General features: G+C 72.6%; 64 protein-coding genes, 4 tRNA genes and 1 pseudogene. 31 read left to right on the top strand and 38 right to left on the bottom strand.

Going from position 1 to position 85,310, the window contains the following annotated elements; all coding sequences use genetic code 11:
- The 3 genes and pseudogenes from ACFYWM_RS39025 to ACFYWM_RS39015 all read right to left on the bottom strand — a co-directional run.
- Positions 1 to 340, bottom strand: a pseudogene (locus ACFYWM_RS39025) (ABC transporter permease); the annotation flags it as partial.
- The gene (locus ACFYWM_RS39020; protein WP_389925058.1) at positions 337 to 1,866 is read right to left on the bottom strand and encodes a sugar ABC transporter ATP-binding protein; all 1,530 of its coding nucleotides are present in this window, start codon (positions 1,864 to 1,866) and stop codon (positions 337 to 339) included. The gene ACFYWM_RS39020 and the pseudogene ACFYWM_RS39025, both read right to left, overlap by 4 nt.
- A 283-nt stretch (positions 1,867 to 2,149) precedes the next feature.
- Complete coding sequence (locus ACFYWM_RS39015; protein WP_389925055.1) at positions 2,150 to 3,463, bottom strand: ROK family protein; 1,314 nt, start codon at positions 3,461 to 3,463, stop codon at positions 2,150 to 2,152.
- Between the two features lie 243 nt (positions 3,464 to 3,706).
- Here ACFYWM_RS39015 and ACFYWM_RS39010 point away from each other — a divergent pair, with 243 nt between their 5' ends.
- Positions 3,707 to 4,990: an ROK family protein gene (locus tag ACFYWM_RS39010; RefSeq protein ID WP_389925052.1), complete on the top strand. Its 1,284-nt coding sequence runs from the start codon at positions 3,707 to 3,709 to the stop codon at positions 4,988 to 4,990.
- 25 nt (positions 4,991 to 5,015) lie between these two features.
- On the opposite strand, the gene ACFYWM_RS39005 is transcribed toward ACFYWM_RS39010, so the two are convergent.
- Positions 5,016 to 6,095, bottom strand: coding sequence for an isopenicillin N synthase family dioxygenase (locus tag ACFYWM_RS39005; RefSeq protein WP_389925049.1), 1,080 nt, complete (start codon positions 6,093 to 6,095; stop codon positions 5,016 to 5,018).
- 127 nt (positions 6,096 to 6,222) lie between these two features.
- Here ACFYWM_RS39005 and ACFYWM_RS39000 point away from each other — a divergent pair, with 127 nt between their 5' ends.
- Both ACFYWM_RS39000 and ACFYWM_RS38995 read left to right on the top strand, forming a co-directional pair.
- Entirely contained in the window at positions 6,223 to 6,513 is a 291-nt protein-coding gene (locus ACFYWM_RS39000) for a hypothetical protein (protein ID WP_389925046.1), read from the top strand.
- A gap of 235 nt (positions 6,514 to 6,748) precedes the next feature.
- Positions 6,749 to 7,252 carry an NUDIX hydrolase gene (locus tag ACFYWM_RS38995; protein ID WP_389925043.1) on the top strand — a complete coding sequence of 168 codons (504 nt, stop codon included), beginning with the start codon at positions 6,749 to 6,751 and terminating at the stop codon, positions 7,250 to 7,252.
- 49 nt (positions 7,253 to 7,301) lie between these two features.
- Here ACFYWM_RS38995 and ACFYWM_RS38990 read toward each other — a convergent pair.
- From ACFYWM_RS38990 to ACFYWM_RS38980, 3 genes are all read right to left on the bottom strand, one after another.
- Positions 7,302 to 7,374 (bottom strand) — tRNA-Leu (locus ACFYWM_RS38990).
- A gap of 74 nt (positions 7,375 to 7,448) precedes the next feature.
- A tRNA-Pro gene (locus ACFYWM_RS38985) sits at positions 7,449 to 7,521 on the bottom strand.
- Positions 7,522 to 7,642: 121 nt separating this feature from the next.
- Positions 7,643 to 7,714, bottom strand: a tRNA-Gly gene (locus ACFYWM_RS38980).
- A gap of 617 nt (positions 7,715 to 8,331) precedes the next feature.
- Between ACFYWM_RS38980 and ACFYWM_RS38975 the strand changes: the two genes are divergently transcribed.
- On the top strand, positions 8,332 to 9,303 hold the full coding sequence (locus ACFYWM_RS38975) for an alpha/beta hydrolase (RefSeq protein ID WP_389925040.1): 972 nt from the start codon (positions 8,332 to 8,334) through the stop codon (positions 9,301 to 9,303).
- 89 nt (positions 9,304 to 9,392) lie between these two features.
- On the opposite strand, the gene ACFYWM_RS38970 is transcribed toward ACFYWM_RS38975, so the two are convergent.
- Complete coding sequence (locus tag ACFYWM_RS38970; RefSeq protein ID WP_389925038.1) at positions 9,393 to 10,463, bottom strand: radical SAM protein; 1,071 nt, start codon at positions 10,461 to 10,463, stop codon at positions 9,393 to 9,395.
- A gap of 469 nt (positions 10,464 to 10,932) precedes the next feature.
- On the opposite strand from ACFYWM_RS38970, the gene ACFYWM_RS38965 reads away from it, so the two are divergent.
- Genes ACFYWM_RS38965 through ACFYWM_RS38935 form a run of 7 tightly spaced genes read left to right on the top strand, consistent with a single transcriptional unit; the run spans position 10,933 to position 18,464 of the window.
- Positions 10,933 to 11,157 (top strand): hypothetical protein, encoded by a 225-nt coding sequence (locus tag ACFYWM_RS38965; protein WP_389925035.1) that lies wholly within the window; start codon positions 10,933 to 10,935, stop codon positions 11,155 to 11,157.
- A gap of 35 nt (positions 11,158 to 11,192) precedes the next feature.
- Complete coding sequence (locus tag ACFYWM_RS38960; RefSeq protein WP_389925032.1) at positions 11,193 to 12,329, top strand: radical SAM protein; 1,137 nt, start codon at positions 11,193 to 11,195, stop codon at positions 12,327 to 12,329.
- On the top strand, positions 12,326 to 13,117 hold the full coding sequence (locus ACFYWM_RS38955) for a sugar phosphate nucleotidyltransferase (protein WP_389925029.1): 792 nt from the start codon (positions 12,326 to 12,328) through the stop codon (positions 13,115 to 13,117). The genes ACFYWM_RS38960 and ACFYWM_RS38955 overlap by 4 nt, the downstream gene beginning before the upstream one ends.
- Complete coding sequence (locus ACFYWM_RS38950) at positions 13,114 to 14,364, top strand: DUF6365 family protein (protein ID WP_389925026.1); 1,251 nt, start codon at positions 13,114 to 13,116, stop codon at positions 14,362 to 14,364. The genes ACFYWM_RS38955 and ACFYWM_RS38950 overlap by 4 nt, the downstream gene beginning before the upstream one ends.
- Before the next feature lie 7 nt (positions 14,365 to 14,371).
- A complete protein-coding gene (locus tag ACFYWM_RS38945) occupies positions 14,372 to 15,283 on the top strand; it encodes a radical SAM protein (RefSeq protein ID WP_389925019.1) in 912 nt (303 codons plus the stop codon).
- 5 nt (positions 15,284 to 15,288) lie between these two features.
- Positions 15,289 to 16,638, top strand: coding sequence for a polysaccharide pyruvyl transferase family protein (locus ACFYWM_RS38940; RefSeq protein WP_389925016.1), 1,350 nt, complete (start codon positions 15,289 to 15,291; stop codon positions 16,636 to 16,638).
- A complete protein-coding gene (locus tag ACFYWM_RS38935; protein ID WP_389925013.1) occupies positions 16,635 to 18,464 on the top strand; it encodes a B12-binding domain-containing radical SAM protein in 1,830 nt (609 codons plus the stop codon). The genes ACFYWM_RS38940 and ACFYWM_RS38935 overlap by 4 nt, the downstream gene beginning before the upstream one ends.
- On the opposite strand, the gene ACFYWM_RS38930 is transcribed toward ACFYWM_RS38935, so the two are convergent.
- The 3 genes from ACFYWM_RS38930 to ACFYWM_RS38920 form a co-directional block, all read right to left on the bottom strand.
- On the bottom strand, positions 18,375 to 21,428 hold the full coding sequence (locus ACFYWM_RS38930; RefSeq protein WP_389925010.1) for a tetratricopeptide repeat protein: 3,054 nt from the start codon (positions 21,426 to 21,428) through the stop codon (positions 18,375 to 18,377). The two genes, ACFYWM_RS38935 and ACFYWM_RS38930, sit on opposite strands and share 90 nt — an antisense overlap.
- Before the next feature lie 2 nt (positions 21,429 to 21,430).
- Positions 21,431 to 22,288 carry an ABC transporter permease gene (locus tag ACFYWM_RS38925; protein ID WP_389925008.1) on the bottom strand — a complete coding sequence of 286 codons (858 nt, stop codon included), beginning with the start codon at positions 22,286 to 22,288 and terminating at the stop codon, positions 21,431 to 21,433.
- 124 nt (positions 22,289 to 22,412) lie between these two features.
- Complete coding sequence (locus ACFYWM_RS38920; protein ID WP_389925005.1) at positions 22,413 to 23,366, bottom strand: ABC transporter ATP-binding protein; 954 nt, start codon at positions 23,364 to 23,366, stop codon at positions 22,413 to 22,415.
- Between the two features lie 191 nt (positions 23,367 to 23,557).
- Between ACFYWM_RS38920 and ACFYWM_RS38915 the strand changes: the two genes are divergently transcribed.
- From ACFYWM_RS38915 to ACFYWM_RS38885, 7 genes are all read left to right on the top strand, one after another.
- Entirely contained in the window at positions 23,558 to 24,229 is a 672-nt protein-coding gene (locus ACFYWM_RS38915) for an iron-containing redox enzyme family protein (protein ID WP_389925002.1), read from the top strand.
- Complete coding sequence (locus ACFYWM_RS38910; RefSeq protein ID WP_389925060.1) at positions 24,229 to 25,494, top strand: radical SAM protein; 1,266 nt, start codon at positions 24,229 to 24,231, stop codon at positions 25,492 to 25,494. Before ACFYWM_RS38915 ends, ACFYWM_RS38910 begins: the two co-directional genes overlap by 1 nt.
- A complete protein-coding gene (locus ACFYWM_RS38905; RefSeq protein ID WP_389924999.1) occupies positions 25,484 to 25,672 on the top strand; it encodes an aroma-sacti cluster domain-containing protein in 189 nt (62 codons plus the stop codon). The genes ACFYWM_RS38910 and ACFYWM_RS38905 overlap by 11 nt, the downstream gene beginning before the upstream one ends.
- A gap of 13 nt (positions 25,673 to 25,685) precedes the next feature.
- Positions 25,686 to 28,694 (top strand): adenylate/guanylate cyclase domain-containing protein, encoded by a 3,009-nt coding sequence (locus ACFYWM_RS38900; protein ID WP_389924996.1) that lies wholly within the window; start codon positions 25,686 to 25,688, stop codon positions 28,692 to 28,694.
- Positions 28,691 to 29,527, top strand: coding sequence for a S8 family serine peptidase (locus tag ACFYWM_RS38895; protein WP_389924994.1), 837 nt, complete (start codon positions 28,691 to 28,693; stop codon positions 29,525 to 29,527). The genes ACFYWM_RS38900 and ACFYWM_RS38895 overlap by 4 nt, the downstream gene beginning before the upstream one ends.
- Positions 29,511 to 30,164: a GAF domain-containing protein gene (locus tag ACFYWM_RS38890; RefSeq protein WP_389924991.1), complete on the top strand. Its 654-nt coding sequence runs from the start codon at positions 29,511 to 29,513 to the stop codon at positions 30,162 to 30,164. The genes ACFYWM_RS38895 and ACFYWM_RS38890 overlap by 17 nt, the downstream gene beginning before the upstream one ends.
- Before the next feature lie 129 nt (positions 30,165 to 30,293).
- Positions 30,294 to 32,279, top strand: coding sequence for a BTAD domain-containing putative transcriptional regulator (locus ACFYWM_RS38885; RefSeq protein ID WP_389924989.1), 1,986 nt, complete (start codon positions 30,294 to 30,296; stop codon positions 32,277 to 32,279).
- Between the two features lie 281 nt (positions 32,280 to 32,560).
- Here the strand turns inward: ACFYWM_RS38885 and ACFYWM_RS38880 are convergent, their stop codons facing one another.
- The 6 genes from ACFYWM_RS38880 to ACFYWM_RS38855 all read right to left on the bottom strand — a co-directional run bounded on the left by ACFYWM_RS38880 (position 32,561) and on the right by ACFYWM_RS38855 (position 40,200).
- A complete protein-coding gene (locus ACFYWM_RS38880; RefSeq protein WP_389924986.1) occupies positions 32,561 to 33,709 on the bottom strand; it encodes a helix-turn-helix domain-containing protein in 1,149 nt (382 codons plus the stop codon).
- Between the two features lie 84 nt (positions 33,710 to 33,793).
- Positions 33,794 to 34,711 (bottom strand): class I SAM-dependent methyltransferase, encoded by a 918-nt coding sequence (locus ACFYWM_RS38875; RefSeq protein ID WP_389924983.1) that lies wholly within the window; start codon positions 34,709 to 34,711, stop codon positions 33,794 to 33,796.
- A 326-nt stretch (positions 34,712 to 35,037) separates the two neighbouring features.
- On the bottom strand, positions 35,038 to 36,516 hold the full coding sequence (locus ACFYWM_RS38870) for a pectinesterase family protein (RefSeq protein ID WP_389924980.1): 1,479 nt from the start codon (positions 36,514 to 36,516) through the stop codon (positions 35,038 to 35,040).
- Between the two features lie 126 nt (positions 36,517 to 36,642).
- A complete protein-coding gene (locus ACFYWM_RS38865) occupies positions 36,643 to 38,166 on the bottom strand; it encodes an RICIN domain-containing protein (protein WP_389924978.1) in 1,524 nt (507 codons plus the stop codon).
- Between the two features lie 777 nt (positions 38,167 to 38,943).
- Entirely contained in the window at positions 38,944 to 39,921 is a 978-nt protein-coding gene (locus ACFYWM_RS38860; RefSeq protein ID WP_389924975.1) for an aldo/keto reductase, read from the bottom strand.
- 84 nt (positions 39,922 to 40,005) lie between these two features.
- A complete protein-coding gene (locus ACFYWM_RS38855) occupies positions 40,006 to 40,200 on the bottom strand; it encodes a DUF1918 domain-containing protein (RefSeq protein ID WP_389924972.1) in 195 nt (64 codons plus the stop codon).
- Positions 40,201 to 40,403: 203 nt separating this feature from the next.
- Here ACFYWM_RS38855 and ACFYWM_RS38850 point away from each other — a divergent pair, with 203 nt between their 5' ends.
- Positions 40,404 to 40,781 (top strand): ArsR/SmtB family transcription factor, encoded by a 378-nt coding sequence (locus tag ACFYWM_RS38850; RefSeq protein ID WP_389924969.1) that lies wholly within the window; start codon positions 40,404 to 40,406, stop codon positions 40,779 to 40,781.
- 50 nt (positions 40,782 to 40,831) lie between these two features.
- Here the strand turns inward: ACFYWM_RS38850 and ACFYWM_RS38845 are convergent, their stop codons facing one another.
- The 4 genes from ACFYWM_RS38845 to ACFYWM_RS38830 are packed head-to-tail and all read right to left on the bottom strand — an operon-like array spanning position 40,832 to position 45,915.
- Entirely contained in the window at positions 40,832 to 41,746 is a 915-nt protein-coding gene (locus tag ACFYWM_RS38845; protein WP_389924966.1) for an ABC transporter permease, read from the bottom strand.
- The gene (locus ACFYWM_RS38840; RefSeq protein ID WP_389924963.1) at positions 41,743 to 43,092 is read right to left on the bottom strand and encodes an ABC transporter permease; all 1,350 of its coding nucleotides are present in this window, start codon (positions 43,090 to 43,092) and stop codon (positions 41,743 to 41,745) included. Before ACFYWM_RS38840 ends, ACFYWM_RS38845 begins: the two co-directional genes overlap by 4 nt.
- Positions 43,089 to 44,804: an ABC transporter ATP-binding protein gene (locus tag ACFYWM_RS38835; RefSeq protein WP_389924961.1), complete on the bottom strand. Its 1,716-nt coding sequence runs from the start codon at positions 44,802 to 44,804 to the stop codon at positions 43,089 to 43,091. The genes ACFYWM_RS38840 and ACFYWM_RS38835 overlap by 4 nt, the downstream gene beginning before the upstream one ends.
- 1 nt (position 44,805) lies before the next feature.
- A complete protein-coding gene (locus tag ACFYWM_RS38830) occupies positions 44,806 to 45,915 on the bottom strand; it encodes a BMP family ABC transporter substrate-binding protein (protein WP_389924958.1) in 1,110 nt (369 codons plus the stop codon).
- A 344-nt stretch (positions 45,916 to 46,259) separates the two neighbouring features.
- Here ACFYWM_RS38830 and ACFYWM_RS38825 point away from each other — a divergent pair, with 344 nt between their 5' ends.
- Positions 46,260 to 46,754, top strand: a complete 495-nt coding sequence (locus tag ACFYWM_RS38825) for a ribosomal protein L7/L12 (protein WP_389924955.1) — start codon at positions 46,260 to 46,262, stop codon at positions 46,752 to 46,754.
- Positions 46,755 to 46,799: 45 nt separating this feature from the next.
- On the opposite strand, the gene ACFYWM_RS38820 is transcribed toward ACFYWM_RS38825, so the two are convergent.
- Positions 46,800 to 47,579, bottom strand: a complete 780-nt coding sequence (locus ACFYWM_RS38820) for a FadR/GntR family transcriptional regulator (RefSeq protein WP_389924952.1) — start codon at positions 47,577 to 47,579, stop codon at positions 46,800 to 46,802.
- A 266-nt stretch (positions 47,580 to 47,845) separates the two neighbouring features.
- Between ACFYWM_RS38820 and ACFYWM_RS38815 the strand changes: the two genes are divergently transcribed.
- On the top strand, positions 47,846 to 49,228 hold the full coding sequence (locus ACFYWM_RS38815) for an APC family permease (RefSeq protein ID WP_389924950.1): 1,383 nt from the start codon (positions 47,846 to 47,848) through the stop codon (positions 49,226 to 49,228).
- Positions 49,229 to 49,373: 145 nt separating this feature from the next.
- On the opposite strand, the gene fdhA is transcribed toward ACFYWM_RS38815, so the two are convergent.
- The 4 genes from fdhA to ACFYWM_RS38795 form a co-directional block, all read right to left on the bottom strand.
- Positions 49,374 to 50,597 carry a formaldehyde dehydrogenase, glutathione-independent gene (gene fdhA, locus ACFYWM_RS38810; RefSeq protein ID WP_389924947.1) on the bottom strand — a complete coding sequence of 408 codons (1,224 nt, stop codon included), beginning with the start codon at positions 50,595 to 50,597 and terminating at the stop codon, positions 49,374 to 49,376.
- Between the two features lie 186 nt (positions 50,598 to 50,783).
- Entirely contained in the window at positions 50,784 to 52,823 is a 2,040-nt protein-coding gene (locus tag ACFYWM_RS38805) for a SelB C-terminal domain-containing protein (protein ID WP_389924944.1), read from the bottom strand.
- A gap of 36 nt (positions 52,824 to 52,859) precedes the next feature.
- Complete coding sequence (gene selA, locus ACFYWM_RS38800) at positions 52,860 to 54,158, bottom strand: L-seryl-tRNA(Sec) selenium transferase (RefSeq protein WP_389924941.1); 1,299 nt, start codon at positions 54,156 to 54,158, stop codon at positions 52,860 to 52,862.
- Positions 54,159 to 54,171: 13 nt separating this feature from the next.
- Positions 54,172 to 54,265 (bottom strand) — tRNA-Sec (locus tag ACFYWM_RS38795).
- A 119-nt stretch (positions 54,266 to 54,384) separates the two neighbouring features.
- Here ACFYWM_RS38795 and selD point away from each other — a divergent pair.
- The 3 genes from selD to ACFYWM_RS38780 all read left to right on the top strand — a co-directional run bounded on the left by selD (position 54,385) and on the right by ACFYWM_RS38780 (position 59,647).
- Positions 54,385 to 55,629, top strand: a complete 1,245-nt coding sequence (gene selD, locus ACFYWM_RS38790) for a selenide, water dikinase SelD (RefSeq protein WP_389924938.1) — start codon at positions 54,385 to 54,387, stop codon at positions 55,627 to 55,629.
- A 218-nt stretch (positions 55,630 to 55,847) separates the two neighbouring features.
- Positions 55,848 to 58,013, top strand: coding sequence for a hypothetical protein (locus ACFYWM_RS38785; RefSeq protein ID WP_389924935.1), 2,166 nt, complete (start codon positions 55,848 to 55,850; stop codon positions 58,011 to 58,013).
- Complete coding sequence (locus tag ACFYWM_RS38780; RefSeq protein WP_389924932.1) at positions 58,010 to 59,647, top strand: hypothetical protein; 1,638 nt, start codon at positions 58,010 to 58,012, stop codon at positions 59,645 to 59,647. Before ACFYWM_RS38785 ends, ACFYWM_RS38780 begins: the two co-directional genes overlap by 4 nt.
- Positions 59,648 to 59,857: 210 nt before the next feature.
- Here the strand turns inward: ACFYWM_RS38780 and nrfD are convergent, their stop codons facing one another.
- The 6 genes from nrfD to ACFYWM_RS38750 all read right to left on the bottom strand — a co-directional run bounded on the left by nrfD (position 59,858) and on the right by ACFYWM_RS38750 (position 68,009).
- Positions 59,858 to 60,919 (bottom strand): NrfD/PsrC family molybdoenzyme membrane anchor subunit, encoded by a 1,062-nt coding sequence (gene nrfD / locus ACFYWM_RS38775; RefSeq protein WP_389924928.1) that lies wholly within the window; start codon positions 60,917 to 60,919, stop codon positions 59,858 to 59,860.
- Complete coding sequence (locus ACFYWM_RS38770) at positions 60,916 to 61,758, bottom strand: 4Fe-4S dicluster domain-containing protein (protein ID WP_389924925.1); 843 nt, start codon at positions 61,756 to 61,758, stop codon at positions 60,916 to 60,918. Before ACFYWM_RS38770 ends, nrfD begins: the two co-directional genes overlap by 4 nt.
- Complete coding sequence (fdh, locus tag ACFYWM_RS38765; protein ID WP_389924922.1) at positions 61,751 to 64,948, bottom strand: formate dehydrogenase; 3,198 nt, start codon at positions 64,946 to 64,948, stop codon at positions 61,751 to 61,753. The genes ACFYWM_RS38770 and fdh overlap by 8 nt, the downstream gene beginning before the upstream one ends.
- A gap of 33 nt (positions 64,949 to 64,981) precedes the next feature.
- Positions 64,982 to 65,482, bottom strand: a complete 501-nt coding sequence (locus tag ACFYWM_RS38760; RefSeq protein ID WP_389924919.1) for a flavin reductase family protein — start codon at positions 65,480 to 65,482, stop codon at positions 64,982 to 64,984.
- 9 nt (positions 65,483 to 65,491) lie between these two features.
- On the bottom strand, positions 65,492 to 66,715 hold the full coding sequence (locus ACFYWM_RS38755; RefSeq protein ID WP_389924916.1) for a styrene monooxygenase/indole monooxygenase family protein: 1,224 nt from the start codon (positions 66,713 to 66,715) through the stop codon (positions 65,492 to 65,494).
- A gap of 304 nt (positions 66,716 to 67,019) precedes the next feature.
- Positions 67,020 to 68,009 (bottom strand): AraC family transcriptional regulator, encoded by a 990-nt coding sequence (locus ACFYWM_RS38750; protein ID WP_389924913.1) that lies wholly within the window; start codon positions 68,007 to 68,009, stop codon positions 67,020 to 67,022.
- Positions 68,010 to 68,422: 413 nt separating this feature from the next.
- Between ACFYWM_RS38750 and ACFYWM_RS38745 the strand changes: the two genes are divergently transcribed.
- Entirely contained in the window at positions 68,423 to 69,379 is a 957-nt protein-coding gene (locus tag ACFYWM_RS38745) for a dienelactone hydrolase family protein (protein ID WP_389924911.1), read from the top strand.
- 14 nt (positions 69,380 to 69,393) lie between these two features.
- On the opposite strand, the gene ACFYWM_RS38740 is transcribed toward ACFYWM_RS38745, so the two are convergent.
- Complete coding sequence (locus tag ACFYWM_RS38740) at positions 69,394 to 71,136, bottom strand: hypothetical protein (protein WP_389924908.1); 1,743 nt, start codon at positions 71,134 to 71,136, stop codon at positions 69,394 to 69,396.
- 787 nt (positions 71,137 to 71,923) lie between these two features.
- Here ACFYWM_RS38740 and ACFYWM_RS38735 point away from each other — a divergent pair.
- Both ACFYWM_RS38735 and ACFYWM_RS38730 read left to right on the top strand, forming a co-directional pair.
- The gene (locus ACFYWM_RS38735; protein ID WP_389924905.1) at positions 71,924 to 72,172 is read left to right on the top strand and encodes a hypothetical protein; all 249 of its coding nucleotides are present in this window, start codon (positions 71,924 to 71,926) and stop codon (positions 72,170 to 72,172) included.
- Between the two features lie 30 nt (positions 72,173 to 72,202).
- Positions 72,203 to 73,351: an oxalate decarboxylase family bicupin gene (locus ACFYWM_RS38730; protein WP_389924902.1), complete on the top strand. Its 1,149-nt coding sequence runs from the start codon at positions 72,203 to 72,205 to the stop codon at positions 73,349 to 73,351.
- A 284-nt stretch (positions 73,352 to 73,635) separates the two neighbouring features.
- On the opposite strand, the gene ACFYWM_RS38725 is transcribed toward ACFYWM_RS38730, so the two are convergent.
- Positions 73,636 to 74,226 (bottom strand): hypothetical protein, encoded by a 591-nt coding sequence (locus ACFYWM_RS38725; RefSeq protein WP_389924899.1) that lies wholly within the window; start codon positions 74,224 to 74,226, stop codon positions 73,636 to 73,638.
- Positions 74,227 to 74,893: 667 nt separating this feature from the next.
- On the opposite strand from ACFYWM_RS38725, the gene ACFYWM_RS38720 reads away from it, so the two are divergent.
- Positions 74,894 to 75,157 (top strand): DUF6355 family natural product biosynthesis protein, encoded by a 264-nt coding sequence (locus ACFYWM_RS38720; RefSeq protein ID WP_389924896.1) that lies wholly within the window; start codon positions 74,894 to 74,896, stop codon positions 75,155 to 75,157.
- A 415-nt stretch (positions 75,158 to 75,572) separates the two neighbouring features.
- Here ACFYWM_RS38720 and ACFYWM_RS38715 read toward each other — a convergent pair whose 3' ends face one another.
- Positions 75,573 to 76,115: a DUF302 domain-containing protein gene (locus tag ACFYWM_RS38715; RefSeq protein WP_389924894.1), complete on the bottom strand. Its 543-nt coding sequence runs from the start codon at positions 76,113 to 76,115 to the stop codon at positions 75,573 to 75,575.
- A gap of 241 nt (positions 76,116 to 76,356) precedes the next feature.
- On the opposite strand from ACFYWM_RS38715, the gene ACFYWM_RS38710 reads away from it, so the two are divergent.
- Positions 76,357 to 76,851: a winged helix-turn-helix transcriptional regulator gene (locus tag ACFYWM_RS38710; protein WP_389924891.1), complete on the top strand. Its 495-nt coding sequence runs from the start codon at positions 76,357 to 76,359 to the stop codon at positions 76,849 to 76,851.
- On the opposite strand, the gene ACFYWM_RS38705 is transcribed toward ACFYWM_RS38710, so the two are convergent.
- The 3 genes from ACFYWM_RS38705 to ACFYWM_RS38695 form a co-directional block, all read right to left on the bottom strand.
- Entirely contained in the window at positions 76,844 to 77,947 is a 1,104-nt protein-coding gene (locus ACFYWM_RS38705; RefSeq protein WP_389924888.1) for an enolase C-terminal domain-like protein, read from the bottom strand. The genes ACFYWM_RS38710 and ACFYWM_RS38705 overlap by 8 nt on opposite strands.
- A gap of 193 nt (positions 77,948 to 78,140) precedes the next feature.
- Entirely contained in the window at positions 78,141 to 80,252 is a 2,112-nt protein-coding gene (locus tag ACFYWM_RS38700) for a hypothetical protein (RefSeq protein WP_389924886.1), read from the bottom strand.
- A 95-nt stretch (positions 80,253 to 80,347) separates the two neighbouring features.
- Entirely contained in the window at positions 80,348 to 82,522 is a 2,175-nt protein-coding gene (locus ACFYWM_RS38695; protein WP_389924883.1) for a glycogen debranching N-terminal domain-containing protein, read from the bottom strand.
- A gap of 176 nt (positions 82,523 to 82,698) precedes the next feature.
- Here ACFYWM_RS38695 and ACFYWM_RS38690 point away from each other — a divergent pair, with 176 nt between their 5' ends.
- Positions 82,699 to 83,847, top strand: a complete 1,149-nt coding sequence (locus ACFYWM_RS38690) for a LacI family DNA-binding transcriptional regulator (RefSeq protein ID WP_389924881.1) — start codon at positions 82,699 to 82,701, stop codon at positions 83,845 to 83,847.
- Between the two features lie 56 nt (positions 83,848 to 83,903).
- Entirely contained in the window at positions 83,904 to 85,175 is a 1,272-nt protein-coding gene (locus tag ACFYWM_RS38685) for an extracellular solute-binding protein (protein ID WP_389924878.1), read from the top strand.
- The last annotated feature ends 135 nt before the right edge of the window (positions 85,176 to 85,310 follow it).

Below are 85,310 nucleotides of genomic sequence, written 5' to 3'. Positions count from 1 at the left end.
AGGCCTGGGTGGCCAAAGTGGTCGCCCACACCGACGCCAGCGCCATGATCGCGCCCACCGACAGGTCGATGCCCCCACCGATGATCACGAACGTCGCGCCGACGGTGATCACGCCGATGGTCGCCGCCAGCGACAGGATGCTCACCATGTTCGAGGCGGTGGCGAAGGTGTCGGGCACCGTGAACAGGCCCACCGCCGCCAGCAACGCCAGCGCGACCACCAGGCCGAGGTGCGGGACGTCGCCCAGCCGGGCCAGCGGCCCCGGCCCCTCGGCGGGTTTACGGGCCTGCTTGTCCACTCGCACCTGCTCGTCCACAGACGGCAGCCGAGGCTCGCTCATACCGGACTTCCTTCCATGATCATGTCGAGGACGGCGTGCTCGTCCAGCTCACCGGCGCCGGCCTCACGGATGACCCGGCCCTCGCGCAGGACCAGCACCCGATCGGCCAGCCCCAACACCTCGGGAACCTCACTGGAGACCAGCAACACCCCGATCCCCTCATCGGCCAGCCGCCGCACCACGGCGTACAACTCCGCCCGAGCCCCCACATCCACCCCGCGGGTCGGCTCGTCCAGCAACAGCAGCTTGCGGTCGTTCAGCAACCACCGGGCCAGCACCGCCTTCTGCTGGTTACCGCCCGACAACGTCTTGATCGGCCGCTCCGGATCGGACGGCCGGATGTCCAGGGCCCGCACCATCTCCCGCGCGTCAGCCGCCTCCTTGCGCCGGTCCATCCAGCCCAGCCGCGAGTACCGGCCCAAACTGGCCAGGCTGATGTTGCGCGAGACACTCTGATCCAGCAGCAACGCCTGCGCCTTGCGCTCCTCGGGCGCCAACCCCATGCCCAGACGCACCGCACCGGTCGTGCCACCACCCCGGCGCACCGGCTTGCCCTCCAGGACCACCTGGCCCGAGAAGCGCCGCGCCCCGTACACCGCCTCGATGATCTCCGAGCGGCCCGAACCGACCAGACCGGCCAGCCCGACGATCTCCCCCGCCCGCACCGAGAACGACACGCCGGAGACGCGGCCGGGGATGCTCAGGTCACGTACCTGGAGCACCTCCGCCTTGCCGTCGTGGCTGCCGGGGGCGGGCCGTTCGGGGAAGACGTACTCGACGTTGCGGCCGGTCATCAGCGAGACCACCTGCGAGGTCGGCGTCTCCTTGGCCGGCAGCCCGACCGCGACCGTGCGGCCGTCCTTGAGCACCGTCACCCGGTCGCCGATCTCGCGGATCTCCTCCAGCCGGTGGGAGATGTAGACCACCGCCACCCCCTGGGCGGTCAGCTCCCGGATGATCCGGAACAGGTTGCCCACCTCGTCGTGGGCCAGCGCCGCCGACGGCTCGTCCATGATGATCAGCCGGGTGTCGTGCGACAGCGCCCGCGCCATGCTCACCACCTGCTTGGCCGCAGGCGACAGCCGGCCCACCTCCGTCGACGGGCGGATCTCGGCGTGCCCCAGCCGCTCCAGCAACTCCCGGGTGGCCCGCGCCGCCTCACCCCGGCCCACGAACCCCATCCGGGCCGGCTCATGACCCAAGAACACGTTCTCGGCCACGCTCAGGCCGTCCACCAGGTCCAGCTCCTGGTAGATCGTGGAGATCCCCAGCCGGATCGCGGCGATCGGGCTCGACAGCCGCACCTCCTCACCGTTGAGCGTGATCGTCCCCTCGTCGGGCTGGTGGGCACCCGCCAGGGTCTTGATCAGGGTGGACTTCCCGGCACCGTTCTGGCCGAGCAGGCAGTGCACCTCACCCGCGCGGACCTCCAGGTCGACGCCGTCGAGGGCGCGCACGCCGGGGAACTGCTTGACGATTCCTCGCATCACGAGGAGGGGTGCCGAGTCGGTTGACGGCTCCGGCATGGGGGGCCTCCGTGGATCTCTACAGCGGAGTCTCGATGGGGACTTCGCCGCGGGCTTCGATGAGGGGGCGGGCTTCGGCGTAGGGAGAGATTTCGACGTGGGAAGAGACTTCGACGAGAGGACTGGGGACTAAGAAGGGGATCCCGCCCGTCCGGCCGGGCCGGACAGCACCAGCGTGGCGCCGCCGAGGTCGGCGTGAACGACGGCGTCACGAATCCGGTTCTCCGGTCGGACGGACGGGATGCTTGGGGGGCGATACCGGGTTCTCACGAGGTATGGCGTCTCATTCGCGCTCCCTCTCGGACGCCGGTGCCGCCAGATGGACGTCGATGGCGGTGGGGTTGGAGAGCACCCTCTCCGTGACGATCCCGGCGGCGCCACGCGAGGCCGCGCCGAAGCCGAGATCGGAGGCGACGAACTCGCAGCGGGCGACGGATCCCTCCACGCCCAGCCGCTTCAGCTCCGCCTGCGCCACCGGGATGAGCCGGTCGGCGAGCTTGGCGAAGTAGCCGCCGATGACGATGACGCGCGGGTTGAAGAGGTTGACCAGCGTGGCCGAGCCGCGCCCGAGCCAGCGGCCCACCTCCCCGATGGCCAGATCGACCCGGGGGTCGCCGGCGGCCCAGCGCAGCTCGATCTCGGCGAGCCGCTCCTCCGGGTCGCGCATCACCCCGTCGTGCATGCCGTAGGCGTGGTCGGGGGTGGCCATCCGGACCAGCGCGGCCAGGCCGACCTTCGTCTCCCAGCAGCCGATCCGGCCGCAGCCGCAGCGCTCGCCCGAGGGGTCGACCATGACGTGGCCCACCTCGCCGGCGAAGCCGTCGGCGCCGCTCAGCAGGCGCCCGCCCGAGATCACGCCGCCGCCGATGCCCACCTCGCCGGTGAGGTAGACCAGGTCGGCCGTACCGGCCGCCACGCCGGAGGTGTACTCGGCGAGGGCCGCCAGGTTCGCGTCGTTGTCCACGCTTATCGGCACGTTCGGGGGCACCCCGGCGCGTACGAGCCACTCCGCCACCGGGACGCCGTACCAGCCGAGGTTGGGGGCGACGTCCACGACGCCGGTCGCGGTGTCGACGAGACCGGGGACGGCCACGGTGATCCCGGCGATCCGGACCTCCAGGAGGTCGAGCTCGGCCATCGCCTCCCCGATCACCCGGGCCAGCTCCGTCAGGGAGCGCTCGGAGTCGCAGCCCATGGCGTCGAAGCTCACCCGCCGGTCGATCAGCACCCTGCCGCCCAGGTCGGTGGCGAAGGCGGCGATGTAGTCGACGTTCACCTCGAGGCCGAGGGCGCCGACACCGGCGCCGTCCAACGCCAGGGCGAGCCCGGGGCGGCCGACGGCGCCCGCGTGCTGCGGGCCGATCTCCTTGAGGAGGCCGCGAGCCTGCAGCTCGCCGACGAGGCTGGTGACCGTGGTCTTGTTCAGGCCGGTCTCCATGGCGACGACCGACCTGGACCTCGGGCCGTACTCGCTGACGTGACGCAGCACCAGGGACAGGTTGGACCGGCGCACGGTGGCCTGGTCGGCGGGGGTGCCGGCCGACCTGTTCGAGCTCGTCGAACCGCCGTTGCGACTGCCGGTCCAGCTACGGTGCACGTCACTCCCCTCAATTAATTTGCATGACTGGCCGAATTAAAGGCTCAGTTCCGAGGTGGGCGCAAGGTTCGAAACGTTTCGATCTGCGTAACGTTTTTGTAACATGGATGCCCGTTTGCCCGCTTACGGCACAGCTGGAGACAGATATCGAGTTGTTACCGGGCCTGTGGTGCGCGACAGGACACCTCTGTGTTACAAATCCAATTAATTTCTATCCGAGACAAATAAAAGCCAGGTGACCGCGTGATCCAGGAGCAGCACCAGGCCCGCACGGTGGGCGGCACGCCCCAGGCCGCGGGCCACGCCTCGCTCCGCCGGACGAACCTCTCCCTGGTCCTGCGCCACCTGCGCGAGCACGGGTCCACCTCGCGCTCCGACATCGCGGAGGCCACGGGCCTGCACCGGGCCACCGTCTCCAACCTGATGGTCGAGCTCCTCGACCGGCGGCTGGTCCAGGAGGTCGGCGTCGACCACGCGGGCGCGGTCGGCCGCCCCCGGCGGGCGGTGGCGCTGCACGGCGCGCACATCGGCGCCCTCGGGCTGGAGCTCAACGTCGACTACATCGCCGTGCACGGCGTCGACCTCGGCGGCAACGTCCTGGTCGACCGCCGCCTGGGCTTCGACGCGGCGGGCAGCGGCTCCAGCCAGTCGCTCCGCGAGCTCGGCCTGACGGCCCGCGAGGCCATCGAGGAGATGACGCGCGCCGGGGCCACCCCGGCGGGCATCGGGGTGGCAGTCCCCGGCCTGGTCGACGTCGACCACGGGGTGGTGGCCTTCGCCCCCAACCTCGACTGGCACGACGTGCCGCTGGCCGCCCGGCTCTCCTCCGCCCTCGGCCCGCTGCGCGTGCCGGTGACGGTCGACAACGACGCGAACCTGGCCGCCCTCGCCGAGTACACCTCCGGGGTGGCGGCCGGTACGGCCGACATGGTCTACCTCACCGGCGAGGTCGGCGTGGGCGGCGGCATCATCGTGGACGGCAGGCTGCTGCGCGGGGCGGACGGCTTCTCCGGCGAGGTCGGGCACCTGCCGGTCGACCCGAGCGGCGGGCGCTGCGGCTGCGGGCGCTTCGGCTGCTGGGAGACGAAGGTCGGCCTGGCCGCGCTGGTGCGCACGGCGCCCCCCGAGCGGGCGTACGGACCCGGCTCCGGCCCGGTGCCCGACCCCGAGGAGCGGGTGGCCGAGATCGCCCGCGACCTCGCCGCCGGTGACCGGCAGACGCTGGTCGCGGTCGCGGAGGCCGGCCGCTGGCTCGGGCTCGGCGGCTCGATACTGGTCAACCTCTTCAACCCGCGCGTGATCGTCGTGGGCGGCTACTTCGCCACCCTGGCCCACTGGATGCTCCCCTTCGCGCAGGCGGAGCTGGAGCGCCTGGTCGTCGCGGGGCCCGCCGCCCGCTGCCGGTTCGTCGCCTCCGACCACGGCTTCGGCGCGGCCTCCCGGGGTGCCGCGAACGTGGTGATCAACCAGATCGTCAACGACCCCACCGCGATCATGCGGCCCGCGCCGCAGCCCTCCGGCGCCTGACGCCCTCGGTCCCCTTCGGGAAGAGTCAGAGCACGTCCTCCCGTAGCTGCGGGAAGACTTTTGAGACCTTGGCCAGCAGATACTCACCGTAGGTTCCGGTGAAGGCGCGCAGGTCCTGGCCGTCCCAGCGGGCACGCCCGCCCCCGACGGCCTCCCGCGAGGGCAGCGGGGGCACCTCCGCGTCCCACGCGGGATCGAAGAAGAACGGGAACGACAGCCGCTCGTTCCCGCTGACGTTGCGCACCCGGTGCGGCGTCGAGCGGTAGTAGCCGCCGGTGAGCCGGTCGAGCATGTCGCCGATGTTGCACACGAAGGTGCCGGGGATCGGCGGGGCCTCGATCCAGCCGCTGCCGGCGTGCACCTGGAGTCCCCCGTTGCGGTCCTGGGCCAGCAGGGTGAGCAGGCCGTAGTCGGTGTGCTCCCCCACCCCCCACCCGTCGGCGCCGGGCGGGGCCGGAGGGTAGTGGAAGATCCGGAACAGCACGGTGGGGTCGGCGGTGTAGCCGGTGGCGAAGTAGTCCTCGGCCAGCCCGAGACTGAGCGCGACGCCGCGCATGACCGACTGCCCGAGGTCGGTGAGCCGGTCGAGGTATTCGAGGACCGCCTCGCCCAGTTCGGGCACCTGGGCGGGGAACAGGTTGCGGCCGTGCAGCGGCAACCGGGCACGGGGGTCGCCCCCGGGCGGCTCGGGCGACCCGGCTGACCCGGGCGACTTGACCGACCCGGGCGGCTCGGGCGACCTGAGCGACTTGGCTGACCCAGGTGCCTCGGCTGATCTGGTCGGCTCGGCCGGTTCGGCCGGTTCGGCCCCGAAGTAGATGCCCTCCTTCAGGTCGGGACGGCCGGAGGTGAGCTCGCCGCCCACCGGGAAGAACCCCCGCCAGGCACGGCCTCCCCGTTCCATGGAGATCTCGGCCTTCACCTCGGGGGGCAGCGAGAAGAAGCGGCGCGCGGCGGTGTCGAGGCGGTCGAGCAGCGAGGAGGGCACCCCGTGGCCGGAGACGTAGAAGAACCCGGTGTCGCGGCAGGCCCGCTCGATCTCGCGGGCGACCCGCTCGCGTTCCGCACGGGACCCGTCCCGCACCAGGGCACTGACATCGATCACCGGTAGTCGCTCCACCAGGCCATCATCACCCATCGATCCGTTCTCGCCATCCCCCGAGGCCGGTCCGGCCGGTCGGACCGGTAGCCGGGGTCTTGTGGGACGGCGGGGCCGGGCGTACGGTCCGGCCATGACCGTCGTTCACCATCCGCGCGTGGCCTGGGAGGGTGCGCGCGCCTTCGTCAACGCCGCCGACGACAACGTCTACTGGTGGCTCAGCGACATCGTCGGGCGCTCCCTCGGGGCCACCCACCAGACGAGACTTTCCATGACGCGCCTGCGCCTGCAACGCGAGGACGCCTGGCTGGCCGAGACCGCGGCCTGGCGGGTGCGCCTGGAGGACATGCTGCAGGCGCGGCCCGACCTCGCACCGGTCCTGCTCCAGCTGGTCGCGGAGACCACGCGCCGTCTCTCCCGCTGAGAACTCCTGCTGGGAGCTCTCGCTGAGAACTCCCGCTGAGAACTCCCGCTGAGAACTCCCGCTGAGAACTCTCGCTGAGGACTTCCGCCGGGAACCCTCGCCGGGAACCGGTCCGTGCGGGGTCGGGTCTCGAAGGGGTCGGGTCTCGAAGGGGTCGGGTTTTGAAAGGGCGGGCCTCGAAGGGGCGGGCCCCCAGGCAGGGTGCTCTCTTCCGCGATCTTCTACGATCGGGGACGTGACCGACCCGATCTCACGTGCCAGTGCCCGGATCCTGCTGGTCGACGCCGACGACCGTCTCCTGCTGTTCCGGTATCGGGCCCCCGCGCACTGGCCCGCCGAACATTACTGGATCACGCCGGGCGGAGGGGTGCACGACGGCGAGACGCTGGTCGCCGCGGCGGCCCGCGAGCTGCGTGAGGAGACCGGCCTGGTCGTCACGGAAGAGCGCCTGGGGTCCGTCGTGGCCCGCTCCTCCGGCCCGGTCTGGTTCGGTGACGTCCGGGTCGCCGCGGTCGACTCGTTCTTCTTCCTGCGCGTCGACGGCCACACCGTCGACGCCTCGGGACAGGAGGAGCTGGAGCGCTCGACGATCACGGCGCACCGCTGGTGGTCCCGGCACGACCTCCTCACCACCGGTGAGACGATCTTCCCCCTCGACCTGGGGACCCTGCTGCCCGGCTTCCTCACCGGCGAGCTCCCCGCCGAGCCCCTCCTGCTGCCCTGGCACCTCGACGAGTAGTGCCCGGCCACCGGGGTGGGCACGGGTGCCCGGTCACCGCCGTTTCGCGTGCCGCCCCAGGGACTCGAACCCTGATCACCCAGGTCCTGAACCTGGTGCCTCTGCCGTTGGGCCAGAGCGGCCGGGCGCGCCTCACGGCACGCCGGTGTCACGATGTCACTTTCACTGCTCGCACTGCCTTGTACTGCTCGTGTCGTCGGAACGGCAGGGCTCGAACCTGCGGCCTTCCGGTCCCTGGCCGGATGCTCTCCCTCCTGAGCTACGCTCCGTCACGCGTCCGGCCCGGTTGGCGTGGGCCGTACCGGACGCGTCGCGGGCCTGCCGACCGGGCGGGGGTCGCCACTCCCTCCGCCGAGTCCCAGTCCCATGGCCCCGCTCTCGCGAGGGCAGAGCCGCAGCGGGGGTTCGAACCCCGTCCTGCCGGGTGGAAGCCGGCTGCCTTACCGATTCGGCCTCTGCGGCGTGTCTCCCGGGATATTCCGGGGTGAATCCTTTCGCGCTCTCCAGGGAGAGGGCGTGAACGGATTCGATTTCACAACGTGCTGCGCTGTTCATTTGTCGAGGGCGGGACAACGAACCCCCACCCGCCGTGCCGGAAATGGAGAAGCCGCCTGGACCGGTGTCTCGGGCGGCTCGGCGGTTTCCCTCGCGAGGGCTATCCACCTGGCCGTCCGGGGGCCAGGACACCGCCGTCGAGCAGCGGGAACACCTCAAGCCCTTCCCGCCACACCGGTGATGCGCCGTGCTTCACTGTCGTTCCTCTCCAGGGTGCGGAGCGGTCGCTCCGGCCTTTCTCCATTTAAAGGCAAAGGCGGCCTCCGATGCCAATGGTTTTATCCATGTTTTCCACCGGCGGTGTCTTCGCGCTTTTCTCGCGACCGATGTGGAATTCACCTGGTACGGTCACGACGGCCGTACGATCGACACTGAGTCACCGGCGCCGGCCGTCCGCCGGTTGGCGGGCGGCGGGGCCCTCATCGCGGCCACCTTGCGGTTGTGAGGGAGGCCGGGCTCACACATGATCGATGAAAGGGCCGATCGCGCGAACCGGCGTCCCCTCTTCTGATTAGGTGAGTCACATGGCACTTCATCCGAACATCGATCCCGGCCTGGCCGCCGTCCTCGAGGCGAACCCCCTGCCCGTCGCGGACTTCGGCTCCCTGCGACTGGAGGACCTGCCCGGCGCCCGGATCCAGATGGACGCGGCGCGCGCGGCGATGCCCCCGACCCCGCCGGACGAGCGGGTCACGATCGAGAACCGGACGGTCCCGGGCCCTGACGGCGATCCCGACATCCGGTTGCGGATCTACCGGCCGGTCGGGCAGCAGGGCGCGGTCCCCGGCCTGTACTGGATCCACGGCGGCGGAATGATCATGGGTGACGTCGACATGGAGGACTCGCGCCTCAACGCGTACGCCGCCGAGCTGGGATGCGTGGTCGTCTCGGTCAACTACCGCCTCGCGCCGGAGCACCAGGACCCGGCGCCGGTCGAGGACTGCTACGCGGGCCTGGTCTGGACCGCCAAGAACGCCGCCGAGCTGGGCATCGACCCGGAGCGCGTCGCGGTGGGCGGGATCAGCGCGGGCGGCGGGCTCGCCGCGGGGACGGTGCTGCTGGCGCGCGACCGCGGCGGCCCGGCCCTGGCGTTCCAGCTCCTGATCTGCCCGATGCTGGACGACCGCAACACCACCCCCTCCAGCCACGAGTTCGCCGAGGCGGTCGTGTGGAACCGGGGGGCGAACCTGCTGGGCTGGAAAGCGCTGCTGGGCGAGCGGGCGGGCGGCGACGAGGTCTCCCCGTACGCGGCCCCGGCCAGGGCCGACGACCTGTCGGGCCTGCCCCCGGCGTACATCGACGTCGGCGAGCTGGAGGTCTTCAGGGACGAGTGCTTCGACTACGCCCTGCGGCTGGTGCGGGCGGGCGTCTCCACCGAGTTCCACCTCTACCCGGGAGCCTTCCACGGTTTCGACAGCATGATCCCCGAGGCGGAGATCAGCCGCCGGGCCGCCGCCGAGCGGCTGGTCGCGCTGCGCAGGGCCCTGTTCGGCTGACGGCCCGCCCGCCGCGTCCCCGTGGACAAGGGTCGCACCGCCTCCAGGGGCGCGGCGGGCGGCGTCCCCGGGCAGTCCCGCGCCGGGACTCACGGGGGCCCCTCGGGCGCTGCCTCCACGGGCATGGTTTCCGCGGGCGTGGTTTCCGCGGGTGAAAAGGCCGCGGGGCCGGGCGGCGAGGTTTCCGGGGAGCCGGGCGCCGGGATCAGCGCCAGCGCGTGCAGGAGCGCGTCGCGCTCGCCGCCGGCGCGCCTCAGCATGTGCTGGCAGATCCCGCAGATGCCGGAGAACTCCCGGTGGGCGAGGTCGCGGTAGCGGGGCAGCGCGGTCAGCGCCCCGGTACCCAGGGTGCCCAGCACCGCGAGGAACGGGTCGGCGGCGAGGCCGGCGAGCGCCCGGCGCACGCCCTCGCGGTCGCCGGCCAGGCGGTGCAGGTCGGCGGGCCCGGCTCCCATGATGACGTTCTCGTCGCAGCAGGCCGTGATCCGCCCGTCGTAGCGGACCGTCGGGGTGTGCGCGATCGCGCACCGGCCCAGCCGCTCGCCGGTCACCCGGCGGGGGCCGGGGAACAGCCCTCGGGCGCGGCCGTACGGCAGGGGCGCGACCGGGTGGATCTCGGCGTGGTCGCGCCATCCGGCCCCCAGCGCGCCCACGAGAAGATCTTGCGCGTCCTCGATCTGGGCGGGGTCGTCCAGCACCTGGGCCACGAGCCAGGCGCCCGCGTCCGCGACGGCGCGGGCCGCGGTGGCCACGGCGGCGCGCGGGCTCGTGTGGTGGGCGTCGACGCCCAGGACGACGCAGGCCGACAGGCTCAGGACGGACCGGACCCACCCGGGGGGGTCGCCTCCGGCCCCCCAGTGACCGCTGGTGTAGGGGACGAGCGCCTTGCCCGACTCGTGGATCCGCCGGGCGGCGTGGGTGAGCCCGCGCCGCTCCACGAACGGCTCCCCGCCGGAGACGCCGACGACCCGCAGGTCCTCGTCCGCGCAGAGCCCCTCGACGATCTCCTCGAAGAGGGCGTGGTCGGTGATGCGCGGGCCGTCGGGGCGGGCGTCGACCGAGCAGTGGGCGCAGCCGACGGGGCAGCGGTCGGTGACGATGAGCAGCGCCGACCTCCCGCGTTGCCGCCGCAGGGCGTCGAGCTCGGCGAGCCTGAGCATGCCCCGACGGTACGCCGCCCGTGCCGCGCCACGGTCGCCCGGCGGCGCGGACAGGCCGCACGGCGATACGGGCAGGCCGCCCAACGGCCCGGGCAGGCCTCCTCGCGCGGCCGCTTACGCCGTTCCGGCGGGAATCCAGGCCGCTCCCCCGTACACATAGGCCGCTCACACGCAGACATAGGCCGCTCACACGCAGACGTAGGCCGCTCACACGTACGCGCAGGCCGTTCGCACGTATGTGTAAGCCGTTCGCGCATACGTGTAAGCCGTTCGTCCGCACGCGTAGGCCGCGGTCCGCGCCGGTCTGTCCGCGAGGGGGCGGCGATCGGCTGTCCGGCACCGGGCCCTTCGTCCCCCGGCGGGCCCGGAATACGCCTGCCAGGCGGTGGTTCGGGGAGCGCCGGATTCGTACCTTGATCGCGTGGGAAGCCCGAACGGCCCACGGAACCCCGTCCCATGGGAGGGACCAATGAGCGAGTCTCCACGCGTCCGCGATCTCGTGCAGCGCGCCGCATCCGACCCCGCGTTCGCCGAGCAGCTGCTCAGCGACCCGGAGTCGGTCGCCACCGAGTACAACCTCGGCACCGACCAGATCGACCAGATCAAGGAACTGGCCGGTGCCGGCCTGCTCCAGCCCGCCGTCCAGGCGCACACGGTTCCCGTCAAGGAGCCCGGTGGTGGTGGCTACTACTAAACCGCACGGCCACTACTAGCTCTCCAGGGGGTGTCGTGCACTTCAACTCGATACTGGTCAGCGTCACCGAGATCTGCACCGTAGGCTGCCGGCACTGCGGTTTCACCGGTTCCACGCGGGACCGCCAGCCGACGGCGGACGACATCGGGCGCTGGGTGGCACAGGCGTGCGACAGCGGCATCCCGGAGATCATCTTCACCGGCGGCGAGCCCTTCCAACGGTTCCGGATGCTCAAGTCCGGGGTCGGGGCCGCCGCCGGCCATCCCGGCGCACCGCGGATCTCGGTGTTCACCAGCAGCTTCTGGGGACGCTCGCCCGCCGCGGTGGACAAGATCCTCGAACAGCTTCCCGGCCTCACCCGGCTGTTCCTCAGCACCGACGTCTACCACCAGGAACGCGTGCCCACCCAGCACGTGGTCAACGTGATCGAGGGGGCGATCGCCCGGGGGATCCCGGAGATCAGCCTGTGCATCACCATCGCGGAGGACCACGAGGAGGAGCAGATCCGGAGCCTGTACCGGCGCTTCGAGGACCGGGTGCTGGTGCACGTGGACCGGGTGATCCCCACGCCGTTCATCAAGACGGCCCACCAGGTGGGCGTTCCCCCCGACCCGGAGAACTTCTCGGCCTCCTGCTATCTGGAGACCCCCCTGATCAATCCGAACGGCGACCTGTCGGCCTGCCACATCGGCAAGGCGGGGGCCTACGTCACGCTGTCGGACCTGGCCTACTTCATGGGCAACCTGCACGAGAAGTCGTTCGGGGAGATCCTCGACGACGCCGACCACAACTACGAGTACCAGTTCCTGCGGGTGTACGGGCCGCAGGGCGTGGCACGGATGGTCGCGTCCTCCCCCACGGTGCGCAAGCTGTTCAAGGGGACGAACTTCACCAACGGCTGCGACCTCTGCTACAAGCTGCTCCGCTCGCTCGACGGGCGGGCCCGGCTGCGCGAGATCGCCGCCGACCCGTTCCAGCGCGACCTGATCGACGCCGTGCGGCTGGTCCGGTTCGGCGAGCGGGCGCCGGAACCCCGGCGGCCCGCGCCCGGTCCCGCCCTGGGCACCCCCCTGCCCGTGCCCGGCGCCCCCGTGCCCGGTGCCCCCGGATCCCTGGTCGGTGTCCCCCTGCCGCTGATCGACGCTCCCCAACCAGTAAGGAGTGGCATGTGACGAGCACGAACCTCGTCGGACTCGTACCCGCCGCCGGCCGGGGCACCCGGATGGCCCCGCTCCGCTACCCCAAGGAACTGCTGCCCATCGTGTACGAGCCCGTCGAGGGCGGCGCCCGGCTGCGTCCCGTCGCGGAGTACGCGCTGGAGTCGCTGGCGGGGGCCGGGGTCACCAGCGCGATCCTGGTGGTGGCCCCCTGGAAGATGGAGGTGGTCTCCTACATCGGGGACGGGCGCCACCTCGGCGTCGACGTCGCCTACCTCTTCCAGGAGGAGGCGCGCGGCCTGGCCTGCGCGCTCGACCTGGCCCACGGGTGGACCAGGGGACGCGACGTCGTGTTCGTCATGCCCGACACGATCTTCACCCCGTCCGACGCGCTGTCGCGGCTGCGCGACCTCTACGAGCGGACGGACGCGGACCTCGCGCTCGCGGTCTTCCCCACCCCCGACGCGCACCGGCTGGGACCGGTGGTCGTGCACGGGGACCGCGTGCACCGGGTGTTCGACAAGCCCGCCGACCCGCCCGTCATGAACACCTGGGGCGCGGCGATCTGGGGGGACGCCTTCGCGAGGCTCCTGCACGAGGAACTGGCCGGGGACATCGGCCAAAGCCCCGTGAACAACGCCGGGGGCGAGCCGGTGCTCGGGCACTACTTCGACCTGGCGGTCCGCAACGGCCTGCGGGTCCGGGCGGCCGAGTTCCCCGGCGGCACGTTCCAGGACGTCGGCACGCCGTTCGGCGTCCGCCGGTCCCTGGAGGGTCCCTCACTTCTGGCGGTGAACCAGTGAGACTCCTGTTCTTCGCGATGAGCAGCGCCGGGTACGGCGAGACGCTCATCGGCATGTCGCTGGCCCGCCAGCTCAAGTCCGCCGGGATCGAGAGCTTCTTCATCGTCGAGCCCATGTCGGAGAGGCTGCTGCGCGGCAGCGGGTTCCCGTACCTGGTGCTCGACAACTCGATGCGCGGGTTCGCGACGCTGCTGGTGGACGAGACGGTCCGCGAGTTCCGCCCGGACGCGATCGTCCTGTCCGACTACTTCACCTACTGCGGCGTGTTCCCCAAGCGCTACGGCGTCGACCCGTGGTTCATCGAGCGGTACGACCTGCCGATCATGCCGATCGACATCTGGGAGTGGTCCGGCACCGACTTCGCGGTGGACGTCTTCCACGGCAAGGCGATGGACGTCAGCCGGAAGATCATGGAGATGCCCGCCCACCTGCGCCCGGCCCCGATCTGCCATTTCGAGCCGGAACCGCACGCCTACCCCTTCCGGCTGTGGGAGGGCAACGAGAAGGTCAGCCGCCGCACCCGCCACCACCTGCGCGAGACGTTCGGCATGGCGCAGGAGGACCGGATGGTGCTGCTCGCGGTGGCCGGGTGGCAGCAGGACAAGTACTCCGACGAGAACGGCGACCAGATGGCCGCGCAGGTCCCCGAGCTGATGGTGCACTACCTGCGGCAGCTGCCGCCCAGTGCCCGCTTCGTGTTCGTGGGCAGCGTGCCTCAGGTGCTGTCGGGCCTGGCCGACCGCGCGCACGTCATCCCGGCGTGCTCGCCGCACCGGTTCAACGTGCTGCTGGGCTCGGTCGACCTGGTCCTGACGCTCAACCTGCCCGCCACCACCCTGGCCAGGGCGGTGCTGTCCGACATCCCCGGGCTGGTGCTGACGAACAGGTTCGACGTACCGGAGAAGCAGGACATCGACCGGGTGGAGGCCGAGCTGGGCGGCCTGTCGGAGGACGTGCGGTCGTGGCTGTCGCGGACCCTGCCCATGTATCCGTTCCGGATGTGGCCGCTGGGGTTCCACAGCTTCCTCGACCCCATCCTGGCGAACAACCCCTACATGTCGACGTTCGCCCACGCCGAGCTGCTCGACGAGCCCGCCGTGCTGGCGGCGCTGCACGGGGTGCTGTACGACCGCGGGGTCCAGGACGACCTGGCGCGCGAGCGGGCCGCGTACCTGGAGAAGCTGACCGATCATCCCGGCACCCCCGAGGTCTTCGCCTCGGCGGCGAGCCGCCTGGGCCTGGCGTGAGGTGGACATGAAACAGCTGAGCATGCACGTGACCGACCTGTGCAACGAGAAGTGCGGCTTCTGCGTCGTGGGCTCGCCGCTGGCGAAGTCCGACAGCGTGGAGTACGGGGACCTGATCCGCTTCCTCGTCGAGAACTCCGGCCAGGGCTACGAGTCGGTGAACCTGCACGGCGGGGAGCCGACGATCCACCCCCGCCTGTTCGAACTGCTGCGCACGATCAGGCTGCTGGAGTACCCGCGCGTGGAGATCCAGACCAACGCGCGGCGGCTGCGGGACCCGGAGTTCACCCAGCGTCTCGCCGACAACGGGGTCGAGCTGTTCGTGGTCTCGCTGCACGGCTCCACCTCGGTCATCCAGGACTGCCTGACGCAGACGCCGGGCGGGTTCGACGAGACGATCGAGGGCATCCGCAACGCCAAGCGGTCGGGGGTCGCGGTGCGGACCAACACCGTCATCACCCGGATGAACATGGGGCGGTTGCTGGACATCTGCAAGCTCTGCGTCGACCTGGGGGTCGACCACGTCAACATCTCCAACCTGCACCCGGTGGGCAGCGGCTTCTTCGCCCTGGACATGCAGGCGCCCACGGTCGCCGAGACCCGGACGCACCTGATGCCGGTGATCGAGATGATGCTCGCGTCGCCGGCGCGGCTCACGCTGGAGGGCTTCCCGCTGTGCGTGGTCACGCCGCACGAGGAGCTGGCCATCGAGGACGGGACGCGCTCGATCCGGATGATGTACCAGGGCAGCGTCGTGGACGACTACGACGCGTTCATGGACGGCGAGATGCGCTCGTACGGGCCGCCCTGCGACGGCTGCCCGCTGCGGGCGCAGTGCGGCGGCGTCTACAACGAGTACGCCGAGCGCCGGGGCTGGGAGGAGTTCGGCCTGCGCCGGCCGTCCCCCATCGGCGGGTGACCGGGATGTCCCAGCGGATCGCGATCTGGGCGGGCAGCAGCCTGCCCAACGTCGGCGACCGTCTGCTGGCGGCGGTGACCGAGGCCGAGCTGTCGCGCCGCCTGCCGGACGCCACCTTCCGGCACTTCTGCCCGTGGAGCACCGCGGCCGGCCCCGCGCCGCTACGGGTGGACCGGGACGGGAGCTGGCCGGGGGCGGGCTCGTTCGACGCCGTCGTGATGGCGGGCGGCCTGTGGAGCGGCCCGCCGTTCCGGCACCCGATCATGCAGGTGTTCTGCCTGGGCCCCGCCCCGGAGGCGTTCGATCCGGGCGTGTGGGTCGCCTGGCACGGTGTGGGGCTGCAGGACGACACCCCGGCGCCCGCGCGTGACGACTGGCGCGGCTACCTGGGGGCGGTCCGGGAACGGATCGACCACCTGACCGTACGCAGCCGGGCGGCCGCCCGGCGGATGGACGACGCGACGGGCGTGCCGGGCACGGCGGTCGTCCCCGACCCGGCCTTCGCGCTGGAGCCGCTGGAGGCGCTGGAGGCGCTGTCGCCCCGGGCCGTCGGTGCCACCCGGGCCCCCCGGTCCGGGCGGCGGCGCCGGCCGCTGATCGGCGTCGCCGTCGGCGCCCCGGGGGTGACCTCGCAGCTGGTCACCCACCTCGTCGGCCGCGACCTCGCCTCGCGGGGCACGGCCGACCCGGCGCTGTGCGTGCCGCCGGAGCAGGTCATGGCCGAGGCGTCGGCGCCCGGCGAGCGCGCCGCGGCGCTGGGGTTCGTGACGGAGCTGGGCCTGACCCTGATCGAGCTGGCCGCCTTCGCCGACATCGAGTTCATCACGGTGCCCAACATCTACGGCGACGAGGAGGCCGGGGCCAGGTTCGCCCGGGCGGTGCCGCGCGCCCGCGTCCGGGAGATCCGCCTTCCCGGCGTCTCCGGCGACGGCACCGGGGCCTCCACCTGGGCCTCCACCTGGGCCTCCATCGGCGCCTCCACCGGGGCCGACGAGCTCACCGAGGCCTTCGCCCGCTGTGACCTCGTCCTCGTCTCCCGCTACCACAGCGCGATCCTCGCGCTGCGCGGCGCGACGCCGTTCGTGGCGGTCGACCCCTTCTGGAGCCGACGCAACGGCACGAGCAAGCTGCACGAGCTCACCGCCGAGCTGGGCATGGCGCACCGCTACTGGACGCACCACGACACGCACCCCGCCGAGGACCTCCTCGGGATCGTGGAGCGCGCGCTGGACGACGACCCGATCGAGGCCGCCGTCTACCGCGACACCCACGCGCGGGCGAGGGCCGCCTTCGACCGGCTCGCCGAGGGACTTCGCTCCGCTCGGCCGAGAGTGACACTGGGGAGATCGTCATGACCCTTAAGGCCGTACTCGTCTACTCCAACGACGACGGGTTCTCGCTGGGGGTCGAGCTGATCCGGGCGGCCGTGGCCGAGCGGGTCTCCCCCTCGGAGGTCGAGCACCGGGTCTGGTTCCACGAGGACGTGGGCAGCCTGGCCGAGGACTACCTGGGGCACTACAACGCCTTCATGGCGCGGCTGTTCGACTACCGGCCGGACGTGATCTCCTTCTCCGCGTTCGTGTGGAACCACGACGAGTTCACCCGGATGGGGCGCATCGTCAAGCGGCACCTGCCGGACTGCCGCGTCGTGTGGGGAGGCGCCCAGGCCAACTCCCGGCGGATGGCCGCCCACCTGCTGCGCGAGTACCCGTGGCTGGACCTGGTGCTGCGCGGCGAGGCCGAGGAGGCGTACCCGGAGCTGCTGGAGACCCTGGCGCGGGACGGCGACCTGGGCGCGGTGGCGGGCGTCACCCGGCGGGACGGCGGCGAGCCCATGCACAACGACGACCCGCCCGACGTCGACCTGGGCTCGCTGCCGCTGGTCTTCACCGCCGACAGGCTCCCCCTGGAGCCGATCCTGCGGCGCAGGCCGGACGCGGTCCTGGCGTACGAGACGGGCCGGGGGTGCCGGCAGAAGTGCAAGTTCTGCCTCTACAGCGCCCCGAAGCTCCGCGCGTTCCCCATGGAGCGGGTCGAGCGGGAGCTGTCCTACCTGCTGGACGCGGGCATCCCCTACCTGCGGATGTGCGACGCGCACCTGGGCATCTCCCGGCACCGGGCCATGGAGATCTTCGAGATCGTCGCCGGGCACAACCGGGGGACGGTGGTGGACGTCTACCCGGACGTCAAGCACGTCGACCTCGACTACGTGCGGGCGATGAACCGCGCCGGGTGCCGGGTGATCACCCTGGGCATCCAGTCGTCCGACGCCGACACCCTGCAGCTGGCGGCCCGCAGGTTCGACCGGGGACGGTTCGCCCAGGCCGCCTCCCTCATCCGCCGCCACCACAACCACGCCCTGGCCGCGGACATCATCATCGGCATGCCGGGCGACAACGCGGACAAGGTTCGCGACAGCGTGCGGTTCGCCTACGAGAGCGGCGTGGAGAAGGTGCACTTCGCACCGCTGATGGCCTTCCCGGGAACCGACTACTTCGAGTACGCGGAGCAGTACGGGATCGAGTTCTTCGACTTCCAGCCGCCGCTCGTCGTCAGGTCGCGCGGTTTCAGCACCGAGGACTACCAGCGGGCGATGGTCTTCGCCGGGCGGGTCGAGGCGCTGCAGGACGCCGCGCCCACGCTGCTGCGCTGCCTCATCGCGGCCCCGGACTGCGACGTCGCGGCCTGGGCCGAGCGCCTCGACCTGGGCTCGGGGGCCGACCCGGTGCCACGCGTCGAGGAGGCGGACCTGCCGCCCGAGGTGAGGAGCCTGCTGCTCGACGGGCTCGCCTGGGACGCCGCGGTCCGCGCCCAGCGGGCGACGACCGCGCAGGACCCGCCGGGGCTCGCCGACGACACGCTCGTCGAGGGCGTCACGCCGGACGCCGTCCACTGGGCGGACCACCCCGTCCACCTGCTGCTGCGAGACTTCACGCTGACGTTCGACGCGCTGCCCCGGGAGCGTCAGGGCTACCTGTTCCCCCGGGGCGGCGCCGTGGGCTACCCGCTGGGCGGGCCGCTGCTCGCGGCCTTCGATGCGGCGGCCCCGGGGATCACGGTCGGCGAGTGGCGGGACAAGACGCGGGCGGGCTCAGCCACCGAGCTGGCCCGTGAGGTGTGTGACTCCGCCTTCAGGATCCTGCACGCCACCGGGGTGGTCGCGCTGCGCGGGGAGGGCTGAGCCCTGGCCGGGCTCCCGGCCGAGACCCCGGCCCAGGTCCCGGCCGATGTCCCTGCCCAGGTCTCGGCCCAGGTCTCGGCCCAGGTCTCGGCCCAGGTCCCTGTCCGGCTCCCGGCCGGGGTCACCGCCGGGGTGGCTGCCGAGGTTCCGGCCGAGAGCACCGCCCAGGTCCCTGCCGATATCTCGGCCGGTGTCCCGGCCGAGCTCCTTGCCCAGGTCGCGGCCGATGTCCCTGCCGATGTCCCGGCCCAGCTCCCTGCCCAGGTCACGCCCGCGCAGGGATCGGGCGCGCGAGTCGTACTCGCGGGCCAGGTCCCTGCGCGAGGACAGGCCCAGCTTGGCGAACACGCTGGACAGCTGGGCCTGCACCGTGCGGGGCGACACGAACAGCTTCGCGCCGATCTCGCGATTGGTCAGCCCGCCGGAGGCCAGCAGGGCCACCTGGCGTTCCGCCCTGGTCAGGGCCGCCCAGCCGACCCCCTGGCCGCGCGGACCCCGGCCCCGTCCCGCGTAGGTGACGGCCTGGCCGACGTCCAGCCCGGCGCCCTCCTCCCACAGGGCGGCGAACTCCCCCTCGCCCAGCGCGGCCCGTACCCCGGCCAGGTCCGCCTCGTGCTGCTGCGCCACCGCCGGGGGCCGCGACAGCCCCAGCCGGTCGCGCAGCGACTGGGCCGCGCCGAACAGCCTCGCGGCGTGCTCGTGGCGGCGGTGCCCGGCCGCGAGCCCGGCCATCGCCTCCAGCGAGTCGGCCGTCTGGGCGCGCAGCCCCATGGCGGCCCCGGCCCGCAGCGCCGAGTGGTGCGCGGAGGCGGCACGGGACGGGTCGTCGCGCCGGGTGACGCTGCCGAGGGTGAACAGGCACCGCCAGGCGAGCGGGCGGTCGTCGGTCTCCCGGGCGCGCGCCATGGCCTCCTCGGCGAAGGTGAGGGCCGAGGAGCCCGAATAACCCGAGGAGCCCGAGTTACCCGAGGAGCCGGAGCCCAGGATCGCGGCGCCCAGACCGGCCAGCCCCATCGCCGCCAGCCGGGCGGCGGTGCGCTCGCCCACCTCGACGACCTCGGAGAACACCTCCCTCGCCGCCTCGTACTCGCCGACGTCGAGCAGCATCCTGCCGAGCGTGTCGAGGCAGTCCCCGAGCAGCGGCGGGGAGTCCGCGGAACGGGCGATCGCGACCGCCTCGGCGAGCCGCTCCCTGGCCGGTCCGTAGTGACCGCGGCAGGCGGCCACCTCCCCCAGCCCCCTGAGCACCGCGGCCCTCCCCCAGACGTCGCCCATCCGGTCGGCGGCGGCCAGGCTCTGGCCGAGCGCGCTCTCGGCCTCCCCGTACTCGCCCTGGTAGACGGCCACCTGCGCCATGGCGAGCAGGCCCATCTCCAGGCTGAGCTCCGAGCCGCGCCTGCGGCCGGCGGTGACGCACCGCTCCAGGGCCGCGCGGGCCCCGGCGAGGTCGCCGGAGGCGAGCAGGGCGCGGCCGAGCAGGACGAGGGGCACCCCGCTCCACTCGTGGCCCGCCGGGGCCCTGTTCCGGGCCGCGAGCTCGGTGAGGGTGGGGCCCGCGGACACGGGCTCGCCCATCGTCCGCAGGCCGGCCAGCACCGCCAGCGCCCGCGTCTGCCCGGCCTCGTCCCCCAGCTCGCGGAACATCGCCAGCGACCGGCGGCAGGCGTCCGAGGCGTCGGCGTACTCGCCCAGGGCGCAGGAGAGCACCGCGCCGCTCAGCTCCGCGGCGGCCAGCACCTCCGCGCGGTCCACGGCGCCCGACGAGACCAGCGAGGCGATCCAGCCGCGCCCCTCGCGCGGGCGGCCCCGCAGGATCCAGTACGTCTCCAGCGCGCTCGCCAGCCGGGCCCCGACCGTCGTCGACCCCCCGGAGGTGCACCAGCGCAGCACCGCCCGCATGTTGGCGTAGGCGGCCTCGATGCGTTCCAGGTGCGGCGCGGCGGCACCCGTGCCGAGCGCCTCCGCCGCCCGCTCGGCCAGCGACGCGTAGTACTCGGCGTGGCGCGCCCGCACGGTCCCGGTCTCGTCGGCGGCGCGCAGTTCCTGCCGGGCGTAGGCGCGCACGACCCGCAGCAGCCGGTAGCGGGTCACGGCGCCGCTGGTGTCGCACTCGACCAGTGACCTGGACACGAGCATGGCCAGGAGGCCGACGACGGCGTCCGGCCTGATGCCCGCGCCCGCGCAGATCCCCTCCACGTCGTCGATGACGAACCCGTCCTCGAACACCGCGAGCCTGCGCAGCAGCAGCCGCTCGCCGCCGGGCAGCATCTCGTGGCTCCAGCCGATCGCCGCCTCCAGCGACCTGTGCCTGGGGTGGGCGGTGCGGTTCCCCCCGGCCAGCAGCCGGAGCGGGTCGTCGAGCCGCTCGGCGATCTGCGCCGGCGACAGCATGATCGAGCGCGCCGCGGCCAGCTCGACGGCGAGCGGCAGGCCGTCAAGGCGGCGGCAGATCTCCCGTACCGCGTCCACGGTCTCGGGGGTGGCGGGCCGCCCCTGCGCGGCGGCGCGCTCGGCGAACAGGCGGGCCGACAGCCCCAGGTCCAGCGGGGCGAGGCGGCACGTCACCTCACCGGGTACGCCCAGCGGCTCCCTGCTGGTGGCCAGCACGCCGAGCCCCGGATAGGTGCCGAGCAGCTCCGGGACGATCACGGCGCACCGGTCGGCGACGTGCTCGCAGGTGTCGAGCACGAGCAGCGAGGGCCCCTCGCCGGGGACGACGCCGAGCTCCGCGAGCTCCGCGAGCCCGGGAACAGGGCCGGCGGTGAGGTCACGGAACCAGACCCCGCCCGGATAGGCGTCGGCCCAGGCGCGGGTGTACGCGTGCGCCAGCCGGGTCTTGCCGACGCCCGGCGCGCCGGTGAGCGTGACCAGGCGCGCCGAACCGAGCAGCCCGCGCAGGCCGGCGAGTTCGTTGTCGCGGCCGACGGGGCCGCCGGACCAGTCCCTGGGCAGATCGTCGCCCACCGCTAGCCCACCAGACGCCGGGAGAACGACCGCAGCGACAGCGCGCCCGTGGCGAGCGTCCCCACCGCGAGGACGGCCAGCGCGACCGCCTCGGGCATGTGCGGTACGGCTGGACTCAGCGCGCCGCGCAGCGCCTCGCTCACGTAGACGAGCGGGTTCGCCAGGACGACCGTCTGCAGCCACGGGATCGCCTCCAGCGCGGCCCAGGGGTAGTACACGCAGCCGAGCATCATGAGCGGCACGATGAAGATCGCGAACAGGGTGCTGAGCTGCTGGGGCGGGAGCAGCGTGCCGATGAGCAGGCCGATGCAGGCCGTCAGCAGGGACGACAGCAGCAGGACCGCGACCAGCAGCGGCCAGCGCCCGAAGTCGATGTTCGGGGCCTCGCCCGGCGCGTGCACGAACAATACGGCGAGGAAGACGACCACCGCCGCGATCAGCCCCTGGATCGCGCCCGCGACGATCTTCTCGACGCCGACGACCCAGACGGGGATCGGGGCGAGCGCCCTGTCGTCGATCTCCTTGGTGTACGAGAGCTCCATGACCAGCGGGGTCGTCACGGCGAAGATGCCCTGGAGCACGATGCCCGAGGCGACCAGGCCGGGGACCAGGATCGTGGTGAAGGTCTCCGCGCTCCCGTCCGCCGAGGGTCCCTGGCCCGCCCCGTACCCGATCCGCGGCAGGACCACGGCGAAGACGAAGATGAACAGGACGGGCTGGACCACGGTGCGGGCCATGAAGGAGCGCAGGTCCCGCCGCAGCACCCGCAGGTCGCGGGCGAGCAGCGCGCCGAAGGTGTGCGCGTAGCGGCGTGACACGGCCTGGGGCGTGTCCGGGGGCGCGATGGTCGATGCCGTCATCGAATCTCCTTGAGCGTGGAGAACCCGGGCCTCGGCTCCGGGGCGGAACCGCGGCGCGGTGCCCGCGTGGTTCGGAACGTTGTGCGCGGTGAGGTGGTCGATCCCGGTGTTCGCGGGGAGGTGCTCAATCCCGGTACTCCCGCCCGGTCAGGGCGAGGAACACGGTTTCGAGGCTGGGCCGGACGACCCGTACGTCGGCGAGCGACAGCCCGGCGTCCTGGCCCATGCTCACCAGGAGGGCGAGGACCCCCTCGGGGGCCGGGGTGAAGACGCGCAGCCGGTTGTCGGAGACCTCGGCCTCCGCGACGCCCGCCAGCTGCCCGGCCTGCTCGACGATCTTCTCCGGGTCGCCGTCGTAGGTCAGGGTCAGCACGGTCCGCAGGCTGGTGGACGCCTTGAGCTCGGCGAGCGTCCCGCAGGCCAGGACCGTCCCGTGGTCGACGATCGCGACCCTGTCGCAGAGCTCCTCCGCCTCCTCCATGTAGTGGGTCGACAGGACGACGGTCTGGCCACCGTCGCGGATCTCCCGCAGGGTGTCCCACAGGTTCACCCGGGTCTGGGGGTCCAGGCCCGAGGTGGGCTCGTCAAGGAAGAGGACGTCCGGCCGGTGCATCAGCGCCCGCGCGATCATGATGCGCTGCGCCTGGCCGCCCGACATCTCGGTGATCTTGGCTTTGGCGCGGGAACCCAGGCCGAACCGCTCCAGCAGCTCGCCCGCCCGCCGCCTGGCCTCCCGCGCGGGCAGCCCGGCGTAGCGGCCGCGGAACTCCAGGTTCTCGTGCGCGGTGAGCTGCCGGTCGAGGTTGTTGTACTGGGCCACGACGCCGATGTGGCGCTTGACCGCGATGGGGTCGCGCACCACGTCCGCGCCCCTCACCCTGGCCGTGCCGCCCGTCGGGGCGATCCTGGTGGTGAGCATCCCGATCGTCGTCGTCTTCCCCGCCCCGTTGGGCCCGAGGAGGCCGAACAGCTCGCCCTCCCGTACCCGCAGGGTGAGCCCGGCCACCGCCTCGGTCACCCCGGACGAGCTCGTGTAGGTCTTGCGCAGTTCGCTGGTCTCGACCGCGACGTCCGCCATATCCGGCTCCCTCTTCGGCACGTGGCGCCAGTGTGCGATCGCCCGGTTAAGTCGCGCCTTGGGAACGGTTGGAATCCGGTTTGAGACCCCGCGATCCCCCTGGCCGGAGGTGGTACCAGGCATTTCCATACCGGCTCCCAACCGTTATCGAACCGGCCGAGCCGACACTTCGTTCAGACGACGGGAGCCCGATGACACCCCCCAGCATCATCTTGCGGGCGAAGATCGACCTGACCGGCCACGCGCTCCGGAGCGCCGGAGGCTCGCTGTGGCGGGCCTCCGACCCGCGACGGCGCTATCGCGACTACCTGTGCGCGATGCACATGGTCATCAGGGCTTCGGTGCCGCTGCTGCGGGTCGCGGCGGCCAGGTCCGCGGAGCTGGGCGAGACGGAGCTTGCCCGGTACCTGGAGCGGCACGCGGAGGAGGAGGCCGGCCACGACGACTGGCTGCTGGAGGACCTGGCGCTGGTCGACCCCTCGGCCGGGGACGCGACGCGCGGCACGCCGCCCCCGTCGGTGGCCGGGCTCGTCGGGGCCCAGTACTACTGGGTGCTGCACCACCACCCCGTCGCCCTGCTCGGCTACATCGCGGTGCTGGAGGGCGAGGCGCCCTCCCCCGCCCTGATCGAACACATCGAGCGGAGCACGGGATACCCCCGGGCGGCGTTCCGCACGCTGTGGCGGCACGCCGCGCTGGACCTCGGGCACCGCGACGACCTCGACCGGATGCTCGACGGCCTGCCCGTGGTACGGGAGCGGCAGGCCGCCGTCGGGACCAGCGCCCTGCACACCGTGCGCGCGGCGGCCGAGCTGCTGCGCGAGCTGGCCGGCGAGCGCGCCGAGGTGTTCTCGTGCACCTGATGGACATCCTGGCGCTGCGCCCCGTCCCCGCCGCCGCGGTGCTCATGGCGATCACCCGGCGGTGCCCGCTGCGCTGCCGCCACTGCTCGACCGGCTCGCTGCCCGCCTCCGAGGAACACCCCGGGGAGATCTTCCAGCGCTTCGCCGGGACGTTCGCGCCGGGGGACGGGCCCCGGCTGGTCATGCTCACCGGGGGCGAGCCGCTGCTCCGGCCGCGCCTGGCCCGTTCCCTGGCCGAGGCCGCCGCCCGGGGCGGTGGCCGCACGATGATCCTGTCGGGCATGTTCTTCGCCCCGCGGTTGCCCCCCGCCGCCGGTGAGAAGGTCCGGATCCCTCCCGCGATCGCCGGGGCGATCGACGCGGCCGACCACTTCTCCGCCAGCCTGGACGCCTTCCACGAGGAGGAGGTGCCCCGAGAGAGCGTCTTCGCGGTCATGCGGGCGCTGCTGGCGCGGGGCAAGGACCTCAGCTTCCACGTCACCGGGACCGGGCCCGGCGACCCCTACCTGCGCGACGTCACCTCGGCGGTCCGGCGCGAGTTCGGCGACCGGGTGCCGATGCTGGTGAGCCGGGTGAAACCCGTCGGCCGGGCCCGCGCCACCGCGCCCCCGCCCACCCGAACCGCGACCGCGACAACGACCGCCGAGGCGGTGACGGCTCTTAAGACCGGGACCGCGACCGCGACCGCGACCAGGACCGCCGGGGCGGCGCTGACTCCCGGGACCGGCCCGCCCCCCGGAACCGGGACCGCGACCGCGACCGCGACCGCGACCGGAGACGCGACCACGACCACGACCGGAGACGCGACCGCGACCGCAGGCGCCACCGCGGTCGCCGGGAGCGCGCTGCCGTGCGCGATGGCCGCCTGGCCTGCCGTCGGGTTCGACGGGACGATCACCGCGTGCTGCAACCAGGACGTCGTCGACCACCGTCCCGTCCCCGGCCACCTGCGCCTGGGACACGCGGGCACCGACGACTGGGACACGGTCAGGGAACGCTGCCTGGAGTCCGGCGTGCTGCGCGCCCTGAGAACGTACGGCCCGCTGTGGCTGGCCGGCGCCCCGCCCTCGCGGGGGTACTGCGAGACCTGCCGGACGCTGGACGTGCCGCCCCCCGCGCGGACACCCGCCGCCGCCTTCGTGGAGCGGCGGGTCCTCGACCTGCAGCTGGCCGGCGGCGGTACGGCGTTCGCCAGGCGGTACGGATGCCCTCCCTACGACGACCTCGTGTCACTCGGCCACCCTGAGAGGGAACATGACCTTTGACCCTGTTCACGAACTGGCCCGCGCGGGGATCGACCTCACCTTCGTCAGCCCCGAGCAGCGCGAGGTCGTCCTCTCGCTGAGCGAGGCCGAGGTCGCGCTCCTGGCCTCCATCCACGAGCGGCTGAGGGACGGCGCACCCGAGGTCGAGGCCCACATCGTCGGCGGACTCCTGTTCTGATCGGGGGACGATCATGCGATGCCCTTCCTGCCTGGCCGAGACACCGGGGCTGCCCCGGTTCTGCCCCTCGTGCGGCACACGCCTCGCCGCCCCGGCGGCGGAGGTGCGAAAGATCGTCACAGTGGTCTTCTGCGACCTGGCCGAGTCCACCGCGCTGAGCGAGCGCCTCGACCCCGAGTCGCTCCGCGCCGTCCTGATCCGCTACTTCACGCTCATGCGCGACCAGCTCGCCTGGCACGGCGGCACCGTGGAGAAGTTCATCGGCGACGCCGTCATGGCCGTCTTCGGCGTCCCTGAGCTGCACGAGGACGACGCGCTGCGCGCCGCCCGCGCGGCGGTGGACATGCGGGCGGCGCTCGAACGCCTCAACGACGACCTCGAACGCGACCTGGGGATCCGGCTCAGTGCCCGTATCGGCGTCAACACCGGCGAGGTCGTCACCTCGGGCCACGCCCACGGCGACCAGGCGCTCGTCGCGGGCGAGGCGGTGAACGCCGCCGCCCGGCTCCAGCAGCTCGCCGGGCCCGGGGAGATCCTGCTCGGACCCGAGACGTGGCGCCTGGTGGGCCCCTCGGCGGTGGGCGTCGCGGTCGGGCCCCTGGAGCTGCGCGGCAAGCGGCGCCCGGTCCTCTCCTGGCGGCTGGACTCGATGCGCTCCGACGACCCGGCGGTGAGCCGGCGGTTCGACGTCCCGTTCGTCGACAGGCGGGAGCCGCTGGACGAGCTGGACCGTACCCTGGACGAGATCATCAGCCGGCGCGACTGCCGCATCGTGACCCTGCACGGCGAGGCGGGGGTGGGAAAGACCCGGCTGGCGCGGCTGTGGGCCGAGCGCGCGGGGCAGCGGGGCGTCCTCGTCGGCTCGGGCCGCTGCCGCCCGTACGGCGCGGGCGGCACGCTGCTCGGGGTGGCCGACGCGGTGCGCGACCTGGTGACGGTGGGCACGCCCGACCCCGAGGCCCTGGCCGTGCTCCGCGACGGCCTCCTCAAGGACGGCACCCCCAATCCCTCCCAGCAGGAGACCTCCTGGGCCCTGCGCAGCGTCCTGGAGAGCCTGGGCCGTTCCACGTACGTGCTGATCGTGCTGGACGACGTGCAGTGGGCGGACGGCCCGGTCTTCGACATGCTCGGCGACCTCGCCGAGGAGCTGCGTGACACCGCGATGATGGTGTTGTGCGTGGCCCGGTCCGACCTGTTCGACCGCCTGCCGGACTGGCAGCCCGCCTCCCGGCTGCCCCTGCCCCGGCTCGGGCCGGCCGACTCCCGGCTCCTGGTCTCCGAGCTGGCCGAGGTGACGGCGCACGACGGCGCCCTGCTGGAGCGGATCGCCGAGCGCGCCGAGGGCAACCCCCTGCACCTGGAGCAGCTCGTGGCCATGCTCGGCGACGACGGGGAGCCGCACGGCCTGCCGCTGACCGTGCGGGCGCTCATCGCGGCCCGCGTCGACAGGCTCGGGCACGACGCCAGGGCGATGCTGGAGTGCGCCACCGTGGTCGGCAGGGAGTTCAGCGTCGAGGAGTTGCGGGCCGTCTCGGGAACCGGCGAGCCGGGCGAGCTGCTGGAGGAACTCGGGCGCAAGTCCTTCGTCGAGCACCGTACGGAGGCGACGTTCCGGTTCGCCAGCGGCCTCATCCAGGAGGTCGTGTACAACGGCATGGCCAAGCGCCGGCGGGCCGAGTTGCACGAGCGGTTCGCCGGCTGGCTCGCCGAGGGAGAGGGCGGGGACGAGGCCGTCGGCACGCACCTGGAGCGGGCCTACCGGCACCGCGCCGACCTGGGGCCTCCCGACGACCACACCGTGCGGCTGCGCGGCGAGGCCGCGGCCCGGCTGTCCGGGGCGGGCACGCTCGCGCTGCGCAGGAGCGACCTGTCCAGGGCGGAGAAGCTGCTCAGCAGGGGCGCGGAGCTGCTGGGCCCCGCCCATCCCGGCTGGCCGCAGGTCAGCGGGCGCGTCGCGGAGACCGCGATCGCGCTGGGCGACGTCGAGCGGGGGCGGCTGCTGCTCACCGAGGTGCTGGAACGCGCGACGGGCGACGCGGACGCGCTGGTGGCCGCGCACGCCTCGCTCTACCTGAGCCACTTCGACCCCGCGGGCTCCTTCGAGATCGCGCGCCGGGCCATCCCGGTCTTCGAGGTGGCCGGCGACGACCTGGGGCTGGCCAGGGCCTGGACCCTGGTCGCCCAGGAGGCCCAGGGGCGCGGCAGGTTCGCCGAGACGAGGGGGATGCTGCAGCGCGCCCTGGGGCACGCCGTGCGGTCGGACGCCGAGCTGGAACGCGCGACGATCCTGGGCAACATGGCCGCCTCCCTCTGGCTCGGCCCCGAACCGGCCCCCGTCGCCATCTCCCAGTGCCACGGCCTGCTGGCCGCGCACGGCAGGGACCGCGGGACCGTACGCGCCGTCGTCCGCTGCCCGCTGGCGGTCCTGCTGGCCACACGGGGCAGGTTCGACGAGGCCAGGGCCACCCTCGCGGCGGCCGGGCAGTCCTTCGCCGACCTGCGGCACGCCTACGCCGACGCGTTCATGCCGATCTTCTCCGCGGCCGTCGAGTCGCTGGCCGGACGCTGGGACGTCGCCGAGGAGCTGCTGCTCCGGGCGTGCGCCAGGGCCGAGGCGCTCGGCGACGCCCAGCTCCTGGTCACCGCCTCCCGCGACCTGGCGGGCACGCTGCTGCGCCGGGGGGACCTGGCCGGGGCCGAGCGGTGGGCGGGCGTCGCCCTGGAGGGCTCGCCGGGGGACGCGCCGATGAACACGGCCGAGCTGCACGCGATCCGGGCCGAGGTGCTCGCCGCCCGCGGGGCCGAGGACTCCTCCCGCGAGCTCATGGACCTGGCCCTGCGCGAGGCCGGCGGCACCGACTCCCCCGCCTGCCGCGCCACCGTCCTGCTCGGCAACGCCCGCAGCCTCGCCCTCCTGGGGGCGTACGAGGAGAGCGGGGCGGCGGCGCGCGGCGCGGCGGCCGAGTTCGCGGCCAAGGGGCACCTGGTCGGCAAGGGGTGGGCGTCGGCGGGGCGGCGATGACCGCCAACCCGGACCTCACCTGGCGGCTCGGCGCCGAGGACGACATCGCCGTGTCCGCCGCGGGCAACGCCGCCGTCACCCCGGAGTGGGCGTGGCAGGGCGCCACCGGGCGCGGCGTGCGGGTCTGCGTCGTGGACAGCGGGGTCGACCGCGAGCACCCGATGCTCGCCCCGGTGCACTCGACCCACGCCGTGGTGACGGGCCCGGGCGGCAAGGCCGTCGTGCGGGAGAGCGAGGGCGCCGACAGCTGCGGGCACGGGACGGCGTGCGCCGGGATCATCCGCTCGGTCGCGCCCGAATGCGAGCTGCACAGCGTCCAGGTGCTGGGAGCGGGCTTCTCGGGAACGGGCGACGCCCTCGTCACCGGGCTCCGCTGGGCCATCGAGCAGGGGTTCGACGTGGTGAGCATGAGCCTGTCGACCAACAGGAGGCACCTGGCCGAGCCGCTGCGCGAGCTCGGCGACCTCGCCTACTTCCGGCGGACGGTGCTCGTGGCGTCCGCGCACAACCTGCCGGTGGAGAGCTTCCCCTGGCGGTTCTCGTCGGTGATCTCCGTGGGCAGCCACGCCGAGGACGATCCCGGCCTGATCCTCTACAACCCCCGCCCGCCCGTGGAGTTCTTCGCCCACGGGTCCGACGTGGAGGTGGCCTGGCCCGGTGGCGGGCGCACCCGATGCACCGGGAACAGCTTCGCGACCCCCCATGTCGCGGCCCGGTGCGCGCTGATCCTGAGCAAGCACCCGGGGCTGACCCCCTTCCAGGTGAAGACCGTCATGTACCTGACCGCTCAGAACGTTCAGAACGTGAGGAGGCCCGATGACAGGGAACGGTGAGATGGTCGCGGCCATCTCCGCCGCGGTCGCCGGCTCGGAGAGGGAACACCGGCTCCTGCTCCAGTCGATCGTCGACACGGCGCGCGTCATCTTCGGCGCCAAGGCCAGCTCGATCTTCCTGGTGAACGAGGAGCACGGGGACCTCGTCTTCGAGGCGGTCTCCGGCGAGGGCGAGCAGGTGCTCGTCGGGCGGCGCTTCCCCGCCACGCGGGGCATCGCCGGGTGGGTGCTGAACGCCAGGGACGCGCTGATCGTCGACGACCTCTCGGCGAGCACCGTGTTCGCCCGCGACATCGCCGAGTCGACCGCGTACGTGCCGGGCGGGCTCATGGCGGTGCCGCTCGTCCACGACGACGAGGCGCTGGGGGTGCTGGAGGTCCTGGACCCCCACCCGCAGGCGCGGGCGAGCATCGACGAGCTGGCGCTGCTGACGCTCTTCGCCTCGCAGGCGTCGGCGGCGCTGCGGATCGTGCAGCGCAACCGCTACGCCCGGCGGGTCCTGAACGGCAGCGGCGCCGAGTTCGGTGACCTGGTGTCCATCGTCTCCGCGCTGGCGGACGGGAGCGCGGGAAGGCGGCAGGCCGGACTGCGTCTGATCGGCTCGCTTCACGAGCTCCTGGTTGACAATCCGAGCTGACTATTTCAGGCAGGATTCACCCATTTACTAACACTAAAGCGCATATATCATGACAATTCTGTGAGCCCGCCTCAACATAGCCCGGTCAGCCTTCAGAAAACGCCCGAACAGTCAACGGAGAACTCTCCCGTGGGTGCAACCATAGTGCGCGAGGAGGCGGAGGCGGGGGAGACCACCTTCGCCGTGCTCGGCCCCCTAGAGGCCCGCCGCAACGGCAGCCTGATCCCGCTCGGGCCCTTCAAACAGCGTGTGCTCCTGTCCCTGCTGCTCTGCCACGCCAACAGGATCGTGCCGGTGAACCAGCTCAGCACGGCGGCGTGGAGCGAGGAGCCGCCCCGGACCGCCCTGAAGAACGTCCAGGTCTACGTGTCCGCGCTGCGCAAGAACGTGCTCGGGACGGCCAACCGCGACCGGCTGACCTTCCATCCCCCCGGCTACCAGCTGCGGCTCGGCCCGCAGCACCTCGACATCCTGGTCTACGAGAACCTGGCGCGCAGGGGCCGCCAGCACCTGCGCGACCGCGAGATCACCAAGGCGGTGGGCCCGCTGCACGAGGCGCTGAAGCTCTGGCGGGGCGACCCCCTGCCCGACATGGCGCACGTGCCGCTGATCAGCGGCGAGCTCGCGCGGCTGCGCAACGAGCGCATGTCGGTCTACGAGGACTGGGCGGAGGCGGAGCTCATCCTCGGGCACCACGCCCACATCGTCGACTCCCTGGAGGAGAACGTCCGGAGCCACCCGCTCAGGGAGCGGCTGCGCAGCACGCAGATGATCGCGCTGTTCCGCTGCGGGCGGCAGTCGGAGGCCCTGGCGCAGTACGAGGACATGCGCCAGACGCTGGCCAGGGACCTCGGGCTGCGGCCCAGCCCGGTCCTCGAACGGCTCTACCGGGCGATCCTCGCGGGCGCCCCCTCCCTGGACGGCCCGCCCTCCGACGGCTCGCAGCACCTCGACGCCACGCCGTTCGGCGGCCCGAGGCGCGGCGGCGCGGCCGTGCTCAGACCGCCCTCCCCGACCGGCAACGGCCCGGAGGTGGTCGCCCACCTCAGCCAGCTCCCCCGTGACCTGGCCGACTTCACCGGCCGCCGCGAGACCGTGCGGAACGTCCTCGACGTCTTCCGCGACCCCCGGCACAGCCCACCGGTGGTGATCTCCGGTCCCGCCGGAGCGGGCAAGACGGCCCTCGCGGTGCACGCCGCCCACCTGCTCCGCGAGCGCTTCCCCGACGGGCAGCTCTTCGTGCGGCTGCGCACGGCGGGCGGCCGGGAGCGCTCGGTCCCCGACGTGCTGGCCGAGATCCTGCGCCTCTGCGGCTTCGACGGCGACCCGCCGCGCCGGGCCGGCGAGCGGGTCGCCGCCTGCCGGGCCTGGCTCGCGGAACGCAGCATCCTGCTCATCCTCGACGAGGCGTCGAGCGCGGCGCAGATACGGCCCCTGCTGCCCGGCACCGGCGACAACGGGGTGCTGATCACCGGCAGGAGGCGGCTGAGCGCCCTGGAGTCGGCGCACCACGTGGAGCTGCGGGGCTTCACCCCCGGGGAGGGCGTGGAGCTGCTGCGGCGGACCGCCGGCGCGGAGCGCGTCGACGCGGACCCGGCGGCGGCCCTGCGGGTGGTCGGCATCTGCGACAACCTGCCCCTCGCCGTCCGCATCGCCGGAGCGCGGCTGGCCGCCTCCCCGCACGTCCTGCTCCCCCTGTTCGCCGGCCACCTCACCGACGAGCACTCGCTGCTGGACGGGCTGTCGGTGGACGACCTGTCGATGCGCGCGTGCGCGGCCACCTACGAGCGCGACCTCGGGCCCGACCTGTGGGCCTCGCTGAGGCGCCTGGGCGCGCTGCCGACCGGCGAGTTCACCGTCGACGACCTGGCCGCGCTGCTCGGCTCCGACGCGCGGCTCGCCGCGGGTGTCGCCGACAAGCTCGTCGAGGCCCACGTGGTCACCGTGGTCGCCGTGGTCGCCGCGGAGTCGCGGCCCGCTCCGGTCTACCTGATCGCCGACTGGCTGCGCCTGTACGCGCGGGAGCGGCTGGAGCGGGAGGAGTCGGCGACGCAGCGCACGGCGGCCGAGAGGCGGTTGCGCGAGGCACGCGCCTCGGCGGACCCGGCACGGTGACCGGTTCCCAAACTCCATAAAAGCGCATCAAACTATAAGAAACTCATTAAAAGTACTTCCTGTATCTCACTTAACGGGCAGGACCTCGGTGAGCCCCGTCACCGGGAAGCCGGAATATCGGGAAGCCCGGGAGAACCGGTAAGGGGAATTGTTTCAGGGCCGAAAATCCCGGCGCCCCTTTACCGCATTTCATCCACCCCGCCCGCCCCGCTTTCCCGGCCCCGGAATCACGAGCCGGTTCCTCCCTGTCCCGGAATCACGAGCCGGTCCTTGAGGCGGGGTCAGCCGCCGGGCCGCCGCCGGGCGGATGGTCGCGCCGCGCCGGGCCCCGCCTCGCCGGCGGCCGGACTCATCAGGCGTACCAGCCGCATGGCCAGGTGCGCCCTGAGCCGGCCCGCGGAGTCGGCGAGGGAGAAGCCGAGAACGGCCTCCGCCCGCGCGATGCGGGCGGCCAGCGAGCTGTGGTGCAGGTGCACGGCGACGGCGGCCCGGCGGACCGTGCCCTCCGCGCACAGCGCGCGCACCGCCTCCAGCGCCTCGGCGCCGTACGGCCGCCGGGCGAGCTCCTCGACGGCTCGCACGTCGGGCAGGGCGGCGATCTCCTCGTCCGGCACATGGGTGGCGAGCAGGGCGAGCGCGCCGAGCTCGGCCCAGGCGACCACCCGGTCCGCCGGGTGCGGGCCGGTGAAGCGCAGGGCGGTGCGGGCCGCCGCCCAGGATTCGGCGGCCCCGGCTCCGCGCGTCTCCGGCCCGAGGCCGACGCGCCAGGTGCCGGGGGTCTCGGGCAGCTCGCCGGGCCCGTCGATCGCCGGGCCGACCAGCAGCGCCACGGTTTCACCCAGCCGGGCGGCGCGGACGTGGCGGCCGGCGACCCGCAGCCGGGCGGCCACGGCGGCCCCGTCGTCCCCCTCCCGGTCGTCGTCGGCGAGCACCGCGAGCACCTGGAGCGGGGCCGCGGGCGCGAAGCCGAGCAGCCGCAGGGCCCGTGCCCGCTCGGCCTCCCCGGCGTCGGCCGACAGGACCAGCTCCACCAGGGCGGGGTCGGTGCCGGCCTGGGCCTGGGCGGCGGCCCGCTCCAGGGTGACCTCCGCCGCGCCCGCGAAGCGCTCCAGGACGATCTCGTCGAGGCCGTGCGCCGTTCCCTCGCGTTCCATCCACACGGCGCCGAGCTCGGAAGCGAGCCTGCGGTGGATCGCCGGGTGGGGAGGCTCCTCGCACGGCTCGGGCACACCCCCGGGAACGACCCGCGTCCGCCTGCCGGTGCCCGCGTCGACGAGCCCGACCGGGCACTGCGCCAGGCGCGCGGTGGCCTGGAGCAGCACCGGGACGCCCGCGTGGTTCCGCACCAGCACGTCGAAGTAGGCGATGACGCGGACGGCGCTCTCCGCGTCGGAGTCGAGCGCCGACAGCCGCAGCAGTAGTCCCTGCACGGCTCCACACTAGGTCGCCGCCCGCGCTCCCGGCCAGAAAGGCACCCCGCCCCGGCGGGCCCGTACGGCACCGGGAAGGCGCGGTCAGCCGAGCGGGCGGCGGGCGGCCACGAGCACCGGGCCTCCCGGGACGGTGGGGAAGTGCTGGATCTCCTGGAGTCCCGACGACGTCAGGACCTCGGCCATGCGGTCCGTGTCGTAGGTGTTGCCGCCGTTGCGGACGGCGGTCCACCGGCCGACCGCCTGCCGCAGGGGGTCCTGAGAGGCCGGGTTGGTTCCCACGACGATCCATCCCCCGGGGACGAGGGCGTCGACCATCCGGGGCAGGGCGGCGTTCAGCACCGCCTCCGGCAGGAAGGGCGCGGGCAGCCAGATGAGGTCGTAGGCGGAGTGCTCGGCCACCTCGGCGACGTCCAGCCGGCGTAGCGACACGCGCCCGGCCGCCTCTCCGGCCCTGGCCAGCTCGACGCGGGCGAGATCCAGGACGCGGTCCAGGATGTCGATGCCGAGGACGTGGGCGCGGGGGAACTCCCGGGCCAGGGTGAGGGCGATCGCCGCCACCCCGGTCCCGACGTCGAGGACGCGGCTGCCCGCGACGTCCAGACGGTCGACCAGGCCGTTGAGCCGGGGGACGACCTTCGTGGCGAGCGCGCGGCCGGTCGCGGCGGACGCCCTTCCCTGGTTCAGCAGGACCTCGTCGTCCTGGTCGGCCCAGCCGCCGCCCGCGACGTCGTTCCCCTCGTGCGCCGCGGCGGCGACGGCCTGGCGCAGCGAGCTCAGCTTCGCCTCCCCCGCGCTCCGGGCCGTCGGGCCTTCCACGGGGCGGAGCGACGGGTGCGGGACGAGCTCGTCCCCGTTCCGTTCCACCAGCCCGGCCGCCTCCAGCACGGCGGTCCGCTGCGGGGCGGCGGCCAGCACGTCGGCCAGCGGGGTCGTCAACGCGTCGCGCATCGTCCCGATCACGGCGGCCAGGGCCCAGGAGGCGGCCTCCAGGGTGGCCACCGGATCATCCTCGAAGGCCGGATTTGATTTATCGTAAACAGACACGAAACCCCCGTAAAAGCTTTTACCAGCACTAACAACCAGAAATAGTACAGGTCAGGGGCTTCGAGACGGTCGGCCGAAGACCGGGAGCCGGGCCCGGGGAAGCTCGTCCCAGGGGCCCGGCCCTCGACGGGGTCACACCCCGTCACCGGCGAGGAGGATCGGAGGCGGGGGCCGGTCGCGGGCGGTGTCCCGCCGGATGATCCGGCCGGCCCGCGCGGCGGCCACCGCTCTCATCGATCTTGGAAATCGCCGGGGCGGGGTGTGACGGCGGCGCTCGCCGGTCAGCCGACCGGGTTCCAGCCGTCCGAGCCGGCCAGGTACCTCTGCGGCGTGTAGTTCGCGGCCTGGGAGTCGCCGAGCTGCGGCCGGTTGGAGTTGACGGTCGCGCCGGCGCCGGTGTTGCGGTACTCCAGGAAGCGGGCGTTCTGCCAGGTGTTGCTCGACATGTTCGTCCAGGGCTGGGCGGTCGCGATCGTCGCGCTCAGCGTCGACTCCCGGTACAGCACCTGCGCGTCGGGCCGCCAGGGCCGCCCCAGCGAGGTGTTGTTGTTCGCGGCGCCGGTGATGCGCGACCTGTAGAACAGGTAGCCGTACGTCTTGCCCGCCGCGGTGCTGGCCGCGGTGATGGGGCCGCCGGTGCTGCGCTTCTCGTGGATGTCGCAGCTGTGGAAGACGATGGTGCCGCCACCGAAGATGAAGTCGACGGTGCCCTCGACGTAGGAGTTCCTGACGTACGCGCGGGCCGAGTCGTTGACCAGGAGCGTGTCCTGGTCGCCGAGCACCCGGACGTTCGTCATGGTGGTGCGGTCGCCGTCCAGCCGCAGTGCCACGGCCTGGTGGCCGCTGGGGATGGTGCTCTCGTCGAGGTCGTTGGAGAAGGTCAGGTTCTCGGCGGTGACGTCGCGGCCCGAGATCAGGGCCGTGTAGCTGCCCGAGGTGCCCGAGGTGTACGCCGACCGGTTGTTGACGATGAGCGTGTTCGAGGGAGAGGAGCCCAGCCCTCGGAGGGTGACGTACGGCTTGTTGACGTTGACGATCTCCCGGTAGGTGCCCGGCTTGATCGTGATGACCACGCGGCCGCCGTTGTTCGAGGGCACCGCGTCGATCGCGGCCTGCACGGTCCGGTACCGGCCGGTGCCGTCGGACGCCACCGTCGGGGTCCCCGTGGTGGGGGTGGGGTTGGGGCCGGAGACCTGGTTGAAGGTCCACTGCATCCGGGCGACGTCGGAGCAGGTCTCCTCGACGACCGGGTTGTTGCCCGCGGTCGAGCCGTCCCTATTGCTCACACACAACCCCGACACCACGCTCCTGACCAGATACTTGCCCGAAGCCGCGCCGGAAGCGGTGAAGGTCCACAACTGCTGCGGCTTGCCGCCGTCCCCACACCCCCACTGCTGCAACTGCGTCCCCGAAACGGTCGAGGAATCAGGCACATCGACACACCGGCCACTCCTGCCGTTGGCCAGATTGAACCCACCGCTCTGCGCCACCGCCTTCCACTGCTGCTCGGCGGCAGCGGCGTTACAGGCCACCTGCACCAGCAACGCGCCGTTGTCGGCCGAGGCACCGGCCACGTTCACACACTTACCGCTGGAGGCCGAGGCCAGCGTGTACACACCACCCGCGACCGGCGCGGCGGCGGCCATGCCGGTCCCGGTCATGATGGCGACGACTGTGGCGGGCACCGCGAGGACCACCGCGATCACACCCGCGAGCCTGCTCCTCGGTACGCGGGACGGGGTGGATGCTCCCTGGCGCATGACGCGTCCTTTCCTGGGGGTGGGGAGTCCGGGCCCCCGCCGGTCGCGGGACGTCGTGACCCCGCGGGGGCCCGGTATGACGCCTCGGGCCGGCCAGGCGCTCCCACGGCCGGCCCGAGGCGCCGGTCACATGCCGATGTTGGCCTGCGGTCCCGCGTAGGTCCGCAGCAGCGCGGGGACCTGGGCGGCGGGGTCGAGCGTGTAGGAGTAGAACGAGCTCGGGTTGAAGGCCGACCCGCTGGTGGTCCGGTTGCCGGTGGAGTTGACCACGACGCTGCCGCTCTGGCGGAGCTGGGCGGCGGCGTCGGGGTAGTACGGGTCCTTGACGGTGTCGTAGTAGCTGTTCTCGATCACCATCTTGGTCGCGCCGCGCGCGTAGTTGCCGTAGCCGGTGACGTTCTGCAGGTGGTTGTTGTACAGGTGGGCGTAGGCGACGTTGTCGGTGCTGGGGTTGCGCTGGTTGGTGTGGTGGATCCAGTTGTGGTGGATCGTCATGCGTGAGGTCACGTTCTCGGTCCAGCCGATGCCGAAGGACTTGTTGTTCTCCGACAGCACGTTCCAGGAGACGGTCAGATAGCTGGTGTCCTTACGGCTGTCGATCAGGCCGTCGTTCATCCGCGTGATCGTGTTGTGGTCGATCCAGATGTGGTGCGCGGTGTCCATCTGGATGCCGTCGTAGTCGAAGTCCTTGTCGTCGGGGTCGTCGGAGGCCATCCGGGTGTCGCGGATCGTCAGGTTGCGGATGATCACGTTGTGCACGCCCTCGCCGAGGAAGAACCCGCCGTTGACGATGTGCCCCCTGGTCCCGACGCCGATGATCGTCTTGTTGGAGGCCACCCTGATCTCGGTGCCGTACGGGGTGACCGTGATCGCGCCGTTCACCCTGATCACGTAGGGGGCACCGGCGGTGGCGTACCTCACCAGGTCGGCGTACGTCGTGACGGTGACGGTGGTTCCGGCCGCGCCGCCGGTCGTCGTGGCGTCGCCCATGCCGCTGGTGGAGGCGAACCCGTCCGCGTTGTTCGACCAGACCCGGCCGGTGGGCGTCGGGCTCGGGGTGGGGTTGGGGCCGGAGACCTGGTTGAAGGTCCACTGCATCCGGGCGACGTCGGAGCAGGTCTCCTCGACGACCGGGTTGTTGCCCGCGGTCGAGCCGTCCCTGTTGCTCACACACAACCCCGACACCACGCTCCTGACCAGATACTTGCCCGAGGCCGCGCCGGAAGCGGTGAAGGTCCACAACTGCTGCGGCTTGCCGCCGTCCCCACACCCCCACTGCTGCAACTGCGTCCCCGAGACGGTCGAGGAATCAGGCACATCGACACACCGGCCACTCCTGCCGTTGGCCAGATTGAACCCACCGCTCTGCGCCACCGCCTTCCACTGCTGCTCGGCGGCAGCGGCGTTACAGGCCACCTGCACCAGCAACGCGCCGTTGTCGGCCGAGGCACCGGCCACGTTCACACACTTACCGCTGGAGGCCGAGGCCAGCGTGTACACACCACCCGCGACCGGCGCCGCGACCGCCTGCGAGGGCCACGCGACCGCCACCAGAACGGTCGCGACCAGCAGGACCGCGGCGGCGGGAAGGCCGACCAGCCGGGCCGCCGACCATCGTCGGCGGCGGGGGGACGCTGAGCTTGGGTTCATCGGTTCTCATCCTCGAAGTTCGTGGGGGGCGATTCTTCGTGGCCGGCGAGTCGTCTGCCACAGGGCGGCGGCGCGACAGGGCGACAGCGGTCTCGCGAGCCGGAGCGGCAACGGTCGATCGAGGTCAGGGCGTTGGGACATTGAGGTGTCGGGGCCGTTCACGAGGTGTCCCGCGACCGGCCCCGGCCAGGTCTCCCGAATACGGGAGGCCGGTTTCCGTAATGTAGGTAGCCTTAATAAGTTTGTCAATCCTACAAACTAAATTGCGCGACCATCCTGCCGGAACGCATGAAAGCAAGCGTGAGACATTCAGCCGATCAGTGCCGGCGCCGTTCCGGATGACGATCGTGGGTGCCGCACGGCGAGGCGGAAAACAGCGTCGCCGTGGAGGGCGGGGTCACCGTGGAAGGCAGGTTCGAGACGCGGCCGGCGCGGGGACGTGTCGTCACACCCGCGCTCGTGGCGGGCCTTCGAGGACTCGGGGTCACTCGCGCCGGGCGGGAGGGACGGAGAAACAGGGCCGAGGGGCGCCGGTCCGGCTGGGGCGAGGCGTAGCCGGGAAAAGAGCGGCCCCAGGGAGCCCTGGTCCAACCAGGAACAGAGCAGGGAAGCACCGGTCCCGCCGGGGCGCAGCCGGGAAGCAGGGGGCCGGCAGGGAAAGGGGCGGCCCCGGGGAACTCCGGTCCGGCAGGGAAGGGCGGAGCCGGGAGGTGCCGGTCCGGCCTGGGTGTCGTTCCCTGCCGGACCGGCCTGTTCGAGCCGTTACCGGCTACAGGGCTACCAGCGCTGGTGGACCTGCGGGCGGATCAGCTCGTCGTAGATCTCCCGTACGCCCGCGAGGGTGGACTCGGGCAGCGCGTCCACGGCGGCGGCGGCCGCGTTGGCACGGGCCTGGCCGGGGTTGCGGGCACCGGGGATGACCACGGAGACACCGGGCTGGTCGATGATCCAGCGCAGCGCGAACTGCGCCATGGTGGTCTCCGGCGGTACCAGCGGAGCCAGGCGGCGGACCGCCTCCAGGCCGGTGGCGAAGTCGACCCCGGAGAAGGTCTCACCGACGTCGAAGGACTCGCCGTGCCGGTTGTAGGTGCGGTGGTCGTCGGCGCCGAAGACGGTGGACTCGTCGTACTTGCCGGACAGCAGGCCGCTGGCCAGCGGGACGCGGGCGATGATGCCGACCCCGGCCTCGGCCGCCGCCGGGAGCACCTTCTCCAGCGGCTTGAGCCGGAAGGCGTTGAGGATGATCTGCACGGTGGCCACGCCCGGCCTGGCGATCGCGGTCAGCGCCTCGTCGCAGGTCTCCACGCTCACCCCGTAGGCGGCCACGCGGCCCTCCTGGACGAGGGTGTCGAGGTCGTCGAAGACCCTGTCCGTCGCGTAGACCGGGGTGGGCGGGCAGTGCAGCTGCACCAGGTCCAGGGTCTCGACGCCGAGGTTGGCGCGGGAGCGGTCGGTCCACGCCCGGAAGTTGTCCAGGGTGTAGGCCGACGGCTCCTGCGCGACGCGGCGGCCCATCTTGGTGGCCACGGTCAGCCCCGGCCTGGCCTTGATCAGCTGCGAGACGATCTGCTCGCTGCGCCCGTCGCCGTACACGTCGGCCGTGTCGACGAAGGTGACCCCGGCGTCCACGGCGGCGTCGAGGGTGGCCAGGGCCTCGTCCTCGCCGACCTCACCCCAGTCGGCCCCCAGCTGCCACGCGCCGAGCCCGACGACGCCGATCCGCCTGCCTGTTCTTCCCAATTCGCGCTGTTCCACATCAGCGATCGTAGTCCGCGCGACACGGTGGGACTCACCGGCACCCGGGGGCGGCGGGCCGGCGGGACGGACCCTCGTCGGAAGCTACCCCGACACGCTCGGCATCACGTGGGCGTCGGGACCGGGGAAGACGAGGCTCTCGTGCTCGTCGCCCTCCCAGCGGACCACGTAGGGCGGGCTTCCGTCCTCGTTGCGCAGCTCGATGATGAATCCGATCTTGCGGGGAACACCGTCATGGGCGCTCTCCACGATCAGCTTGTCGCCTACGGTCGCCTTCACTGTCGCCTCCTGGATCAACCTGGATCAGCCGGGGCCGGCCGGGGCCGGCGGAGCGCCGGTTCTCCGGCAGCCCTCCCCCTCCGTCCCTTCCATGGGATCACCCTGTGGCGCATTCGTCCAGGTCAGAGGCACGGCATGCCGATCGGACGGCCTCATCGGCTTCAGACTTTACTTATATAAGCCGATCCTGGGACAGTGAGGTCATGCACGCGCTCGACGTTCTCGGTGATCCGGTCCGGCGCCGCATCCTGGAGCTGCTCGCCGACGGTGAGCGGGCGGCCGGTGAGATCAGCGCCGTGGTGCAGGAGGAGTTCGGGATCTCGCAGCCCGGCGTCTCCCAGCACCTGCGCGTGCTGCGCGACAACGGGTTCGCGACCGTGCGCGCCCAGGGCACCCGGCGGCTGTACGCCGTCGACCCCGCCCCGCTGCTGGAGGTCGACAGGTGGCTCGACCGCTACCGGCACTTCTGGAACCAGCGCCTCGACGCCCTGGGCACCGAGATCGCGCGGGGAAGGCGCGAGCGTCGCCTCGCCGAGGCGGAGAACCCGCCGCCCCCGGGCACGGGCGGGAACGGCCCCTGACCCTCCTGCCTCCCGGGGCGGGGTCCGGAAAGACCTCGGGGCCCGGGATTTCAGGGGGAGCCCCGTTCGAAGGGCCGTCCCAGCGCTCCCGGTTCGCGGCGCCGGTTCGTGAAGAGCAGCATCGCGAGCAGCGCCACCAGGTACGGCGCCACCATCAGCAGCTGTGAGTTCAGCGTCAGGCCCAGCGCGGGCAGCGCGAGGCGCAGCGCGTCGGCCAGGCCGAAGAGCGCGCAGCCGAGCAGGGTGCGTCCCAGCCGCCAGCCGCCGAAGATCACCGCCGCGATCACGATGTACCCACGCCCGGCCGTCATGTTCTGGTTGAACGAGCCGACCTCGCCGACCGCTAGGTAGGCGCCGCCCAGCCCGGCCAGCGCGCCGCACCACAGCAGTGCCTGGCGGCGGCGCGCGTTGACCCGGACGCCGGTGACGTCTGCGGCCCACGGCCGCTCGCCGACCGCCCGCAGCTCCAGGCCCCACCTGCTTCGCTCGACCAGCCACCAGGTCAGCGGGACGACGACGATCAGCAGGTAGACCGGCCAGCGCTCGACGAAGAGCGGGGGGCCGATCAGCGGGATGTCGCGCAGCCAGGGGACACTGACCTGCGACACCTGGTGGGAGTCGAAGTCGCTGATCGTGATCAGGTAACCGGTCAGCCCGAGGACGAGGGCGTTGAGCACCAGGCCGACCACGAAGGTGTTGATCTCCAGGCGGTGGGAGAGGTTGCCGTGGACGAGGCCGACCAGGAGCCCGATCAGCACTCCCGCGACCAGCCCGGCGGTGGCGCTGCCGGTGGCACTGGCCGTGGCGACCGAGCCGAACGCGGCGCCCAGCATCATCGCCTCGACGGAGATGTTCATGGCACCGGCCCGCTCGGCGAGATACTCCCCGCACGCCGCGAAGGCCAGCGGCACGGTGAGCCGTACCCCGCTGGACAGGATGGTGGAGACGTCGTCGGCGGCGATCACGGGGCGGCCCCCTCGGCGACGGGCGCGGACCGGTGTTCTGCGTGCCCGGCGTGACCGGCGTGACCGGCGCGGACACCGGCCCCGCGGCGCCGGAGCGCGGCGAGGACGGCGGGCGGGGCGACGAAGGCCAGCACCAGCAGTGCCTTGACCACGTCCACGACGAACGGGGGCACGCCGGTCGCGGCGAGGAAGCCGCCACCGGAGCGCAGCGCGCCGAACAGCAGGGCGACGGGTATCGCCCGCGACGGCCGGTTGCGGGCGACCAGGGCGACCAGCAGGCCGTCCCAGCCGATACCCATCGCCATGCCGGGCTGCAGGCGGTGGACGCCCACCGGGCTGGTGAGCAGCACGGCCCCGGCCAGCCCGGCGAAGGCGCCGGAGACGGCCAGCGCCGCGCCGCCCAGCGCGCCGACGCGCACCCCGGCGTGCCTGGCGGCGAGCGGGTTGAGGCCGAGCATGGTGAGCCGGAACCCCCACCGGGTACGGGCGACCACCACCGCGACGATCACGGCTCCGGCCAGCGCGATCAGCAGGCCCCCGTTGAGCTGCAGGTCCGGGTACTCCCCGATCGAGCCGAGCAGGGCGCTCCCCGGCAGCGGGTTGGACTGCGGCGCGACGACGGCGTCGCCGACCCTCGTCTCCCGCAGCAGCCACGGCGTGTTGACCGCGAACGCGACGAGCTGCTGGGCGACGAAGGTCATCAGCAGCGTGCTGACCACGACGTCGACGCCGCGCAGCCGGTACATCAGCGAGCTGAGACCGGCCCACGCGCCACCGGCCAGCGCGGCGACCGCCAGCACGACCACCAGCAGCGCCGGGCCGGTGACCGCCAGGCGCAGCCCCACCCAGGCCGCGAAGAGGGCACCGACGAGCACCTGGCCCTCCTGGCCGATGTTGAACACGCCGGACCTGGCGCTGACGCACGCGCCCACGGCGACGAGCAGCAGCGGCGCCGCGTACAGCAGGGTGGAGGTCCAGGCCGCCCGGTCGGCCACGCTGCCCTGGAAGAGGGCCTGTAGGGACGCGAGGGGGGAACCGCCGGTCACGGCGATCAGCAGCGACGACAGGGCGAGCGCCACGACCACGCCCGCGACGGTCGCCAGGCCGGTCCTCCAGCCGGACCCGCCGGAGCCGGGGACGAGAAAGGCGAGCAGGCGGCGGCCTGACAGGTCCCGGGTGAAGTTCACGCGAGGCCGGGCCGGGTTCCGGGTGGGGGTCGCGGGGCTCTGAGCGAGGGGCACGGGATCTTGGGCCGGGTCCCGGGCGAGCGTCGCGGACTCCCGGGCGGAGTTCCGGGCGGGGTCGCGGGCAGGGTCGCGGGCGGGGTCCCGGGGGGTTTCGTTCACGCGGGGACCCCGCCCAGGAGCATTCCGAGCCGTTCGGCCGTGGCCTCCCGCGTGGGCAGGACGCCGGTGATCCTCCCCGAGGAGATCACCGCGATCCTGGAGGCCAGCGCCATGACCTCCTCCAGGTCGGTGGAGATCAGCAGCACCGCCACCCCTCCCGACGCGGCGTCGCGCAGCCGCCGGTACACGTCCTCGGTGGCGCCCACGTCCAGCCCGTACGAGGGCCGGGCCGCGACCAGGACCGCCGGGCGGGCCGAGAGCTCGCGGGCGAGCACGACCCGCTGCCGGTTGCCTCCCGACAGGTCGCGCAGCGGGGTGTCCGTCGACGGGGTGACGATGCCGAACTCGGCCACCAGGCGGCGGGCCAGGGCGTGCGTCTTCCCCCGGTCGAGGAACACCCGGCCGCTCACGGCGTCCAGCGACTTCATGACCAGGTTCTCGGCGACGCTCATGTCCAGCACCAGCCCGGAGCCGTGCCGGTCCTCCGGCACGATGCCGAGCCCGGCGGCGTGCAACGCCCCCGGGCGGTCCGGCTCGACCGGCCTTCCGGAGACCTCGACCGACCCGGAGTCCGGTACGACGAGCCCGGACAGCAGGTCGCCCAGGGCCGACTGGCCGTTGCCCTCGACGCCGTACAGGCCGACGATCTCACCGGGGGCGACGTCCAGGCCGAGCTCGGACAGGACGGGCACGCCGTCGACGGTGACGGTCAGGCCGCGCAGCCGCAGCGCGGGTGCCGGGACACCCGTCCTTCCGGCCGCCGTGAACCCCGGAGGACCCGCGCCTCCCACGCCCGCCACTCCGGTTCCCTGGGTCCCGGTCCCCTCGGTCCCGGTCTCGTCCTTGTCCGTCGTGAACACGGTGAACGCGGTGGACCCGGTGGACCCGGTGGACCCGGCGGACCCGGCGGACCCGGCGGACCCGGCGGACCCGGCGGACTCACGCGTCCCGGTCGGGGAGACCTCCCTGCCGACCATCCGCCTGGCCAGCTCTCGCGGGTCCGTCCTCGCGGTGGCGCTGCGGAAGACGACCTTCCCGCCGCGCAGTACGGTCACCCGGTCGGTGGCCGCGGTGATCTCGTCCAGCTTGTGGCTGATCAGGATGACCGCGCGGTTCTCCGAGCGGACCACGCGGCGCAGCACGCCGAACAGTTCGGCCGACTCCGCCCGGGTCAGCACGGACGTCGGCTCGTCGAGGATGAGCACCGCAGGGTCCCCGCGCAGGCACTTGATCAGCTCGACCCGCTGCCGCTCCCCCGGCGAGAGCCGCGCCACCCTGGCCAGCGGGTCGACCGGCAGGCCGTAGCGCCGGGAGATCTCCCGGACCTGGTCGCGGGCCGCGGCCCTGTCGATCCTCCCGGTGTCGCCCAGGATGACGTTCTCCCAGACCGTCAGCGGGTCGACCAGGCTGAAGTGCTGGTGCACCATGCCGATGCCGAGCGCCGCCGCCTCTCTCGGGCCGCCGATCTCGACGGGTTCCTCGTGGCGCATGATGGTCCCGGAGTCTCTTTGGACGAGTCCCATCAGGATGTTCATGAGCGTCGACTTTCCGGCCCCGTTCTCGCCGAGCAGGCCGTGGATCTCGCCCCCGTACACGGTCAGGTCCACGGCGTCGCAGGCGACGACCGGACCGTAGCGCTTGCCGACCCCCAGCAGCCGGAGCGCGGGCACCGGTGGCGTGGGGAGATCCCCCGCCCGTCCGTCTTCCGTCATGTCAGGAACCGAGCCTCTTCACTTCCGCCTTGGGGTCGATCTTCCCGCTGCCGACGTCGGCGATGAACGTCCTCAGCCTCTCCTCCTGCTCGGGGGTGGGCTTGCAGATCCTCACGGTGGGAAACGGGTCGACGCCGAGCTTCCAGACCCTCTCCACGCCCATCCGCAGCTTCGCCGCGGCGAACTCCTCCAGCGCGGCCCCGAAGTAGTCTCCGGGGCTGAAGAGCACCGAGACGTCGAAGGTGGGCCGGGTGGAGGCGCACCGGTCGGTGCCCGGGGTGAGGGTGAGCACGCCACCGGCGTCGGCCAGCTCCACCGACGCGTCGGTGGCCCCGCCCAGATAGGGGTAGACGACCTTGACGCCCTGGCTGATCTGCGCCTGGGTGGCCTCCTTGGCCTTGGCGGAGTCGTTGAGGTCGCCGCTGTAGGTGACCGTCAGGGTGGCCTCGGGGACCACCAGCCGGATGCCCGCCCTGAAGGCCCTGGCCGCCGCGGTGGTGAAGTCGACCTCGGGGCCGGTCACGAAACCGGCCTTGGTCGCGCCCTTCTCCTTCATGAGCAGGCCCGCCGCGTACCCGGCGGCGAGCAGGCTCTGGTCCGCCTCGTCGGTGGAGAGCATGATCCTCGGGGTCTGCGGGACGTTGTCGGACGAGGGCACGTACCAGGCGGTGCCCGCGCACACGGGCTCCTCTGAGGCGGGGATCGCGTCCCTGAGGTCCGCGGCGCCGAGGGCGACCATGTCGACCTTCTGCCTGCACAGCGCCCGCGCGGCGTTGAGCGCCTCGCTGGTGTTCACGCCGCCGCGCTTGATGATCGTCCAGCCCTTCGAGGTGGCGAACCTCTCCGCCGTGTCCACGAAGCTCTGGTAGTAGCCCTTGTCGTTGATGTCACCGGGGCTCAGCACGCCGATGACGACCCGGCCGTCGCCGTTGACGTCCGGCTGGCCCGCGAGCACGGTGCCGCCGTCCGCCGCCGCTCCGGTGGCGGCCGGGGTGGAGGGAGCGGCCCGGGGTGCCGTGGCGTCGCCGCTCGCGCACCCGGCCAGTGCCGCCGCGGTGAGACAGGCGGTCAGCGCGGCCGTGACCCGGCCCGTTCGATGGTGTGCGGCCATGAAGATCCTCTCGATCTGGTACGCGGGCGCCGCCCACGGGGCGCGGGCGGGGGACGATGCCTGGTCGCGGGCGGGGAGTGTACGGGCGTACTGCGGGCGGTTCGGGAGAGACGAGACTCGGTGACGGTCAGGTGGACGGGCGTACTGCGGGAGGTTCGGGAGAGACGAGGCTCGGTGGCGGTCAGGTGGACGGGCGTGTTGCGGGCGGTTCGGGACGCTGTCATTTAACAACCGTCGTCACCCTTCGCGTCCATCGCCCGACGGGTTCCGGCCGGACCTCCCTCTCCGGCTCCGGCTCGTCTCCGTCCCTCACGGCCCGCGCGGATCCGGCGTACGATGCGGGCATGCCGAACCTCGGGCCCGTTGAGCTGCTGATCATCGCCGTTCTGTTCGCGGTGGTCCTGGCGATCGTCGTCGGTGTCGTCGTGGCGGCCGTGAAGGGTGGCCGGGCGGTCTCCGGCGGCAAGGTGCCCGTCATGGCGCCGACGCCCCAGGGGCTGCACGAGGCCGTCACCAGGTTGACGCGCCAGGGGCAGAAGATCCATGCGATCAAGGAGTTGCGCCGGTACACCGGGCTCGGCCTGAAGGAGGCCAAGGATGTCGTCGACGCCGTGGCCATGGGACACGACCTGTGGACCCATCCCCTCATGGCCCGCTTCCGTCCCACCGGCCCCATGGTCTCGCCGGGCGCGAGCGGCATCGCCGTCACCGGTCCGGACCTGGCCGCTCGCGTGCGCGAGCTGAAGGCCGCCGGGCGCGCCGAGCAGGCGGTCCACCTGGTGCGTGGCGAGACCGGCATGGGCGAGCGTGAGGCCGAGCTGTTCGTCGAAGCCCTCTGAGCCCTGCCCGGGTTCCCTCGGACCCGCCTCCGGCCCCCTGAGCGCTCAGCCCGGTCCGGCCGCCCCGTCCCCGCCGTCCCCGCCGTCCCCGTCCCCGCCGCCCTCGACGCCGACGAACATGGTCCGGTGCAGCACCTCGACGTGGCGGCGGGTGACCTCGACCGCCTTCAGCGGGTCGCCCGCGGCCAGGGCGGCGACGAGGTCGGCGTGCCCACGATTGGACTCGCGCAGGTGGTCCAGAGAGAAGGGCAGGTAGTAGCGGTAGAGCTCCCGGACGACCGAGCCGTACTGTTCCACCGCGGACGGCAGTCCGGTGGCCTCGGCCACCCCCAGGTGGAAACGCTCGTCGTGGGTACGGAACTCGGCCCAGCTGGAGGCCTGGCCCATGCTGGTCACCAGCCGCTCCAGCTCCTCCAGCCGCCGCGGGCCCTGACGCGTCGCGGCCAGGTGCGCGATGCCGCACTCCAGGAGCAGCCGCTGGTCGATCAGCCGGTGGACGTCGGCGGCGGCCGACCGGTAGGCCTCGATCTCGCGTACCCCGCCGGGCGGGGGCCGTTCGGACACCAGGGTGCCGCCGCCGCGCCCGCGTCGCCGCTCCAGGATGCCCTGGTCACAGAGTGAGACGAGCGCCCTCCGTACGGTGATCTCCCCGACGCCGAGGGCACGGGCGATCTCCCCCGCGGGCGGCAGCCGCTCCCCGGGTTTCAGCAGGCCCAGTTCGACGGCCATCGCGATGCGGGCACGGACCGTGTCGAGCGCGTTGAGGCGCCGGATGCCCCCCAGGGCGGGGGCTTTGAGCACGATGAGGGGGCCGCCGGACGACATGCCACCACCGTACTCGTCAAAAAACAGATCATAATGACCGAAATTGGATTAAATGCTCATAATAATATATTTTTTAGTTCCTAGCCGGGAAGCAGGTGTGCCATGTCGCGTCCTCTCTCCACCCCCGAGGACCGCCTCGGCTTCGACCGCGTGTGGAACCGGTTCACCGAGGCCGGCGGGCCGACAGACCTCCCCCTCCACCAGGGACGGATCGCCCCCTCCCGCCGGATCCCGGCGGAGGGTGACTCTTCGGGAAGAGCCTCGCCATGTCATCCGACGGACCAGTCCTGAGGCGCGCCCTGACGCTCGGCGAGGTCGTGACGTTCGGCCTGGCCTACCTGACGCCGCTGATCGTCCTGGGCATCTTCGGCGTCGTGTCCGAGACCACCGGGGGCACGACCGCCGCCGCGTACGCGCTCGCGCTGGTGGCCATGCTGTTCACGGCCTTCAGCTACGGCAAGATGGCCGCGATCTACCCGATCGCCGGGTCGGCCTACACCTACGTGCGGCGGGCCATCGACGCGCGGGCGGGCTTCCTGGTGGGCTGGGCGGTGCTGCTCGACTACTTCTTCCTGCCCATGGTCATCTGGCTGATCGGCGGCGCCTACCTGTCGGCGCAGTTCCCCGAGGTCACCTCGTGGGTGTGGATCGTCCTGTTCATCGTCGTGACGACCGCGCTCAACCTGATGGGCATCAAGATCGCGGCCCGGGTGAACATCCTGCTGATGACCTTCCAGATCGCGGTGCTGCTCTTCTTCGTGCTGCTGTCGATCGGCTACGTGGCCGGTTCGTGGGGACCCGCCTCGCTGTTCGACCTGGCGCCGTTCGACAACCGGGCCACCACGATCTCCAGCGTCGCGGCGGGCGCCGCCATCGCCGCCTACGCCCTCCTCGGCTTCGACGCCGTCACCACCCTCGCGGAGGAGACCGTCGAGCCGGGCAGGACGATCCCCCGGGCGATCCTGCTGACCGCGCTCGCCGGTGGCCTGATCTTCGTCGTGGTCGCGTACTTCACGCAGCTCGTGCATCCCGGCGGCTTCTTCGAGAACTCCTCCTCGGCCGCCTTCGACATCGCCAAACTGATCGGCGGCAGCCTGTTCGGCGCGGTCTTCCTGGCCGGCCTGGTCGTCGCCCAGTTCGCCTCCGGCCTCGCCGCGCAGGCCGGCACCTCGCGGCTGCTGTACGCGATGGGGCGCGACGGGGTGCTGCCCCGCAAGGTGTTCGGCTACCTGCACCCCGTGTGCCGCACGCCGGTGTTCGGCCTGGTGATCACCGGCGCCGCGGGCCTGGTCGCGCTGTGGCTGGACATGACCACCTCCACGTCGTTCATCAACTTCGGCGCCTTCACCACCTTCACCTTCGTCAACCTCAGCGTGATCGCCCACTACGTCAGGGAGCGCCGCGCGGGCCGGGCGCCGGGGGTGGTGCCGTACGTCCTGGCCCCGGTGATCGGGGCGGGGGTCAACCTGTGGCTGCTGAGCCGCCTCGACGCGCACGCCGTCACCCTCGGCCTGATCTGGCTCGGCCTGGGCGTGATCTATCTCGCCTGCCTCACCCGCATGTTCCGGCGACCGCCTCCCGACCTGGAGTTCGCCGAGGAGCCGCCCGTCACCGCGTGCGCGGGCAACGACCCGCGCCTGCTCTGGTAGCGGCTCCTGGTACGGGCCCGCGCGGTTCTCCGTCGCCCCGCACGGTTCCCCGCCGCGCGACCACGGTCGGGGGTCTCCGCCACGGGCGCGCGTCAGGGCTCCTTACCGCCCCCGGTACGGCTCCCGCCACGGTGCGGGCTCCGGGTCAGCCGGTCGTGCCGAGCACGCCGTTCGGGTCGAGCACGAACTTGGACGCGGCGCCCTGGTCGAAGTCCGCGTACCCCTGGGGCGCCTGGTTCAACGGGATCGTCACGGCGTTGACCGCCTTGGCGATCTGCACCCTGTCGTTCAGGATCGCCTGCATCAGGTAGCGGTTGTAGCGCATTACGGGGCACTGGCCCGTGCCGAAGGACAGTGACTTGGCCCAGCCGAGGCCGAGCCGGATGGACAGCGCCCCCCGCCGCGCCGCCTCGTCGTGGGCGCCCGGGTCGCCGGTCACGTACAGGCCCGGGATGCCGAGCGCGCCGCCGGCGCGGGTGACCTCCATGAGCGAGTTGAGCACCGTGGCGGGCTGTTCCCTCGCCGAGTCGCCGCCGTGGCCGCGCGCCTCGAAGCCCACGGCGTCGACGCCGCAGTCGACCTCGGGCTCGCCGAGGATCTGCTCGATCTGGTCCCTCGGCTCACCCCGCGACACGTCGACGGTCTCGCAGCCGAAGCTGCGGGCCTGCTCCAGGCGTTCCTTGTTCAGGTCGCCGACGATGACCACGGCCGCCCCGAGGAGGAAGGCCGAGACGCCCGCCGCGAGCCCGACCGGGCCCGCGCCCGCGATGTAGACGGTCGAGCCGGGCCTCACCCCGGCGGTGACGCAGCCGTGGAAGCCGGTGGGGAAGATGTCGGTGAGCATGGCCAGGTCGAGGATCTTCTCCATCGCCTGGTCCCTGTCGGGGAACTTCAGCAGGTTCCAGTCGGCGTAGGGCACCAGGACGTACTGCGCCTGCCCGCCGACCCAGCCGCCCATGTCGACGTAGCCGTACGCCGCGCCCGGCCGGTCGGGGTTGACGTTCTCGCAGATCCCGGTCTTGCCCTCCTTGCAGTTGCGGCAGCGCCCGCAGGCGATGTTGAAGGGCACCGAGACGAGGTCGCCCACCTTCGTGAACTCCACGTCCGGGCCGGTCTCGACGACCTCGCCGGTGATCTCGTGGCCGAGGACGAGGCCGACGGGCGCGGTGGTGCGGCCACGGACCATGTGCTGGTCGCTGCCGCAGATGTTGGTCGCGACGGTCTTGAGGATCGCGCCGTGCGGCACCTTGCGGCCCACGTTCGCCGGGGGCACCCCGGGGCCCTCCCTGAGCTCGAACCCGGGATAGTCGGTCTCCCGGACCTCCACCTTGCCCTGGCCCTCGTACGTGACGACTCTGTTGCTCGGCATGACGGCCTCCTGTCTCCTCGTGGTGCCCTTCCGCGCGATGCCGACGGAGCAGCCGGTCGTCGCCCGCGAGGACGTGAGGGGGATCGTGACCACCAACTCCGAACCGAAGATGATTTTTCACCTTTTTTCACCATATACCCGCTGGTCACGGCGATATCGGGGAGCCGTACCTCTCCGGCCGGGCGGTCAGCGTGGCGGCGGGGACGATCCGCGCCCGGCGGCGGCCGGGCAGCGGCGGTGGACCTGGTCGACCCGCTGGGTGATCCCCCTGCGGTCGAGGTGTTCCAGGAGCGGCACCGCGACCCTGCGGCTGGTGCCGAGGGCCTGCCTGGCCTGGCTGACCGTGAACGGCTGCGGCAGCCGGGCGAGCAGCCGCCCGGCCAGGAGGTCCGCGCCGGGCAGCAGCACGATCCCCTCGGCCACCCGGAGCAGCGCCCCCGCCCGTACGGCCGCCGCCAGCTCGCGGGGCCCCAGCCCCAGCTCGGCCAGCCTGCCCGCCTCCGGCGCCAGGAAGGGGTGCGCGGACAGCTCGGCGCCGAGCCGCCCGACGGCCCGGACGAGCGGCGCGGGCAGCGCCGCGCGTCCGCCGGGGCCGCTCACGATCCGCCCGGCGTCGAGGGCGAGCGGCGGTCGTACGAGCGCCTCGACGAGCCGCCGCTCGGGCAGGGCGAGCTCGTGACGGGCCGCCTCCACCGGCAGGCCGGGCTCCAGCGGGTGCGCCGAGGCGTGGCGCCGCACCACCTCGGGGAGACGCTCCCCCAGCCTCGACCAGTGCGCCGGATCGGCCTGCCAGTCGCCGCACACCGGCCTTCCCGGGACACACCCCATGGCCACCAGGTCGGCGGTACGCAGCAGGAGGTGGGTCCGCAGCAGGGAGGCCGCGTCCGGCGGGGCCGCCGCCAGCTCGGCCGCCCGCTCCCGCGCCGCGCCCCGGCGGCGCAGCCCCGGCGGGCGCGGGTCGAGCACGCGCGCCCGCGCGAGGACCCGCACCCCGCCCCGGGCACGCCCGGGGTCGCGCAGCAGCAGCACGTCGCCCGCGTGCAGGGGGAGCCGCCCGGCCAGGCGCAGCCGGGCGATCCGCCCGCCGAGGGGCCGCACCGCGCACACCACCGCCGCGGAGCCGATGTGCGCGGTCAGCCGCCCCGGCAGGTCACCGGCCTCCCAGTCTCCGGCCTCCCAGTCACCGGCGGGCCCCGTGCCGCCGGGCGACGGGAGGTTCCGCCTCCGGCACCCACCCGGCCCGGCCCGGCCATCCGGCCCGGTCCGCCCGCCGGGCCACCCCGGGCCATCGCCCTCCGAACCATCGGAACCGTCCGCCCCGGACCTACCGGGCCACCACGGGCCACCGCCCTCCGAACCACCGGAGCCGTCCGTCCCGGACCCACCGGGCCACCACGGGCCACCGGGACCGGGTCCGGCCGGGCTCAGGCGCACGTCGACCAGGTCGGTGAACGTCCACCCGCCCGGGGTGACCAGGGCCAGGCCGCGCCCGGCGGCGCCCTGGCCGCGCAGGTTGAGCGCGACCCTGGCCACTCCGGTCACCGAGGTCACCGGCTCCTTCAGGCACTCCAGCGCCCGTACCCGCACGGGCACGTCATCGAGATCCAGCCCGTCCCCCGCCGTGATCGTCCCCGCGGGCAGGGTCCCGGTCACGACCGTCCCGCTGCCCCGTACGGTGAAGGCCCGGTCGATCCACAGCCGCACCGGCGCACCGGGGTCGGGTACGGGCAGCGCGGCCACCAGCCGGTCCAGTGCCCGCCGCAGCTCGTCGAGGCCCTGCCCGGTGCGCCCGCTCACGGCCAGCGTCTCGGCCCCGCCCAGACCGCCCGCCGCCAGCCTGGCCCGGGCCCGCCCGGCGGCCGGGGCCGGGTCGGCGAGATCGGCGCGGGTCACCACGAGCAGGCCGTGCCGCACCCCGAGGGCCTCCAGCGCGACCAGGTGCTCCTCCGACTGCGGCATCCACCCCTCGTCGGCCGCCACCACGAACATGACGGCGGGCGCGGGGCCGGCCCCGGCCAGCATGGTGGCGAGGAAGCGCTCGTGGCCGGGTACGTCGACGAAGGCCAGCCGCTCCCCCGAGGGCAGCTCCGTCCAGGCGTATCCGAGCTCGATCGTCAGCCCGCGCCGCCGTTCCTCGGCCAGCCGGTCGGGCTCCATCCCGGTGAGCGCCCGTACCAGGGTGGACTTGCCGTGATCGACATGGCCCGCCGTGGCCACGACGTGCATCAGCCACCCACCCGCGTCGGCCGCCCGCTTCGACGATCACACATGTCGGCCGCCCACCCCGAGAACGGCTCTCAGCACGTCCCCGTCCCGGTCGGCGGGCACGGCGCGCAGGTCGAGCAGGAGGCGGCCGCCCTCCACGTGGCCGACGACCGGGGGCTCCCCGGTCCGCAGCGGCACGGCGAACCGCTCGGGCAGGCTGATCGCGGCACTCGGCAGCGTCACGCCCGGCGCCCCGCCGCCGCCCACCGCCGCCTCGCTCGGTACGGCCCTCGCGTCGACCCCGGCCACGGCCAGCCGGTCCGCGAGCGCGGCGGCGCGCTCGCCGAGCAGCGCGGCGTCGGCGCGCAGGGCCTGGTGGACGGGGGTGGCGGGACCGCGCAGGGTGGCCTCCAGCGCGGCCAGCGCCAGCTTGTCCACCCGGAGCGCGCGGGCCAGCGGGTGCCTCCTGCACCGCTCGACCAGGTCGCGGCGGCCCAGCAGCAGCCCGGCCTGCGGGCCGCCGAGCAGCTTGTCGCCGCTCGCGGTGACCAGGTCCGCCCCGGCCTCCAGGGCGCTCGCCGCGTCGGGCTCGCCGGGCAGCAGCGGCTCCGGCGCGAGCAGGCCGGAGCCGACGTCGGACACCACCGGCACGCCGAGCCCGGCCAGCTCGGCCGCCTCGACCGAGCCGGTGAAGCCCTCGATCCGGAAGTTCGACGGGTGGACCTTGAGGACGAACCCCGTCTCCGCCCCCACGGCCGCCCGGTAGTCGGCGTAGGAGGTGCGGTTGGTGGTGCCCACCTCGCGCAGCCTGGCGCCGGTGGAGACGAGCAGGTCGGGGATCCGGAACCCGTCGCCGATCTCCACCAGCTCGCCGCGGCTGATCACGATCTCCCGCCCGGCGGCGAGCGCGGTGGCCACGAGCACGAGCGCGGCGGCGTTGTTGTTGACCACGTGCGCGTCCTCCGCGGCGGGCACGGCCCGGGCGAGCGCGTCCAGCGCGCCCCGCCCCCGGCGGGCGCGGGCCCCGGTGGCCAGGTCGAACTCCACGTCGGCGTAGCCCGCCGCCGCGGCCGTCGCCTCCACCGCCGCGGCCGACAGGGGCGCGCGGCCCAGGTTCGTGTGGACCAGCACCCCGGTCATGTTGATCACCGGCCGCAGGCTCGCCGGGTACGGCGGGAGCTCCGCCACGGCCGCGTCCGCGACCTCCCCGGGGTCGAGCCCGCCCTGCCGCGCGCGCCGCTGTGCCCGTACGACGGCGTCCTTGACCACCGCCCGCCCGAGCCTCCCGGCCGCCGCGACCAGCCGTGGGTCGGCGAGGACGGCGTCGGTGCGAGGCACGAGCCTGCGTGGGTCCACTCTCCGAACATAAGCGGAGGCGGACGGGAATCGAACCCGCCAGGCCGAGGACCTCGGCCTCGACGATTTTGAAGACCGCGGGGACCACCAGGTGCCCATACACCTCCAGGGGAGAACATTACCCGCGAGCGGGTACGGGCAACGGGGACGGCATGCCGGACGACGGCGTGCGGATCCGGCCAGGACCTGATCAGGACTCACCAGGATCTACCAGGGAGGACGCGGTATGACGGAGACCACCGCGGAGCGGGGCGCCTCTCTCCCGGAGCGTGGCACCGTGCGGCTGACCCAGTACGCGCACGGGGGCGGCTGCGCCTGCAAGATCCCACCCGGCGAGCTGGAGGCCGTCGTCGCGGGACTGCTGAGGGACGCGGACGCCCCCAGCGGGCCTCGCGGCGCCGAAGCACTCCACGACCCCGGCGGACCCCGCGGCCCTGGGGAACCCCACGGACCCGGCGGCGGCCCTCGCGACCCCGGCTCCCCCGGCGTGCTTCGCGAGCCAGGCGGGCTTCGCGGATCAGGCAGCCCTCGTGAGCCAGGCGGGCTTCGCGAGCCAGGCGGCCCTCGTGAGCCCGGCGAGCGCCCGCGCTTCAACGGCGAGCTGATCATCGGGCTGGACGACGGCGACGACGCCGCCGTGGTCCGTGTCGCGGGCGGCCGGGCGATCGTGGCCACCGCCGACTTCTTCACCCCCGTGGTGGACGACCCCTACGACTGGGGACGGATCGCGGCGGCCAACGCCCTGTCGGACGTGTACGCGGTGGGCGGCGAGCCCTTGGTGGCCGTCAACCTGCTCGGCTGGCCCCGGGACGTGCTGCCGATGGAGCTCGCCGGGGAGGTGCTGCGCGGCGGCCTGGAGGTGGCGCGGGCGGCGGGCTGCCACGTCGCGGGCGGTCACAGCGTCGACGACCCGGAGCCGAAGTACGGGATGGCCGTCACCGGACTCGCCGATCCCAGGCGCCTGCTGCGCATCGACGGCGGCCGGGCGGGCCTGCCGCTCTCCCTGACCAAGCCGCTCGGCGTCGGCGTACTCAACACCCGGCACAAGGCGACCGGCGAGGTCTTCCCGCAGGCGGTGGCCGCGATGACCACGCTGAACCGCGACGCCTCCCGGGCCGCGCTGGCGGCGGGTGCCGGGTGCGCCACGGACGTGACCGGGTTCGGCCTGCTCGGCCACCTCTACAAGCTTGCCAGGGCGAGCGGCGTCACGGCGGTCGTCGACGTGGCGGCCGTACCGTACCTGGCCGGGGCCCGCGAGGCCGTGCGGGACGGGTACGTCAGCGGCGGCACCCGCCGCAACCTGGGGTGGGTGAAGCCGCACCTGGACCCGGGCCGTTTCGGCGAGGAGGACCTGCTGCTGCTCGCCGACGCCCAGACCTCCGGCGGCCTGCTCGTGGCGGGCGAGATCCCCGGCGCGCCGGTCGTCGGCGAACTCGTCCCCCACGAGGGCCCGACTCTACGGCTGCGCTGACCCGTCCGGCCCCGGCCCCGGGGTGCCGCCTCGTGCCAGGTGAACGCGTCCCCCGGAGATGTCACCGTAGTGGTCGGCCGCGGCGTCGTGCGGGGCCTCTCACCGGACCCGGCAACGACGTGGACGAGCCACCGACAACGGGTCTGTACGGCATGTCGGGTGTCACCTATCTTGAGGGCGGATGATCAGGGAACGTTCCACGTCACACATGAGGCCGAATGAAGCAGAATCCCCGGGCACCCTCGCCACGCCCCCTCGCCCCGCCGCCTCCCGGCAAGGAACCGGCCGTACACCCGCACGCGCCGTCACCCCGTGCGGACGGAGTGGACGGCGCGAGCGGAGTGGACGGCGCGACGAGGGCGGACGGCGGCGCGGACGGCCACACGGATGGCGCGGACGGCGCGGACGACGTTTCCTCGATCGCGCCGGACCGGAGCAGGTCGAGGCGCGACCTGCGCGACCTGCCCGCCCCCTCCCAGGACGTCCCGCGTGACGTCACCCTCGCCCTGTCACTGCCCTCGATGCTGTGGGACCTCGCGCAGGCGCTGGAGGAGGACAGGCTCGTCTCCCCGGAGACGGCCTTCCCCGGGCAGGCGGCGAGGTTCCGCAAGCCCCCCGGCCCCGCTTCCGACGGCTACCGGAGCTGGCTCTCGGAAGCGAATCAGTACTTCACGATGCTCGAACTGGCCGAGTTGCTCCCGGCGCTGCTGTCCGATCGGCCGCTGGAGATCCCGCCCGTCGCAGAGTTCATGAAGTCGGCGGTGAGCGTCCAGGACGCCCAGATGATCATAACGCTGCTGAAGAAGCACGCCGCCGAGGCGCCGGCCCGGCGGGAGGCCGCCGTCGCCGAGGTACGGCGGGAGGGGAAACCGACGCTCGCCGGGCGGCTCGGCCTGCTCAGGGACCTGCTCGGCGGTGGTCCTCCCGTGTCCGACGCCGTGCACGCCGCGCGGGTACGAATCCTGCAGGACACGCCGCTCGACCCGGAGTTCGAGAAGGTCGACGACCCGCTGCGCGCCCAGGCGCTCGCCGCCCTGGTGGCGAAGTTCTCCGGCGTCACCCGCCGATGGCCGGGGATGTCGGCGCAGGAACGCGCCGGCGTCCTGAACGAGGCGGTGCGGCTCCACTGCGAGCGGCTGGGGATCCCGGGCCGCCTGCCCCGGCTCGTGCTCGAAGAGCGTCCCGTCGACGTCGGTGACGGTGAGCTTTCCGTGACCGAGCTGGGGGCGTTCGTCGAATCCCGCCTGACGATCGAGATGAACACCCGGACCCCGATGTGGGAGTCGTTCCCGCTGGTCATCGAGACCCTCGTGCACGAGAACACGCACAACTACCAGGGCTGGCTGACAGGTGAGCTGCGGGCCGGCCGGCTCGACCCGGCGGACCCGCGGTACCTGCAGGCCCAGCTGTTCGCGGTCAACCTCGGCCGCGGGTACGTGCGCACCCGGCCCGGCGGCGGCGACCGCCTGGCGTACCTGAACCAGCCCGTGGAACGGCAGGCGATGAAGGCCGGGCTGGAGGCCAGGTACACGTTCACGGGCGCCCTCCAGAAGGAAGGACGGGCTCTCTTCGAGGCGGCGCTCGTCGCCTCCCCCCGTCCGCCCGAGGCGACGCTGCGCTGGTTCGGTACGGCGCTCGGGGGCGAGGTCGCGACCCCCATGGTCATCGCGATGGACGTCGTCGACCGGTACCTGGCGGCGAAGAACTCCGTTGACTATCTCAAGGCCGAGATCCTGCAGTGGATCGGCGAGCGGCCCGACTTCACGGAGGAGGAACTCAAGCCGGTCCGTGACCTGATCGGCCTCAACCAGCAGATAGGCCCGTTCAGGCGAAATTTCATCACCCAGACCCGCGGTGCCGAGGGAGCCGCCTTCCAGCGGCTCAGACTGGTCGCGGCTCAGCAGAGCGGTCTCGCGGGCGAGGCCGTCGAGGCGGCGCGCGCCGCCGCCGAGGACGCTGCCACGGCGGCGGACCGCGCGCGAGACCTTGGCCAGGGGGTCACGGACGAGGGCGTCCAGTCGGCGGTCGCGGCCGCGCGGGCCCAGGCGGCTTCGGCCGCCGAGCTCGTCGACGGCGCGAAGCAGGCCGCGGCGCTGGCCGGCGCCGCGGCCACCCGCACCATCATCACCCACACCGAGGCCGCCGCGATCGCGGCGGAGGCGACGGACGTGTCGACCGAGGCGCAGCTGTTCCGCGACGCCGCGACCGCCGCGGCCCGGGCCGCGCACGCGTACGCGGAGCTCGTCCACGGGTCCGTCGCGTACCTCGCCGCGACGGCCCGCGCCGCCCGGGCGGCCAGGGCCGAGGTACTGGCACAGTCGCAGGCGGAGGCGGTACGCGCGGTCGCGCGCGTCACGAACGCGAGGAGCGAGGACCCGCGATGACCACCCCCGGAAGGCCGAGATCGCAGTCGGCTCCCGCCCTGCGGGCGACCAAGCGCGAGAAGCTGCACCCGCCGCCCCAGATCCCCCCGGAGGAGGTGGATCCCGGCGCCACGCCCCGTCCGGACGGGATCCGGACGCCCGACCCGCAGGCGCGGGCGGCCGACCTCATCGGCCGTGGGGAGGGGTTGGACGCCCTGTCCCTCGACCAGAAGTTCTCCCTGCTGAGCTCGATGGCGTCGGGACCCGATCCCGTCGGCCGGTACTCGCCGCAGCTGGGCAGTCTCTACCGGAACATGAAGACGCTCGACCCCGGCTTCGAGCGACACGACGGGAGCGCGCAGCTGCGGGTCCTGGAAACGATCGCCGAGCGGTTGCCGGACGCGCCGCGCCGCTGGCGGAACGCCTCGACGAAGGAGCGCGGGGACATCGTCCGCTCGATCCTCGAAATCCAGTGCCAGGTGCTGGGGATGAGCCCGGACCGGATGCCCGGGGTGGAGCTCCTGGGGGACGGGCCGGAGCCCATCCCCGGCAACAGCATGGGCCAGTACTTCGAGGCCGGAAGAGTGCTCGAACTCATCACGAGGGCGCCCGGCTGGGAGGAGTTCCACGAAGCGATGAACACCGTGCTGCACGAGGGCACGCACAACTACCAGTACAGCCTGGTCGACATGCTGGACGCGGGACAGCTGGCCGGTGACCCCAGGGAGAGGCAGGCCGGGGCGTTCAGGAGCAACTTCGCCGCGTACCTGAACGGCGACGACGGTGACCGGGAGTCCTACCTGGCGCAACCGGTCGAACTGCACGCGATGGCGGTGGGAGACGAGGCACAGGCCTACTTCCTCGATCAGGCCCTCATCGCGGGCGCGGATGTGTACGAGGCGCTGTCACGGGTGGACACGACGCCGGAGATCGACCGGATACAGCGGGAGCTGGAGGAGGTCCTGACGGAGGAGTCGTCGTCGGCGATCTACCGGTTGATGGAGCAGGCACGGCGGTACCTGCCGGACGTGGAGCCCCGCCCCTCCGAGCCGGAGCGGCGCCTTCACCAGGTCGGGCGGGCGGCGAGCCTCGGCAGCGATCCGGGTGCCACGCCCGCCGACCGGGAGAGGATCATCCCCCTGGTCACGGACCCGGCACTGAGCGACGACGCGCTCGGGGACGCGCTGGCCGAGCTGGGTGCGGAGATCCGTGAACGGAGCCACGCGGCCCACCGGGACCGGTTCTCGGTCCAGTTCCTCGACGCGAACCGCGCCGCCTTCTTCACCGATCTCGCCACGTCCGTGCTCCGTGACCTGGGCGAGCCCGTCCCCGAGCCGCGGGAGGCGGAGCGCGTCGAGGCGGAGATCAACCGGATCAAGGACGCGCCGTACTACACGAACCTGGCCTGGATAGCCGGGGAGACCGCCGCGGTCCGCGACGCCGCCGAGCGCACGGAGGACGTCGCGCACACGGAGATGGTACGGAAACTGCGTGAGGCGGGACTCTTCGAGGACGCGGAGGCGTGCGAGGACACCCACACCGCCTACCGGCAGGCCAAGGAGAGGGAGCGCGCGGCCCAGGCGGAGGTCGACCGCGCCCGGCGGGCGCTCGGCGAGCTGATCGCGCGCCGCGGCCTGGCCACCGTCCCGACCTGACCGGACCCCGGCGCCACGCTTCCGGGCGTGGCCCGCGGGCCGGATCCGGCCCGGCTCCTCCGCCGCGTCGAGCCGGGTGGCGCCACGGGCGTCGTGCGGCGGCATCGGCGCGAGCGGCCCCGCCGCCTCGGGCTACTCGTGGTGCGGCAACCTCCTCACAGGGCGGCAACCTCCTCGCGGCGCGGCAACCTCCGGAGAGGACACGGCCACTCAGGATCCTTCGCCCGCCGAGGCACGGACGCGCTCCCGCTGGGGCACCACCGTGTACTTCGGGTCGGCGGCCGAGGCCTTGCCCGCGGCCAGCACGCCGAAACGGGTGAGAAGGGCACCGGCGGTGAGCGCGAGGCCGGACAGCGCGCCGAGGGCACGGCCACGCCCGGCGACCGTGGCGAGCAGGGCGCCGCCGACCGTGAGGGCGCGGGCCGCCCGCATCAGGCGGCCCGACCTGCCCAGCCGGTACGGCTCGCCGACCAGGCCGAGCCGGTGCTCCATCACCGCGCCCGCGACCGTCTCGACGGCGGCGCCCAGCACGGCGACGGCCCGGGCCGGGCCCGCCTCGCGGCGCGGGGTGGCCAGCATGCCCACGGCTCCCGCCCCGGCCAGCGCGCTCCCGGCGAAAAGGAACGGCAGCTCGCGGTGGGCCTCGTGCCAGGCGGGCACGGCGGTGTCGGCGACGAGCACGGCGGTGTAGGTCGACATCAGCGGCCCGGTCACCACCGCCGCCAGCGCGGCCACGTCTCCGGCGGCGGGCAGGACGCGGGTGATCCCCACCGGGAGGAAGGGGATCGGCGGAACGGGCCGGGCCGGGATCCGCGAAAGGAACCGGGCAGGGACCCGTGAAAGGAACCGGGCAGGGATCCCCGGGACGGGCCGGGCCCGCTCCGACCGGGCCGTGACGAGCGCGGAGGCGGCCGAGAGGGCCGTCAGGCCACTGTGGGCGGCCAGCAGCCAGGAGCCGACGCTCATCGGCGAGGTGGGTTTGAACACCCGCAGCATGTTGAGGAACCGCTCCGGCCTGCCGAGCTCGGCGACCAGGAAACCGGCACCGGCCGCGGCACCGGCGGCCGCGGTGACCCTGGCGGTGAGCGCGAGCCGGTCACGCCCGGTGAGCGTCGCCACGGCGGAGATCACCGACGCGGCACCGGACGTCCCGCCCAGGTAGAGGTAGAGCGGCATGTGGGGTTCGTGCCAGATCGGGGCCTTGATGATCGGCTGCCCGTAGTAGGAACGGAACTCGGCCTCCGGCACCATCGCCTCCTCGCCGCGCCTCACCTCTTCCCTCCACCTGAAAAACCCCGCCCGCCCGAAAAGCCTCGCCCGCCCGAAAAGTCCCGCCCGCCCAGGAAGGACACCGCGACCACCCCGGCCATGGAGAGCGCCGCCCCGGCCGCCCAGCGCCACATGGCGGGCAGGTCCCTGGTGGTGACCACCGGGTCGGGCGGCAGGCCGTACACCTCGGGTTCGTCGAGCAGCAGGAAGAAGGCCCCGTCGCCGCCCACCCCGTCGCCGGGGTCGGCCCCGTACAGGCGGGCCCGCGGTTTTCCCTCGCCACGCAGCCGTTCCACCCGTTCCCCGGCGCGGGCCCGCAGCTCGTCCAGCGGCCCGAACTGGATGGAGTCGGTGGGACAGGCCTTGGCGCAGGCCGGTTCCAGCCCGCCGAGCTGGCGGTCGTAGCACATCGTGCACTTGAACGCCCGGCCGTCGCGCTCCCTGCGGTCGATCACGCCGTACGGGCAGGCGGGCACGCAGTAGCCGCAGCCGTTGCAGACGTCGGCCTGCACCACGACCGTGCCGAACTCGGTGCGGAACAGCGCCCCGGTCGGGCAGACGTCCAGGCAGGCGGCGTGCGTGCAGTGCTTGCACACGTCCGACGACATCAGCCACCCCTCGACGCCTCCGTCCCCACCCTCGTCACCATGCCCGCCAGACTGCTCGATGAAGGCCACGTGACGCCAGGTGTCGGCCCCCAGGCCGCCCGTGTTGTCGTACGAGGTGGCCCGGAAGACGAACCCGTCGTCGGGGACGTCGTTCCACTCCTTGCAGGCGACCTCGCAGGCCTTGCACCCGATGCAGATGCTCGTGTCGGTGAAGAACCCCATCCGTTCAGCCATCGCGGTACTCCTCGATCAGGCCGAGCAGCGCCCCGCCCGTGGGACGCCGGCCGGGCCGCAGGTCACAGGTCATGGCCTTGCTCTCCTGGATGTAGACGTTCGGGTCGAGCACGAGGGGCATCAGGTCGTTGACGGCGTCGCCGGTCACCAGGCCGCCGCTGCCCCAGCCCCAGTGGTAGGGGAGGCCGACCTGGTGGATCGTCCTGCCCTGCAGGCGCAGCGGGCGCACCCGCCCGGTCACCAGGACGCGGGCCTCGATCGCTGAACGGGACGTCACGATCGTCGCCCAGCCCCCGTTGACCAGCCCCAGCTCGGCGGCGAGCTCCGGCGACACCTCGCAGAACAGCGCGGGCTGCAGCTCGGCGAGGTAGGCCAGCGGCCGGCTCATGCTCCCCGCGGTGTGGTGCTCGGTGAGCCGGTAGGTCGTGAGCACGTACGGGAAGCGCGGCGACCCCGGCGGGTTGTAGGGGCTCTCGGGGCGCGGGTAGGTCCGGCGGGCGGGGTTGGCCCGCTGCCCGTACAGCGTGTTGCGGACCGGCGACTCGTGCGGCTCGTAATGGGCGGGCAGCGGCCCGTCCGCCAGGCCCGCCGGGGCGAACAGCCAGCCCTTGCCGTCGGGCTGCATGATGAACGGGTCGGTCCCGGCCAGCGCGGCCTCGGCCAGGGCGCCCTCGGGCGGCAGGTAGCCGGGCGGCTTGTCCCTCTCGAAGTCCGGCACGTCGAGCCCGGTCCACTCCCCCTTCTCCGGGTCCCACCACACGTAGGCCTTGCGCTCGCTCCACGGGCGGCCCTCGGGGTCGGCGGAGGCCCGGTTGTAGAGAATGCGCCGGTTCGCGGGCCAGGCCCAGCCCCATTCGGGCGCGACCCTGTTCTGCTCGCTCGCGGGCCTGCGCCGGGCCGCCTGGTTGACCTCGTCGGCGTACACCCCGCAGTAGATCCAGCAGCCGCACCGGGTGGAGCCGTCGGGCCTGAGCTCGGTGTAGGCCGACAGGGTCCGCCCGTCGGGGCCGGTGCCGTTGATCTCGCGCAGCACGGCCGAGGCCGAGGGCTCGGCGTGCTCGCCCTCCTCGGGGTAGTCCCAGGTCAGCTCGCGGACCGGCCTGTCGATCTCGTCGCCGGTCATCCGCTCCCTGATCCGCTTGCCGAGGTGGTAGTAGAACGACAGGTCGCTGCGGCAGTCGCCCGGCGGCTCCAGCGCCTTCTCCCGCCACTGCAGCAGCCGCTGGGTGTTGGTGAAGGTGCCCTCCTTCTCCACGTGGCTCGCGGCGGGCAGGAAGAACACCTCGGTGGCGATGTCCTCGGTGCGCGTCTCCCCGGTGGCGAGCTCGGGGCCGTCCTTCCAGAACGTGGCCGTCTCCACCAGCGTCAGGTCCCGCACCACCAGCCATTCGAGGTTGGCCAGGCCCAGGCGCTGCGCCCGGCCGCCCGAGGAGCCGACCGCCGGGTTCTCCCCCACCACGAAGTAGCCCTTGACGGTGCCGTCGATCTGTCCCATCACGGTCGTGAAGTGGCCGTGGTCGCCGGTGAGGCGGGGCAGGTGGTCGAAGCGGAAGTCGTTCTCCTCGGTGGCGGCGTCGCCCCACCACGCCTTGAGCAGGCTCACCGCGTAGGAGCGCTTCCTGCCCCAGAAGCCGGTGTCGGCCCCGGCCTTGGCCAGGTAGTCGTCGAGCCCCTCGTGCCGGTGGGCGTGCGGCATCGGCAGGTACCCGGGCAGGATGTTGAACAGGGTGGGGATGTCGGTGGAGCCCTGGATGCTGGCGTGGCCGCGCAGCGCCAGGATGCCGCCGCCGGGACGGCCCACGTTGCCCAGCAGCAGCTGCAGGATCGAGGCCGTGCGGATGTACTGGGCGCCCACGGTGTGCTGGGTCCAGCCGACCGCGTACGCCCAGGCGGTGGTGCGTTCCCTGCCCGAGTTCGCGGTGATCGCCTCGGCCAGCTCGGCGAAGCTCTCCCGGGGGATGCCGCACAGCTCCTCCACCGTCTCCGGGGTGTAGCGGGCGAAGTGCCGCCGCAGGATCTGGTAGACGCAGCGCGGGTGGCGCAGCGTCGGGTCCGCAGGCGGCCTCGACGGCGCGGCGGCGCCGCCGGAGCCGTACTGCTCCGGGCCCGCCGCCTCGGCGTGCCGGGGCCCGCCCTCCAGCTGCTCCCCGTGCTCACCCCCGGCTTCGGCCGCCTCCTCCCCCTTGCCCTCGTACGCCCAGCTCGACGGGTCGTACGCGCGCGTCTCCGGGTCGAAGCCGGAGAACAGCCCGTCCAGGTCCTCGGTGTCCCGGAAGTCCTCGGAGATGATCGCCGAGGCGTTGGTGTAGGCGAGCACGTACTCGCGGAAGTCCAGCTCGTTGGCGAGCACGTGGTTGATCAGCGCGCCGAGCAGCACGATGTCGCTTCCCGCCCGGATCGGCAGGTGGCGGTCGGCGATCGCGCTGGTGCGGGTGAAGCGCGGGTCGACGTGGAACACCCTCGCCCCGCGAGCCTTCGCCTCGACCACCCACTGGAATCCCACCGGATGGCATTCGGCCATGTTGGAGCCCTGGATGACGATGCAGTCGGACTCGGCCAGATCCTGCTGGAAGTCCGTGGCACCGCCACGCCCGAAGCTGGCCCCCAGACCGGGGACGGTGGAGGAGTGTCAAATACGGGCCTGGTTCTCCACCTGGATCGCGCCCAGGGCGGTGTAGAGCTTCTTCATCAGGTAGTTCTCTTCGTTGTCCAGCGTCGCCCCGCCCAGGCTCGCGATGCCCATGGTGCGCCGGACCGTCTTTCCCTCGTACTCCTGCTGCCAGGTCTCCCGGCGGGTCCGCACCACCCGGTCGGCGATCATGTCCATCGCCGTCTCCAGGTCGAGCGGCTCCCAGTCGGTGCCGTGCGGCCGCCGGTAGAGGACCCGCGTCTGCCTGCCGGGGTGGGTGACGAGCTGCTTGCTCGCCGATCCCTTGGGGCACAGGCGCCCGCGCGAGATGGGCGAGTCGGGGTCGCCCTCGATCTGGGTGACCCGGCCGTCCTTGACGTAGACCAGCTGGCCGCAGCCGACCGCGCAGTACGGGCACACCGACCGCGCGACGCCGTCGGCCTCCTCGGTGCGAGGCCGCAGCGCGTCGGTGCGCGCCGAGCGCGCGGCCTCGCCCCTGGCGTTCTCTCCCATGAGCTGCCGGATCACCGGCCAGCGGGAGATCCCTCTCCCCCATGTCATGTTTTCGGCCTTACCCCCTCCTACCTGGTCCAATCACCTGGCAGGCTCGCAGAGCGCCATCTCGCGCTCCGGCGCGGAGAACGCCCGGTAGTTCCCCGAGTGGAAGACCAGCGGCTCGCCCTCCTCCCGCCGGAAGTGCTCGACCTCCCCGACGAAGATCAGGTGGTCGCCCCCGTCGTACGTGGCCACCGAGCGGCAGGCGAAGTGGGCGAGGGTCCCGGCGAGCAGCGGCACCCCGCCCGGGGCGAACAGGGTCTCCACCCCGGCGAACTTGTCGGGCAGCGGCGTGGCGAACCGCCGCGACAGGTGCTCCTGGCCCGCGGCCAGGACGTTGACCGCGAACCGCCCGGCCTCGGCGAAGGCCGGCGCGCTGGGAGCCCGCCGGGACAGGCACCACAGGACCAGCGGCGGGTCGAGCGAGACGGAGGTGAAGGAGTTGACGGTCACGCCCAGCCGGTCACCCCGCGGGGTGGCGGCGGTGACCACCGCCACCCCGGTGGCGAACTGCCCGAGGGCGTCGCGCAGGGATCTCATGACGTCCTCTCACTTCCCGGCCCGGGCCAGGTACTCGGCCGCGCCGGCCGGGTCCAGGAACCAGCCGGCGTAGTCGGACGGGTCGTCGAAGCCGTTGACGAAGCGGGAGGCCACCTCGGGCAGCCCGCCCGCCGCTCCCAGGATCTCCAGCACGTGCGGCGGCGGGGGCGCGAGGAGGGCGTTCGTCCAGGCGGTGACGTGCCGGGCGTCCTGCCAGTAGCGCTCGAAGACCCGCTCCATCCAGGGCGCGTCGTACGGCCGGTCGCCGCGCTCCAGGATGCCGGACAGGTAGGAGGCCGCGCACTTGGCGGCGTTGTTGGACCCCTGCCCGGTGATCGGGTCGTTGAGCACGACCACGTCCGCCACGCCCAGGACCGGGGCGCCCGACGGGAGCGTCGCCACCGGCCTGCGCACGACCGGAGTGAAGCGCCCGGACAGGACGCCGCCCTCGTCGGTGAGCTCGACCCCGGCGGCGCGCTCGGCCTCCCAGGGCAGGAAGGTCTCCAGGATCCGCCTGCTCGTGGCCAGGTGCTCGGCGGGGGTACGGACGTCCGCCCAGCAGTCCATCGGCCCGCCGGGGACGCCCTCGAACACCATGATCTCGCAGGGGCCGGTGACGGTGAGCGCGGGGAACACGAAGTACTCGCCGACCCCGGGGACCACGTTGAAGCACACCGCGGAGTGGTCGGGCCGCGGCGCGAGGCCGTTGACGTAGGTGAGGGCCAGCGCCCGCTGCGGGGCGCGGTACGGCGAGCGCGGCGCGTCCCGCTCGAAGAGCGAGGCGATCGCCCCCTTGCCCGCGGCGACCAGGACCAGGTCGTACTGGGCGGCGTAGTCCTCCAGGTCCTCCACGGTGGCGTCGTGGATGACGATCTTCCCGCCGAGCCTCTCCACCTCGGCCATCCAGGCGGGCATCTTCAACCGCTGGTCGACCGAGCGGGCGGGGACGTCGAGCCGGGCGGCCCAGCGGATCGCCGGGTCGCCGTCGGGGCCGGCCACCGCGAACTGGATGCCGTCGATCGGCGGGCAGCCGTCCGCCCACAGGTCGAGGCCGAGGTCACGCTCGTGGCCGAGGGCGGTGCCGAACATGGCCTGGCTGGACATGACCCGGCCGCCCCGGATGTCCTCCGGGGTCCGGTTGGAGACGACGGTGACGTCGTAGCCGTTCCGCAGCAGGCCGAGGGCCAGGTGGAGTCCCGCCTGACCGGCGCCGACGACGAGGATTCTGCGCATGGTGACGTGTCCTTTCAAGAAGGGTTCGAAAGCTTCTGGGAGGCCCTGAGAAGGCTTCGAGGAAGCGGGGAAACGATCGAGCGGCGCCTGGTGAAAAGGTACGACGGCCGCCACCGCCCGTGCCATCCGCTCAGCGCGGGTTCCATCCACCTGACGCGAACCTCCCCCTGACCTTCCCGGGCCCTCCCGGAATCTCGCCACGGAGTCACCACGGGATGCGCCACAGGGCCGAGGACGGCGGGCGACGGGCGACGGAGCCGGGCGGGGCGGGGACGAGCGGGGACGGGCGGGGACGGGGAGATCGTCAGTTGCCGCGCAGCGTCTGTGACGGCGCCCGGCCGTACCGCGCGCGGTAGAGGGCGGCGAAGCGCCCCTGGTGCGGGAAGCCCCACCGGGCCGCCACGTTCGTCACGGTGCACCTGGCCGGATCGCCGACCGCGAGCTCGTCGTGCACCCTGCCCAGGCGCACGTCCCTGAGGTAGGTCATCGGGGTCAGGCCGAGATGGCGGCGGAAGCCCTCCTGGAGCGAGCGGCCGCTGACCGCCACGGCGCGGGCGACGTCGTCGGTCGTCAGCGGCAGGTGGGCGTGGTCGTCGATGTACCGCATCGCCCGGCGCACCACCTTGGGCAGGGCGGGGGGCCGGGGCGCGGTCAGCCGTTCCAGGTAGTTGGACGGCTGCCCGGTGAGCAGGGAGGAGAGCATCGCGTTCTCCAGGTGGGCGATCGCCAGCGGCTGCGCGGCGAGCCCGTCGCCGTGCTCGGCCTCCCTCACGATCAGGTCGGCCATCGCCCTCCAGGCCCGCGCCCACCCGGTGGTCATGTCCACGCCCAGGCCGAAGACGATCGGGCGGTCGAGGCGCTCCCCGAGCATCCGCTCCAGGGCGTCCTCGACGACCGGCCGGTCGAACTTGACGATCAGCTGGGGGCAGCCCGCCCCCCAGCGCATGTCGAGGTACTCCGAGGGCGACGGCAGGGACGCCAGGCCCGGCGTCGACACGATCTCCTGGCCGCCGCACCGGATCAGGCTGCGCCCGGCCAGCGGGATCTGCACCAGGAAGAAGGACTCTAGCTCCCCGGGCTCGATGCGGACGTCCGCCCCGTAGTCGAGGTAGTTCACCCGTACGGTGCCGAGCTGGACCGAGTTGAGCCGCGCGGCCAGCCGGGAGACGTCACCGGCGAGCTCCAGCCGGTGGGGGCAGAACACGCGGCCCACCAGGTCGCGGGCCTCGTCGAGATCCGCGGTGTCGAAGACCGGCCTGTTGCCGAGCGGGACCGGCCCTCGCACCTCGCCCATCGACACCCCAACCCTCTGTGCCCTTGTGTGCCCTTGTGTGCCTTCATGTGCCCGCGTGTGCCACCGCACGCCGTGTCGCCACGTACTGTGCCGTCGCGTGCTGTGCCTTCGCGTGCGTACGGCGGCACGAGACCGCGCGACCGATCCCCACATGATCCACCGGCCGGACCCGGCCGACTATGGAGAAATACGCAAACCCTCCGGGAACCGTGTCCAATAGTGGACAGGCCCCACGGGCGAGGCGTACCGGACCGCTCAGGGGCGCGCGAAGTCCGCTTGAGCACCCCCGGAAGCGCCTCCATCAGGGGCCGCGCGTCCCGGCTTCCGGGTGGCGGCGCACGGCCCGCCTTTCGAGTGAGGGCGCGTGGCCCGGCTTTGCCGTGGCTTTCACCCGCCGGTCCTACCGTGTGCTGGTGACGTCTTTTCACCGGTATCTCGCGGAGGAGGTCGCGGTCGACCACGCGGCAGGGCTCATCCCCCGGCGCGAGGCGCTGCACCGCCTGACCCTTCTCGGGCTGGCGGCACCCGCCGCCGTCGCCCTGCTCGCGACCTGGGAAACCGCCGGGAGAAACACGACCGTACCGGCCACCACCGCTTCCGGAACCGGAACCGGAGCGAGAACGGCGACGGCGTCCGGCACTCCGGCGGACGGCGGCTCGCCCGCGGGGCCCTCCCCCCTGCCGACCGAGGAGATCATCTTTTCCGGCACCGAGAGCGGCGTCACCCTCAGGGGCGCCTGGGCGGAGCCCGTGGAACCCGTGGAGCCGCGGGGCGCGGTGCTGGTCATCCACGAGAACCGCGGGCTCACCGACCACTTCCGGTCGGTCGCCGGGCGGCTGGCGGCCGACGGCTACTGCGCGCTCGCCGTCGACCTGCTCTCCCGCGAGGGCGGGACCTCCTCCTTCGAGGACCCGGCGCGGGCCACCGCGGCGCTGGGCGCCATCTCTCCCGAGCGCCTCGCCTCGGACATGAAGGCCGCACTGGGCGAGCTGGAGCGCGGCGCCCCCGGCAGGAGGCTCGGCGTCATCGGTTTCTGCTTCGGCGGCGCCATGACCTGGCTGCTGCTCTCCTCGGACGAGCCGTGCCTGTCGGCGGCCGTCCCGTTCTACGGACCGCTTCCCGACGACGCCGACCTCTCCGGGGCGAGGGCAGCCGTCCTGGCGGTCTACGCCGAGCGGGACGACCGGGTCAACGCCTCCCGCGACGAGGCCAGGACCGCCCTGGAGAGGGCCGGCCTGGAGCACGAGATCGTGACGTTCCCCGGCGTCGACCACGCATTCTTCAACGACACCGGCCCCCGGTACGACGCCGGAGCCGCCGCCGAGGCGTACCGGCGCGCCCTGGACTGGTTCGGCCGCCACCTGGACTGAGGGCCCCGCCCCGCTCACGACTTCAGCTTGAGCCTCTTCCTCGACGCGCCCGGGAACACGACGACCAGGTGCTCCTCCCCCGCGTCGCCGACCCGCACGTGGACACGGAGCCGGTAGCGGCCCTTCCCCGCTATCGCCAGGTTCGGCATCGGGGCAGCCGCGCCCACCTCTCCGTCCTCGCCCATCTCCGGCACGGTGAGCCGGCCGCCGCGGCTGACGATCGGCACCTCGGTGACCCGGTCCCATCCGGCCGTCCGCAGTGGCGGCGCGGCGCGCAGGGCCTTCACCGTGAGGCACAGATCGATGACGTCCTCGATGTGCCCGACGAGCACCGCGTTGCGGGTCACCCCGATGAGTGTGCCGTCGTCGTACATCTTGTCGATCGCCCGCTCCCACGCCTCCTCGGCCGTCTCGTCGGTCTCCTCGTCCTCGGAGTCGTGGACCATGTAGCCGTGATCGCCGTCGGCGAACAGGAAGTACTTGGCCGTGGCCTGGACGACACCCTTCGTCCGGGGCCACGGGTCGCGGCAGCTCGCGTTCTCCTTGGCGATGTAGGCGGTGTTCGCCGCCTCCGTCTCCGCGGTCGACCGCAGCAGCTCGGGATGGGTCGCGCGGATGATCTCCGGGCAGACGTAGACGAGGTCCCACGGGTCCGCGCCCCAGGCGGGCCGCTCGCTCCCGGCCCGCGTCAGGATCGCCTCCCGCTCGCCGGGGTCCTTCGCACGGCACAGCGCCCGCCCGGACGCGAGGATCTGCTGGTCCGACGCGCTTTCCGGGAACATGGGCGAGACCCCGCCGTCCGTGCTCCGCGCCCGGCACAGGAACGCGGCGTCGCGTTCCGCGGGTTTCAGGTCGCCGAAAGCGGGCCGGTCGTAGCAGTCCGCCGACCAGCCGGTGTAGGTGAGGTGCGGGTTCTGCTCCGGGTGGATCATCGCGATGACCGGCAGTACGGCCACGGCCGCCACCGCGACGCGGACCGCGCGCCGCCGGGCGGGCGGACGTTCCGCCGGGCGGCCCTCGACGGTCAGTTCACGGGCGGTCGCCGCCATCCACACGGTGCCGACGAACCCCACCGCGTCCATCACGACCGACACCGCCAGGTTGTCGTTGGGGAACCTTCCGAGGAATTCAGGAAAGAGGACGTCGAACAGGATCGACAGTACGAAGACCCCCACCGACGACCACCCGGCGATCAGCGTGCCACGGCTCCACCGGCCGTCGCGCCACTGCCCGACGATCGTGATGACGGTCGCCGCCACTCCGGCCAGCATCAGGCCCCATGCGACGACGTAGCTCGATCCGAGCTCCGGGAGGTCGAGATCGTCGAGCAGTTCGTTGGCCATCCCGGCCAGCTCGACCGCGAACACCGTTCCGGCCGCCGCGCGCAGCACGCGGGACCGCCAGCGGATGACGAGCAGGTAGAGGACGTCGATCGCGGTCCACAGCGCGAGCAGGATCGTCGTCTCGACCGCACCGGGGAGCAGCCCGAGCGGAAACCACAGCACGAGGGTGTACGCCACCGCCAGGTACAGCAGCCGGCGCAGCGCCCTCTCCCGGCGGCTCAGCGGTCCCGGCACGGGGGCGCGCAGGATCAGCCACAGGAACGCGGCCTTCACCAGGGCGGCCACGAGCAGCCCCGCTGTCGTCAGGGTGTCGAACCCGGTGCGCGCGTAGAACCCCTCATAGGGCGGCGGCGACCAGTCGACGGCCATCCAGAGCCAGGCGTCACCGAGCACCAGGCCCGCGATCGTCGCCATAAGAATCAGGCCTACTAACCCAATCCTGATAATTCGCCATAAGCCATCCGAAAGCACGAGACGTGATCTTAGCGCGGCACCGTAGTACAGGCGGACAGAGCGGAACGAGCGGTAACTCCCCGCCGATCGGACTCCATGACAGCCTCGGCCGGCGCCCCCGCCGTGGATGGTCCGGGCGGGTCGATGTCCCGTTGTCCCGTAGGCCTTTCACACGACCCACCGGCGGTCAAACCGGACGGCGAGGCGGCGTGGAGGGCGAGGGCCCTGTTGCGAAGGGCGGGGTTCCCCCGTTCGCCTCACAAAATTTGTCCCGATTTATCATGAATCTGAAAATAAATCCGATTTAAGGGGATTAGTCGGTGCTTGTTAGTTGAACGCTGTCGACCTGCCCCTTTCGTGGATCGGCGCCGTTTTACACCCCTCTTCATATGGGTATCCCTGACCCCGTACTCCCGTTCCGGCGACGCAAGCAGAAAATCCCCATTTGTATGATGATTCAGCGAAGCTCGGTGATTTTTCAGAGCAAACCGGTGGGTTCGGGCGAGCGCACACCGCCGTGGATCATCCCCGCCGGACACCTCGGCGACATGGCCCCGAATCTCCGTGCGACCGTCACCGCGCGGCCGGGAGGCAGGAGAGTCGCCCACGCCGCCCCCGCGCGAGGACCGGCCCTCGCGGCGGCGATCACGTACGCGGATCACGATCGCCGTCGCGACCGCGGCCACCCTTCCCGGCCCTTCACCGCCGATCCCCCCGCCGCCCCGACATGCGAATGAGAGCCCTCGCGATGCACGACGACACCATGCCGGAAACCGACCGGCCCTCGTACGAGATGGTGATTCCCATTCCCCTGTCGAGGATACGGGTCAGGTTCTTCGTCCTCGCCGTCCTGACCGTCGGCTGCGCGCTTTCCGGCCTCTCCGTCCGGCTCACCCTGACGCTGATGCTCATGTGCGTCGCGATTTTCCTCGCCGTGGCGGCCACGGGGGGAAGGGAGCTCATTCACTCCCTTTTCCTCGTGCCGCCGAAACGGTGATCACAATATGGTTCGAAAGGATGATCTCATATGACCGGATCCACGCAGTCGAGGATTCCGCAGCCGCAACGCAACGGCAAGGGTGGCACCGACACCGGCCCGCGGAACATCGACCTGGATTTGCAGAATCCCGACATGCTCACTCCGCCGGAAACCGACAGCGGCACCATCCCGAACATGAAGTTTCCCTACGCCATGGCCCACACCCGGATAGAGGAGGGCGGCTGGACCCGTGAGATCACCCGGCGCGAGCTGCCGATCGCCACCACGCTCGCCGGTGTCGACATGAAACTCAACCCCGGCGCCTACCGCGAGCTGCACTGGCACAAGGAGGCCGAATGGGGTTACGTGCTGGAGGGAAGCTGCCGGATCGGCGCCGTCGACCAGGAAGGACGCAATTTCCTCGAAGACGTGGAGAGGGGCGACCTGTGGTTCTTCCCCAAGGGCGTGCCGCACTACATCCAGGCGCTGGAGGAAGGGGTGGAGTTCCTGCTCGTCTTCGACGACGGCGGGTTCTCCGAGAACTCCACCTTCATGATCAGTGACTTCTTCGCCCACACCCCCAAAAGCGTGCTGGCGAAGAACTTCGGCTGGACGCCGGAGCAGATGGCGAACATGCCGGAGAAGGAGAAGTACATCTTCCAGGGGCAGGTCCCCCCTCCCCTGGACTCCGACCGGATCGTCAGCCCCACGGGCGACGTGCCCCAGACGTTCAAGCACAGGATGCACGCGCAGCAGCCGCAGCGTTTCTCCGGCGGGTCCGTCCGGATCGCCGACTCCACGAACTTCAAGGCGGCCACCACGATCGCCGCCGCGCTGGTGGAGGTCGATCCGGGCGGCCTGCGCGAGCTGCACTGGCACCCCACCAACGACGAGTGGCAGTACTACATCTCCGGTTCCGGCCGGATGGGGGTGTTCGCGAGCTCGGGCCTGGCCCGCACCTTCGACTTCCGGGCGGGCGACGTCGGCTACGTCCCCTTCGCCTACGGGCACTACATCGAGAACCTCGGCGACGAGCCGCTGATCTTCCTGGAGATGTTCCGCGACTCCCGGTTCGCGGACATCTCGGCGACCCAGTGGATGGCCAACCTCCCGCCGCAGGTCAGCGCCGACACCCTGAATGTGCCTCGTTCGATGATCGAGGCACTGCCGAAGGACAAGCGCCCCGTCGTCGCCTGACATCCCCGCCGGGGGCGCATGGGCCGTGGCCGGTCCCGCCGAGCCTGGTCCCGCGACAGGAGCGATCGTCCGGAACACCCGGCCGGGCAGGCTCGCCCCTGCGAGGAATCGGCCTCGCCGTAGAAGCGTTCCGGCCCGTGACGACTCGCTCGTCACGGGCCGGAACATTGGGTCCGAATACCCCTTGACCGGACTCGAAGCCGCTTATCGCTGTTGACCGCTTCGTTGTTTCAAGACCGTGCCCGGAATTACCATGGCCCATAAAAGTGGCCCGGTACGACGGCTCACCACCAGTGCTTTCCCACGGAGAGGAAACGGCCGCTGTTGTCCGTCAGATCGGGCTCGTTCACCAGGAATTCGATGGACGGCGGAGCGTTCTCCAGTATGCGCAGACATCCACTGTAGGAGCCCGCGACGTACCAGCGCCAAGGCACCATGGTGCCGCCCGGCGTGCGACCGTCGGGAACGCTGCCGTTGCTCTCCAAACGCACCTGCCCCTGCCGGACGCGCATCAACAGCGCGAACTGCCGCAGCCCCGGTGCGGGCCAGCCTCCCAACGCGGGCGCGTTCACCGGATCGCCGTCAGGTCCCTTCACGGCACCCCCTCCGGGTTGAACGTGAATCGCCCCTGTCGCCCGGAAACTGAGAAGGTCGTCCGGCAGGTATCCGGGCGGGCTCGTATAGGGAAGTAGCGCCGCGCCGGGCATGTTGAAGGCGTTCTGGTACGAGCTTGACTCGTACAGACACCTTTCCAGCGGGTTCACCACTCCCGCGACGACCGGAGCGGCGGGAACGACGGTCATTGACACGGTGACGACCAGAGTGAACACCACGGCGGCCGGTAACCGACGCCGGCCGGCAAAGGGCATGACCATACGCCATATACCTCACAGCGAGAAAGGAATGTCAACAGCCCCTACCGGCGGGCTCGCTCGTTCGACTGTCGCGAGCCGTCCTTCCCGTGGAGGCGGTGGTGACGTTGCGTGAACGTCTCCGGAAGGTGCCGCCGGACGGCGTCCGCCCGCGAGGTGGGTAAGCGCCGATCATCGCCTGATTCTGCTTCACGCTATTGCGCGAAGGGCCGTGATGATCTTCTATGAAGGCAGGCCCCGGTCAGGGAAGGGGAACCCCGAACGCTCGGAAAGGGTGATCACCGTCCAGTTCGCCTGCCCGTTCGTGCAGCTCCCGGGTGTACAGTCCCCCGGATCGCACAGGCAAAAGACCCCGCTTCACAGTCCGTGGTGACCGTCCAAGGCCGCACCGAAGCCCGACTTCCCCCTCCCCGGTTACCACGAGATCACCAATCGCCACATGAACGACGACTCCTGATGGTTCGCCCACGGCAGGCCCCTGCGCAGGGGCACGTGGGCTGACGGAGCCCGGCTGGGCCGACCGCGGGGCCGCGGTCCGGGAAGCCCGATCGACACTGACGTGAAGGAGATTGAAGTGCTGACTGTCAAACGCGCCTTGGGCGGATTGCTCCTTGCCGGCGGAGTACTCGCCGGAGCACTCATACCGGCCACGGCCGCAGGAGCCGCACAGGTGTCCAACGGTCCCTCCTCAGCCACCGCCTCTCAGGGCGTCGGCGTCTTCGCGGCCCCCGTCGGCGTGCGATGTGGCGCCTACCTCACCGGCGAGGCGTGGGGGGCGGATCTCCGCTACTACCACTGCGGGAACACCAGGATCCTTGTCGAGATAGACAACATCTCCGGACCCAACCAATACACGTGCGTGGATCCGTGGGAGGACAAGTACGTCGCGGAACGCCAGACTGCCGACAACGCCTGGTACGTAGGCCTGTGCTAGCGCGCATTCCCTGACGAAGGGAAGGGCGTCCGCTCGGGCGGGCGCCCTTCCACGGGTCACCACGACATTCGACCGGACTCACGAGATCGGGGTGCTGGGCCGCTGGACGACCCGGCTTCCCTCGTCGCCACCGGCCACCATCGTGAAACCGGAGACCGCCGATCCAGCTCGCCGGAGCTCGTCTCCGTGCTCGGGCGGGCGCCGGACCGGCGCGGCACCTCGGCCGGGCCGGGCCCGCGTGGCGAGGTCACGCGCTTCCCGGGGTGCCCGCCCCGGGTTCTTCGGTGGCCGCCGGTCGCGCCGGCGCCCACGGCCAGGATCCTCACCGCGTGCTCGCCTCGGCCACCTCCGCCGCCACGGCGTGGGCTCGCGGGCGGCAGCCGGCGCGAGCCGCACAGGAGGGAAAGCGGGACTTTCACCTATGGGTGACCAGTTCGGCGGGTACGGGCGCGTCGAGGTGCTCCAGCAGGGCGGCGAGCTTACGGTCCAGCTCCAGGCCGACCTCGGTGATGCGCGGGTCGGCGAAGCTGGAGAAGCGGGTGCTCGGCTGGTCCACGGCGAACCGGGTCGTGCCCCGCGCGTCCTCGTAGATCGCCGTGCGCAGCGGCGCGTAGAGCAGGACGGCCGGATCGTGGCGGAACATCCGCTGGGCGATCGTGTGGTTGCCCATCAAATACTCGACGCACAGCCACCGGTCCCCGGCCGACCCCATCAGTGGCATGGCCTCGAAGCTCCAGTAGATGAGGAAGTCGTGCGGCGCGTTCTCGGCCGTCGCCCGCAGGACGGCGTCCCAGCCGGCGCCGTCCTCGACGAGCCGCTCGAAGCGGGCGGCGTCGAACGGGGGGACGGCGCGCTCGTAGCGCTCACGGAACTCCCGGAACGGAGCGGGGACGGCGACGGTGAGGCGGTTCACCTCGTGAGTGACGGTGTGGACCCCGGTGTCGGTCTGCTGGGTCATGATCTCTCCGGTGGTGTCTCATGGTCGATGACGCGGTCGGCGATCCGCTCGGCCGGGCGCCGACGCCCCGGGCACTCGCGTACGCCGGTCTGCCGTGGACGTCGCCACCGTGCCCCTCACCCGCGACACCGGGAGCGGCGAACAAGCTCCTGACTTGCGATTCGACAGCCAGGCATATGACCGACCGTATGAAGTAGACTTGCTTATTGCAAGCCAGCTATGGGCGAAAGGGGTTAAAGCCTTGGCAACCGATCGAAAGGCGCGGGTGGGGGCGCCCTGCCCGATCGGCCGGGCCGTCGACGCCGTCGGGGAGCGGTGGACGCTGCTGATCCTGCGCAACGCCACGCTGGGCACGACCCGCTTCGAGGACTTCCGGTCGGAGCTGGGCATCGCCGACAACATCCTGTCCGCCCGGCTCGGCCGCCTCGTCGAGCGCGGCCTGCTCACCCGGGTCCCCTACCGCGACGGCGGGCGCACCCGCGACGAGTACCGCCTCACCGCGGCGGGCGCCGACCTCCTCCCGGTGCTGCACGCCCTCGCCGCCTGGGGCCAGGAGCACACCGTGCCCGACGAGCCCGCCGAACCCATGCGGGTCGTCCACCGCACCTGCGGCCAGGTCACCACACCGGGCGGCCGCTGTGACCACTGCGGGCGGCCCGTGCTCCGCGAGGAGGAGGCGTGGGTGCGCCCCTGGCGGTCGTCCGAGCCGACCCCCCTCGCGAGCCCCGTCACCTGAGAGCCGCGTACCGGGCGATCGCGTCCTCGTCCCAGGTGATCCCCAGCCCCGGCCCCACCGCCGTGACGCGGCCGTCGACCGGCCGGTACGGGGTGAGCAGCACCGGGCCGGCGAGATCGAGGTACTCCATCCAGCCGGCGGTGGGCGTCACCGCCATGGCGTGCGCGCTCGCCTCGACGAAGAGGTGGCTGGAGACCGGCAGCGAGGCCGCCTGCGCCTGTCCCGCCGCGAGCGTCCAGCCGGTGAAGCCGCCGATCTTCATGATGTCGAACATGGCGAAGTCGCAGGCCGACGCCGCGATGGCCGCGTGGCACCCGTTCGGGAACCACCAGTTCTCCCCGGTCTGGATCCTCGCGCCGGTGGTGCGCCGTACGTATGAATGGCCGGCGAGGTCCTCGGCGGCGACCGGCTCCTCCACCCAGTAGAGGTCGAACTCGCGGAGCCGCTCGATTCGCCGCCGGGCCTCCTGCGGGTCGAGTGACTGGTTGTAGTCGACCATCAGCTCGACGTCGGGTCCGATGATCTCGCGGACCCGTCGCACGACCGCCACGTCGCGGGCCGCGTCCGGATAGCCGATCTTGATTTTGATCGCCCGGAACCCGTTCTCGACAGAGCTCCGCAGGGCCCGCTCCTCCCGCCGGGGGTCCAGCATGCCGTAGCTGTCATAGGCCCGCAGCATGACGGGCTCGCCGCCGAGAAGGGTGGCGACGGGTTGATCGACCAGCTTGCCGAGGGCGTCCCAGAGCGCCATCTCGATCCCCGACACGACCATGCCGAGCAGCCCCTGCGTCCCGAGCAGCCGGAACCGCGCCTGGAGCTCCCACATCCGTCGTACCGGCGAAACGGTCCTGCCGGCCAGTTCGGGGGCGAGTTCGCGGACGATCGAGGTCAGGGCGGGGAGCACCGCCGGGCTGTAGGCGAAGACGTAGGAGTGTCCGGTCACCCCGCCCTCGATGATCACGTCGAGCAGGACGAGCGGGGCGGCCGACGCCGCCCCCGACGCTGTGCGCAGGGGCCGCGCCATGGGGACGACGACCGGACGCGCGCGCACCTCCGAGATCGCCGGGAGCGCCGTCGTGCCGGGTTGATCACTCACGGGTCCATGGTGCGACGCCCGCGAGGCGTCCCAGTGGACGACACACCGGCGGGCCCGGCCGTCACCGCCCCGGAACGGGCACACGACCGCGACGGACGACCCCGGGGGCGGAACGCGAGGAAGGCGGGAAGGCTAGAGAGACTTTTCCAAAGTGAGAAGGAAGCCCTCCCATGGCCTCGCGACCCGCACACTATCAGGCGGGGATCAGCTCGTGCAGCGTCCCGGGCGTGTAGACCCGCGTGCCCTCCGGGAGATCGGCCGGTGCCCACAGGCCGATGTAGGTGGTGTGCTCACCCTTCGAGCCCTTGCGTCGCAGCAGGTCGGCCAGGTGGCGGACGCGCAGGTGGTCACGTTCGACGATCGAGCGCACCAGGAGGGAGGCCGTGACGCGGTTGCCCTCCACCTGGTTGAATCCGGGGTACCCCTTCAGATAGAGGTGCAGCCACTTCACCCGCCAGGCGCCGTCGTCTCCGCGCAGGAAGACGAGCGGCAGGGCGACCCGCCCCGCGCCGCGCAGGTCGGACTTCATGCGCACGGTACGCGGCTCGAACGGCATGCCCTCCTGCTCGGCGTCCCTGGTCATGTAGCCGAAGAACGCCTCGGCGGCCTCGTCGAACGCCTCGCCGTCGTAGATGTTCACCTGCGGGATGATGATCGAGCGCTTCGCCTGCGCGAGGCGGATGTTGACGAACTCGCTCGCGCCGTCGGGGGCCTCGGTGAGGTCGCCCGAGTACTCGGCGAAGTCGTTGCCGTAGTTCGTCCACGAGATGTGCTGAGGATTGCCGTAGGAGTCGTCCAGCATCAGGGCCGACAGGTCGTAGTCGGTGCGCCGCTCGGACTGCCGCCAGTGGACGAAGAACCGCAGCAGCTCCCCGTCCACCGCCGACAGCGAGCCGCGCGGCAGCATGCCCAGTCCGGGCGCGACGGCCTTGGCCGACAGCGGCAGGGCGATGTCGAGCGCCTCGGGGTCGACGACGAGCGTGCCGGGGTCGGGAAGCCTGCGGATGATCTCCTCGTCCAGGATGGCCACCGCCCGCGACACGACGTCCTCCTCGATCGGGGAGCGGGCGTCGTCCGTCGCCCACGCCCTGCCGTGCCGGTTGACGAAGACGCGTCCGGCCGCGGGGGCGAGCCGGTTCTGCAGGTGCTCGCGCAGCGACAGCAGGACCCGGCCCGAGGCGCCGCCCGCGGCCCTCTCGGCGGCGTCCAGCACCGCCGAGGCCGGGGAGCCGGTCCGCAGCAGGTGGTCGAGACGGCGCAGCAGCGCGCCGGGTGCCCTCTCCAGCAGCTCGACCGCCTCGCCGGTGCGGCCGTCCGACAGGGCCGCCTCCACCCGGCTGTCGAGCCCCCGCGCCCGGCGTACGCCCCGGGCGACCTCGAAGACCTGCGCGGCGCGCGGGAACTTCGGGTGCTCGCCGGGGTGGAGCCGCTCGCCGAGCCGCTTCCACCGCTCCCGGTACCGCGGGACGTCGCCGAGTCCGGCCGGGGAGGCGACCTCGTCCAGGGCCCCCAGGAGAGCCCGGCGCTCGGCCCGGGAGAACGAGCGGAACCTGGTGGGGGTGGCCAGCGTGACGTCACCGCCGGAGCAGCCGCAGGCGAGCCGGAGCACGTCGGTCACCGTGTCCACGAGCAGCGGGCGGCCCGCCGCCAGGCGCGCCTCGTTGATGACGGCGCGGTTCTCGCGCATCGGGATACGCTCGAGCTCGTCGGCGCCGAACGCGGCCAGCGACCGCAGCGCCGCCAGGTCCTCGGCCGACGGCGGCACCTCCGAGCCCGCCATCGAGAGGTACAGCTCGCGCGCCTCCGACTCCAGGCTCGCGCCCAGTTCCAGCACGGTCACCCGGTCGCCGGCCAGCGCGATGAGCTCGGCGTGCGCGCCCAGCAGGTCGGCGTAGGTGTGCTGGTAGCGGCCGTACCTGGGCAGTGCGAGCAGGTTGAGCGCCGGCGACCGGACGGCCTTGGCCCCGGCCGGATCGAGCATGGCTTCGCGCATCAGCCCGACCCAGAACTTCAGGGTGTCGGGCACGTTCTTCGGGAAGTCGATGAAGTACGCGTTGTGCTGGACATGATCGCCCACGAGGTGGCGGACGGCCGCCAGGACCCGTACGCCGAGATCGACCACCGCCTCCCCGGGCAGCCCGGCCAGGCGTTCGAGCAGGGCCGCCGAACACTTGAAACCGACGCTCAGCAGCGCGGCGTCGAGCTGGCGGGCGGCCACCTCCCCCCAGTCAGGGGTGGTGGCCGCGGGGGCGTCGATGGGGACTCGAAGCCGCCTGGCGACGACGAGGCTTTCCAGAGTGTCCACGGGTGCACCATACCGACGAGAAGGGGCGACTTTCTGACGTTTTCGTGCTTGCGTGATCATGCGCCCCGGCACGCTCTTCGGCGCCGGGGCTCAGCTCACGTCGAGGCCCGGTCGACGGAGATGCCGCCGGGCAGGCCGGTCACGACGACCTCGCCCTCCCGGTCGACGGCCGCGCCCACCTCCGCCCCGGCGACCCGCAGGCCGCTGGCGGAGACCGCGCCCAGGGGGGCGCCGGCGAGCGGGCGCAGCAGCATCCGACCGCCGGGCACGTCGGGGTAGAGGCCGAGGGCGGCGTGCACGACGGTCACCGCGGCGGCGGCGGACCACGCCTGCGGGCGGCAGGCGGCGGGGTAGGGAACCGGGCGCCCGAGCGCCGAGCGGTCGTCGCCGCCGAACAGCTCCGGCAGCCGGTAGCCGAACGTCTCCCCGGCCGCGAGCAACCCCTCGGCCAGGGTCGCCGCGTGCGCGGCGAATCCGGCGCGGGCCAGGCCGGCGACCACGATCGCCGTGTCGTGCGCCCAGATCGACCCGCAGTGGTACGACAGCGGGCTGAAGCCGCCCGCGTCCGCCGACATCGTCCGCAGGCCGAAGCCACCGGCCATCTCCGGGGAGACGAGAAGGTCGGCGATCCCGGCCTCCTCGGCCCCGGTGAGCAGGCCGGTGCCGAGCAGGTGCCCGATGTTGCTGGTCAGCGCGTCGACCGGGCGCTTGTCCCGGTCGAGGGCCAGGGCGGGGAACCTCCCCCTCGGCCCGTCCACCCAGAACCGCGCCCGGAAGCGCTCGGCCAGCGCCGCGGCGTGCTCGCGCCAGCGGGCCGCGCCGGGGCGGCCGAACGCCTCCAGCAGGTCGGCTCCCTGCCGGGCCGCCTGGTGGGCGTACCCCTGCACCTCGACCAGGGCGATGGGCGGCTGGGCCTGGCGGCCGTCGTGGAAGCGCAGCGCGTCGCCGGAGTCCTTCCAGCCCTGGTTGGCCAGGCCCTTGCCGCTGGTGTCGACGTACTCGACGAAACCGTCCCCGTCGGGGTCGGCGGGGCCGCCGAGCCAGCCGAGGGCGGCCTCCAGGTTGGGCAGCAGCGCGGCGATCTCGCCGACGGGAGCGCCCCAGCGCCAGGCGTCGTGCAGCAGGCCGATCCACAGCGGCGTGGCGTCGATCGTGCCGTAGTAGGCGGCGGGCAGGTGCAGGCCGTTGCCCTCGACCGTGAAGTCGTGCCGGCGCAGCTCGTGCAGGATCTTTCCCGGGGCCTCGCCGGAGCCGGGGTCGAACCCGGTCCCCTGCCTGCGGGCCAGCACCCGCAGGGTGCCCATCGCCAGTTCCGTGCCGAGCGGCAGCAGCATGCGGGCGGCCCAGATGCTGTCGCGGCCGAAGAGGGTGAGGAACCAGGGCACTCCCGCGCCGAGGAAGGTGTCGCCGGGGGCGGCGGTCTCGGCCAGCCGCAGCGAGCGCAGGTCGTCCATGGACCGCTCGAAGAGCCTGCTCAGCCGGTGGTCGGCGGCGACGACCCGGGGCGCCCCCTCCCCCACCGCCCACTCGGCGGGGCGGTCGGGCGCGATCACCACGGCCTGCGGGTCGCGCACCTCGACCTTCCAGGACAGGGTGACCCGGCCGCGCGGCGCCAGCTCGACCGGCCAGCGCAGGAAACCCGTGCGCGTGTAACCGGCGGGCCCGGTGGACCCAGCGGACCCGGTGCTCTCGGTGGCCTCGGCGCGCGCACCCGTGCCGGTCACCGCTACCCGGACGCCGCCGGAGTTCCAGGAGATCGCGTCGGGCGCGGTGCGCTCCGGCGCGGCCTCGGCGGTGTCGCCGCCGGACTTGACCACCTCGATGGGCGCGAAGTCGCAGCCCACCTCCAGGCTCACGACGGCGCTCACGGGGACGGTCGCGCTGGAGACGATCTCGACACGTTCCTCCATGCCACCCGGTACGACCTGCCGGAACCGTTCGATCCGTACAGTGGGATCGGGGACGGGATCACCCAGCCACCTGGCCAGCGTGACGAACCCGGTGGCGCCCGGACCCCGCTGCGCGTGGCCGACGGCCTCGGGCTCGCGGCCGTCGATCGTCAGGACGGCCCGCGACAGGGCGCGGGAGTCCGCGTGGAACACGCCCTGGACACCGGCCGGGCGGATCTGCCCGTCGCCGCCGCTCAGCGCGACGGTCGGCGCCGCCACGGTGCTGACGAGGTCGTGCAGCAGGGGCTGGAGACGGTGGGCCACGGCGGGACCGGCCACCGTGACCGCCTGCGGGGTGGGGGACGAGGCGTCGTCGAGCACGACTTACTCCCTGAGATCGTGTCGAGCCGGTGACGTCTTGACAGACGACGGCCGAGGGGTGCACATTGCGAAACACTCTCTTTACTTGAACGATCCAACCATTACGCTCCGCTTACTTGAACGATCCAATCATGCCGCATACCTCTTTGAACGTTCAAACCCCCAGAAGGGTGCATATGGCTACAAAGGTGACGATCACCGACGTCGCACGCCGTGCCGGGGTGTCGCGTCAGACGGTGTCGAACGTGCTCAACAGCCCCGAACTGGTCCGCGAGGAGACGCGCGACCGGGTGCGGGAGGCCATCGACGCGCTCGGCTACCGGGCCAGCCAGGCCGCGCGGCAGATGCGGACCGGCCGCTCCCGGTTGATCGCCACGCGCATCGAGCCGGACCGCGACGGCATCAACGGCTCGGTCCTGGACCGGTTCCTGCACGGGCTCACCGCCTCGGCGGCCCGCGCCGGATACCGGATCCTGCTGTACGCGGCGGGCGACGAGCGTTCGGAGATCGACACCTTCGACGACCTGGTCGGAAGCCACGAGCCGGACGCCTTCGTGCTCACCAGCACCTACCACGGCGACGGCCGCCCGGCCTGGCTGCGCGAGCGGCGGCTGCCGTTCGTCACGTTCGGGCGCCCCTGGGGAGACGCGGGGAACGCGGGAGACCCCGGGAACGCGGGAGATCCGGAGCACCCGTGGGTCGACGTGGACGGCGCGGCGGGCACCGCGGCGGCCACCCGTCACCTGCTCGACGCGGGACACCGGCGGATCGGGTTCCTGGGCTGGCCGCCCGGCTCCGGCGTGGGCGACGACCGCAGGTCCGGCTGGGCCAGGACCCTCGCCGAGGCGGGGGTCGACCCGGCCGGGCTGGACCAGGCCACCGACGACGGGGTGGCCGACGGCGAGAAGGCGGCCCGCGACCTGCTGCGCGGCGAGCGGCCGATCACCGCGCTGGTCTGCGCCAGCGACTCGCTCGCCCTCGGCGCGCTGCACGCCGTCCGCTCCCTGACGGCCTCGGGGCGGCTGACCGCCTCGGGGCGCCTCACGGCTGAGGGGCTTCTCACGGTCGGGGGACGGGCCGGCGGCGAGGAGGGCCTGCCGGTCCGCGTGATCGGTTTCGACGACACGCCGGTGGCGAAGGCGGTGGGGCTCAGCAGCGTCAGCCAGCCGCTGGCCGAGGCCGCGGCCGGCTGCGTCGGCCTGCTCACCCGCCTGTTCGACGCGCCCGCGCCCGGTGAACCCGGCGACCCCCTCGGCTCCGAGGCCGGTGGGCCTCGCACGCACGTACTGCTCCAGCCGTCCCTGGTCCTCCGGCAGTCGTCATGACCGCCTGATCACCCGACTCTCCTTCAGATCACCCCCCGGGAAGATTGGAAAACACGATGAAACAGCCGACCAAGCGGCACAGCCTCCGTACCGCCGCGCTCGCCGCGCTCGCGGTGGGCACCCTGGCGACCTCGGCCGCCTGTGGCAGCGGCTTCGACGACTCCGCCGGCCAGAGCGCCGCCCCGCAGAGCGGCGGGCCCGCCAAGCTGCAGGTGCTCATCGGCTCCTCCGGCGACGCGGAGACGAACGCGCTGCGCGCCGCCGCCCAGACGTGGTCGGCGTCCTCCGGCAGCACCGCGACGATCACCCCCGCCCAGGACCTGACCCAGCAGCTCGGCCAGGCCTTCGCCGGCAGCAACCCGCCGGACGTGTTCTACGTCGACGCCGCGCGCTTCGCCGACTACGCGAGCGTCGGGGCGCTGGAGCCGTACGCGGACAAGATCTCCGACGCCACCGACTTCTACCCCGGCCTGCGCGAGACGTTCACCCACGACGGCACCTTCTACTGCGTTCCCAAGGACTTCTCCACCCTGGCGCTCGTCGTCAACGACGACCTGTGGAAGAAGGCCGGGCTCACCGACGCCGACGTGCCGACCACCTGGGAGCAGCTCACCTCGGTCTCCGGGAAGCTCAAGGAGAAGCTGCCGGACGTCACCCCGCTGGTCATCGGCGACACCCGCGACCGGGTCGGCGCGTTCATGGTGGAGGCGGGCGGCTGGATCGTCAGCCCCGACGGCAAGAAGGCGACCGCCGACACCCCCGAGAACGTCGCGGGCCTCGGCTACGTCCAGGGACTGCTGAAGGACAAGCTCGCCCAGTTCCCCAAGCAGCTGGACGCGGGCTGGGGCGGCGAGGCGTTCGGCAAGGCCAAGGCCGCGATGACGATCGAGGGCAACTGGATCAAGGGCGCGATGAAGGCCGACTACCCGGACGTCAAGTACAGCGCCCACGAGCTGCCGGCCGGCCCCAAGGGCAAGGGCACCCTGTCTTTCACCACCTGCTGGGGCATCTCCGCCAAGAGCAAGTACAAGGAGCAGGCGATCGCCTTCGTCGAGGCGATGACCAAGGCCGACCAGCAGATGGCCTTCGCCAAGGCGTTCGGCGTGATGCCCTCGCGCCAGTCGGCCAAGGACGCCTTCACCCAGGCCTTCCCCGAGGACGCGCCGTTCGCCGACAGCGCCGAGTACGCCCAGGGACCGGTCAACGCCCCCAAGATGGACAGCGTGCTCGCCGACTTCGACACCGCGATCCAGCAGCTGCCCGCCGGTGACCCCAAGAAGATCCTGGCGAACCTGCAGAAGAACACCCAGGCCGCACTCGGCAACTGAGCCGGCCCGGCGCGGGGGGCCCCCCCCCCGGGGGGGGGGGCGGGGGCCGGGGGGCGGGGGGTGGGGGGGGGGGGGCGCGCGCCCCCCCCCCCGGGGGGCCCCCCCCCGCGGGGGGGGGGGGGCGCGCGGGGGACG

This window comes from Streptosporangium sp. NPDC002721, assembly GCF_042888905.1.
In the GTDB taxonomy this organism is placed as follows: Bacteria; Actinomycetota; Actinomycetes; order Streptosporangiales; family Streptosporangiaceae; genus Streptosporangium.
Note: the sequence above shows the minus strand (reverse complement) of the source record. Positions and strands in the feature narration are given on the sequence as shown.

What these genes read in the sequence shown, in the direction of transcription:
- ACFYWM_RS38850 (WP_389924969.1), top strand. Translation starts at nt 40,404, where the DNA reads ATGCACGCGCTCGACGTTCTCGGTGATCCGGTCCGGCGCCGCATCCTG.
- ACFYWM_RS38865 (WP_389924978.1), bottom strand. Translation starts at nt 38,166, where the DNA reads ATGAACCCAAGCTCAGCGTCCCCCCGCCGCCGACGATGGTCGGCGGCC.
- selD (WP_389924938.1), top strand. Translation starts at nt 54,385, where the DNA reads ATGACGGAGACCACCGCGGAGCGGGGCGCCTCTCTCCCGGAGCGTGGC.
- ACFYWM_RS38835 (WP_389924961.1), bottom strand. Translation starts at nt 44,804, where the DNA reads ATGACGGAAGACGGACGGGCGGGGGATCTCCCCACGCCACCGGTGCCC.
- ACFYWM_RS38820 (WP_389924952.1), bottom strand. Translation starts at nt 47,579, where the DNA reads ATGTCGTCCGGCGGCCCCCTCATCGTGCTCAAAGCCCCCGCCCTGGGG.
- ACFYWM_RS38900 (WP_389924996.1), top strand. Translation starts at nt 25,686, where the DNA reads ATGCGATGCCCTTCCTGCCTGGCCGAGACACCGGGGCTGCCCCGGTTC.
- ACFYWM_RS38895 (WP_389924994.1), top strand. Translation starts at nt 28,691, where the DNA reads ATGACCGCCAACCCGGACCTCACCTGGCGGCTCGGCGCCGAGGACGAC.
- ACFYWM_RS38735 (WP_389924905.1), top strand. Translation starts at nt 71,924, where the DNA reads ATGCACGACGACACCATGCCGGAAACCGACCGGCCCTCGTACGAGATG.
- ACFYWM_RS38890 (WP_389924991.1), top strand. Translation starts at nt 29,511, where the DNA reads ATGACAGGGAACGGTGAGATGGTCGCGGCCATCTCCGCCGCGGTCGCC.
- ACFYWM_RS39000 (WP_389925046.1), top strand. Translation starts at nt 6,223, where the DNA reads ATGACCGTCGTTCACCATCCGCGCGTGGCCTGGGAGGGTGCGCGCGCC.
- ACFYWM_RS38760 (WP_389924919.1), bottom strand. Translation starts at nt 65,482, where the DNA reads ATGAGATCCCTGCGCGACGCCCTCGGGCAGTTCGCCACCGGGGTGGCG.
- ACFYWM_RS38685 (WP_389924878.1), top strand. Translation starts at nt 83,904, where the DNA reads ATGAAACAGCCGACCAAGCGGCACAGCCTCCGTACCGCCGCGCTCGCC.
- ACFYWM_RS38715 (WP_389924894.1), bottom strand. Translation starts at nt 76,115, where the DNA reads ATGACCCAGCAGACCGACACCGGGGTCCACACCGTCACTCACGAGGTG.
- ACFYWM_RS38740 (WP_389924908.1), bottom strand. Translation starts at nt 71,136, where the DNA reads ATGGCGACGATCGCGGGCCTGGTGCTCGGTGACGCCTGGCTCTGGATG.
- ACFYWM_RS38970 (WP_389925038.1), bottom strand. Translation starts at nt 10,463, where the DNA reads ATGCTCAGGCTCGCCGAGCTCGACGCCCTGCGGCGGCAACGCGGGAGG.
- ACFYWM_RS38830 (WP_389924958.1), bottom strand. Translation starts at nt 45,915, where the DNA reads ATGGCCGCACACCATCGAACGGGCCGGGTCACGGCCGCGCTGACCGCC.
- ACFYWM_RS38940 (WP_389925016.1), top strand. Translation starts at nt 15,289, where the DNA reads ATGTCCCAGCGGATCGCGATCTGGGCGGGCAGCAGCCTGCCCAACGTC.
- ACFYWM_RS38870 (WP_389924980.1), bottom strand. Translation starts at nt 36,516, where the DNA reads ATGCGCCAGGGAGCATCCACCCCGTCCCGCGTACCGAGGAGCAGGCTC.
- ACFYWM_RS38935 (WP_389925013.1), top strand. Translation starts at nt 16,635, where the DNA reads ATGACCCTTAAGGCCGTACTCGTCTACTCCAACGACGACGGGTTCTCG.
- ACFYWM_RS38815 (WP_389924950.1), top strand. Translation starts at nt 47,846, where the DNA reads ATGTCATCCGACGGACCAGTCCTGAGGCGCGCCCTGACGCTCGGCGAG.
- ACFYWM_RS38805 (WP_389924944.1), bottom strand. Translation starts at nt 52,823, where the DNA reads ATGCACGTCGTGGCCACGGCGGGCCATGTCGATCACGGCAAGTCCACC.
- ACFYWM_RS38925 (WP_389925008.1), bottom strand. Translation starts at nt 22,288, where the DNA reads ATGACGGCATCGACCATCGCGCCCCCGGACACGCCCCAGGCCGTGTCA.
- ACFYWM_RS38690 (WP_389924881.1), top strand. Translation starts at nt 82,699, where the DNA reads ATGGCTACAAAGGTGACGATCACCGACGTCGCACGCCGTGCCGGGGTG.
- ACFYWM_RS38915 (WP_389925002.1), top strand. Translation starts at nt 23,558, where the DNA reads ATGACACCCCCCAGCATCATCTTGCGGGCGAAGATCGACCTGACCGGC.
- ACFYWM_RS38975 (WP_389925040.1), top strand. Translation starts at nt 8,332, where the DNA reads ATGGCACTTCATCCGAACATCGATCCCGGCCTGGCCGCCGTCCTCGAG.
- ACFYWM_RS38825 (WP_389924955.1), top strand. Translation starts at nt 46,260, where the DNA reads ATGCCGAACCTCGGGCCCGTTGAGCTGCTGATCATCGCCGTTCTGTTC.
- ACFYWM_RS38905 (WP_389924999.1), top strand. Translation starts at nt 25,484, where the DNA reads ATGACCTTTGACCCTGTTCACGAACTGGCCCGCGCGGGGATCGACCTC.
- ACFYWM_RS38780 (WP_389924932.1), top strand. Translation starts at nt 58,010, where the DNA reads ATGACCACCCCCGGAAGGCCGAGATCGCAGTCGGCTCCCGCCCTGCGG.
- ACFYWM_RS39020 (WP_389925058.1), bottom strand. Translation starts at nt 1,866, where the DNA reads ATGCCGGAGCCGTCAACCGACTCGGCACCCCTCCTCGTGATGCGAGGA.
- fdhA (WP_389924947.1), bottom strand. Translation starts at nt 50,597, where the DNA reads ATGCCGAGCAACAGAGTCGTCACGTACGAGGGCCAGGGCAAGGTGGAG.
- ACFYWM_RS38785 (WP_389924935.1), top strand. Translation starts at nt 55,848, where the DNA reads ATGAAGCAGAATCCCCGGGCACCCTCGCCACGCCCCCTCGCCCCGCCG.
- ACFYWM_RS38910 (WP_389925060.1), top strand. Translation starts at nt 24,229, where the DNA reads ATGGACATCCTGGCGCTGCGCCCCGTCCCCGCCGCCGCGGTGCTCATG.
- ACFYWM_RS38725 (WP_389924899.1), bottom strand. Translation starts at nt 74,226, where the DNA reads ATGGTCATGCCCTTTGCCGGCCGGCGTCGGTTACCGGCCGCCGTGGTG.
- ACFYWM_RS38750 (WP_389924913.1), bottom strand. Translation starts at nt 68,009, where the DNA reads ATGGGCGAGGTGCGAGGGCCGGTCCCGCTCGGCAACAGGCCGGTCTTC.
- ACFYWM_RS38945 (WP_389925019.1), top strand. Translation starts at nt 14,372, where the DNA reads ATGAAACAGCTGAGCATGCACGTGACCGACCTGTGCAACGAGAAGTGC.
- ACFYWM_RS38920 (WP_389925005.1), bottom strand. Translation starts at nt 23,366, where the DNA reads ATGGCGGACGTCGCGGTCGAGACCAGCGAACTGCGCAAGACCTACACG.
- ACFYWM_RS38730 (WP_389924902.1), top strand. Translation starts at nt 72,203, where the DNA reads ATGACCGGATCCACGCAGTCGAGGATTCCGCAGCCGCAACGCAACGGC.
- ACFYWM_RS38770 (WP_389924925.1), bottom strand. Translation starts at nt 61,758, where the DNA reads ATGGCTGAACGGATGGGGTTCTTCACCGACACGAGCATCTGCATCGGG.
- ACFYWM_RS38755 (WP_389924916.1), bottom strand. Translation starts at nt 66,715, where the DNA reads ATGCGCAGAATCCTCGTCGTCGGCGCCGGTCAGGCGGGACTCCACCTG.
- ACFYWM_RS38965 (WP_389925035.1), top strand. Translation starts at nt 10,933, where the DNA reads ATGAGCGAGTCTCCACGCGTCCGCGATCTCGTGCAGCGCGCCGCATCC.